Here is a 115,343-nt window from a genome sequence, read left to right as displayed (position 1 = left end):
GCAGGTAACGCCGGTATAATCGCACGGGCAGCGTCATCCGCACGGAAATTACAACCGAGGGCTGACAGATCCTCTACCAGAACCGGCAGCAGGGATCCCGCAATAGCCGCATCAATCAGCATGGTTTCGGTCGCACCGCAGATTCCGGTGCGCCGCATTTTTGCATTCGCCAGAATGGAACGGGCTTTTTCAGGATCGGCTGCTGAATGAATGTAAGTGTGACACAGCCCTTCCGCATGAGCCAGTACGGGAACTCTGGCCTCTTTCTGCACGCGCTCGACCAGCGATTTGCCGCCGCGTGGGATAATGAGATCCAGCACCTGATTGCCCGCCAGCATCGCTGCGACATAGGCCCGGTCAGTATCGGGAGCGATCTGTACGGTCTCTTCCGGTAATCCTGCCTGGCGCAGGCCGGCCTGCATGGCCGCATGAATGGCGTGTGCGCTGTGCTGACTTTCCGATCCGCCGCGCAGTATCACGGCATTGCCGGATTTAATGGCGATGCCTGCCGCGTCCGCCCCGACATTCGGACGACTTTCGTAAATCATACCGATCACGCCGATGGGCGCAGCAATGCGACGGATACGCAGCCCGTTCGGGCGTTCCCACTCCGACAACACGCGGGAGAGCGGGTCAGGAAGATCGGCAATCTGCTCCAGCCCGTCAGCCATCGCGGTGACGCGCGATCTGGTCAGGGTTAAACGGTCACGGAAAGCAGCACTGGCATTCGAGCGCTCAAGGTCGATGGCATTGGCAGCCAGGATGGCGGCTTCATCATCACGCAGAGCGGACGCCGCCTGGCGCAGGGCGTTCTGCCTGACCTCATGTGGTACCCGGGCCAGCACGGAAGAAGCCATGCGCGCAGAGCGGCCTGCCTGCGCGATCCATTTCTGTGCTGTTTCCGATACGCCATCAAGCATTGCTTCAAACCCTGCTGTGCAACGAGCGGTTGTATTCAGCGCATTTTATTGTTCGCTTGCAAAGAATGCACAGCAAAACAATGCGAGGATTTAATTAGCGCTCGGGCCGGAAAGCAACCATGCTGTCTGGTCAAGAGACAAAGGCTGTTGCTTTATCGGTCATGATACTGCGCACAGGCCTGACAAACGGAGGTGCTGATGGCCATGCATGCGAAAGGTCCGGATGAAGAGCATGTTTATGAAACGGCACTCCATACCCTCCTCGATGTCGAGAAACTGCTTGCATTTCTTCCCGTGCCTTTGACACGCGAACTGATACAGGCCGCCTTGATGGCATTGAAGGAGGAATGTGTCGTGGAATCGAAGAAGATTGTCAAATATCACTGACCATTGTTCTGATCATATCAGAACAAGATCGTCCCGATGGACCAGTTCATCCCGGCCGCGCCAGCCGAGGATGGATTCGATATCTTCCGAGCGTCGTCCGGCAATTCGGGCGGCGTCCCTGTTGGCATAGGCGGACAGCCCCCGTGCCAGCACAGTGCCGTCCAGTCCTTGCACCAGCACAGGATCGCCGCGTTCAAATCGGCCATCGACAGAGACGACTCCGGCTGGCAGCAGGGAGCCACCCCGAAGAAGTGCGCGGCGGGCCCCGTCATCGACAGTCAGTGTGCCCATCGGTTGCAGGCTGCCGGCAATCCAGCGTTTGCGGGCTGTGCGCCCCTCCGGCAGTGGCAGGAACCATGTGCAGCGCGCGCCTTCCGCCAGCGCACGGAGCGGGTGCTCGGTATGCCCCAGCGCGATCGCCATGGCGCATCCGGCCCCGGTTGCAATGCGGGCCGCAGTCAGCTTGGTCCTCATCCCGCCGCTGGAATAGCCGGGTGGAGGCTCCCCGCCCATGGCCTCGATCTCCGGCGTGATGGCCCGGACCACCGGCAGATGGCAGGCTTCAGGATCACGCCGTGGATCAGCCGTATAAAGCCCGTCTATGTCCGACAGCAGCACCAGTTGATCGGCCTGCACCATTTCGGCCACCCGGGCGGCCAGACGGTCATTGTCGCCAAAGCGGATTTCCGCCGTGGCCACGCTGTCATTTTCGTTGATGACCGGCACACACCCCATGCCCAGCAGGGCTGACAGCGTGGCGCGGGCATTGAGGTAACGGCGGCGATCCTCGGTATCGCCAAGCGTCAGCAGAAGCTGGGCGGCGGTCATGCCCTCCGCGGAGAGCGCCTCGCTCCATGCCTGTGCCAGACGGATCTGGCCGACCGAGGCTGCTGCCTGTTTTTCTTCCAGACGCAGCCGGGGCTGGGTAAGTTTCAGCGCCTGTCGGGCCAGCGCTATGGCCCCGGATGAGACCACGATCACCTGCACACCCTGACGGCGCAGCATGGCAATATCCGCAGCGACCCCCCGCAGCCACTCGATACGGGGGGTGGCGGCCTTGCTGTCCACCACCAGAGCACTGCCCAGCTTGATGACCAGACGACGTGCAGTGGTCAGCCGGGGCAGGGCTTCATCCTGCTCATGACTGCTCATGCGGAGGTGCCGGACAGGGCTTTCCTGCGCTCTTCCCGCGACTGCGCAACATAGGTCATGACCTGTCGCAGCAGGGGCTGCACGCCCTCTCCCGTCACGCCGGAGATGACGGTCACGGTCTGTCCGCTGGCTTTGGCGAGTGCGGAGCGGCGGGCAGAGGCCTCACGCGGGGTCATGCCGTCGCATTTGTTCAGGACGATGATTTCCGGTTTTTCGGTCAGGCCGCCACCATAGCCTTCCATTTCTTCCCGCACGGTGCGCCATGCCTTGACCACATCCCCCGCAGCACCATCGATCAGATGGATCAGCACGGCGCAGCGTTCCACATGGCCCAGAAAGCGGTCGCCCAGCCCGGCCCCTTCATGGGCGCCCTCAATCAGACCGGGAATGTCGGCCAGTACGAATTCTTCCTGAAGCGACAGCCGCACTACGCCAAGCTGAGGATGCAGGGTGGTGAATGGATAATCGGCGATTTTCGGTCTGGCGGCGGAGACAACCGACAGGAAGGTGGATTTGCCGGCATTGGGCAGCCCGACCAGCCCGGCATCGGCGATCAGTTTCAGCCGCAGCCAGACCCAGCGTTCCTCGCCCGGCCAGCCTTTATCGGCGCGGCGTGGGGCGCGGTTGGTGGAGGATTTGAAATGGGCATTGCCATGCCCTCCATCGCCGCCCCGACACAGGGTGATGCGCTTTCCCGGCACGTCCAGATCGGCGATCAGCGTTTCCCGGTCATCTTCCAGAATCTGGGTTCCGACCGGCACTTTGATCAGCACATCCGGGGCGGCGGCGCCCGTCCGGTCGGAGCCAGCCCCGTTGCCGCCTTTCGGTGCACGGAAATGCTGGGTGTAGCGAAAGTCGATCAGCGTATTCAGATTGGCCACGGCCTCGACGATAATGTCGCCGCCACGGCCGCCATTGCCGCCATCGGGACCGCCGAACTCGATATATTTCTCGCGCCGGAAGGCAATGACGCCGTCACCACCATCGCCTGATTTGACGTAGATTTTGGCCTGATCGAGAAATTTCATCGGTATGCGGCTCGTCTGCCAAAGGGGAAAGTGGAGCTGCCAGGTATGGTGCCGGAAGGGCGGCCATACGAGGCAACGCAAAAAGGGGCCAGCTTGCGCCGGCCCCTTTGATCTGTTTCCCCCTGACCAGATGGCCGTGGAGGGAGGGCGGCGCTTTACTCGGCAGCGATCGCCAGCGGGGTCACCGCAACCTGCACGCGGCCTTCGGCGCGGCGCAGGAATTTCACATGCCCGTCGGTCAGCGCGAACAGGGTGTGGTCACGACCAACGCCGACATTCGGGCCGGCCTGAACCTTCGTGCCGCGCTGGCGGACGATGATGTTGCCGGCAACGACGCTTTCGCCACCGAACTTCTTGACACCCAGGCGACGACCTTCCGTATCGCGCCCGTTGCGGGATGAACCGCCTGCCTTTTTATGTGCCATGGATCAAACCTCCTCAGGCCGCGACGATATCGCCGACGCGCAGCACGGTGACGTGCTGGCGATGGCCATTCTTGCGGCGGCTGTTCTGCCGGCGGCGCTTCTTGAACACCACAATTTTATCAAGGCGATCCTGGGCGATCACTGTCGCCGTGACGCTGGCGCCGGCCACAACGGGCGCACCGATCGTCAGATTGCCTTCCCCGCCCACCGCGAGCACGTCCGTGAAGGTGATGGTGCTGCCCGGCTCAGCCTCAAGCTTTTCCACCTTCAGCACGGCGTTCGGGGTAACACGGTATTGCTTTCCGCCAGTGCGGATAACTGCGAACATCGCTTCTGGTCCCAAATGCTGGCTCCGCGACGACGGAGCCATCCCGTCAACGCCGAGCGGCCTCCGAACGCCCCAACAAGCGGGAGGCACGGCGGCCGAGAGGCGCGGGTTATACCGGTCATACGCCACAAGTCAAACATTCCTTGCGGCATGGCTCCCATTTTCATGGAATATCTGCCGTGCTGGCAGGTGGGGGAGCTGTTTGCTCAGCGGGTGAGGGGCCTCTTGCTTATCGTAGCCTCGATTCGGGACTCCGGCCGGACGGAACTGGTCAGGAACGTAACGGGGGCATCTTTCTGCAACAGCCTCTTGGCGGGGGCTTTCTCCTGCTCTAAGACACCCCGAACGGAGAGGTGACCGAGTGGCCGAAGGTGACGGTCTCGAAAACCGTTGTGCCCCTAAAGGGTACCGTGGGTTCGAATCCCACCCTCTCCGCCATTTTGGCCAAAATGATCAATTTTGCGAACGGCTTACCGCCGAACGCCGACGATTTCCCCATATTCCACTCGCTTGCGCGAAAGGGCTGAGATTCGCGCAGTGAACGAGATCGCGACCGAAGGGAATGTATTTTTATCCGGGCGTAATTGACGGAGGATTTTATCCGGGTAATAAGAGGTTTTCCATTTTGATGAGCGCGACATGTCCGATCCCTCCACCAAGCCCTGCACGGCATTTGCTGGCCGACGATTGCTGATTTCCGGTTCGCTGGCGGATGTCGCCATTGTGGTTGCGCGCTCTGCACAGGCGACAGAGGCGGTTCTGGTGTTCGACGATGCGACAGGTGGTGTCATCGATCTTGATCTGCGCGGCAGTGATGTGGAGATTCTCCAGCGGCTGTCGGAGCCTCCGAGACCTTCTGTGGGTCGCTATCGCCCTGAAGCTGGCGCGACCGCCGAAACAGGAGCGACGGAGGGCGGACAGACCACGCGCGGTCGCCCCAAATTAGGCGTTGTCGCCCGCGAGGTGACCTTGCTGCCAAGGCAGTGGGAATGGCTGGCGACCCAGCCGGGTGGCGCGTCTGCAACGCTGAGGCGCCTTGTCGATGATGCTCGCAAGGCAGTTCATCCGCGCCAGCGAAGACGAGCGGCGCAGGAGGCCGCGTATCGCTTCATGCAGGCGATCGCCGGCGACCTGCCCGGCTACGAGGAGGCGACCCGCGCCCTTTTCGCGGACGACCGGCCCGCGTTCGAAGAGCGGATCGGGTCTTGGCCGGAGGACATCCGGATCTATGCCGTGCGGCTTGCCTTCAGTCCTTTCACTCACCCGATCAAGCCCTGACGACTGAGCGAGAAAGTCAATGAACAGGTCGGAACCCATTTCATATATCGAGCTTACGCAGGACGCCGGCCAGCTGTTCGCTCAGCGCGACTTTTCCGGTGCCGTCGTCATGCTCAATCTGCTGAAGTTCAGGAATGTTGCCGACTATTCGGACCATCCCGAGTTCGCGCCGGCCATGCCGATCAGCGGTGCCGAAGCCTTCGATTGCTACGTCCGGCATACACTACCCATTTTGCGGGAAAGCGGAGGCGATATCCTTTTCCTCGGCGAGGGTGGCCCCTTTCTGATCGGCTCCGCTGACGAACGGTGGGACATGTCGATGCTAATCCGCCAGGCCAGTGCTGCTTCCTTTCTCTCCTTCGCCAGCCACGCGGAGTATCTCGCGGGGCTCGGTCATCGCGTGGCGGCAGTGGTGGACTCCCGCCTGCTGCCTCTTTCGGAAATGCCATATCCCACTGGCACGGAAAGGACGCAGTCATGAATATCGCAAAAGCGAATGGCATCGAACTCGCCTGGGATAGTTTCGGCAATGCCGATGCTGAGCCGATCCTGTTGATTTCCGGGCTCGGTACGCAGATGCTCCGTTGGAGCAGTCCCTTTTGCACGGGGCTCGCCGCCAGGGGGTATCGCGTCATCCGCTTCGACAACCGGGATGCCGGCCGCTCCATGCATTTCCGCCGCACCAGATTTCGGAGAGTTGGCTTCCGCATTGATGGCCGGACGCCAGCCTGAAGTACCCTATACGCTTCACGACATGGCGGCCGATGCAATCGGTTTGCTCGATGCGATCGGCATCGCGCAGGCTCATGTAGTCGGACGGTCGATGGGCGGAATGATCGCGCAGGTTCTGGCGAGCGAACATGCCGACCGGGTCCTTTCGCTCACCTCGATCATGTCGAGCACGGGGAATCCGGCCCTTCCGCAGGCCGCTCCCGATGTCATGGCGATGATGATGCGCCCGACTCCGGATCCGGATGTCGATCCCGATGGCTTTTTGACAGTGCGCCTCGCCTTGGCGCGCAGGATCGCCGGCGTGGCCTATCCGTTTGACGAAGACGCCCATCGCGCCCTTCTACTGGAAGAAGCGGGATATTCCTACGATCCGGCCGGGACCGGGCGGCAGATCGCGGCGATGGCGGTAGCGGGAGACCGACGGACCCGTCTAGCGACGATTGCTGCGCCTGCGCTCGTCATTCATGGAACGGACGACCCGCTGATACCACCGGCCTGCGGCCACGATACGGCCCTTTCAATTGCCGGCGCGATCTACAGGCCAATCGAAGGCATGGGACACGACCTGCCGCCCGAATTCGACCAGGCTGTGATCAACGCAATCTGCGAGGTGGCGCATGCGGGATCGCGCCATCCAGTCGCGTGATATCATCCGCAGCCCGCCGGAACCGCCCATTACTCGCTATGGCCGCCGAAAGCCGCCGGTAGCCGCACGACGGATAGTATCTCCATGCTTGTCAGATACTTATCATCAGTTCATAGCTCTCATCCCCGTCTCGGGCGGCCCGCCATCTTGCAAACATTGTCGAGTGCAGGATGCTGACAATCCCGGTTGGAAGCGGATGACGGTGATGTCAGCGTGGATGGTTATCGTGATTTCATTCCTCCATACAGGGCATGGGGTTCTTCCAGCAGCCCATCTGATGACGTGCACACAGGAAGCAGAAAGGCGTAGTAAACGGGACACGAATGGTCATGTCCCGTCGATTGTTGCCCCAGATCTCTCTGGCGGATTTCAGCCGAGCAGACTGCCGAGTGCACGTGTTATCCGCACATTGATCACGCTGGTACCCTTGAAAGCCAGCGCTTCGGTAAAGGCTTCCTTCAGGGCATCCACCGTTGCCACCTCACGGCTTTGAGCGCCGTATCCTTTGCCGAGTGCTACAATATCCAGCCCTGGCAGATCGAGACCCGGAGCATTCGGAGTGTTTTCGAGTTCTGCAAATTCTTTAAGGATTCCGTATTCTTCGTTCTGCAAGACTACGTAGATGACATGGGCCTTGTGCTGTACACCGGTGTAGATACCCTGCACCGAATACTGGAATGATCCATCACCCATCAGGCAGATGACTGGACGGTTGCGACCGCTCTTTTCTTCACCAAGGGCGAGTCCAACTGTGGCCGCCAAGCCCCAGCCAAAATCACCGGAAGAAAAAGTATAGTAACTGTCTGGCGTATCGATGCGGAAGCGGTCAGCACGAAATCATCGGGGGCCAGCAATGCCAGTGTCTCGAAAACAGCATCCGGCGTCAGCGGCAGTTCATCGATTGGCAGGTTCGGCTGTCGGGCAGATGGGTGTCTTGAAGCGTAAGGTCTATCTCCGCGCACGCGGAGGAACCACACGCTGCCATCCAGCAGCACCGGGTTAACGGGGTCTATCTCCGCGCACGCGGAGGAACCTGATGAGGCGTGCATAGCGAGGATGCGCCCCACGGTCTATCTCCGCGCACGCGGAGGAACCAGCTTCGCCAGTGCGGCCACGCTGGCGAACCTGGGTCTATCTCCGCGCACGCGGAGGAACCCAGCATTAAGCAGACAATTTTTGGTTTATAGCAGGTCTATCTCCGCGCACGCGGAGGAACCTAGTCCCCCCGTCTTCCCGGCTGGGCTCATCACGGTCTATCTCCGCGCACGCGGAGGAACCCTGATCAACGGCGTGACCGTACCGCGCCACTGGGGTCTATCTCCGCGCACGCGGAGGAACCTCGGGACCGGAGCATCAGGGGGCTCCAGTGGCGGGTCTATCTCCGCGCACGCGGAGGAACCGGATCATACAAGCTCTGGCGGTATTACGACTGGGGTCTATCTCCGCGCACGCGGAGGAACCCACAAGCACCGCCTGCTGATGATGCTGGACGAGGGTCTATCTCCGCGCACGCGGAGGAACCGGACGCCCAAAATGGTTGATATTCACGCGCCACGGTCTATCTCCGCGCACGCGGAGGAACCATGCTGAAGGAGCGCCGGAGATGAAGGGGAAAAGGTCTATCTCCGCGCACGCGGAGGAACCTCGTGCCACCGATCACCACCACCAGCTGGCTGGGGTCTATCTCCGCGCACGCGGAGGAACCCCTCTCGTCCATACCCTGAACCTCGCGGACCTGGGTCTATCTCCGCGCACGCGGAGGAACCGCTAGATAGGTGTTGAGCATCGAGGTCAGGTAAGGTCTATCTCCGCGCACGCGGAGGAACCTTTTCCGCCTTCACGGTGTTTGAAATCGACGAGGGTCTATCTCCGCGCACGCGGAGGAACCGGGGAGGCTGATTGTCGTCGTCTCGCCCTTTATGGTCTATCTCCGCGCACGCGGAGGAACCCTGCGCGGCAATGCTGTCTCCCGGCTGAACAGGGGTCTATCTCCGCGCACGCGGAGGAACCATAATCTCGACCGGGCACCGGCTGTTGACACGGGGTCTATCTCCGCGCACGCGGAGGAACCTCTTGCCTACAACACATTGATACTTATTGACAATGTCAAAGAACGGTATGTTTCGAAGGTTAACTTTTCCGCACAAGCAACACCCCATCGGCATCGATAATCTCCTTGGGGGCGTCGCCAAGGGTGCGAATTGCCATGCCTCCGGGGGATTTGGCATCAGGCCACGCCAGCACGATGGCGCCACGGCGCAGTTCGGAATACCATTCTGACAGCACCGCCCAGGTGCGCTCACGCACCGCTGAGGATAGTTGTGGAGAAAGATAAACGCCAGCAGAAAGCTCCAGCATGATCGAGGTAAGATAACCGCGATATCGCGCTTCCACATCCCTTGTAATGACCAGAGTGGCTGGCATCACTCATCATCCTCAAGAAATGGGATGGCCTCTGCCTCTTTTTCGAAAAGCTGTTTCAGTCGCTCGATCATTTTCGGAATGACGGAGCGTTCCGCCAGAGCGCGTCCGGTCTGGCGTCGGGTGAGACGTTCGATATTCTCATGACCACGTTCGGCCAGCTTCGCTGCGGCGAAAGCGGTCGGGATGGTGACAGTGTCCCGAAACAGGTCGGAAATATCCAGCACCAGGGACTGACCCGGGTCTTCATGGATAAAGCCAAGTTGAGGAATGGCTCCGACAGCAGCACAGGCGATGGCCGCAGCGGCCTCCATCGCGGTGGCGGCATGGTTCAGCGCCTGATTGGGCAAATCGGCGGCAGTCGGATTGGCGCGGTCATAGCGTCGACCATGCCACGCAATCCCGGCACGTTGCGCAGCGAGGCGATATATCTCCTTCATCCGCGCGCCCTCGATTCCGCGCAGCACGGTTATATCGCGATGAGGCAGCACTTCGCCGAGGCGCCATGCATACATGCGCCGGGCGACATCCACCCGTTTTTTGGGGTCCGCCCACAGCATCGCCTGTCGCCGCGCCACAGCCGAGCGATCAGGCCCCAGCGGAGGTGCTGTATAAAGCCTCACCCCGTCCTCTCCCACCGCTGCCAGAGCGGTATCGGCACGCGCGAGAAGACGGAGCGCATCATGGCTGACGGTCGAGCCGGGTCCGAGCAGGATCATCGAGATACTCTGCACTGGGATACCGTATTCGCCGCTGGGCAAGGTCTCGTCTTCCTCCGGCCCGCGCAGGAAGGCGAGAGTGCCATCCCGCGCCACCAATTGCCCGCGGGCCAGATACAGCAGGCCGGCACGGTCCGCATGAGGGATACGGGAAGAGTGAAGCCCGAGCCGCCCCTTCAGCATCAATCAACGATCCGGCGCAAGAGCATCCGGCGGACGGAGCATCATCATGCCGTATCCATAAGCGCTATGTCTGCCGATGCCTTTTCGAAGTGCTTCAAAAAACTGTACAGGATCACTAATGACCATCGTGCCATGGATCGTTGCATCCGGTCCTTCGATCCCTTTGCCGTTACGCAACACGCGCCGACGCTGAAAATGCGCCAGTCGTGCTGTTTCCAGCGTGGCCCAGGGCATGCGTTCTTTCAGCCAGTCTACATAGACATTCTCGCGAGAACGGTTGGCTTCTTTCATGCCGCTTTTGTTGTCAGCATGATCATGAAGCGCTTCCGCAAGGAACGCATCACGTTCCCGTAATTTTTCTACGTCTTCGATTTTTTCAATAGATGCACGACGGACCGGCCTTATTCTGACGTCGAAGCCGATCCGCTGCCCCATTTTTGCTTCTGGCATCGCCTTGCTGCGCAGGCGCTCCAGAGAGACAACTTCCATCATGTCCGGCGTGATCGAGAAACGCGCCTGCTCCGCCAGTGTCGCGGCATCCTGATCGGCATAGCCGTAAAGTGACCAGTTTGCCTGTTCCGGCGTAAACACCCGGAATGGTTGAAGGGCCTGTCTGCCAAATATTTGAGTCAGCAGATGATGCAGCACGGCATCGTTATCCTGAGTGCCTTTCGGACCAAAGCCACGATTCCCGGCCCATTGCGCAAAGGAGCGGGCCTCAATCGGCAGATGGATCAGATGGAGCATCAGCGTCGTGTAACGGGGGTAATCCGTTCCTCCTCAACGCGTCGCGTGCCGCCATGCAGCCCGCTGCGCCAGTTACGTCGGTCGGCGAGACTCTTCCCCTCGCCGGGTGCGGCAGGCCATTGCGCACGCAGCAGTCCCTCGCCGGGAACTGCGATCAGAGCCGCTTTGGCATTCTCTGCTTCTACCCATCTGTTCTCCTCCTGGGCAGCGAGCAGATAATCCGCCGGCAGACACGGCTTGCGGCCGAAAAACAGGGGGCGGGCCGGCTTCAGCAGCGCTTTCGCGATGTCATCCAGCGTCGGGGCTTCTTCAGCAGGGGCAAGATGCAGCACAACAGTCATCTGCATATCCGCGTGGTAGTCTCGCTGGCGGATATGGGTGCTGGCTTCTCCTGTGGCTGCACCGTCGCGCCCTTCGACACGTCCGCGTGTGGTCCAGCCGCGATCATTGCTGCCGAGCAGGGCGGTCTGGAAATCCGTCATGCGTCCGAGCAGCGGTTCCTGTTCGCGTCTGGCCCCGAATACGATCCGCTCCTGCAACCGGTCAAGTTGCGGGGTATCGGTACGATCAAAGCCAAGTGCATTGGCCAACAGGCCGGTAACCGCTGACAGAGCCGGAAAGTCGCGCGTGACACCGCGTGAATCGATGATTGTGCCACCGAAGCTTGCAAGCGGTGCGCGCCATTGCAACACCAGCCAGCGCATCATGCGGCTTTCAGGATGGTATCGCGTACCCATTGCATCAGCTCCGGCAGAGAGGTGCGGCTGATCTCTTTAATACCGGGATCATTGCTGAGAGACAGCAGACGCCTGTCTTCTCCGGTTTGATAGGCGGTATCAAAGGCTTCAAGTTTTTTATGAAGTTTCTCTTCCGCATCTTCAACGGTTGGCTTGGCTGGATCACGGAATGCTTCTGCCAGAGAACGCGGCTGACGGTCCCCAGCCTCCACCAGCATGGTAGTGGCATAGCCATAGGGTGCGGTCGAGCCGAGCTTTGCACCGGGTGAGACTGTAGCGATCTGGCCAATCAGACGTGCAGCCACTTCAGCCGCCATGTCGCGATCAGCAGCCAGCCAATTGCTTGCGGCAACGCCGGTCAGGTTGGAGACCAATGCAGGAACATCGATGACGACATAACCGTAAAACAGGCCGGAGGTCAGTTCGGTCTCGCCGATATGGTCAGCCCCGGTATCATCCACGCCTGCGAGGTCATCGACCACGGCGAAATAATCGCTTTCTGCCTGCTCGGCATGGGTAGTGAATGCATGGGCTACGTGCACAGGGGCATCGATATTCGCCTCAGGGTCGGAGGTGACCATGCGCCCGAACAAGGCAGATGTCAGGCCGCCGGGAAGCGACACAGACTCCCGCATGACCTTCATGGTTTCATGAAATGATTTTTCCTTGGTAAAATCTTCTGCGGCTGCCTTGGCGGATTTGGCATCGCCGGCCGAGTTCGCAATCTGTGCAAATTGCTCGGCCAGATAACGCAGTTCAGGTGCGCCAAACAGAAGAGGTTGGCGGTTGCTTTTTCCTTTGGCTGCATCCTTGCCATACACGGCAACCTGAAAAGCAGGTTCAATCGCATCCAGAATATCGGCAGCAACTTTCCCTTCAAGCGGCTCACGCAGCCGCTTCGTGACCAGATCACGTGAGCGAACCGCTTCTTCCGCGCCTTCAATCCGGTGGAGAGAAAAAGTGCCCTCATCTACACGCCAATGCCGTTTCAGGCATTGTGAGGAAATGCGGGTCCGCACAGCGTTGCCATAAGGAAGGCGCTTAGCCAGTCCGCTATCGTCGCGGTTCAGAAGTGAGGCTGTGTAGCTATGCAGGGTATGAATCTGAAGAAAACGTGGCTCAGGCATTGGCCGTCTCTTTCTCTTTTGCAGATTTTTTGTCGCAAGCGTGGTAATAATCTTTGGCCAGCTTGCGCAGCGGATTATCGGCGGCACGTAAATCGTGATGCTCTTGCGCAAGCAATCGTGCGATATCGTACATGTTAAAACGTGCCCGTGCTGCTGACAGCACATGGATCAGCCTCATCATCATCTCCCGCCTTTGTACGAATGGGGCGCTGAGCAGACGGACAACCCGTATTTCAGGAACATTAGCGTCTGAGAGGGCCTGTCCCAGTGATAGTTCGGGATCATGAGCACTGAGCTTGAAGTCTTCCTTTTCTCCAGATCGTATGACTGGTTGTCCGGTCGGTGTCAGGCGAGCAATGGCAATCATCACCCATTCCCAGGCCTGTTCATTATCTTTGGAGTGTGGGATCCGATGCTGATCAAGTTTCTGGCTATAAAACAGTCTCCAGAATTCCGGGCATCCATGGCCTGGAATTGCCCGGCGGAGTGATGCAAGATTGCCAGGGGAAAGTTTTGCCAATTCAAGGGCAAGCTTAGAGATAACCTGGTCGATATCCTGCTTGGTCTGATTTTTACTGTCTGACATCAGCCGCTTCTTTCGGAGGAAAAATCGAGGTGCGGTCGTTTACGAAAGGACTTTTCTGAGACCAAAGCATACCACGAAACACGCGTGGTGCGCGAACCCCGGCCCGCCAGCGGTTTTCGACGGGGCAGGAGATAGAGTCCGATGCCTCAATAAGCAGGTGTTCAGCATAATGGATCAAGTGGCGCAGATAAGGTATTTTACAGTCATCGCCTTTTTCGAAGCGTTGCTGGATCGTCTCGAAAAAGCCGGCATCAGCCTCAGCTTCCAGACGATCCGTATAGGGGCCGGCACAACCATAATCATCTTTTGATGGTTTTTTGTCTGCTCCACCGATAGATACTATGGCGCAGCCCTGACGCAGGGCAGATGTAATATGTGCAATCTCTTTCTGCTGTTTATCCGCGATTTCTGCCAGTTCCAGTCGTCTGGTATCATCATTGATGGCATCAATGATGCGGCGCTGGGTTGGAATGATGCGTTCGTGATAGCCTTCAGTTTTGCCTTGACCCCGCACCATGCCGCGCGCGACCAGAAGCATGTCGCGCTCATCGGGCAAAAGCTGCATTGACTGGGGGAGTCGTGCAACACGTTTCTGCGCTTCTCCAAACAAAAGTCGGCATAACACCCGGTAGGAAAAACCTCGCGCATCCAACGAAAAAGATTTTCCTTCGCTGTCATAAATCGGTGCCCAGAAATCCCCTGTGATTCCATTGCAGGATTTGGCTTCGATCCGTGCAACTGCGGAGCCGACATTGAGAGCAACGATATGCTCATCAGTTCCCTGAAACAGACGAACCCGACGGCAGATTTCGATAAACCATGGATCGAGTTGATCGAGTGACAAACTGGTCTTGCCATCCCAGGGCTCCAGCCAGAGCAGAGCCAGCCCCTCCTCATCATAATCCTGATACATGTCAAGCAGCTTGTCCCGCCCGGCCAGCATGGCACGGATATCGCGACGAAGATGAGCGCCGATCCCTGCTTTTGCAGGCGCCAGCCCCAGAAAGGGCCGAGCGGAAAAGCCGCCGTTCATGCGGGCAATTCCGTATTTTGTGGCCCCGCTATAGCCCTGCATTGTTTGCAGGCTGACCAGAGCAAATACCCATTCGTCAAGCCCGGCTTCAATGGCGACTTCAGCCTTCAGGTCAAAATTTTTCGCGGTGATCAGAATATCCAGCGCATCCGGCGTATAGACCGTATTCTTCAGCACCTCGCGCTTTCCCTCAGGAACCGGTGGCTGAAGAAAGGCAGGCTTTGAGAGATCCTCAACAATCAGCGACCATGGTTCCTCCGCCTGATCGGTGAGGTCAAGGAGCAGATCTTTCCATTCTTCCTCTGTCTCGGGAATGGCGCTTTGATCGGCACGATGCAGCGCAATGGCTCCAAGCGCTGCCAGAAACATATGCCATGCGTGTTGCTGATGCGGGCGCAGGGCAGTAAAACTGTCCACTTTGTCCAGCATCAATGCGGCCAGAGCGCCCGGCAGGGTCAGAACATGATTTTCAGCTCTGATAACAGTGCGAAAAACCGGATGAGACAGCAGACAGTGCATTCATTCAACCTGAATGAGGAGGATATGAGGTTAGCCAAAAACAGTTATGAGACAAACCGATTAACGATGGAAAATCCCATCTTTTAAGATAAAATTCTCCATAGAACTACGAATGAGAATTTAAACTCTGTCAACATGGAACACTGACATTTTGGCTTCTTTTTATGTGTTCACAGATCGTGTCAGGCCAAACCTGGTGTAGCTCAATCCGGCAGGGTCAAACACAAGCTGCTCCGGTGATGGCTGTATCCATTCGGCCCCTGTTGCGGTGGCAATGCTGGTATCCACCCAATGACCGGGCACGAATATCTGCGTCACTTTTTCTCCGAATGGCCCTATTGTCTCTGGTGCAAAAAGGAGTGCCGTACGGTCTGCACCCAGACGGGTGACAATATTCGTATCATCCGGGAAACAGTCACTCATACTGCCGTCAAAGGCTCGTGTGCGGTCGATCAGGTTCATTCGCCCGATTGTGCCCTGTGCGCTGTGCCCTCCCACAACCACGTTACGCTCGTTGGTCCATGCATTCCCGAGTTGTTCTGCCAGTGCGGTAAGAGTTTTTGGATCAGTACCTGCTTCCACAAGACGTCGATTATCTTGAGGAATAGTCCAGATAGCTCCCTCACCGATTATACGCCTTACGGCTTCCAGGCCGGTGAGGTCGGTATAAACGCCGCCTCCATCGCGGCTGATCCCAAGGCCGAAGTGAAGTAAATTGATCTCTGGGGATAATGCTTCCGGTACCAGCACGATGCATCGGGCGTTTCTGAACGCATCGGGCCGATCATGACGACCAGCATGACGATGCAACCGCCCGATCCGTTGCAGTAATACGTCGATCGGGCACAGATCGGTAATCATAAAGTCGGCATCGATATCCAGACTTTGTTCCACTGTCTGGCTGCCGCAGATGATCCGGCCGCCACAAACGGAGTGTTTGCCCATTGCCTGCTCAACCGCATGATCCAGCAGAAGCCGGTCCTCGGCGGCAAAGCGGCTGTGGTGGGGGCAGCGTATACCGTTGACGGATAAAGTCGGGGCATTGGCATCCAGCGCCTCGATCGCTTGCTGTGTCGCAATCACCTGATCGACCGTATTGCGGATCACCAGCACGCGCGCGCCTTGTCGTGCCGCTTCCAGCGCCATGCTGGCAATTGCGTGTGGCTTTGCAATCAGGGGAGCCGTGCTGATGGAAACTGTTTTCTGATATTCTGTGAGTTCAATGCCAAGATGAATTTCCTGTTTCTTTTTCTTTTCTCCTTCTGCCCAGCTCAGGGATGGATAAGGAGCCTGTATTGTATTGGATGAATCGGCTTTGCCCGTTTTTTTGGCCCCCAGCAGGCTGGCGCGTGTCGCTGAGCCAAGTGTCGCGGACATCAGCAAGGCATGGCCGCCATGGGCCACATGATTCTGCACGATCCGGTCCATCACCGCGCTCATGTAACTGTCCGAAGCATGCACTTCGTCGATGACCAGATAGCTGCGGGCAAGGGCTGCACTACGAAAATGCGACCATTTTACCTGTAACCCCGAGAGCATGACCTGATCAACCGTGCCTACCGCAACCGGTGCAGCCAGAAAACGGCGTGAGGCTTCGGCAGCCCATCGTGCCTGCTTCTGTGCTTCGTCCGGATTGTCGGCCCATTCCACGCGATAGCCGGGGAGTGCCCAGCCTTCGGCAGTCCCGGCCTTCATGTATCCGGGCAGCGCCAGAAAGCATTCGCCGCCGAAGGCTGCCTGTACGGCGTGATTGATTCGCCGATGAAGTTGTGCTGCGGCGGCGCGGGTCGGGACGGCAAAATACAGACCATCCACCAACCCGGCCCTGAACAGGCGCAGGAAGCGCAGAAACGCGGCCTCCGTCTTGCCGGAGCCGGTTTCGGATTCGAGCGCGGCGAGGCGTATGTCCAGAGACAGTTCCAGCAAAGCCTGCTGCATCGGGCGCAGTTTCGTCCCTTCCGCCCAGCCGAAAAGTTGCCATGGCTCAACCGGTTTCAGCGCCTGCCGCAGCCGGAACACGTCCATGTTGATATTGCGCAGGACATCCGCCGCCTTTGTGGCGGGGCGTGTCGTGCGATCAAGAGGAAAATCGCACTCACGCGATCCGATCTGATCGGCCAGTGCTACCAGACCGGCAAAAAAATGCTGAAGCTCTGTATGAAGCGGCAGCTCAGGGCCGGGGCCGAAAGCATCAGGGTATCGGGCACGGCAGGCCTGCCCGATGGCTCTTGCGGCTTCGGCTGGATTGTATCCTGTCCGGGCGGCCCAGTCTGATTTCACAGGCTCCTGACCAGAGGCCATGATCGGCTTGCCGTGATGGGCCAGTGCCGCCAGAAACAGGCTGCGCATGGCCTCACCCCATTGGCTGATATCCTCCCCCAAACCGAGCGCATCTTGCAGTCCGGCTTCTTTTCTCCAGAGGGCATGATAACCTTGCAGCAGATGTCCCGTTCTGGCTTTTGTCAGGATTTTTGCCTGAAAACCGCTGCTGAGTTTTCCAATGTCGTGCAAAAAGGCCAGTGCGCATAGACGCTGGATGGTGACATGATCCGGTTCCTTTTCGATGATCGCGGCCAGCCGGGCACGATAAAGCGGCAGATTGAGCAGGGCTTCAAAACAGTCGCCAACATCACCGAGATGCGTGATCAGTGGCAACCAGCAATCCGGTTCCGCAAATTTGGCCCAGGGAAAAGGGGGAAGCACAACAGGCATGAACGTGCCCTTTGATGATGCCAAAGCGATGATTATAAAACGATACGGTATCGGATCATTATTCGGCTGGTTGTGCCAGGTGGCAATGGAGGATTGGAGAAAAAGAGGAATCAAATCCTCGTGATTGATGGTTATGCAAATTATCTTTTGTCAGAAAGATTTCTTCCCGGCTGACCTGCTTTGTTGTGAAGACATGGATGCGCTGAAAGTCTTTCTGATAGGAGAGATGCTTTCGCGGCAACCCGATGGAGCAGACAGGTCATGGATGCATTTTCGGCCATCATGCGCTTTTCTGCTGCGGCCGCTCTGCTGACGGTCACGCCGGGGCTGGATACGGCTCTGGTTTTGCGGACTGGAACTGTCGAGGGGCCACGTCAGGCGGTTCTGGCCGGCGCAGGCGTTTCGGTAGGGGTGTTGAGCTGGGGAGTAATCACGGCGCTGGGGCTTGGTGCGCTGCTGGCGGCGTCTGAATATGCCTATCGTGTGGTGCAGATAGCCGGTGCTCTGTATCTGGCATGGCTTGGCGTAAACATGCTGCGCCGGGTGTTTTTTGGCGGTGGGCTTCCTGTCGTGCTTCCGGTGGAGCAGGAGCGCCAGGTTGCAAATCCCAACTGGTTTCTGCGCGGGATGATGACCAATTTGCTCAATCCCAAGGTTGGCGTTTTCTATGTCAGTTTTCTGCCGCAGTTTCTGCCACCAGAGCTTCCGGCTGTTTCATTCGGAGCGCTGTTATCCGGCCTTCATGCCTGTATGGGGCTGGTATTTTTCTCTGCGGTAGCGGTGGCGACCATTCCGTTGCAGCGTCTGTTGACACATCCTGCGACATCCCGCGTGCTGGACGGCATCACCGGCACGGTGATGATCGGTTTTGCGGCGCGGCTGATAATGGAAAAGCGGTCTTTGTAGAGGCTCTGCGGCTACTCGATATCCTGAAACATCAGCAGACGCACGATCCAGATTGCGGCGGCCAGAGCGGGGCCAAAAGGGATGGCGGTATGTCGGCTGAATCTGCTGCCTCTGAAGGCTCGGATGGCGGCATGGATCAACCCGCCAAGCGCAGCCAGCAACAATATGCCGGGCAGGGCGGTCAGTCCGGTCCATGCTGCTCCGGCGGCAAAAAGTTTGGCATCGCCCGCTCCCAGCCCCTCCCGTCCGCGCAGAAGACGATACAGCAAGCCGAGTAACGCAAGAGCGCCATATGCCACCACGATCCCCGTTACACGCGGCCAGAGCAGGGTGGCGGGGTCAAGCCATATTGCCTCTCCCATCCCAAGAAGGATGAGCGGGAGGGTCAGCATATCAGGAAGCCGCCAGTGACGCAGATCAATGCAGGCCAGCGTCAGCAGCGCCCAGCCGAGCACGCAATCCCCTGCCACAAAGGGATTGTTGATGCCTCTCATGGCACAGGCGCAGACAGCCACTGCAAGGGCGGCGCACTCGATCATCGGGTGAAACGGATCGATGGGACTGCCACACTGCCGACATCGTCCACGTAGCCACAGGAAACTCAGCAGCGGGATTATCTCGGCCGGTGACAGATGTTGGGCGCAGTGTTCACAGCGGGAGCGACCGAAAACAATGCCATGGGCATCCGGCCAGCGCCTGACCAGCACCCCGATGAAACTGCCGATGACGGGCGCGATCAGTAAAAGCAGCCAGCCCATGCGGCTGCCCCCTTGCTGTGTGGTAAGATCAGGATATTCGTTGCCTGAAACAATATATAAACGGGTCGTTCTGGACACTGGTGGTACGGAGGCTCATGACCGCCTTGCATGAAGCGCGGAGCGAGGTTGGCAGCTTTCCTTGACCTGCGCCGATCTGTTCCGTTAGAAGGCGTACCGATTGTCCGAATTGGGCACCGCCGCTCCGCGAGGGTTCGCGCAGCGGCGCGTTTTCGTTTGGATGCAGTTCAGAGCCACGTGGGAGTGACCCGATGGGCCTCAAGATTCGCCTTGCCCGTGCCGGCGCCAAGAAGCGTCCGTACTACCATATTGTCGTTGCCGACAGCCGCGCCCCGCGCGATGGCCGCTTCATCGAGAAGCTGGGCAGCTATAACCCGATGCTCCCCGCCGAGCATGCCGAGCGCGTCCGTCTGTTCGAGGATCGCATCATGCACTGGCTGACCGAGGGCGCCATCGCCACTGACCGCGTTGCCCGTTTCCTGGGTAAGGCCGGTCTGACCAAGATGCCGACCTGGAACGAGCAGCCGAAGCAGTCCGCGCCGAAGAAGAAGGCGCAGGAACGTGCGAAGGCCGCCGCGGCTGCCGCCGCTTCCTGATCCGGTTCGTCCGTCCTTTTAAATCCGGTTTGTCCGAATGTCGCGCGATCTCATCCTGCTGGGCGTGATCGGTCGCCCCCACGGGGTGCGCGGTCTGGTGCATGTTGTCAGCCACACGGCCGATCCTGATGATCTGACCGCGTATGGCTCGCTGCGTGACGAGGCCGGGCGGCATATTATGCTGGACTGGCGCGCGGACGGGCTGGCCAGCATCACCATTGACGGTGTGCCGGTGCAGGATCGTTCCGCGGCGGAGCGTCTGACCAACACGCGTCTTTTCATTACCCGCGACGCCTTGCCGCCGGTGGAGGATGAGGATGATTTTTACCTCGTCGATCTCATCGGTCTGGAGGCCCGTCTGGTGTCGGATGAGACGCTGTTGGGTCAGGTTGCGCAGGTGCATGATTACGGTGCGGGCGCGAGCCTGGAGATCACCCGTTCCGGCGGGGCCTCCATGCTGGTGCCGTTTACGCGGGCAGCCGTGCCGGTGGTGGATCTTGCCGCCGGTCGGGTGCTGATCGACCCGCCGCGGGAAGAAAACGCTCCGGAATTCGGCCAGAATGAGCAGGGGCGGGAGCAGGGTCGCGATGATGGGGGAGAGGCGGCATGAGCGCAGTTTCCTCTCATCATGAAGCTTTGCCTTCCTCTCCCTGGCAGGCCAGCGTGCTGACGCTGTTTCCGGAGATGTTTCCCGGCTCTCTCGGCCTGTCTCTGGCCGGGCGGGCATTGCGGGACGGGGTGTGGGCGCTGCATGCGGAGGATATCCGCGCCCATGCGCCAGACCGGCATCGGACGGTGGACGATACGCCTTTCGGCGGTGGTGCGGGCATGGTCATGCGGCCGGATGTGCTGGATGCCGCGCTCTCGGCGGTCAGGACGGAGGGGGATGAGCGTCCCTTTCTGTGCATGACCCCGCGTGGACGTCCCCTGACGCAGGCGCGGGTGCGTGCTCTGGCCTCCGGGCCGGGCTGCATCCTGCTCTGCGGTCGTTATGAGGGGATCGACCAGCGCGTCCTCGATGCCCATGCGGCAGAGGAGGTCAGTATCGGCGACTATGTGCTGTCGGGCGGTGAGCCTGCGGCGCTGGTGCTGCTCGATGCCTGTATCCGCCTGTTGCCCGGTGTGATGGGGGCCGCCAGCAGTGCGGAGGAGGAAAGCTTCTCCGCCGGATTGCTGGAGTATCCGCATTACACCAGACCCGCCGAATGGCAGGGACGGCGCGTGCCTGATGTCCTGCTCTCCGGTCACCATGCCGAAGTCGCCGCATGGCGGCAACGTCAGGCGGAAACTGTGACCAGGGAACGGCGCCCGGATTTATGGACGGCTTACCGGCTGGGCGATGCCGCATCGCCACATGCCTCTTATCCTGAAGATAATGTTGCGCGCGGTGGCGGCTCGCCCTAATCACCGCATCCAGAGAAGGATCCAAGTCATGAACATCATCCAGACCTTCGAGGCGGAACAGATTGCCCGTCTCGTCAGCGAACGTCCCGTTCCCGAATTCGTGCCCGGCGACACGCTGCGCGTGCTCGTGAAGGTCGTTGAAGGTGAGCGTACCCGCACCCAGGCGTTCGAAGGCGTGTGCATCGCCCGTTCGAACCGCGGTGTGAACAGCAACTTCACCATCCGCAAGATCAGCTATGGCGAGGGTGTGGAACGCGTGTTCCCGCTGTACTCCCCCACCATCGCGGAAATTCAGGTGGTGCGTCGCGGCGATGTGCGCCGTGCGAAGCTGTATTACCTGCGTGGCCGTTCCGGCAAGTCTGCCCGTATCGCCGAAAAGGCGCGCACCACCACGACCGAAACCGCAGCCGCCGAGTAATCGGCTCGCCTGCTTCCATTCCCGGTTTCGCCGGGTGATGGAGACGGGATGCGGAGATTGTCTGGATGGGCGGCCCGGAATGAGGCGGTGCATGACGGATGGCCGGACATGGCAAGGCGGGGGTCTTGCCATGAGACTGTGCCACGTCATGCCGCGTCCTTTCGTGCTGCCATGACGGAAACGCTGAAGAGGGGACACGATCCGGCGGTTGCAGCGCGCGGGCTGTGTCCCCTTTTATTCAGGCGCTGTTGATGAAATGCTCCGTTGGTGGACACTGTCCGCCGGAACGGGGCGATGTGCTTATTCGGGATGTGCCGGATCGTGGTTCGGCCACCCTGACCGGAGGCTCGCATGAAGCGGACGCTGTTCGACAAGATCTGGGATGCCCACGTGGTGGATCGTCTGGAGGATGGCACCTGCATCCTCTATATCGACCGTCACCTTGTGCATGAAGTGACGTCGCCGCAGGCGTTCGAGGGGCTTCGTATGGCTGGCCGTCCGGTGCGCCGTCCGGATGCCACCATTGCCGTGGTCGATCACAACGTTCCCACCAGTGACCGCCGCGCCGGTATTCAGGAGCCGGAAAGCCGTTTGCAGGTCGAGACGCTTCAGAAGAATGTTGCCGAATTTGGCGTGCCCTATTTTGATCTGCTGGATGTGCGGCAGGGTATCGTCCATGTGGTAGGGCCGGAGCAGGGCATTTCTTTGCCGGGCTTTACCATCGTTTGCGGTGACAGCCACACCTCCACTCATGGCGCGCTGGGCGCACTGGCTTTCGGCATCGGCACCAGTGAGGTGGAGCATGTGCTGGCCACCCAGACCCTGTTGCAGAAGCCTGCGAAGAACATGCTGGTCGAGGTGCGGGGCAGGATGCCGCCCGGCACGACCGCGAAGGACATGATTCTGGCGATCATCGGCAAGATCGGCACGGCGGGGGGCAATGGCCACGTGATCGAATATGCCGGGGAGGCGGTGCGGGCGCTGGATATGGCTGGCCGCATGACCATCTGCAACATGTCGATCGAGGCCGGTGCCCGTGCCGGTCTGGTGGCGCCTGATGACGTGACCTTTGAATGGCTGCGTGGCCGTCCCTTTGCGCCGCAGGGCGAGGATTTCGACCGTGCGGTGGAATACTGGCGCTCTCTGGCCAGTGATGAAGGCGCGCATTACGATCGCGTCGTGGTGCTGGAAGCCTCCGAGATCGTGCCGATGGTCACATGGGGCACCAGCCCGGAAGACGTGGTGCGTATTGACGGCATGGTGCCTGACCCTGACCGTGCGACCGATGAAGCGCGCCGCACCCAGATGCGCCGCATGCTCGACTATATGGATCTGAAGCCCGGTGCGCCTATCGCTGATCTGCCGGTCGATGTCGTGTTCATCGGCAGCTGTACTAACAGCCGGATCGAGGATCTGCGTTCCGCCGCCGCTATTGCCCGTGGTCGTCATGTGGCGGACGGTGTGCGGGCGCTGGTTGTCCCTGGCTCCGGCATCGTGCGGCAGCAGGCCGAACAGGAAGGGCTGGACCGGATTTTCCTTGATGCCGGTTTCGAGTGGCGGGAGCCGGGCTGCTCCATGTGTCTGGGCATGAATCCGGACAAGCTGACGCCGGGCCAGCGTTGCGCCAGCACCTCCAACCGTAATTTCGAGGGGCGGCAGGGGCCGGGTGGACGCACCCATCTGTTGTCTCCCGCCATGGCGGCGGCGGCGGCTGTCACCGGTCGGCTGACCGATGTAAGAACCCTGACTGTCGAGGAGACCGTCTGATGGACAAGTTCACCGTCCTGACGGCCATTGCCGCACCGCTGCCGATCGCCAATGTCGATACCGACAAGATCATTCCGGCCCGCTTTCTGAAAACCATCAAGCGCACCGGCCTCGGCGAGCATCTGTTCGATGCGATGCGCTACACCGATGGTCAGGAGAATCCTGATTTCGTACTGAACCGGGAGCCTTACCGTCAGGCGCAGATTCTGGTCACGCATGAGAATTTCGGCTGCGGCTCCTCCCGCGAGCATGCACCGTGGGCGCTGCTCGATTTTGGCATCCGTTGTGTCATTGCGCCTGATTTTGCTGATATTTTCTATAATAACAGCTTCAAGAACGGGATTCTGCCGATCCGTCTGCCACGCGATATCTGTGATCGCCTGATGGATGATGCCGGAAATGGCGCCAATTCCCGCCTGACCATCGATCTGGAGCGTCAGGTGGTGGTGCGTCCGAACGGGGAGGAAATTCCGTTCGAGATTGATCCTTTCCGCCGCCATCTGTTGCTGAATGGTCTGGATGATATCGGCCAGACCCTGCAACGCCGTGAGGCGATCGACCGGTTCGAGGAAAACCGGACCGTGACCCAGCCCTGGTTTCCCCGCATCACGCTGCCTGCCAACTGAGTGCCGGCTGCTTCATACGAGTTTACTGCTGATTGCGCCCCGCTTTTTCGAAAGCGGGCGCTTTTGCGAAGGACGGATCACATGACGACTGCCCGTAAGTTGCTGCTGCTGCCCGGTGACGGTGTCGGCCCGGAAGTGATGCAGCAGGTAAGGCGTATCATCGACTGGCTGGAAGCGAAGCGCGGTATCCGCTTCGATCTGTCTGAAGGTCTGGTCGGTGGCGCTGCGATCGACGCACAGGGCACGCCACTGGCCGATGAAACGCTGGCTGCCGCGAAAGCTGCCGATGCCGTTCTGTTTGGCTCCGTCGGTGGTCCGCAATGGGACAAGCTCGGCTTCGATATGCGCCCGGAGATCGCCATTCTGCGTCTGCGTTCGGAGCTGGGCCTGTTCGCCAATCTTCGCCCGGCCAAGGTGTTCGACGCGCTGGTGGATGCCAGCACGCTGAAGGCCGATGTGGTGCGTGGTCTGGACATCATGATTGTCCGCGAAAGCACGGGCGGTGTTTACTTTGGGGAGCCGCGCGGGATCGAGACCCTGCCGGATGGCACGAAGCGTGGTTTCAACACAGAGACCTATTCGACCACGGAAATCCAGCGTGTGGCCCGTGTGGCGTTCGATCTGGCCCGTGCGCGCGATAATCGTGTTACCAGCGTTGAAAAATGCAACGTGATGGAAAGCGGTCTGCTCTGGCGTCAGGTGGTGACGGAGCTGCATGCAGCCGAATATTCTGACGTTACCCTGTCCCACATGCTGGCCGATAACTGTGCCATGCAGCTGGCGCGCAATCCGCGTCAGTTCGATGTGATCCTGACCGGCAATCTGTTCGGCGATATTCTCTCCGACCTCGCCTCCATGCTGACCGGCAGCCTCGGTATGCTGCCCTCCGCGACGCTTGGTGCGCGGGATGCGGATGGCCGCCGTCCGGCGCTGTATGAGCCGATCCATGGCAGCGCGCCGGATATCGCGGGCAAGGGCATTGCCAATCCGTTGGGGCAGATTCTCAGCTTTTCCATGTTGTTGCGCTATTCGTTCGACATGCATGCCGAGGCCGATCTGATCGAGCAGGCTTGCAGTGCGGTGCTGAACCGCAACGTGCGCACCGCCGATATTGTTGGCCCCGGACTCACACCGGTCAGCACGCAGGTGATGGGTGACAGCATCCTTGCCGCGCTGGATGAGGCAGTCTGAGCCTTTCCTGACTGACCCTGACTACACAAGCCGTCTCTCCTGCGAGGGACGGCTTTTTTGTGGGCGTCGACATGCAATAACTGCCATTTCCGGAGAAATAGAGGCCCATTTTGTCGCACAGACTGATCAGACGGTTTGCGATCTGTTTGAAAAGATTGATAATTCCGAACCTGCAACGCTTCGATAGGCACAGCCGATCCTGACGGTAGCAACAATCTATTATCCCTGAGCCGCCGGGTTCTGCATCTTCCTCGCCAGTCACAGAGCCGCCGTTAAGACGTCTCAGTCATCATCAGGAAGGATCAAGCTGCATGCACCGGACAATCAGAAGCGTTGCCGCCGTTCTGGCAGCCGTTCTCTCTGCGACCATCCCTATGGCGCCCGCCTGGAGTGATGGTGAGCCGCGCTCTATCCAGTTCTGGTGGCCGGATCATCTCGATCTGTCCCCCCTGCGCCAGCATGCGGCGGAGTCTAATCCGCTGGGAGCGAATTTCAATTATATCAAAGCTTTTCAGACACTTGATCTCGATGCGGTCAAAAAGGATATCGCCGTTCTGTTGAAGACGCCGCAGGATTGGTGGCCAGCGGATTATGGTAATTACGGACCTTTCTTCATCCGCATGGCCTGGCACGGCGCGGGCACCTATCGTACCTATGACGGGCGTGGTGGGGCCAGTGGTGCCCAACAGCGTTTCGAGCCGCTGAACAGCTGGCCGGATAATGCCAATCTGGATAAAGCCCGCCGTCTGCTCTGGCCGATCAAGAAGAAATACGGCGAGAAGCTGTCCTGGGGCGATCTGATGGTGCTGACGGGCAATGTCGCGCTGGAAACCATGGGCTTCAAGACCTATGGCTTTGCAGGCGGTCGCACCGATGACTGGGAGCCGGACCTGATCTATTGGGGGGCCGGTGCAAAGTTCATGTCGAATAACCGCGACAAAAACGGCAAGCTGGAGAAGCCGCTGGCTGCGACCCAGATGGGGTTGATCTACGTCAATCCGGAAGGCCCGAATGGTGTTCCTGATCCGCTTGCAGCGGCGCGGGATATCCGCGAAGCATTTGGCGGCATGGCGATGGATGATGAGGAAACTGTCGCCCTGATCGCCGGTGGCCATACATTCGGCAAGGCACATGGTGCGGCCTCCCCCACGAAATGCGTTGGGCCTGCTCCGGCTGCGGCGGGGATCGAGGAACAGGGGCTGGGCTGGAAAAATAAATGTGGCACTGGCAAAGGCCCTGATACAATCACCAGCGGTCTGGAAGGTGCGTGGTCGGCTGATCCGGTGAATTTCACCTCGCAATATCTGGATAATCTGTTCGGTTTTGACTGGGTGCAGACGAAAAGTCCCGGTGGTGCCATCCAGTGGAAGCCGAAAGATGCCTCGGCGGATCAGCTGGTTCCTGACGCCTTTAATGCCTCCAAGCGTCATCCGCCGATGATGTTCACGACCGACATAGCGTTGAAAACCGATCCAGCCTATCGCAAGATCGCGCTCAGCTTTCAGAAAGATCCTGAGAAATTCAAGGCTGCTTTTGCACGGGCCTGGTTCAAGCTGGTGCATCGCGATATGGGACCGCGTTCACGCTATTTTGGTCCTGAAGTGCCGAAGGAAGATCTGCTGTGGCAGGATCCGCTGCCGGCGATCACCTACAAGGCGGTCGATGAGTCCGATATTGCTGATCTGAAGCAGAAAATTCTGGCCTCCGGTCTCGCGGTTCCAGAACTGGTGCGTACGGCGTGGGGATCAGCCGCATCGTTCCGCGGCACAGACAAGCGTGGAGGCGCCAATGGTGCGCGTATCCGTCTGGCCCCGGAAAAAGACTGGCCGGTCAATGATCCGCAGGAACTGAAGAAGGTTCTCGACAAGCTTGAAAGCATCCAGACTGCTTTCAATGACGGCAATCATGATGGCAAGAAAGTATCTCTGGCCGATCTGATCGTGCTGGGCGGTAATGTCGGGATTGAGGAAGCTGCAAAGAAGGCGGGCTATCCGGTCGTGGTGCCGTTCACGCCGGGCCGTGCCGATGCAGTGCAGGCGCAGACCGATGTGAAATCCTTCGCCGTACTGGAGCCGACCGCTGATGGATTCCGCAACTACTATGCGGCGTCCAACCAGCTTTCTCCGGCGGAGATGCTGGTGACGCGGGCCAGCATGCTCGATCTGACCGTGCCGGAAATGACGGTGCTGGTTGGAGGCATGCGGGTGCTGGATGCCAATGAAGGCCACTCACAGCTTGGCGTTTTGACCGATCATCCGGGTGTGCTGAGCAATGATTTCTTCGTCAACCTGCTTGATATGTCCACGAAATGGTCAAAAGCTGCCGATACGGCTGGCGTGTATGAAGGCCATGATCGCAAGACCAATGCCCTGCGTTGGAAAGGCAGCACGGTCGATCTGATTTTCGGTTCCAATTCCGAGCTGCGCGCCGTGGCGGAAGTGTACGCTTCCGACGATGCGAAGGAGAAGTTTGTGCATGATTTCGTTGCTGCCTGGAACAAGGTGATGATGCTCGATCGCTTTGATCTCCAGCGGTAGTAACGCTCCCTCCGTTTCGTCCCGGCAGGAAAAAGGGCGCTGGCAGAGATCCTGCCAGCGCCCTGATTTTGTTTGAGGAGTGACCTTGCGTCTCAGCCAGGCCATTTCCCGCCATGAGCGGCCAGTTTCTGCACCACTGCCTGATGGAGGGCGATGTTCTGCTCTGCACTGCCGGCTTCTCCGGCATGGACGTTGAGTTCGTTGGCCAGCGTCTGGCGGGCTTGCAGACTGGAATCCAGCCCAAGAAGCTTCAGCAGATCGACGATCGAGCTTTGCCAGTTCAGACCCTGACCATGCTGCTCGGCCAATCGGGAGAGTGTAGCCCCGATATCGACCGATTGCAGGGAAGAACCTGTTCCGGAAACGGCGCCGGATGAGGCTGTAGAAGTCTCACCCGGCTCAGGTTTGGCCGATGCGGGGTCGGCTTTGGCTCCTGAGACAAGGTTGCTGGCATAGTGAACAATCTTGTCTACAATCGAGTTAAAAAGGGACATGTTTGTTGCTCCGGTTCATAAAACCCGGACTGACAGCGCCATTAGGGTCTGGCTGGTTGCAGTTCCCCCGCGTGAATATGCCCGTCACACGCAGATGTTATGCGGCCTGAAGGCTGATGGTGGGGCCGAACAGCTCATGATTTATTCTTTCCGCGGGCACACCGGCTGCATCCAGCCCGGTCAGCATGTCATGGAGAAACGAATGGGGGCCACATAAATAGAGATCGGCATCCATCAGAGGTATATGGGCCGCCAGCCATACCGTCAGCCACTGGGCAGTGATTCTGCCCTGCTGGTCATAGGCCACACCTTGCTCATCGGTCGCAAGCGGGCGGGAATAGAAGGTCGTGACTGTCATGCGGTCCTTATGTCTCTCTGCCAGCGCATTCAGCGCGGCCCCCATGGCGTGTGTCTTGCTGTTAGGGGTGCAATGAATGAAATGCACCGGCACCGGGCAGTGACGTGCGGCAAGGCTTTCAGCCATGCTGACCATCGGTGTCAGTCCGACCCCGGCGGAGACCAGAATCACGGGCCGCATCTGGGTTTCAGGCAACACAAAATCACCGGCCGGCGGGGTGGCAAGCAGGGTATCACCGACGCTCATCTGATCGTGCAGGAAAGCCGATGCTCCGCCTCCGGACGCCTCACGCTTGACAGTGAGGCGATAGTATTTGCCATTGGGAGCACAGGAAATGGTGTAGTTGCGCTTCATGGGAGGAATCCCCGCAGGGGACAGCGTGATCGTCAGATACTGGCCCGGCTGATGCCACAGCACCGGGCCGCCATCGGCCGGGCGAAGGATAAAGGAGGTGATGCAGTCGCTCTCTCTGATTTTATCGGCGACGATAAAAGGTCTCCAGCCGGTCCAGCCGCCCTCGGCACGGGCAGCAGCCTCACGCAGGTCTTTTTCCCGCTTGATCAGGACATTGGCGAGAAACCAGTAAGCCTCCCCCCATGCGTCCAGAATTTCCGGCGTTGCTGCATCACCGAGCACATCGCTGATTGCCCCCAGCAGGGCTTCGGCAACAAAATGATAGTGTTCCGGCAGGATATGCGCCCCGACATGTTTTGCGGCAATACGCTCCACAGCTGGGCCAAGCACCGCAAGATTGTCGATATTATGGGCATAGGCAAGGATCGCGCCCGCGAGAGCCTCTGACTGCATACCGTTGGATTGATGGGATTGATTGAACAGGGCGGCAATCTCCCTGTTCTGGAACAGTCGGGCATACATGGTCTGGGTAATAGTGATGCCATGCTCAGCGAGAGCGGGTATGGTCGCTTTGATAAGGGCGATGGAAGCATCCCTAAGAGGTGAAGGCATGTGGCGCGTCCTTTCTAAGCCGAGCCGGTAAAAATGGATCAAAAAGAGGTATATCAAGTACATTTTTTAGTCCATAAAATATATATAATATTTACATCTTTTAACCGGAGCGAATTTGCGGGAAGGCACTCCTATGAGGTTCACCCGCTATACAGATTATGCGATCCGCGTGATGCTTCATCTAAGTGTCAGCCAGGATCGTTTGGTTTCAATTGCAGAGATCGCCAAAGCTTATGACATTTCCCACAACCATTTGATGAAGGTTGTGCAAGATCTGGTATCGGTCGGATTCGTATCTTCGGTAAGGGGGAGAAACGGAGGTTTGCGTATTGGCAGACCGCCCGAGGACATTAATTTCGGTGCGCTGGTACGTCATACCGAGGATGGTTTTGAGATGGTGGATTGCACCGGCTGTGCTGTACGTCCGGCCTGTGCCGCTCCACCAGTGCTGGCCGAGGCTGTCAGCGCCTTTCTGGCTGTGCTGGACCGATATACCATTGCCGATCTGATCAGAGACAGGAGCATGGCCCGGATGGTGCTGGATGAATGGTCTGCACGGCCCGCATGAAAAAAGCCGGAGCACAGGCTCCGGCTTTTGATAGGCCTTGATACATTGGCTGCGCAGTATCAGGCGGCAGCCTTGTGGGGGATGCCCTTTTCGCTCAGCAGGGTCTGCAATTCGCCGCTCTGGAACATTTCCATCACAATGTCGCAGCCACCGATGAACTCGCCCTTGATATAGAGCTGCGGAATGGTCGGCCAGTTGGAGAAGGCCTTGATGCCTTCGCGCAATGCCTGATCTTCCAGCACGTTGGCAGTTTTATAGGGCACTTCAAGATGGTTCAGAATCTGCGCCACCCGGGCGGAGAAGCCGCATTGCGGAAACATCGCCGTGCCCTTCATGTAGAGCATGACCGGGTTCTCATTGATATCTGCCTGAATGCGGCTGGCTGTGTCGCTCATCGGCTCGTCCTTGGCTCGTAAAGAGGAAATAAACAGGGATTTTCAGGTGGGCGCGCTGGTCTGGAGCGCCAGAGCATGCAGCACACCGCCCATCCGGCCTTGCAGGGCCTGATAGACGATCTGATGCTGCTGCACCCGGCTTTTGCCCCGGAAGGCCTCACTGATGACCGTGGCGGCGTAATGATCGCCATCCCCGGCCAGATCCTCGATCGTGACCTGTGCATCCGGCAGCGCCGTCTTGATCAGGGCCTCGATTTCTCCAACCGACATGGCCATAGCGATACTCTCCTTCGCGGGGCTTGAAGACAGGGCGCTCAGCGCTGCGCCATCAGCGCAGGCAGAAACGCCTCATGACGTTCGCGCAGGGCAGAAACGGATATGGGGGCGCAACCCGGCACTTGCAAATCCGCCCCTTCGGCACGTCCGATCAGGCTGGCGGGAACATTGGCCGCTTTCGCCGCATCCAGCACCGCCGCGCTGTCGGTGGTGGCGATGATATAGCGGGCCTGATCCTCACCATACCAGAAGACATGATCGCCTTCCACGCTCAGCACAGCACCGGTATGGCCAGCGATGGCCATTTCGGCGAGGGCCACCAGCAGACCGCCATCGGACAGATCATGACAGGCAGCGACCTTGCCCTGATGGATCAGGCTGCGCACCAGATCGCCATGGCGACGCTCTGCGGCCAGATCGACCGCCGGGGGCGGTCCGTCCTCGCGGCCCGTGATCTCGCGCAGCCACAGGCTTTGACCGAGCGTTGTGCCGCCTGCACCGATCAGCACCAGATCAAGGCCCGAACGCAGGGAGAGGCCGGTGGCGGTTTCAGCCTCATCCAGCACACCAAGGCCACCAATGGCCGGGGTCGGCAGAATACCGGTGCCCTCGGTCTCGTTGTAGAGGCTGACATTGCCGCTGACGACCGGGAAATCCAGCGTCAGACAGGCTTCGCGCATGCCACGGATGGCGGCGGCGAACTGGCCCATGATTTCGGGCTTTTGCGGATTGCCGAAATTCATGTTGTCGGTAATGGCCAGCGGACGCGCACCCACCGCGGTCAGGTTGCGCCATGTTTCCGCCACGGCTTGCGCACCGCCCACTTCAGGATCGGCAAAGCAGTAGCGCGGCGTGCAATCGGTGGTCAGGGCCAGAGCACGCCGGGTGCCATCCAGCCGCACCACGGCGGCATCGGCAGCGCCCGGACGGCGGATGGTCTGACCGCCGACGGTGCTGTCATACTGATCCCAGATCCAGCGGCGGGAGGCGATGTCCGGCGAGCCGATCAACGTCAGCAGGGCCGGTGCGATCCCGACCGGATCAGCGACCTCACCCAGCGGTGCACGCTTCGGCGTTTCCACGGTTGGACGCTGATAGAGGGGGGCCTGTTCAGCCAGAGGATCGAGTGGAATATCGGCTTCCACCACGCCCTGATGCTTCACGACGATATGTCCGGTATCGGTCAGGTGGCCGATGACGGCGAAATCCAGCTCCCATTTCTCAAAAATGGCACGGGCCACATCCTGCCGGTCGGGACGCAGGATCATCAGCATGCGTTCCTGGCTTTCCGAGAGCATCATTTCATAGGCGCTCATGCCTTCCTCGCGCTGCGGCACGGCATCGAGGTCGAGTTCGATGCCAACCCCGCCCTTGCCCGCCATTTCAACGGAGGAGGAGGTCAGGCCGGCCGCGCCCATATCCTGAATGGCTATAATGGCGTCGGTGGCCATCAGCTCCAGACAGGCTTCGATCAGCAGCTTCTCGGTGAACGGATCGCCGACCTGCACGGTGGGGCGTTTTTCCTCGGAATCCGCGCCGAACTCTGTGCTGGCCATGGTCGCGCCATGGATGCCGTCGCGTCCGGTCTTGGAGCCGACATAGATCACCGGATTGCCGACACCCGCCGCGGCGGAGAGGAAAATGCGGTCTTTTGGCGCGATGCCCACAGTCATGGCATTGACCAGCGGATTGCCGTTATAGGACGGGTGGAAATTGACCTCTCCCCCCACGGTCGGCACGCCGACGCAGTTGCCATAGCCGCCAATACCACGCACCACGCCGTCGATGATCCGTTTCGTGGCCGGATGATCTGGGCTGCCGAAGCGCAGCGCGTTCAGATTGGCCACCGGCCGCGCACCCATGGTGAACACATCGCGCAGAATGCCGCCCACACCCGTCGCCGCGCCCTGGTAAGGCTCGATAAAGCTGGGATGGTTGTGGCTTTCCATCTTGAATATGGCGGCCAGCCCGTCGCCAATATCGACCACGCCGGCATTTTCTCCCGGACCGTGAATGACCCAGGGGGCCTTGGTCGGCAATTGCTTCAGCCAGTGGCGGGAGGATTTGTAGGAGCAGTGCTCCGACCACATCACGCTGAAAATGCCCAGCTCGGTAAAGCTTGGGGTGCGGCCCATGATGTCCAGTACGCGCTGGTATTCGGCGGCATCAAGGCCGAATTCCTGGGCCAGGGACAGGGTGACGTCTCGGGTCATGCAGCAGCCTCGGTGCCGGGCGCGCTGGCCTGCGAAAAGCGGCGCGCGCGGATGGTAGGAAAAGATCGGGGCGGACGGCCCACCGGAAGGGAACCGCTCCGCCCGTTCATGCCGCGAGCGATGCGGCGATGCTGTCGAACAGCGGTTTGCCGTCCACGCCTCCCATCAGCGGGTCCACCAGGTTTTCCGGGTGGGGCATCAGGCCGAGCACGCGCAGATTTTCGCTGTAGATACCGGCGATAGAGCGGGCACTGCCATTGAGATTGGCGTCCGGTGTTGCTTCCCCCGCTGCGTTGACATAGCGGAACGCGACACGTCCTTCGCCTTCCAGCCGGTCGAGCGTATCGTCATCGGCGAAGAAATTGCCATCGCCATGCGCCATGGGGGAGCGGAAGATGTCGCCCTTCTGCCAGCGCGAGGTAAAGGGCGTTCCGGCCCGCTCCACCCGCAGATGGCAGTCCATCGACAGGAAGCGCAGGGAAGCGTTGCGCAGCAGCGCACCGGGCAGCATGTGCGCTTCGGTGAGGATCTGAAAACCGTTGCAGACCCCCAGCACATGGCCGCCGCGTTCGGCAAAGGCGCGGATTTCGGCCATGATGGGGGAGAGGGCGGCCATGGCCCCGCTGCGCAGATAGTCGCCATGGCTGAACCCGCCCGGTAATACCACCAGGTCAAGTCCGGCAGGCAGGGAGGTGTCGCGGTGCCACAGCCGCGCCGGCGCATGGCCGGTGACACGTTCCAGCGCGATCGCCATGTCGCGGTCGCGATTCGTGCCGGGGAAAATGACGATGCCGGCTTTCATGCGCATTGGCTCACTTGCAGGGGAAGCTTTCCGTCAGGGCCTGTTTCACCCACGGGGCGGCGGCTTCGGTGGGGTTTTCCTTATGGGCTTTCAGCCAGCCCAGCACGCGGGCCTTGACCTGCGGCAGATGGGCCTCGGCAGGGATGCACACCTGTTTCGCATCGCTGGCGGCGTCGGCGATCCCGGCGATATAGCCGGTGCAGTCACGCTCGTTTTTTGCGCTGAGGCAGGAATCCAGCAGGACCTTCCTCTTCAGAAAATCGGCATGAGCCGGTGCTGAAAAGCCCGACAGCCCGGTCATGAGGGCGGTGCAGGCAAGAACGGCGCTGAACAGGCGGGTCTGAAAACGGCTCATGCCTTGATCTCCACATGGAAGCTTTCGATCACGGTATTGGCCAGCAGCTTGCGGGCCATGTCCTCCGCGGTCTGACGCGCACGTTCGGGATCGGTCTCGGCCAGTTCCAGCTCGATCACGCGCCCGATGCGGACTTCGCCAACGCCGGAGAATCCCAGTGTATGAAGGGCATGGCCGACGGCCTTGCCCTGCGGGTCAAGCACGCCGTTCTTCAGGGTGACGGTGACCACGGCCTTGGTGGGATGGCTCATTGCTGTATCGCTCATTGTTACTGCATGGTCTCCGGGCCCTTCATGTCCCGGCTTCCGGCTTCCGGCAGGATGCCCAGGCGCTTGGCCACTTCCTGATAGGCTTCCTCGACCCCGCCGAGATCGCGGCGGAAACGGTCCTTGTCCATTTTCTCGTTGGTCTTGGCGTCCCACAGACGGCAGTTATCAGGGCTGATCTCATCGGCCAGCACGATACGCATTTCCTCGTTTTCCCACAGGCGGCCGAATTCCAGCTTGAAATCGACAAGCTGGATGCCGACGCCCAGAAACAGGCCGGAGAGGAAATCGTTCACGCGCAGGGTCAGGGAGACGATGTCGTCCATATCAGTGGTGCTGGCCCAGCCGAATGCGGTGATATGTTCCTCTGCGACCATGGGGTCGTTCAGCGCATCGTTCTTGTAATAGTATTCGAGGATGGAGCGCGGCAGGCGGGTGCCTTCCGGGATGCCGAGGCGGCTGGAAATGCTGCCGGCGGCGATGTTGCGCACAACGATTTCCAGAGGGATGATCTCGACCTCGCGGATCAACTGCTCCCGCATGTTGAGGCGGCGTACGAAATGGGTCGGGATGCCGATTTCACCCAGACGCTGCATCAGATATTCGCTGATTCGGTTATTCAGCACGCCTTTTCCGGTGATGATGCCTTTTTTGGCTCCATTCCCGGCGGTGGCATCGTCCTTGAAATATTGTACGAGCGTGCCCGGTTCGGGCCCCTCGAACAGGATTTTGGCCTTGCCCTCATAGAGCTGGCGTCGGCGTGCCATGGCATGACTTTCAGCGACGGTGTGACGAACCACGCCCCCCGAACCGGGCGACGCGGGCCGGGTATAGCAGCATGCAGGCTATCGGGAAACATCTGTAACGGCCTGTTCCCGTGTCACCGTTATGCATGTGGGTTCTGCCCGTAGGGGTATCGAGACCACCCGACAGGTGCCCCGCGCCCGCTGGTTGGAAAGGATTGCAGAATTTCGGGTCTGTTTCCTGTGCAGGAGGTTAGCCTGCGTGGAGTGTACAAATGCAAGTGGTTGTACAAGCACAACCTGTGCGCGATTTTTAATTAAAAAATGAAATTTTTTGTAGTGCCATTCCTGAATCTGATGCTAGGAACAAGCCTATACGAGCCGTGATGTTTTATTTTTTATTCTGACCGGATTTAAGGGTGGTAATGGCTGATATTGTTGTTTCTGCGGGCTTTACGTCCAGTGGCGTGACGTTGAATGGCTCAACTGGCTCTGCCACGATGGATGTGTTCGGCACGACCAGCAATACGCAGCTCACCGGTTCTTCCACTGAGACTGTTTTGTCTGGCGGCTCTGCTGTTTCGACGACAGTTGGCAGTGCTTCACATCAGATTGTTTCCTCTGGCGGCGTAGCGAGCGGCACGCAGATCAGTTCTGGTGGCAGGCAGGATGTTTACTCTAGCGGCGTAGCGAGCGGTGCGCAGATCAGTGCTGGCGTGCAGTATGTTTGGTCTGGCGGTGCAGCGAGTGGCACGCAGATCAGTTCTGGGGGCCAGCAGTATGTTCGGCCTGGCGGCGTAGCGAGTGGCACGCAGATCAGTTCTGGTGGCTATCAGCTTGTTTGGTCTGGCGGTGCAGTGAGCGGCACGGTCATTAGCAATGGTGGCATCGAGTCTGTTCTGTCTGGTGGTTCCGTGACGTCTGCGACGGTGAGCTCTGGTGGCAGTCTGGTTCTGAACGGTGGGGCTGTAGTCAGCGGTATCGTTTACTCTGCAGGTGCGCAGCAGGTTCTGGTGAGTGGTGCGTCTACAAATGGCGTGTCGTTTCTGAGTGCGGTTTCCCAGACCCTGTCTTCCGGCGGCACGGCAACCGGAACGGTTCTCGCCTCTGGTGCGGTGCAGGCTGTATCCTCTGGCGGCGTAGCAAGCGGTACGCAGGTCAGTTCTGGTGGCAGGCAGGATGTTTACTCTAGCGGCGTAGCGAATGGCACGCAGATCAGTGCTGGCGAGCAGTCTGTTCGGTCTGGCGGCGTAGCGAGTGGCACGCAGATCAGTTCTGGTGGCTATCAGCTTGTTTGGTCTGGCGGTGCAGCGAGTGGCACGGTCATCAGCAATGGTGGCATCGAGTCTGTTCAGTCTGGCGGTTCCGCGACGTCTGCGACGGTGAGCTCTGGCGGCAGCCTGGTTCTGAACGGTGGCGCTGTAGTCAGCGGTATCGTTTACTCTGCAGGTGCGCAGCAGGTTTTGGTAAGTGGTGCGTCTACAAGTGGCGTGTCGTTTCTGAGTGCTGTTTTCCAGACTCTGTCTTCCGGAGGCACGGCAACCGGAACGGTTCTCGCTTCTGGTGCGGTACAGGTTGTATCCTCTGGCGGCGTAGCGAATAGCACGCAGATCAGTTCTGGTGGCTTGCAGGATGTTTACTCTGGCGGCGTAGCGAGCGGCGCGCAGATCAGTTCTGGTGGCTGGCAGTATGTTTTCTCTGGCGGGGCAGCGAGTGGCACGCAGATCAGTGCTGGTGGCCTGCAGACTGTTTGGTCTGGCGGCGTAGCGAGCGGTACGCAGATCAGTGGTGGTGGCGCACAGCTTGTTTTGGCTGCCGGCGTAGCGAGTGGCACGCAGATCAGCTCTGGTGGCAGCCAGTCTGTTCAGTCTGGCGGTTCCGCGACGTCTGCGACGGTGAGCTCTGGTGGCAGTCTGGTTCTGAACGGTGGGGCTGTTGTCAGCGGTATCGTTTACTCTGCAGGTGCACAGCAGGTTCTGGTGAGTGGTGCGTCTACAAATGGCGTGTCGTTTCTGAGTGCGGTTTCCCAGACCCTGTCTTCCGGCGGCACGGCAACCGGAACGGTTCTCGCCTCTGGTGCGGTGCAGGCTGTATCCTCTGGCGGCGTAGCAAGCGGTACGCAGGTCAGTTCTGGTGGGGTGCAGTACGTCGTGTCTGGTGGCGTAGTGATCGGCACGCAGCTCAGTTCTGGGGGCCAGCAGTATGTGTGGTCTGGCGGCATAGCAAACGGCGCGCAGCTCAATTCTGCTGGCTATCAGTATGTTCGGCCTGGCGGCGTCGCGAGTGGCACGCAGATCAATGCTGGTGGCGTGCAGTATGTTTCCTCTGGCGCTGTAGCGAATGGCACCCAGCTCAGTTCTAGTGGCTTTCAGATTGTTTCCTCTGGCGGCGTAGCGAGCAGCACGCAGATCAGTTCTGGTGGCAGGCAGGATGTTAACTCTGGCGGCGTAGCGAGCGGTACGCAGATCAGTGGTGGTGGCAATCAGCTTGTTTTCTCTGGCGGCATAGCGAGCGGTACGCAGATCAGTGCCGGTGGCAGCCAGTCTGTTCTGTCTGGCGGTTCTGCTACGTCTGCGACGGTGAGCTCTGGCGGCAGTCTGTTCCTGAACGGTGGGGCTGTTGTCAGCGGTATCGTTTACTCTGCCGGTGCCCAGCAGGTTCTGGTGAATGGTGCATCTATAAGTGGCGTGTCGTTTCTGAGTGCGGTTTCCCAGACCCTGTCTTCCGGAGGCACGGCAACGGCAACGGTTCTCGCTTCTGGCGGTACGCAGAGTGTTTCCTCTGGCGGCGTAGCGAGCAGTACGGTCATCAGCAATGGTGGCATCGAATCTGTTCTGTCTGGTGGTTCCGCGATGTCTGCGACGGTCAGCTCTGGCGGAACGCTGGTTCTGAACGGTGGGGCTGTTGTCAGCGGTATCGTTTACTCTGCAGGTGCACAGCAGGTTCTGGTGAGTGGTGCGTCTACAAATGGCGTGTCGTTTCTGAGTGCGGTTTCCCAGACCCTGTCTTCCGGCGGCACGGCAACCGGAACGGTTCTCTCCTTTGGTGCGTTGCAGACTGTATCCTCTGGCGGTGTGGCGAGTGGTGCGCAGATCAGTGGTGGTGGCAGCCAGTCTGTTCTGTCTGGCGGCATAGCGAGTGGCACGCAGATCATTGCGGGCGTGCAGTATGTTGCGTCTGGCGGCGTAGCGAGCGGCACGCAGATCAGTTCGGGTGGCCAGCAGTATGTTTCTGGCGGTGTAGTGAGTGGCACGCGGATCAGTTCCGGTGGCCAGCAGAATGTTTACTCTGGCGGCATAGCGAGCGGTACGCAGATCAGTTCTGGTGGCAGGCAGGGTGTTTCCTCTGGCGGCGTAGCGAGCGGTGCGCAGGTCAGTTCTGGGGGCTGGCAGGATGTTACTGGCGGTGTAGCGAGTGGCACGCAGCTTAGTTCTGGGGGCTTACAGTATGTTATATCTGGCGGCGTAGCGAGCGGTACGCAGATCAGTGGTGGTGGCGCACAGCTTGTTTTGGCTGCCGGCGTAGCGAGTGGCACGCAGATCAGCTCTGGTGGCAGCCAGTCTGTTCAGTCTGGCGGTTCCGCGACGTCTGCGACGGTGAGCTCTGGTGGCACGCTGGTTCTGAACGGTGGGGCTGTAGTCAGCGGTATCGTTTACTCTGCAGGTGCACAGCAGGTTCTGGTGAGTGGTGCGTCTACAAATGGGGTGTCGTTTCTGAGTGCGGTTTCCCAGACCCTGTCTTCCGGCGGCACGGCAACCGGAACGGTTCTCGCCTTTGGTGCGGTGCAGGTTGTATCCTCTGGCGGTGTGGCGAGTGGCACGCAGATCAGCTCTGGTGGCAGCCAGTCTGTTCTGTCTGGCGGTTCCGCGACGTCTGCGACGGTGAGCTCTGGTGGCAGTCTGGTTCTGAACGGTGGCGCTGTTGTCAGCGGTATCGTTTACTCTGCAGGTGCGCAGCAGGTTCTGGTGAGTGGTGCGTCTACAAATGGCGTGTCGTTTCTGAGTGCGGTTTCCCAGACCCTGTCTTCCGGCGGCACGGCAACCGGAACGGTTCTCGCCTCTGGTGCGGTGCAGGCTGTATCCTCTGGCGGCGTAGCAAGCGGTACGCAGGTCAGTTCTGGTGGGGTGCAGTACGTCGTGTCTGGTGGCGTAGTGATCGGCACGCAGCTCAGTTCTGGGGGCCAGCAGTATGTGTGGTCTGGCGGCATAGCAAACGGCGCGCAGCTCAATTCTGCTGGCTATCAGTATGTTCGGCCTGGCGGCGTCGCGAGTGGCACGCAGATCAATGCTGGTGGCGTGCAGTATGTTTCCTCTGGCGCTGTAGCGAATGGCACCCAGCTCAGTTCTAGTGGCTTTCAGATTGTTTCCTCTGGCGGCGTAGCGAGCAGCACGCAGATCAGTTCTGGTGGCAGGCAGGATGTTAACTCTGGCGGCGTAGCGAGCGGTACGCAGATCAGTGGTGGTGGCAATCAGCTTGTTTTCTCTGGCGGGGCAGCGAGTGGCACGGTCATCAGCAATGGTGGCATCGAGTCTGTTCTGTCTGGTGGTTCCGCTACGTCTGCGACGGTGAGCTCTGGCGGCAGTCTGGTTCTGAATGGTGGGGCTGTTGTCAGCGGTATTGTTTACTCTGCTGGTGCGCAGCAGGTTCTGGTGAATGGTGCGTCTGTAAGTGGCGTGTCGTTTCTGAGTGCGGTTTCCCAGACCCTGTCTTCCGGAGGCACGGCAACGGCCACGGTTCTCGCTTCTGGGGCGTTGCAGCTCGTCTCCTCTGGCGGTGTCGCGAGTGGCACGGTCATCAGCAATGGTGGCTTGCAGGCTGTTTCGTCAGGCGGTTCTGTCCTGTCGGCGAGTGTGAACAGCGGCGGCAGCCAGATTATCAGTGCGGGAGGGAGTGCACTCGGCACAGTCATCCGTCTTGGCGGTAATGTATCCCTTCTCAGTGGCGGCGTGGCGCAGTCTGCTGTTTTGTCAGGTGGGAACTTCACTGTTTCTTCCGGCGCCAGCGTATCAGGTGTTGATATCGAGAATCAGGCCAGCGACCTGATTGTTTCTTCGGGTGGTTCCGCGATTGGCACGCTGCTGAACAATGGCAGGACGGTGGTGCAGTCTGGTGGATCGGTATCAGGCACCCGCATAACCACCAATGGTGATCTGTATCTGAGCGGCGGCACGGCCAGCGACACTGTGCTGATCGGCGGCAATGCATTGATCAGCAGTGGAGGCATTGCATCCGGCACGGTGCTGTCGGGCGGGATGGAAAATATCTATTCGGGCGGTGTCGCGATTGGCACGGTTGTCAGTTCCGGCAGCGAGTTCGTGGATGCGGGCGGTGTGGCGAGTGGTACCCAGTTGCTTGGGACACTTCAGACATTGTCCGGGGTTGCGTATAGTGCGCAGGTAATCGGTAGCGGTGCGTTGCAAAGCATCCAGTCCGGCGGCGTTGCTAGTGGGACTGTTGTGACCTCTGGTGGTGGCCAGCAGATCTTTGCCGGCGGCGTTGCGTTGAATGACGTGATTGCCGGTAGCGGGACGGTCACTGTCAATAGCGGTGGTGTGCTCAGTGGCTCGTTGACTTTCTCGGGTGTTGGCAGTGGGACGCTCGTCATCGGAGACAACAGCGCGGTCGTCTCTGGCGCTGTGATCAGCGGTTTCCAGAGCGACGATGAGATTGATCTGACCGGTCTCGGCTATGACAGCCAGACCTATGTGACACAATCCGGCAGCACTACCAGCGTTGTGACGGGGAATGGCAGCTACAGTCTGAACTTTGCGAGTGACGGGCCTGGCAATCGTGTATTCCTTGCGCGGCAGGGTTCGAATGGTTCCACTGTGCTGTATGCAGCGGGAGGCATTCTGCCAGCACAGAGCATGTCTCTTGGTGGCACGGCCTCCAGTGTGACGGCTAAGTTTGGCTTTGATTCTGCATATGCGGGAAGCTATGCGAATCTTGGTTCTGGTGAAGTCAGCACGGATGGCAAGACCTACAGCGTGACGGGGACGTCCGCCGAGGTTTCCACGGCGTTGCAGAACCTGGTGTTCCAGCCGAGCGGTGGCGGTTCTGCGAGTTCGGTCAGTCTGTCTCTGTCAAACGAGGCAGCTCCGATCGTGCTGCAACTGGACACGACGCTGAACCAGTATCTGGCAGGTGGTGCAGCGGCTGACACGATCATTGGCGGTTCTGGCCATGATACTCTGGCGAGTGGTTCCGGTGGTGGCGTGCTGCAGGCTGTTGGCAGTGGTGACCTGCTGATCGGTGGCAGAGGCTCGACCGTGTTCCATGATGGAGAGGGTTCTGCAACCATCTTCGGCGGTCGTGGTCAGGATACAATCCACGCTACTGCCGGTCATGATCTGATCCTGACAGGGACTGGCGGTTCGACCGTCATGCTGAGTGGCCAGGGGAACTCTCTGTGGAGCTATGGCGCGGATAATGTCGCGGTTGGAGCCGGCGCGAATACCGTGATTGGTGCGGCTGGCTCGAACGCGACGATTTCTGGCGGGTCTTCCGGTGTGATGTTCATTGGGGCAGGCGGCGCGAGCACCATTATGGGTGGGGATGGTGCCTCGACCCTGTTTGGCACGGCGGGTAACCTGACTTACGCGGCGGGCAATGGGGGCGGGTTTATCGTGACGGGCGCCGGCAGCACGTCCAACCTGTTTGGAGGTTCGGCTGGTGGGCTGCTTGCCTTTGGTCAGAGCGGAGCGACGCTGTTCTACACGGGGGGCGGAGGCGCTGACACGATCCAGGGCGGCAATGGCAGCATCATGGTGAATAACGGCGTCAACGGCACGTATTTTGGTGGGAGTGCGGGTTTGAACCAGATCTCTGTTGCCGGGCACAGTCTGGCGTTTGGCGGTGGGAATGGCGATGTTCTGACCGCGACAGGGAGCGGGAATGTGTTGCAGGCCGCCGGTGGCAACACGACGCTGAATGGCGGTGGTGCTGACGGCACTGTGATGTTCGCGGGGACTGGCGATGATCTGATGATCGGGAGCACGAATAGCGCGTCAGTTGATATCTTTGCCTTTGCCAATGGTCAGGCTGGAGGCTCTGACACGATCAGTGGTTTCACGGCTGGTACGGATCATCTGGTCCTGAATGGTTTCTCTGGTGAACAGGTTGATGCGTCCTACGCGACAAAGAGTGTGGACGGGTCCGGCAATATGCACTTCACATTGACGGATAACACGCAGATCACGCTGGTCGGCGTAACCGCACTCAGCCGGAACCAGTTCGGATAAATGGTCTGACTTCACTCTGCTTCTTATTGCAGGGAAAATGTTATTGATACGCGATAGACGCCGTAGCCATTGCTGGCTACGGCGTTTTTTTAAATTCGCTTCGTCACATTAAACATGCGATTCCTATTTTGGTTTTATGTTCAATAGAAGTCAGTGTTTGGTCTGGTGGTACGGCTATTGATGCTCAGCTCTATAAAATAGCCTGCGGGCCCTCGGGCAACATCTGTAACGGCTTGTTCCCGTGTCACCGTTATGCATGCTGGTTCTACCCATAGGGCGTCGAGACCACCCGAAAGGTGCCCTGCACCTGCTGGTTGGGAAAGAGCGCAGGATTTCGGGTCCGCTTCCTGTGCAGGAGGTTAGCTTGTGCGGAGTGTACAAATGCAAGTGGTTGTACAAGCACAACCTATGCGCGATTTTTAATTAAAAAATGAAATTTTTTGTAGTGCCATTCCTGAATCTGATGCTAGGAACAAGCCTATACGAGCCGTGATGTCTTATTTTTTATTCTGACCGGATTTAAGGGTGGTAATGGCTGATATTGTTGTTTCTGCGGGCTTTACGTCCAGTGGCGTGACGTTGAATGGCTCAACTGGCTCTGCCACGATGGATGTGTTCGGCACGACCATCAATACGGAGCTCACTGGCTCTTCCACTGAGACCGTTTTTGCCGGTGGCTCTGCTGTTTCGACGACAGTTGGCAGTGCTTCACTTCAGTATATTTCTTCTGGCGGCGTAGCGAGTGGCACGCAGATCAGTCCTTTTGGCTCGCAGTATGTTTTCTCTGGTGGCGTAGCGAGTGGCGTGCAGATCAGTTCTTGGGGCCGGCAATTTGTTATCTCTGGCGGCGTAGCGAACGGCACGCAGATCAGTTCTGGTGGCTTTCAGTACCTTTCTTCTGGTGGTGTAGCGAATGGGACGCAGATCAGTTCTGGTGGCCAGCAGGACGTTTATGGTGGCGGCGTAGCGAATAGCACGCAGCTTAGTTCTGGTGGCTGGCAACTTACTTACGATGGAGGCGTAACGAACGGCACGCAGATCAATTCTGGTAGCTTGCAGTATGTTTACTCTGGCGGCGTAGCGAATGGCACGCAGATCAGTTCTGGTGGCTTGCAGCGTATTTCCTTGGGTGGTGCAGTGAGCGGTACGGTCATCAGCAATGGTGGCCTCGAGTCTGTTCAGTCTGGCGGTTCCGCGACGTCTGTGATGGTGAGCTCTGGTGGCACGCTGGTTCTGAACGGTGGCGCTGTTGTCAGCGGTATTGTTTACTCTGCTGGTGCGCAGCAGGTTCTGGTGAATGGCGCATCTACAAGTGGCGTGTCGTTTCTGAGTGCGGTTTCCCAGACCCTGTCTTCCGGAGGCACGGCCACCGGAACGGTTCTCGCCTCTGGTGCGTTGCAGACTGTATCCTCTGACGGCGTAGCGATCGGTACGCAGATCAGTTCTGGTGGGTTACAGTACGTTGTTTCTGGTGGTTCCGCGACGTCTGCGACGGTGAGCTCTGGTGGCAGTCTGGTTCTGAACGGTGGCGCTATAGTCAGCGGTATCGTTTACTCTGCTGGTGCACAGCAGGTTCTGGTGAATGGTGCGTCTACAAATGGCATGTCGTTTCTGAGTGCGGTTTCCCAGACCCTGTCTTCCGGAGGCACGGCAACAGGCACAGTTCTGACCTCTGGTGCGGTGCAGATTGTATCTTCTGGCGGCGTAGCGATCGGCACGCAGATCAGTGCCGGTGGCAGCCAGTCTGTTCAGTCTGGCGGTTCTGCTACGTCTGCGACGGTGAGCTCTGGTGGCACCCTGGTTCTGAACGGTGGCGCTGTTGTCAGCGGTATCGTCTACTCTGCTGGTGCGGAGCAGGTTCTGGTGAATGGCGCGTCTACAAGTGGCGTGTCCTTTCTGAGTGCGGTCTCCCAGATTCTGTCTTCCGGCGGGACGGCAACCGGAACGGTTCTCGTCTCTGGTGCGTTGCAGACTGTATCTTCTGGTGGCGTAGCGATTGGCGCGCAGCTCAGTTCTGGTGGCAGGCAGTACGTATCCTCTGGCGGCGTAGCAAGCGGCACCGTCATCAGCAATCGTGGTTTGCAGGCGGTTTCTTCTGGTGGTTCTGTCCTGTCGGTGACCGTGAACAGTGGTGGCGCCCAGCTTATCAGCGCGGGAGGGAGTGCACTCGGCACCGTCGTCAGTTCTGGCGGTTATGTGTTCCTCCTCAGCGGCGGCACCGCAAGCGGGACAGTGCTGATCAGCGGAAATGAATTGATCAGCAGCGGAGGTATTGCATCCGGCACGGTTGTCAGTTCCGGCAGCGAGTTCGTGGATGCGGGCGGTGTGGCGAGTGGTACCCAGTTGCTTGGGACACTTCAGACATTGTCCGGGGTTGCGTATAGTGCGCAGGTAATCGGTAGCGGTGCGTTGCAAAGCATCCAGTCCGGCGGCGTTGCTAGTGGGACTGTTGTGACCTCTGGTGGTGGCCAGCAGATCTTTGCCGGCGGCGTTGCGTTGAATGACGTGATTGCCGGTAGCGGGACGGTCACTGTCAATAGCGGTGGTGTGCTCAGTGGCTCGTTGACTTTCTCGGGTGTTGGCAGTGGGACGCTCGTCATCGGAGACAACAGCGCGGTCGTCTCTGGCGCTGTGATCAGCGGTTTCCAGAGCGACGATGAGATTGATCTGACCGGTCTCGGCTATGACAGCCAGACCTATGTGACACAATCCGGCAGCACTACCAGCGTTGTGACGGGGAATGGCAGCTACAGTCTGAACTTTGCGAGTGACGGGCCTGGCAATCGTGTATTCCTTGCGCGGCAGGGTTCGAATGGTTCCACTGTGCTGTATGCAGCGGGAGGCATTCTGCCAGCACAGAGCATGTCTCTTGGTGGCACGGCCTCCAGTGTGACGGCTAAGTTTGGCTTTGATTCTGCATATGCGGGAAGCTATGCGAATCTTGGTTCTGGTGAAGTCAGCACGGATGGCAAGACCTACAGCGTGACGGGGACGTCCGCCGAGGTTTCCACGGCGTTGCAGAACCTGGTGTTCCAGCCGAGCGGTGGCGGTTCTGCGAGTTCGGTCAGTCTGTCTCTGTCAAACGAGGCAGCTCCGATCGTGCTGCAACTGGACACGACGCTGAACCAGTATCTGGCAGGTGGTGCAGCGGCTGACACGATCATTGGCGGTTCTGGCCATGATACTCTGGCGAGTGGTTCCGGTGGTGGCGTGCTGCAGGCTGTTGGCAGTGGTGACCTGCTGATCGGTGGCAGAGGCTCGACCGTGTTCCATGATGGAGAGGGTTCTGCAACCATCTTCGGCGGTCGTGGTCAGGATACAATCCACGCTACTGCCGGTCATGATCTGATCCTGACAGGGACTGGTGGTTCGACCGTCACGCTGAGTGGCCAGGGCAACTCTCTGTGGAGCTATGGCGCGGATAATGTCGCGGTTGGAGCCGGCGCGAATACCGTGATTGGTGCGGCTGGCTCGAACGCGACGATTTCTGGCGGGTCTTCGGGTGTGATGTTCATTGGGGCTGGCGGCGCGAGCACCATTATGGGTGGCGATGGTGCCTCGACCCTGTTTGGCACGGCGGGTAACCTGACCTACGCGGCGGGCAATGGCGGCGGGTTTATCGTGACGGGCGCCGGCAGCACGTCCAACCTGTTTGGAGGTTCGGCTGGTGGGCTGCTTGCCTTTGGTCAGAGCGGAGCGACGCTGTTCTACACGGGGGGCGGAGGCGCTGACACGATCCAGGGCGGCAATGGCAGCATCATGGTGAATAACGGCGTCAACGGCACGTATTTTGGTGGGACGGCTGGTTTGAACCAGATCTCTGTTGCCGGGCACAGTCTGGCGTTTGGCGGTGGGAATGGCGATGTTCTGACCGCGACAGGGAGCGGGAATGTGTTGCAGGCCGCCGGCGGCAACATGACGCTGAATGGCGGTGGTGCTGACGGCACGGTAATGTTCGCGGGGACTGGCGATGATCTGATGATCGGGAGCACGAATAGCGTGTCAGTTGATATCTTTGCCTTTGCCAATGGTCAGGCTGGAGGCTCGGATACGATCAGTGGTTTCACGGCTGGTACGGATCACCTGGTTCTGAATGGTTTCACCGGTGAACAGGTTGATGCGTCCTATGCGACGAAGAGTGTGGACGGGTCCGGCAACATGCACTTCACATTGACGGATAACACGCAGATCACGCTGGTCGGCGTTTCTGCACTCAGCCGGAACCAGTTCGGATAAATGGTCTGACTTCACTCTGCTTTTTATTGCAGGGAAAATGTTATTGATACGCGATAGACGCCGTAGCCATTGCTGGCTACGGCGTTTTTTTAAATTCGCTTCGTCACATTAAACATGCGATTCCTATTTTGGTTTTATGTTCAATAGAAGTCAGTGTTTGGTCTGGTGGTACGGCTATTGATGCTCAGCTCTATAAAATAGCCTGCGGGCCCTCGGGCAACATCTGTAACGGCCTGCTCCCGTGTCACCGTTATGCATGCCGGTTCTGCCCGTAGGGGTATCGAGACCACTCGACAGGTGCTCTGCACCTGGTGGTTGGGAAAGAGCGCAGGATTTCGGGTCCGCTTCCTGTGCAGGAGGTTAGCTTGCGCGGAGTGTACAAATGCAAGTGGTTGTACAAGCACAACCTGTGCGCGATTTTTAATTAAAAAATGAAATTTTTGGTATTATTCTTTCTGAGTCTGATGCTAGTGATCAAACTCATGTGAGGTGTGATGCCTTGTGGGTTCAATATTTTTTCTGAGAAGGAAACTATGTTGTTTGAAGTTAAATTAATTAACTTAGAAATAAAATATTAGTTCACCTTCGAATCGAATTTACATTTCTGACGCGTAAAAATTTAAGGGATTATAGTCTTGGCACAAATAACAGTTTCATCGGGTGTTACCTCCAGCGGTATTACACTGTCCTCTGCTGTGACTAGTCTCGGCTATGTCTACGGCTCGGCTGTTGATTTTACGATTACAAGCCAGACCTGGCTGTATATCCAGTCCGGAGGCTATGCCACCGGGACGCAGATTCAGCAGACTAATGATGTTTATAGAGGTACATTGGCCGTTTTTAGTGGCGGTTCAGCCTTTGGAACAGTGGCTAGCGGCACAGGTGCCGTTGTCAGCTTGAACGGTGGTTATACAAGCGGAACAATATTGTTCTTTGCTGCCATCGAGGACGTTTATTCAACTGGCCGCACAATTTCGACACAGCTTAATGATAGAAGCAGCCAGACTGTCAGGGAGGGAGGTACTGCCACTTTTACCATTATCGGAAGTGGTAGTGAGCAGACGGTTGTATCGGGCGGTATAGCCAGCGGAACGGTGATTAGCTCCGGTGGTCGCCAGACGGTTAGTTCCGGTAGTATTGATGTAGGTGCTACTGTCTATGAGCGGGCGACGCAAGTTCTACAGAGTGGTGCCGCTGCCAGTAATGTGCGGGTTTCCGGGGGTAACCAGACGCTTCTCTCCGGGTCTGTAGCCACCGGAACAATTGTTTATTCCAGAGGAAGGCAGTATGTTTACGGCAATGCTAGAGCCTCAGCTACACAGGTCAGTGCGGGTGGTGAGCAGATTCTTTATAGTGGTGGCTATGCTGTCAGTGCCCAGATCAGGGCAGGGGGAACCCAGACGCTCCAGAGTGGCGGCTATAACCTTTCATCGGCGGTCGTATATTCTGGCGGCATACAGAGCATAGAGGCAGGTGGGGTAGCCGGTAACACCGTTTTCAATGCCGGTGCGCTGCAAGTGGTGGTTAATGGTGGCGTTGTCAGCAACGTGTCCTTTCAGGTGGCTGCCACCCAGTCGGTTGGTAATTCCGGCACTGCTTCAGGGACGATTCTGGCTTCCGGTGGTTCGCAGGTTGTTGGCAATAGCGGTATCGCTTCCGGCACTGTGCTGAATTCTGGTGGCTCCCAGACTGTTTCGAGTGGCGGTTCTGCCATTTCGGCCTTGGTGTCGTCTGGCGGCTCCCAGATTGTTTTGAGTGCCGGTTCTTCCATTTCGGCCTTTGTGTCTGCTGGCGGTTCCCAATTCGTGATGGGGAGTGGCTCTGCGATTGCGACCAGCGTTGGCTCGGGCGGCACGCAATTTATCGGATCGGGCGGCTATACCAGTGGCACAATTTACAGTTCCGGTGCGCAGCAGGTTCTGCTGAGTGGTGCCATAGATAGCGACCGGACTTTTGTTGGGGCTTCACAAACGATCTCCTCTGGTGGTGTGGGAAGACGGGCAACGCTTTCATCGGGCGCCCAGCAGATTGTCTCCTCTGGAGGTCTGGCAGCGGGCACGACTGCCTACTCAGGGACGACGCAGATTGTTTATGTGGGTGGCGTTGCTGCTGATGGGAATCTTTTTGGCGCGGCAACTGCTTACATTTCAGCAGGGGGCAGCGCTATTGGAGCGCAGGTTTACTCGGGTGCTATGCAGATCATTAGCTCTGGCGGTAGCGCCAGCGCTACGAGCCTTAGTGCTGGCAGCGAGTATGTTCTGTCTGGTGCTGTCGCGAACAGCACGCGGGTCCTCTCGGGCGGACTGCAGGCTGTTAACGCGGGCGGCGTTGCCAGCAACACGCGGCTCAGCAGTGGAGGTTCGCAGACTGTTGATTCTGGTGGTTCTGTTTCCGCAACGAATATTGCGTCCTCTGGTGTAATGTACCTGAGGGGGGCCGCCAGTGCGACGGTTATCAGCGCGGGCGGGTCACAGGGTGTTTCAGCGGGTGGCGTTGATACCAGTGCGCTCGTCTCCGGTGTGCAGATAATTTCCTCGGGGGGTATTGCCTCGGGCGCTGTGCTCATCTCCGGTGGTTCCCAGACTGTTTCCTCTGGCGGCGTAGCGAGTGGGACGCAGATCAGTTCCGGTGGCTTGCAGGATGTTCTGTCTGGCGGCGTAGCGAGTGGGACGCAGCTCAGTTCTGGTGGCGTGCAGAATGTATCTGGCGGCGTAGCGAGTGGCACACAGATCAGTTCTGGTGGCTTGCAGTATGTTGTATATGGTGGTGTAGCAAGCGGCACGCAGCTTAGTTCCGGTGGCACGCAGAATGTTTGGTCTGGCGGCGTAGAGAGCGGCACGCAGATCAGTTTCGGTGCCCAGCAGAATGTGTGGTATGGCGGCATAGCGAATGGCACGAAGGTCAGTTCTGGTGGCCAGCAGAGTGTTTGGACTACTGGTGCAACGAGTGGCACGCAGATCAGTTCTGGTGGCTTGCAGAATGTTTGGTCTGCCGGCGTAGCAAATAGCACGCAGATCAGTTCTGGTGGCTTGCAGAATGTTTACTCTGGTGGCGTAGCGAGCGGTACGCAGATCAGTGCCGGTGGCAGCCAGTCTGTTATGTCTGGCGGTTCTGCGACGTCTGCGACGGTGAGCTCTGGCGGCAGTCTGTTCCTGAACGGTGGGGCTGTTATCAGCGGTATCGTTTACTCTGCCGGTGCCCAGCAGGTTCTGGTGAATGGCGCGTCTACAAGTGGCGTGTCGTTTCTGAGTGCGGTTTCCCAGACCCTGTCTTCCGGAGGCACGGCAACCGCAACGGTTCTCGCCTCTGGCGGCAGCCAACAAATATCGAGCGGTGGCGTCGCAATCGCTACGGTGCTCAACACCAGTGGTCAGCAATGGATCTATTCTGGCGGTGTTGCCAGCGGCACTCGGCTTACCTCGGCAGCCCAGCAAAATGTTTACAGCAGCGGTGTCGCGATCAGTGCGCAGCTTGCTTCAGGGGCCGATCAGACTCTTTTTGGCGGTATTGCCAGTGCGACACAACTGAGCAGTGCCAACCAGAGTATTTACAATGGTGGCGTCGCAAGTGGTACGCAGATCAGCGCTGGCGCCATACAGTGGGTTAACTCCGGTTCTGCTGTTGATACACAGATCAGCAGCGGTGGCCAGCAATATGTTTACTCGGGGAGCCTGGCCAGCGCGACACAGGTCTTTCAGGGGGGTGATCAGCGTATTTTCAGCGGTGCTGTCGGCAGCGATACGGTCATCAGTTCCGGTGGTATACAAAGGATTGCTTCTGGCGGTGTGGACATCGCGGCCCAGGTCAGTGCCGGTGGTTCACAGTATATCGGCGGTGGTGGTTCGGCTGTTTCTGCTGTCATCAGCTCTGGCGGTGCACAGATTCTGGCTTCCGGGGCCGTGTTCAGCAACACGGTGTTCAATGCCGGTGCCCAGCAGATTCTGCTAAATGGCGCTTCCATAAGCGGCTTCTCTCTTCAGGTTGCCGCATCCCAGACGCTGTCTGGCGCAACAGCCACAGCCACGACTCTGGCATCAGGCGGCACGCAGATCGTCTCGTCTGGCGGTATTGCTGTTGCCACCGTATTGAGTTCCGGTGGCTTGCAGACTGTTTTGAATGGAGGTGTTGAAAGCGGTGCGCAGATCAGCGCAGGTGCATCGCAGGCAATTTTCTCCGGTGGTGTCGCCAGCGGTACACAGATCAGCTCTGGCGGTCAGCAAACGATTTCTGCGGGGGGTGTTGCTAACACTGCGCAACTGAGCTCTGGTGGACAGCAATTCATCTCCTCCGGCGGTGTTGCCAGTGGCACGCAGTTCATCTCTGGTGGTAATCAGTATATTTCTGCTGGCGGCGTCGCCAGTGGCGGACTGCTTGGTTCCCGTGGCCACCAGTATGTGTATGGTAATGCTGTCAGTGCACAGCTTCAGCTTGGTGCATTCCAGTATGTTTCCTCTGGAGGTGTGGCCAGTGTCACACAGGTTAGCTCAGGCGGCGAGCAGGATATTTTTTCCGGTGGTGTTGCCAGTAATGCCCAGATCGGTTCAGGCGGTTTTCAGGTTGTTTCCTCTGGCGGTGTCGCCAATGATACCATCCTTGTGGGCGCTACTCAGCAGATTCACTCTACCGGTGTTGCCAGCGGTACGCAGATCAGTGCAGGTGGTACACAGAATATCTGGGGTGGAGGCGTTGCCAGTGGTACGAAGCTCCTCAGTGGCAGCCAGCAGGTCAATTCCAGAGGTGTCGCAGTTGCTGCACAAATCAGCGCAGGTGGCATACAGACTGTACTGTCGACTGGTGTCGACAGCGGTGCACAGATCAGCTCCGGCGGGTTGCAGACTATCAGCTCCGGTGGTCTGACCAGCGCTGCACAGGTCAGCGCCGGCGGCTCCCAGGTGGTTATGATGGGCGGTTCTGCGGTCTCCGCCACTTTGCTTTCCGGTGGCACGCAGTTCCTGTCATCAGGCGCCATCATCAGCAACACCATCTTCAGCGCCGGTGGTCAGCAGGTTTTGCTGAGCGGCGTCTCAATCAGTGGTTTGTCTCTACTGGTCGGGGCATCCCAGACGCTGTCTTCCGGCGCGACAGCGACCGGGACAGTTCTGGCCAATGGTGGTACGCAGATTATCTCTGCCAGTGCTTCGGCGGATGGCACTGCCATTGGTCAGAATGGCGCACAGAATGTTCTGAGTGGTGGCTCGGCTACCAGCGCTGTTGTTGCGACGTCGGGAACGCAGTTTGTCTTGGGTGGTGGCACGGCCATCGGCACGACCATTTCGAATGGTGGTCGACAGACCGTGTATTCCGGCGGCATCGTCAGTGGAACCGTGTTTGGTAGCAATGGCCAGCAGGATGTCATGTCCGGCGCGGTGATCAGCGGTGCCATCCTGACTGCTGGTCTGGCAACACAGCATGTCAGCTCCGGTGGCTCGGCCATTGCAACCACTCTGGGCAATATGACACTGCAAAATGTAAATTTTGGTGGTGTTGCGATCAGCTCCCTTCTGTCTGCGGGGGCTTTACAATATGTGTCGGGTGGTGGTGCGGCCAGCAGCACAACCATTGTTGGTAATGGTGCTGTACAGAAAATTTTTGCCACCGGTATCGCCAGCAATACGGTGATCAGCGCTGGTCAGCAACAGGTTGTGGGCAGTGCGGTCAGTGCCGTGCTGACGGGCGCCGGTAGTCAGATCGTATCCTCTGGTGGCGTCGTAATCGGAACAGTCTTCAGCTCCGGTGGTAAACAGACCCTGCTGAACGGTGCTTCTGTCAGTGGCGCTTCCATTCTGACAGCAGCCTCACAGACTGTATCAAATGGCGGTGTTGCAGCGGCAACGACATTGGCTTCGGGTGGCATCCAGATCATATCGTCCGGTGGTGTTGCCTCGGGCACAGTAATGAGCTCTGGTGGCACGCAGCGCGTGGTGGCGGGTGGGCTTGCCAGTGGTGCGGTGTTGAGCTCGGGCGGTCAGCAGACCTTGCTGAGCGGTGGCTCTGCCAGTGCTACATCCATTCTGACCTCTGCCATCCAGACTGTCAGTAATGGCGGTTCGGCGATTGCAACGATCCTGGCTTCCGGCGGCACACAGCTTGTGTCTGCGGGTGGTGTTGCCAGTGGAACGGTGTTCAGCGCTGGTGGTCAGCAGATTGTACTGAGCGGTGCCTCCGTCAGTGGTACATCGGTTCAGACTGCTGCCTCGCAGACATTGTCTGCCGGCGCTGTCGCTGTTGGAACGATCCTGGCATCAAGCGGTATGCAGATCGTTTCCTCAGGTGGTGTTGCATCTGCTACGATATTGAATTCTGCTGGTTCCCAGACGATCAGTGCTGGCGGCTCTGCTGTCGGCGCAATACTGGCGGGTGGCACACAATCTGTGTTGTCTGGTGGTAAGGATGTCTCGGCAACAATCAGTTCCGGCAGTTTGCAGGCTGTTTACGGTACGGCCAGCGGCGCACTGATCAGTTCCGGCGGCAAGCAGGACGTTATGAGTGGGGCTGCGGTTGCGAGCGCAACTGTCATCAGCGTCGGTGGTTCGCAGACCGTTAGTGCCAGCGGTTCTGCCGTGGGTACACTGCTTACGGGTGGCAGACAATCTGTGTTGTCTGGCGGTACGGATGTCTCGGCAACGATCAAGGCCGGCGGTCAGCAGAGCCTGTATGGAGCAGCGAGCAGAACATTTATCAGTTCCGGTGGTATCCAGAATGTGATGAGCGGTGGATCTGCTCTTTCTGCAACGCTAAATTCCGGTGGTGCGCAATTCGTGTCTTCAGGTGGGGTGGCGTCCAGTACGGTTCTGCTATCCAGTGGTCAGCAGATCATCCTGAGTGGTGGTTCTGCAAGTGGCACGCAAGTCAGTTCCGGGGGCGTCCAGTCTGTCGGGTCCGGTGGTACAGTGGTCAGCACGGTCATCAGTTCCGGTGGGTCGCAGACAATTAATTCCGGTGGGATTGTGATCAGTGCGGTGATTAGCTCTGGGGGGGTGCAGACATTTGCCTCCGGCGCTATTACGAGCAATACCCAGATCGGTGCTGGTGGCATTCAGAATGTCGGCGTGCAGGCCATAGCCATCTCAACGACAATCAGCGCGAATGGTGTGCAGAGTGTCGGCTTTACAGGTCAGACAACTGGGACCGTCATCAGCTCTGGTGGTGTGCAGTCTGTTCTTTTGTCGGGTACAGCCACCAGAACCGTGATCAGCACAGGAGGGGTTCAAACTGTTGCTTTAAACGGATCTGCTGTCTCTGCGATAATCAGCTCTGGTGGCTCTCAGACTGTTCTGGGTGATGATGCCTCTGCAACGATCAGTTCAGGCGGTTTGCAAGCTGTTTCAGATGGTGGCAATGTCACATCCGCACTGATCCTGTCTGGTGGTTCCCAGACGGTTAATAGCGGTGGTCATTCCTATGATGCCGTGATTGCTTCTGGTGGCGTCCAGACCCTTTCCTGGGGTATGGCCAGCGGGACGACAATTTCCGGTGGTTTGCAGACCATTTTGTCTGGCGGTATTGCATCTGGAACGACGATACAGACAGGTGGATCGCAGACTGTGTCTGCGGCCGGAACGGACATAGGTGCAAGCGTCTACGGTAGCCAGGATATTCTTTCAAATGGCATCGCAAGCTCTACGCTTGTTATAAGTGGAAGACAGTTTGTTTCTGGTATTGCTGTTTCCGCGACATTGGTTGGGGACGGTGCATCCCAGTTGATTTATGCTGGTGGTATCGGAAGTCAGACAAATGTCAGTTCGGGCGGATCACAGCTTGTGCTTTCAGGTGGCTTGACGACCGGGACGCAGATCAGTTCTGGTGGTTCGCAAACTGTCTCCTCTGGTGGTACAGCCAGCAGCACACTGATTAATGCGTCTGGTAGTCAATCTGTTTCAGGGATCACTGTTGATGCACAGATTCTTTCCGGTGGTGTGCAGAATATCATGTCTGGTGGTGTTGCCAGTCATACGGTGATCAGTTCTGGTGGTGCTCAAACTGTCTCGTCAGGCGGTTATGACAGCGGTGCAGAGATCAGTCTGGGTGCAAATCAGGATATTGTCTCCGGCGGTATCGGTGTTGGTGCACTGATTGGCTCGGGCGGTTGGCAGAATATCTATATTGGTGGTGTTGCCAGCAGTGCTGCGATTGCTTCAGGTGGTCTCCAGCAGGTCATATCGGGTGGTATCGCCAGCAGCACGCAGATCAGCGTGGGTGGTTCCCAGGTTATTTCTTCCGGCGGGACGGAATGGGGGGCAAACATTTCTGGTGGCGCCCAGACCATCCTGGGAAGTGGAATTTCTATCTCCGCCAGTGTTTCTGGCGGGATACAGACCATCTCCTCTGGTGGTGTTGCCAGCAATGCCACGATTGCCTCAAGTGGTCTCCAGCAGGTTATATCGGGTGGTGTCGCCAGCGGCACGCAGATCAGCGTGGGTGGTTCCCAGGTTATTTCTTCCGGCGGGTCGGAATCGGGGGCCAGCATTTCTGGTGGCGCCCAGACCATCCTGGAAAGTGGGATTTCTATCTCCGCCAGTGTTTCGAGCGGGATACAGACGATATCCTCCGGTGGTATTGCCTCTGCTACGACACTCCTGACAGCAGGCATACAGATTGTTGATGTCGGAGGCTCTTCTCTTTCGGCGACCCTGGGTTTTGACGCCTCACAAATCGTGTCTTCTGGCGCGGTTGTGAGTGACACAGTATTCACGTCCGGCAGCCAGCAAACTCTGATGAGCGGTGCCGCTGTCATGAGTGCTTCTATTTTTGCTTCTGCCACACAGTTTATTGAGGATGGTGGCTCTGCCACAGCGACGAGCCTTGCCTCTGGTGGTGCGCAGTCTGTGCGGTCCGGTGGTGTTGCCTCCGGGACGGTGTTGAGCGCAGGCGGTACACAGTTTGTGCAGTCCGGAGCAATTGTCAGCGGCACAGTCTTCAGCTCTGGCGGTCAGCAGGTTTTGTCGAGCGGTGCTTCAGTGACCGGTGCTGCTATCCTGACTTCTGCCTTGCAGAATGTCATGGACGGTGGTTCTGCCACTACGACGGTCCTGGCCTCCGGTGGTGTGCAGTCTGTGCAGTCTGGTGGTGTTGCGTCCGGAGCGGTGCTGAGCGCAGGCGGCATACAGTCCGTGCAGTCCGGAGCGATTATCAGCAGCACAGTCTTCAGTTCTGGCGGCCAGCAGGTTCTCTTGAGCGGCGCTTCTGTCAGTGGCATGTCCATTCTGGCATCTGCATTGCAGATTGTTTCCGCAGGCGGTTCTGCCATAGCGACGAGCCTTGCTTCTGGTGGTACGCAGGCGTTGCTAGCCGGTGGTCTTGCCTCCGGGACAACTCTGGCTGCGGGCGGTACTCAGCTCGTGTCGTCAGGCGCCATTGCCAGCAGAACGACAGTGACCTCCGGCGGTGGTCAGATTATATCGTCTGGTGGTGTTGCGATTGATGATGTAATTGCCGGCCATGGTACAGTAACAGTGGAGGCTGGTGCTGCTCTAAGTGGCTCCCTGACTTTCGGGGGTGTTGGCAGCGGGACCCTGGCAATTCAGAACGGTGCAGTGACATCCGGTCTGACCATCAGCGGATTCCAGAGCGACGATACAGTTGATCTGAGAGATCTTGGCTACAGCAATGAAACCTATGTTGAACAGACTGGTCAGCCTGGTGTTGTCAAGGTCATTACGGGCAGCGGCAGCAGCTATACACTGAATTTTGCAAATGATGGTGTTGCCGGTCGTATCTTCCTTGCGAAGAAGGATGCGGGTGCCGGGACACAGATCTATGCGACAGGTGGCATCCTGCCCGCGCAAAGCGTCAATTTTGGCAGCTCTGCATCGAGCATGAAAGTGAACTTCAGTTTTGATGCTGCATATGCCGGGACCTATGCGAATCTTGGTTCTGGTGAAGTCAGCACGGATGGCAAGACCTACAGCGTGACGGGGACGTCCGCCGAGGTTTCCACGGCGTTGCAGAACCTTGTGTTCCAGCCGACCGGTGGCGGTTCTGCGAGTTCGGTCAGTCTGTCTCTGTCAAACGAAGCAGCTCCGATCGTGCTGCAACTGGACACGACGCTGAACCAGTATCTGGCAGGTGGTGCAGCGGCTGACACGATCATTGGCGGTTCCGGCCATGATACTCTGGCGAGTGGTTCCGGTGGTGGCGTGCTGCAGGCTGTTGGCAGTGGTGACCTGCTGATCGGTGGCAGAGGCTCGACTGTGTTCCATGATGGAGAGGGTTCTGCAACCATCTTCGGCGGTCGCGGTCAGGATACAATCCACGCTACTGCCGGTCATGACCTGATCCTGACAGGGACTGGTGGTTCGACCGTCATGCTGAGTGGCCAGGGGAACTCTCTGTGGAGCTATGGCGCGGATAATGTCGCGGTTGGAGCCGGCGCGAATACCGTGATTGGTGCGGCTGGCTCGAACGCGACGATTTCTGGCGGGTCTTCGGGTGTGATGTTCATTGGGGCTGGCGGCGCGAGCACCATTATGGGTGGCGATGGTGCCTCGACCCTGTTTGGCACGGCGGGTAACCTGACTTACGCGGCGGGCAATGGCGGCGGGTTTATCGTGACGGGCGCCGGCAGCACGTCCAACCTGTTTGGAGGTTCGGCTGGTGGGCTGCTTGCCTTTGGTCAGAGCGGAGCGACGCTGTTCTACACGGGGGGCGGAGGCGCTGACACGATCCAGGGCGGCAATGGCAGCATCATGGTGAATAACGGCGTCAACGGCACGTATTTTGGTGGGAGTGCGGGTTCGAACCAGATCTCTGTTGCCGGGCACAGTCTGGCGTTTGGCGGTGGGAATGGCGATGTTCTGACCGCGACAGGGAGCGGGAATGTGTTGCAGGCCGCCGGCGGCAACATGACGCTGAATGGCGGTGGTGCTGACGGCACGGTAATGTTTGCCGGCACTGGCAATTATCTGATGATCGGGAGCACGAATAGCGTGTCAGTTGATATCTTTGCCTTTGCCAATGGTCAGGCTGGAGGCTCTGACACGATCAGTGGTTTCACGGCTGGTACGGATCATCTGGTCCTGAATGGTTTCACCGGTGAACAGGTTGATGCGTCCTACGCGACAAAGAGTGTGGACGGGTCCGGCAATATGCACTTCACATTGACGGATAACACACAGATCACGCTGGTCGGCGTTTCCGCACTCAGCCGGAGCCAGTTCGGATGAGCGTCTGATTTCACTCTGCTTTTTCGCGATCTATCAGACGCCGTAGCCGTTGCTGGCTACGGCGTTTTTTTTAATTCGCTTCGTCACATTAAACATGCGATTCCTATTTTTAATATTAACAATAAATATTGATTTTGGACACGATCAGTAATGGGGACACCAATATTTTCTCTCAATTAGTGTGGCAGTAGAGCGCGGATAAATTCTGGTGGTAATCAAACTGTGTCTTCTGATGGCGCGAATATTTATGCTCAGCTCTATAAAATAGCCTGCAGTTCATCGAAAAACATCAGTGATGCTTTCTTCCTGTGCCGTCGCTTAGGCATTCCGTTTAATAATATTTAATTAAATTTAATTTTAATTTTACTCGCCACATTAATTTAAATGATATAAATATATTAATTATTCTAAAAATCAAAGGTTAGTTTTATGGCTAATGGAACTATTGTTATTTCTTCTGGTGTTACTTCAAGTGGATATGTAATTGTTTCTGGTGGTACCTATATCAGGGCAGATGTTTATGGTATTGCTGTTTCAGCGCAGATATTGAGTGGCGGTTCCCAGACTGTTTCTTCTGGTGGTATAGCCATTGGGACTATGGTTTCTGGCGGTCAGCAGACTATTGTTATGGGTGCTGTAGCGAATGGCGCCAATCTTGTCAGTGCAGGCCCCGGGTATTTCGGACAGCAGTTTGTCATATACGGTGGTGTAGCGAACGGCACCCGGATCGGTGCGGGAGGACTGGAGTATATTCTTGATAGTAGTGTAGTAAATGGCGCGACAGTCAGTTCTGGCGGCTGGCAGTTTGTTTCCGCTGGCGGTTTAGCGACTGACACGATGGTCAGTTCTGGTGGGTTACAGACTGTATCCACTGGTGGTATAGCGAGTCGCACGCTGCTCACTTCTAGTGGCTATCAGAATGTATCCTCTGGCGGCGTAGCGATAGGCACGCAGATCAGTTCTGGTGGCTTGCAGACTGTATCCTCTGGCGGCGTAGCGAGTGGTACGCAGATCAGTGCTGGTGGCCAACAGTATGTTCGGCCTGGCGGCGTAGCGAGTGGCACGCAGATCAGTTCTGGGGGCCAGCAGTATGTATTCTCTGGCGTAGCGAGTGGCACGCAGATCAGTTCTGGGGGGCAGCAGCTTGTATCCTCTGGCGGCGTAGCGAGCGGCACACAGATCAGTTCTGGTGGCAGGCAAGATGTATCCTCTGGCGGTGCAGCGAGTGGTACGCAGATCAGTTTTGGTGGTAATCAGTATGTTGACACTGGCGGCGTAGCGAGTGACACGCAGATCAGTTCTGGTGGTAACCAGTATGTTGACATTGGCGGCGTAGCGATCGGCACGCAGATCAGTTCTGGTGGCAAACAGGTTGTTTGGTCTGGCGGTTTAGCGAGCGGTACGCACATCAGTGCTGGTGGCACCGAGTCTGTTTCTTCTGGTGGTTCTGCAACGTCTGCGACGGTGAGCTCTGGCGGCAGCCTGGTTCTGAACGGTGGTTCTGTAGTCAGCGGTATTGTTTACTCTGCTGGTGCGCAGCAGGTTCTGGTGAGTGGCGCGTCTACAAATGCCGTGTCGTTTCTCAGTGCGGTTTCCCAGACCCTGTCTTCCGGAGGCACGGCCATCGGAACGGTTCTCGCCTCTGGTGCGGTGCAGGGTGTATCCTCTGGCGGCGTAGCGAGCGGTACAGTCGTCAGTTTGGGTGGCCAGCAGGATGTTGTGTTTGGCGGCGTAGCGAGCAGCACGCAGATCAGTTCTGGTGGCATCGAGTCTGTTCTGTCTGGTGGTTCTGCGACGTCTGCGACGGTGAGCTCTGGCGGCAGTCTGGTTCTGAATGGTGGGGCTGTTGTCAGCGGTATTGTTTACTCTGCCGGTGCCCAGCAGGTTCTGGTGAATGGTGCGTCTGTAAGTGGCGTGTCGTTTCTGAGTGCGGTTTCCCAGACCCTGTCTTCCGGAGGCACGGCAACGGCCACGGTTCTCGCTTCTGGGGCGTTGCAGCTCGTCTCCTCTGGCGGTGTCGCGAGTGGCACGGTCATCAGCAATGGTGGCTTGCAGGCTGTTTCGTCAGGCGGTTCTGTCCTGTCGGCGAGTGTGAACAGCGGCGGCAGCCAGATTATCAGTGCGGGAGGGAGTGCACTCGGCACAGTCATCCGTCTTGGCGGTAATGTATCCCTTCTCAGTGGCGGCGTGGCGCAGTCTGCTGTTTTGTCAGGTGGGAACTTCACTGTTTCTTCCGGCGCCAGCGTATCAGGTGTTGATATCGAGAATCAGGCCAGCGACCTGATTGTTTCTTCGGGTGGTTCCGCGATTGGCACGCTGCTGAACAATGGCAGGACGGTGGTGCAGTCTGGTGGATCGGTATCAGGCACCCGCATAACCACCAATGGTGATCTGTATCTGAGCGGCGGCACGGCCAGCGACACTGTGCTGATCGGCGGCAATGCATTGATCAGCAGTGGAGGCATTGCATCCGGCACGGTGCTGTCGGGCGGGATGGAAAATATCTATTCGGGCGGTGTCGCGATTGGCACGGTTGTCAGTTCCGGCAGCGAGTTCGTGGATGCGGGCGGTGTGGCGAGTGGTACCCAGTTGCTTGGGACACTTCAGACATTGTCCGGGGTTGCGTATAGTGCGCAGGTAATCGGTAGCGGTGCGTTGCAAAGCATCCAGTCCGGCGGCGTTGCTAGTGGGACTGTTGTGACCTCTGGTGGTGGCCAGCAGATCTTTGCCGGCGGCGTTGCGTTGAATGACGTGATTGCCGGTAGCGGGACGGTCACTGTCAATAGCGGTGGTGTGCTCAGTGGCTCGTTGACTTTCTCGGGTGTTGGCAGTGGGACGCTCGTCATCGGAGACAACAGCGCGGTCGTCTCTGGCGCTGTGATCAGCGGTTTCCAGAGCGACGATGAGATTGATCTGACCGGTCTCGGCTATGACAGCCAGACCTATGTGACACAATCCGGCAGCACTACCAGCGTTGTGACGGGGAATGGCAGCTACAGTCTGAACTTTGCGAGTGACGGGCCTGGCAATCGTGTATTCCTTGCGCGGCAGGGTTCGAATGGTTCCACTGTGCTGTATGCAGCGGGAGGCATTCTGCCAGCACAGAGCATGTCTCTTGGTGGCACGGCCTCCAGTGTGACGGCTAAGTTTGGCTTTGATTCTGCATATGCGGGAAGCTATGCGAATCTTGGTTCTGGTGAAGTCAGCACGGATGGCAAGACCTACAGCGTGACGGGGACGTCCGCCGAGGTTTCCACGGCGTTGCAGAACCTGGTGTTCCAGCCGAGCGGTGGCGGTTCTGCGAGTTCGGTCAGTCTGTCTCTGTCAAACGAGGCAGCTCCGATCGTGCTGCAACTGGACACGACGCTGAACCAGTATCTGGCAGGTGGTGCAGCGGCTGACACGATCATTGGCGGTTCTGGCCATGATACTCTGGCGAGTGGTTCCGGTGGTGGCGTGCTGCAGGCTGTTGGCAGTGGTGACCTGCTGATCGGTGGCAGAGGCTCGACCGTGTTCCATGATGGAGAGGGTTCTGCAACCATCTTCGGCGGTCGTGGTCAGGATACAATCCACGCTACTGCCGGTCATGATCTGATCCTGACAGGGACTGGCGGTTCGACCGTCATGCTGAGTGGCCAGGGGAACTCTCTGTGGAGCTATGGCGCGGATAATGTCGCGGTTGGAGCCGGCGCGAATACCGTGATTGGTGCGGCTGGCTCGAACGCGACGATTTCTGGCGGGTCTTCCGGTGTGATGTTCATTGGGGCAGGCGGCGCGAGCACCATTATGGGTGGGGATGGTGCCTCGACCCTGTTTGGCACGGCGGGTAACCTGACTTACGCGGCGGGCAATGGGGGCGGGTTTATCGTGACGGGCGCCGGCAGCACGTCCAACCTGTTTGGAGGTTCGGCTGGTGGGCTGCTTGCCTTTGGTCAGAGCGGAGCGACGCTGTTCTACACGGGGGGCGGAGGCGCTGACACGATCCAGGGCGGCAATGGCAGCATCATGGTGAATAACGGCGTCAACGGCACGTATTTTGGTGGGACGGCTGGTTTGAACCAGATCTCTGTTGCCGGGCACAGTCTGGCGTTTGGTGGTGGGAATGGCGATGTTCTGACCGCGACAGGGAGTGGGAATGTGTTGCAGGCCGCCGGCGGCAACACGACGCTGAATGGCGGTGGTGCTGACGGCACTGTGATGTTCGCGGGGACTGGCGATGATCTGATGATCGGGAGCACGAATAGCGCGTCAGTTGATATCTTTGCCTTTGCCAATGGTCAGGCCGGAGGCTCTGACACGATCAGTGGTTTCACGGCTGGTACGGATCACCTGGTCCTGAATGGTTTCTCTGGTGAACAGGTTGATGCGTCCTACGCGACGAAGAGTGTGGACGGGTCCGGCAACATGCACTTCACATTGACGGATAACACGCAGATCACGCTGGTCGGCGTTTCCGCACTCAGCCGGAACCAGTTCGGATAAGAATAGCCTAAAACGATTTATTGGTAGAAAAGGGGAAACGGGAGAAGTCCGTTTCCCCTTTTTTATCTGAGAGGTGCCAGACCATGCCCTGAACTGGCAGGAAGAAAGTGTTGAAATTTGTTATTTATTAAAAATATACATTTGTATATTTTCTTTCTAAATATATAAATCTTGTGATAAAATAAAAAAGTTTAAATTTTAATATAAAAGTAAGAATTTCTATTAATTTCAATATTAATATATTTAGAAGGATAAATAAATGTCCGTTATTGATATTGCTTCTGGCATGACATCGACAGGTCTCATTCTGGGTGTCCCTGGTGGGCAATATGATTCTGCTACGGTGGAGGGCACCGTTATCAGCAGCATCGTTAGGAGTGCTGGTCTAATCGTTGTTTCAGAGGGGGGGAGTGCGAGCAGCACCGTGATCAGCACGGGCGGTGCCTTGACAATCAGCAATGGCGGCACGGCCACTGACACAGTCATCAGGACCGGTGGGACCCAGACTGTTTATGCCGGTGGAACGGATAGTGGGGCGACAGTCAGCAATGGCGGTACCCAGATTATTTCATCTGGTGGCACAGTCAGTGACACGGCGCTGAAATCCGGCGGTATTCAGATTGTATATGCAGCCGGCAGCGCCATGAACGTAACGGTCAGCCGGGGGGCAACGCAGTTCGTGTCGTCTGGTGGAGAAACCATCAGCACGGATATCGAAAACGGTGGAATCCAGACGATTTATGATGGCGGCCTTGATGATGGCGTTATGGTCAGCAGTGGTGCCATCCAGAATGTTTCGTCCGGCGGGATGGCGGTCAGCGGAATTATTACTGGTATCCAGAATATTTTTTATGGTGGTAATACCAGCAGCATGGGACTGACCACCGGCAGTATCCAGAATATTTCTTCCGGTGGCAGGGCTTCCAACATTCTGGTGGCAGGTACGCAGAATGTTTATGCGGGCGGCAGTTCCATCAATGCTTCCGTCAATGGTATTCAGAATGTTTATTCCGGTAGTATTGTCAGCAATGTGCTGATTACGTATGGCGGCAGCCAGAACATCTATGACGGTGCCGTGCTTGTAGGGGCTGCAGTCAATTATAATGCAAACCAGAATGTCCTGTCTGGAGGAAACGCTGTAAGCGCAATCATCAGCGGAGGCACCCAGACCATCCTGTCTGCAGGTTCTGTGACCAGCGCGACAGTTTTCAGCGGTGGAACACAGTTCGTTTCCTCTGGTGGAAATGCCAGTCTCACACAAATCAGTGCAAACGGGCTACAGGCAGTTTTGTCAGGCGGTTCTGTTATCAGCACGACGGTTGCGGGCGGTGGAACGCAGTCTGTGTCAGGTGGGGGCATTGCAAGTTTGACGGTGATCAGTTCCGGCGGTTTACAGGCTGTTGTGTCGGGTGGATCAGTCATCAGCACGATGCTTGCTGCTTCCGGAATCCAGACCATATCTTCAGGTGGCACCGCAACAGGCACAATAGTGAGTGCCGATGCTACCCAGATCATCAGCGTAGGTGGTGTTGTCAGCGGCACAATCATCAGTACCGGTGGTATTCAGACTGTGGCTGGCGTTGCGGTGGATGATGTGATTACTGGAAATGGCTCGGCGGTTATCCTGAGGGGAGGAAGCTTGAGTGGCTCATTGACCTTCAGCAGTGCTGGTAGTGGAACATTGCTGATTACCGATTTCCGTTCAGTTGTTTCCGGGGCGGTGATCAGTGGTTTTCAGAGTGGGGATCAGATTGATCTGGACTGGCTTCAGTACAGCAGCAATACCACGGTTACGCAGTCCGGTAATACGGTGACTGTGGCTAACAGCTATGGCCATTATGTGCTCACCTTTGCCAATGCACCGGCACTTCTGACCCAAGCAGATGCGGATGACAGTACTCTTCTATATGTGGCTGATTATAGCCAACTGCCGAAGCAGGTGAGCGTGAGCGGCGCCTCTTCCAGTGGAACCATGACAGCTTCATTTAGATTTAATGAAGCTTATAGAGGGATTTTTTCAAATCTTGGCAGTGGTACGGTCAGTCCTGATGGCAGCACATACACTATTGCTGGTACAACTGCAGAAGTGTTGAGCTCCTTTCAGAATCTTGTGTTCGAGCCTTCATCCAGCAGTTCTGCACCGTCTTTTGTTCAGGTGATGCTGAAAAACGAAATAGCGCCGGTTGTATTGCAGGTGAACACGACGCTGAACCAGTATCTGGCAGGTGGCTCGAAGGCTGACACGATCATTGGCGGTTCCGGCCATGATACTCTGGCGAGTGGTTCCGGTGGTGGTGTGCTGCAGGCTGTTGGCAGTGGTGACCTGCTGATCGGTGGCAGAGGCTCGACCGTGTTCCATGATGGAGAGGGTTCTGCAACCATCTTCGGCGGTCGTGGTCAGGATACAATCCACGCTACTGCCGGTCATGATCTGATCCTGACAGGGACTGGCGGTTCGACCGTCATGCTGAGTGGCCAGGGGAACTCTCTGTGGAGCTATGGCGCGGATAATGTCGCGGTTGGAGCCGGCGCGAATACCGTGATTGGTGCGGCTGGGTCGAACGCGACGATTTCTGGTGGGTCTTCCGGTGTGATGTTCATTGGGGCTGGCGGCGCGAGCACCATTATGGGTGGGGATGGTGCCTCGACCCTGTTTGGCACGGCGGGTAACCTGACTTACGCGGCGGGCAATGGCGGCGGGTTTATCGTGACGGGCGCCGGCAGCACGTCGAACCTGTTTGGAGGTTCGGCTGGTGGGCTGCTTGCCTTTGGTCAGAGCGGAGCGACGCTGTTCTACACGGGGGGCGGAGGCGCTGACACGATCCAGGGCGGCAATGGCAGCATCATGGTGAATAACGGCGTCAACGGCACGTATTTTGGTGGGACGGCTGGTTTGAACCAGATCTCTGTTGCCGGGCACAGTCTGGCGTTTGGTGGTGGGAATGGCGATGTTCTGACCGCGACAGGGAGTGGGAATGTGTTGCAGGCCGCCGGCGGCAACACGACGCTGAATGGCGGTGGTGCTGACGGCACTGTGATGTTCGCGGGGACTGGCGATGATCTGATGATCGGGAGCACGAATAGCGCGTCAGTTGATATCTTTGCCTTTGCCAATGGTCAGGCCGGAGGCTCTGACACGATCACCGGTTTCACGGCGGGTGTTGATCGTCTGATCCTGAACGGGTTCTCTGGTGCACAGGCGGATGCGTCCTATGCGACGAAGAGCGTGGACGGGTCCGGCAACATGCACTTCACATTGACCGATAACACGCAGATCACGCTGGTCGGCGTTTCCGCACTCAGTCGCAGCCAGTTCGGATGAGCGTCTGACTGACGATGCTGTCGAGGCAAAAAGAAGAGGGGAGCCGGAGATAATCTGGCTCCCCCCTTTTTTTATTTTTGTATCTCGATAGCCTTGTATTTCGTTGCATGGGGTGTCGCCGGAGCAAACTGCCATACCGGATCGCCACTGGCTGAAATACCCAGCAGGGAACTGCACACCGTGCCATATCCGTTTTGGGGTGGCAGATAGATGCAACTGTCCCGAGGCTCTTTCTGATCTGTCATGATCGCGGGCCATCTGCCCCAGTCAGGAGGGGAGGGAGGAGCTGTATGCTCGAAAACCGGCAGGAAGCGGGCTGCGCGAGGACTGGGAATGGGAGCAGGATCATGGGCCGTGATCATGCTGACCCCTGCCTTGAGAGGGAGGATGTCCGGTGCGCCGGGCTGGCCGGTGCCGATCAGGCAGAAAGCATGGTGTCGGTCGGCAATCACCAGATGAAAGCCACGCCATGCGCCTGCATCCAGCTCTTCGAGTGCCTGAACGGCTGCTTTTGCGCTGCCATGGTGCAGGGCGAGGAGTGGGAGCTCTCCCCGGCTTCGTCTGCCCGCAAGAGGGCCAAGCGTGCCGGTGCGGTTGAGCACGGCGGCAACCACGCCCTGATCGCTGAGCGCCATCCATGTACCGCCCGCCAAAATATCCAGCCCGCCCGTGATCGCCATATCAGGCCAGTGTCGGGAAGGAGGTAACCAGGGACGGGCCAGCCGCTCATCCCGGTTGGCGGCGATCAGCAGGGGCCAGTTTGTGCCGGGACGGCGAAGAAGGACCAGCGTACACATGCTCGGCCTCCTTCAGCCGTCCCTTGATGCAGCCGGTTCAGCCGAACAGGCGCTCGAACACGGTATCAACATGCTTCAGATGCATGGACGGGTCCATGGCCGCGTCGATCTGCTCGGCGGTGATACGGCCTGCCACTTCAGGATCGGCCAGCAGATTGTCGCGGAAGCTGCGCGCATCAGGCAGGCCGAGCTTGGTCCATGTTGCCATCGCGTTGCGTTGGACAATGCGATACGCATCCTCGCGCAGAATGCCGGCACGGGTGAGGGCCAGCAGAACCTCGCCGCTATGCACCACACCGCCGAGGCTCTCCAGATTGCTGCTCATCTGGTCAGGGTAGACGGTCAGCTTCGCCATCATGCCGGCAAGACGTGCCAGCGCGAAATCCAGAGTGACCGTCGCATCAGGGCCGATCGCGCGCTCCACCGAGGAGTGGCTGATATCCCGCTCATGCCACAGCGCCACGTTTTCCAGCGCCGGAACCGCCGCGGCCCGCACCACACGGGCGAGGCCGGTCAGGTTCTCGCTCAGCACCGGATTCCGCTTGTGCGGCATGGCCGAGGAGCCTTTCTGTCCGGCATGGAAGAATTCCTCTGCCTCCCGCACTTCGCTGCGCTGGAGGTGGCGGACCTCGATCGCCAGCCGCTCGATCCCGCTGGCGATGACCGCCAGCGTGCAGAAGAACGCGGCATGGCGGTCACGGGGGATCACCTGGGTGGAGACCGGCTCCACGCTCAGCCCCAGTTTCTCCGCCACATAGGCTTCGATACGCGGGTCCAGATGGGCGTAGGTGCCGACTGCGCCGCTGATCGCGCAGGTGGCGATTTCCGCGCGGGCCTGCTCCAGCCGCTTCCGGTTGCGGGCGAATTCGGCATAATGTCCGGCGAGCTTCAGGCCAAAGCTGGTTGGCTCCGCATGGATGCCATGGCTGCGGCCGATGGTGGGGGTGTATTTGAACTCGATCGCCCGCGCTTTCAGGGCCGCCAGAACCTCGTCCAGATCAGCCAGCAGGATGTCGGCCGCCTGAGTCATCTGCACAGACAGGCAGGTGTCCAGAACGTCGCTGGAGGTCATGCCCTGATGCACAAAGCGGCTGTCAGGGCCGATCCCTTCGGCCAGCCAGGTGAGGAAGGCGATCACGTCATGGCGTGTTTCGGCCTCGATCGCATCGATCCGGTCCAGATCAGCCTGGGTGATGGTGGCGACCTTGGCATTGCCGCGCTCACGAATGGTGCGGGCGGCTTCTTCCGGGATCATGCCGGTCTGTGCCATGGCCTCGGCGGCCAGTGCCTCGATCTCGAACCAGATACGGTAACGGTTTTCCGGCGCCCAGATGGCGGCCATGATAGGGCGGGTATAGCGGGGAACCATGATCGGGATCTCATCTTCCAAAGCGGGCGGAGAGGAAGGTAGAAACCCGCCTGCACCGTTTTGGCAACCCCCTGTCGCGTTGGTGGGGGAACAGGCCGGGCCTTCAACCCGGTAGAGGATGGAAAAGATGATGGACTCCCTCTTCCCGGACGGGCTGGTTTTCAGTCCTGCGGTGATCAAGTTTTTTCAGGTCGTGTTCATTGATGTGGCTCTGGCGGGTGATAATGCACTGCTGGTGGGGCTGGCTGTGGCCGGGCTGCCGGCGGGGCAGCGGCGCAAAGCGGTGTTCTGGGGTATTGCCATTGCAACCGGTATCCGCGTTGCGGCTGGTTTGCTGGCGCTGCAACTTCTGGAAATTATCGGCCTGACGCTTGCTGGTGGCTTGCTGCTGCTATGGGTCTGCTGGCGCATGTATAGGGAATTGCGCCGTCAGGAACCGCATCTTGAGGCCTCTCCTCCGACCAAAACCATGCGACAGGCGATGACGCAGATTGTGCTGGCCGATCTGTCCATGAGCCTCGACAATGTTCTGGCCGTGGCCGGTGCGGCCGAGGGGCACCCTTATATTCTGATGGCGGGGCTGGTACTGTCGGTGCTGCTGATGGGGGTGGTGGCCAATGCGCTGGCGAATCTGCTGTCCCGTTATCGCTGGATTGCGTGGGTCGGATTGGCGGTGGTGCTGTATGTCGCGCTGAAAATGATCTGGGATGGTGTGCAGGAATTCAGCGATACCAAGCCGGACGTGCCACTCTGGGTACCGATGTGGCTGCGTCACGGGATCGGTCAGTTGCACCAGCTGGTGGCGGGATAAGACGGAACTCTGGTCATATGCCGGCTTACTGTGGCGCGAGCGGGGGCTGTGTCGGGTTTTTATCATGAGAGCGGGGAAAGGCTGATGAGCTTCCGCGCGGTTCTTCCTCACGGTTGGAGGCGCCATTGTAAAGCACGGATTCCCGCGGGCAGCGTAGCGTGGCGATGCAGCCGGTCGGCATGTCATGGGTGCGCCTGTGGTGGCTTGTGTCGTTACGATCCGCCAGTGTGAAGCTGAAGCCGTGCAGGGAGGCTACGGCTGCGACCAGGCTGAGTCCAAGCCCGGTGCCCTCTACATGGCGGCTGCGATCGGATCGATAGAAGCGCTGGGTGACCAGCTTGCGCTCGAAAGGTGAGATGCCGGGGCCGGTATCGCTGACACTGATCAGCATGGCGCCATCATGCGCCAGATACACTTCCACCATGATATCGCCCGGTGCCGGCGTAAACTTGATGGCATTACCGACCAGATTGGCGAGCGCCTCCATCAACAGATCGGCATCGGCATAGATGGCCGGAACAGGGGGCGGCGGGGTAGTAATGCCCAGTGTCAGTCCGGCATCTTCTGCGATGCTGCCATAAAGTGCTTCAAGGTCGGACAGCAGGTCAGGCAGATTGACGGCACTGAAATGGGAGCGCCGCTGGCCCGTCTCTATTTCCGCGATGCGCAACAGGGCCGTAATGATACTCAGCGTGCGATCCGCTCCGTTCAGGGCAAGATCGATGGCGGCATGAGCCGAATCCAGATCCTGTGCTGCGCGGGCCTGTTCCAGCCGCATCCGCACCCGTGTCAGGGGGGTGCGCAAGTCATGAGCGATATTATCGCCCGCACTTTTCAGATCGCGGATCAGATCCTCGATACGGTCCAGCATACCGTTGATGCTGGTAGAGAGCCGGTCGAAATCTCCGTCGCCACCCCGCAGGGACAATCGTTCGCTGAGGTCGCCATTCATGATACGGGCGATGGAGGTATGGAAGTCGCGCACACGATCCAGCGTCTTGGCGCTGATCCATACCGCCACGATCAGCGCCAGTATAACAGCAGGCACCACACCCATCAGCAGGGCGCGCAGCACCACATGCCGCAATTCATCCAACTGTTCGATATTGCGGGCCAGAATCAGAATCCGCCCGTCATGAATACGCAGGGCGACGGCGCGCATTTTTTCGCGCACGCTGTATTCCCCATCCAGACGTAGCAGTTTGATACCATGCGCAACCCCATCTATCGGCAGATGCTTGGGCAGATGCAGCAGATTACCGACAATGCGAGTGCCATCGGCCTCGAAAACACCAACCAGTGTCACCCGGTGCAGGTCGTTGACGACATTGAGATCAACGGCGCGGAGCGTATCCTCCATACGATCCGCGACCAGTTGTCTGGCATCATGCGCCAGCGTCCTGTCTACACGTTCGGTTTCCAGAATGGATGTCTGTACATAAACGAATGAAAACAGGCACAGAATGGCCAGCAGGAATGATCCTCCCAATGCCATGGCCAGCCGGAAGGTGGTGGTGTGGAAGATCTCCCTGATCATTGCGAGGGGGGAGGTGGGGCTGGATGTGCCTGGAGTCCCATGACTGGATGACAAAAGGGCGTGTCCTGCCGGGCGGGTCAGGCGGAGGCTGCGTTGTTGGTCTCGGCAGGGATGCGCAGCATGAAACCGGCACCACGCACGGTATGGATCAGCCCGTCACCGCCAGCTTCGGCCAGCTTGCGACGCAGTTTGCCCATATGCACATCGACCAGATTGGTCTCCGGCAGGAAGCGATAACGCCAGATGTCTTCCAGCAGCATCGCCCGTGTTACCACCTGTTCAGGACGCCGCATCATGTATTCCAGCAGCTTCAGTTCCATGGCCAGCAGATCGACGGTTTTGTCCGCGCAGGAAAGCGTGCGGTTCAGCAGATCCAGCCGCAGCGGACCAGCACGCAGTTGCAGGCTGGCCTGACTGACCGGACGTCGGACCAGCGCCTCGATTCGGGCTATGAGTTCTTCAAGCGAAAAAGGCTTGACGAGATAATCATCGCCGCCGGCACGCAGTCCTTCGATACGATCATCCACCGCGCCAAGCGCGCTCAGGACCAGGGCTGGCGTCTGAATATTCTGTTCCCGCAACCGCCCGATCAGGCTTAATCCGTCCAGTTCAGGCAGCATTCGATCAACAATCATGGCATCGAAGCCGGATTTGGTCGCTGCCTCCAGACCTTGCATGCCTGTGACCGCCAGTTGGGCATCATAATTGCGGGCGAGCAGATTTGATTGAAGGGACGGCCCGACTTCTTCATCATCTTCTATGACCAGTACACGTGTCATGTTGTTTCCCAATGGCTACCGTCTTTCGTCATTAAGAATAGTCTTACTGGATCGGCAATTAAAAGGCGCATTATATTTGAAGACAATAAGCGTGGATATGGTCACAGTAGGCCCTGTTTACGAAAACTGCTCCAGCCATGCCGTCCGATGATGACATGATCATGCAGATCCAGCGACAGAAGACGTCCGGCTTCCCGTAATTCTCTGGTCATACGGATATCCTCGGCGGACGGGGTTGGGTCTCCGCTGGGATGGTTGTGCACCACGATCAGGGCGGTCGCATGCAGTTCCAGTGCACGTTTCACGACTTCCCGTGGATAGACAGGTGCGTGATTGACTGTGCCATGCGCGAGAATTTCATCCGCGATCAACTGGTTGCGATTGTCGAGAAACAGCACGCGGAACTGCTCGTTCTTTTCCCTTGCCAGAGAAGCATTGAGATAGGCGATCAGCCTTTCCCAGTTGTTCAGCACCGGCTGTTCCATGGCATCGGCGCGTAGCAGACGCAGGGATGCGGCCCGCACCAGGGCCAGCGCCGCAGCACCTGCTTCTCCCACGCCCTTGATGGTGGTCAATTCCCTGGGGGATGCACTGATGACGGCTGCAAAACTGCCGAAATGGTTCAGCAGGTCTTTTGCCAGCGGTTTGGTATCGCGGCGGGGAAGCGCCAGAAACAGCAGCATTTCCAGCATTTCGTAATCCGCCAGCGCCTCCGGCCCATGCGTCAGCAGCCGCTGGCGCATTCTGGCACGATGCCCCTCGGTTCCTTTGCCGGGAGGAACGGATGTCACCAGCGCAGAATTGGCCGCAACATCCTCGACAGAGCGCGCGGGGGAGAGAGTTTCGGAAACCGAGGTTTCCTGGCGCAGGATATGTCTGCCCAGCGGGCCAGAAACGTCTCCGACGCCTTTAGCCATTCCGTCGGTTTCCTATTTTCTTATGCGTATCATCAGACCGGATAGGGCCATGCATTGTATCCGGCAGGGGAGAGGGTGAAAATTTCAGCGCCTGTCTCTGTGATGCCGATCATGTGTTCATATTGTGCGGACAGGCTGCGATCCCGTGTGACCGCGGTCCATTCATCGTCCAGAACCTTTACGTCCGGGCGCCCCGCATTCACCATCGGCTCTATGGTGAAAAACATACCGGGTTTCAGCACGGTACCGCTGCCGGGGCGACCGTAATGCAGCACGTTGGGGGCGGCATGAAAGGTACGGCCAATTCCATGACCGCAGAAATCCCGTACGACCGACATGCGCTTGCTTTCCACAAAGCTCTGGATCGCATGACCAATATCGCCCAGTGTTGCTCCGGGTTTTGCTGCTTCGATGCCACGCATCAGGCTTTGATAGGTCACATCCATCAGCACGCGCGCTTTGGTTGCCGGGGTGCCCGCCGCATACATGCGGCTGCTGTCGCCGTGCCAGCCATCCAGAATGACGGTGACATCGATATTGAGGATATCGCCATCGTCCAGTTTTCTCTCTCCGGGAATGCCGTGACAGACGACATGGTTGATGGAGACGCAGATCGATTTCGGGAAACCGCGATAGTTCAACGGTGCCGGAATGGCGCCATGATCGACAATGAAATCATGACACAACTGGTTCAATTTTTCGGTCGTGACGCCGGGGCGGACATGGGGGGTGATGAAATCCAGCGTCTCCGCCGCCAGCCGTCCGGCTGCGCGCATGCCGACAAAATCCTCCGGCCGATGCAGGATGATACGCTTTGAGTCGGACTCACCGTCCATTCAATCCACTCCCCGGCCTCAATGCGGATATTCCGCCAATCTGACCCACTATACCAGCGCGCGGCAATCCCATTGTGACCATGCCGTGTACCGCCTGAACCCGGGGCAATAGAAACACCCTGTCCTGACGTCAATGCAGTTTCACGGTTGGTTCCACGCGGGAGGACAGGCTGCGTGCCAGTGTATCCACGATGGTACGCCACCAGCCTGACACGGCCACCTCATGCATCTTGTAGAGCGAACGATACATCAATCGGGCAAAATAGCCCTCGATAAACATGTTCTTGCCGACCAGAGAGCCCATCAGATTACCAACCGTGCTGTAGCGTCCCAGCGAGACCAGAGAGCCGAAATCCCGGTAATGATAGGGTTTGAGCGCCTCTCCGGCCATGCGGCGTTTGATCTGCCCGACCATGTGACTGGCCTGCTGATGGGCTGCCTGAGCACGCGGTGGCACCAGACGCCCGGTTTCATCCAGCGGGCAGGCGGCACAGTCGCCGAAGGAGAAGATGTTCGGATCACGGGTGGTCTGGAGCGTCTGTTCGACCACCAACTGGTTGGCGCGATTGGTTTCCAGCCCGTCAATGTCGCGCAGGAAATCCGGGGCCTTGACTCCGGCTGACCACACGACCAGCTCAGCCGGCAGGAATGTGCCGGACGAAAGCTGCACCCCGTCTTCCCGTACTTCAGCCACGCGGCAGTTGGTCATGACCTCAACCCCCAGCCCTTTCAGCAGCTCTTCGGTCGCGGCCGACATACGCTCCGGCAGGGCAGGCAGGATGCGTGACGCTGCTTCTATCAGCATGATGCGCATGTCACGCTGCGGATCGATCCGGTCGAGACCATATGCCACCATCTGGCGGGCGGTACTATGCAGCTCGGCGGCCAGTTCGCTGCCGGTTGCGCCCGCGCCGATAATGGCGACATGAAGCTGACCGGGGCGCAGCGGTCCATCCTGAGACTGCGCACGGATACATGCATTCAACAAACGACGATTGAAACGGACGGCCTCGGTCGGGGTATCCAGCGGGACAGCATACTGAGCCGCCCCCGGCGTGCCAAAATCATTGGTCACGCTGCCAAGGCAGATGACCAGCGTGTCATAGGGGATGGAGCGCGGGGCCGTGATCTGCCGCCCTTCCTCATCCCGCATTTCACCCAGATGAACCAGTTGCGCCTGCCGGTCCAGCCCGATCATTTCCCCAAGCCGGAAGTCGAAATGGTTCCATTTTGCCTGCGCCAGATAGTTCACCTGATGCTCGCCCGGGTCCATGCTGCCGGCGGCAATGATGTGCAGCAGGGGCTTCCAGACATGCGCCCGTGCGCGGTCGATCAGCGTCACATGGGCCTTGCCGTGTTTCCCCAGCGTGTTGCCCAGAGCGGTGACGAGTTCAAGTCCACCGGCTCCACCGCCCACCACCACGATCCGATGCGCCTGATTCATGAAATTTTGTATCCTCACGACTTTCGATCGACAGAAATTGACAGGGGACAGGCTGTGCAGACCCTGTCCCGGCAAATGTGCATAAGCAATGGGGCGAAATGGAAAAACATTTCGCCCCTTCCGGGAAGCCGTCCAGGTGGACGGCTGGAACAGATATAGGCCGTCAGCCGGAAAAGTCAGGAGGGCTTAACGGGCTGCCACCTGTGTGTGGCGTGCCTTGGATGATTTGACGGTAGAGGAGACTTTTTGGACCTGCGCCCGCCACAGCTTCTGCCCCTTCACCACCACGGGTGTCACCCGCACCTTGCCGCCATCCTGATGGGCGGCCCCTACCGCGGCACGCTGGGCGGCGGCACGGGTGCTGAAAGCGCCAACCTGCACTACGGAGACGGAGCGGTGCAGTCTGCTGCGTGGCATGGCGGGGGCTTCGGCCACCTCGACCTCCCGCGCGGCCGGAACACGGGTCTGATGACGAGCAACCCGCATCCGTGCGGAAACAGGCATTGCTGAAGCGTGAGCGGAGGAAATGAAGGACGGCGCCCGTGCCTGTGCCACAGCCATACCGTCAGACTGCACGCCTTCCTGTCTGAATCCGGCATTGAGCAGGGCCGTCATATGGCTGTCGCGCTCATATTTGTTGGAGGCGCCGAACACCACGCCGATCAGTCTGACGTCATTACGCAGCGCGGATGTGACCAGATTCAGCCCGGATGCATTGGTATAACCTGTCTTCAGTCCATCCGCACCCGGATAGATGGAGAGCATGCGATCATGGTTCGGGATCACATGGCGGTGAAATACGAAGCTGGGGGTGCTGAAGTAACGATATTCAGACGGGAAATCGAGAATCAGATGACGGGCCAGCACAGCCATATCATGGGCGGTGCTGATCTGTTCCGGATCCGGCAGGCCGGATGCGTTGCGGAATACGGTGCGGGTCATGCCGAGCGCGCGGGCGCGGACGGTCATCATCTGCGCGAACTGCTCTTCGCTACCACCCAGCATTTCACCAACAGCGGCGGCGGCATCATTGGCGGATTTTGTCACCAGCCCGAGAATGGCTTCCTCGACCGTCAGCCTCGTGCCGGGGACCAGCCCAAGCTTGGAGGGTGACATGGAGGCCGCATGATCTGAGACCGGGACCAGATCATCAAGGGAGACCCGGCGATCCCGCAATGCTTCGAACAGCATATACAGCGTCATCATCTTGGTCAGGCTGGCGGGGTGACGCAGTTCATCGGGGCTGGAGGCGGAGAGGACGGCGCCGGTATTGGCGTCGACGACGATGGAGCTGTATCGCTCGGAACCAATCTGGGCGCAGGCCGTGGTGGAGAAGCCGGCCCCTGCGGTGGTGAGGAACGCGGCGCCTGCAGACACATGCAGCCCGCCGATAATGGTGCTGCGCAGGACGATCTTGCCGAACAGGGCGGGAGTGAGGCGGGAGCGCCAGTTTCGGCGGAGAGGAGACACCATCATGACAGGTGTCTCGTCCGCCGCAATGGCCTGGCTTGCCTGTGCTCTGTCAGCTTTTATACGCCCCACGGTCCATCCCCCCCCATGCATTGTTAAACCTAGTCGGCGAGCAAGGCTGCTGTCCAGCGTCGTTTGCCGGGAAAAGCAATATTTCCGGTATGTTAACAGATGATTTGCAGAGCGGTTCTCGGCGTTGCCGGATAACCTCCCGCTGTTGCTGAACTGTCATCATTGAGTCGTCCGGCAGGCTGGCGGAGATGAGGAAGCCTTGTCGTTATTGACTTTTATGGGAGGCAGGACTACCTGACGTTTCGTGTTGCAATGCAACATGACGGCGCATGTCTTATGGCGGTCCGGGAGTGGCGTTTCATGACGCCTGCCGATGCCGGATAGACCAGGCCGTATAGTCTGAACGTCTCCTCCGCTCCCTCCCGGCGCGGGATGAACGGGAATGATACAGCATGATTCCAGGCCCTGACGATCTGATGGCCTTCCATCGCGACAATCTTGATGCTTTGCTTCAGTGCAGTCAGGTCTGGGCCAGCGGGTTCCAGGAACTGTCCCGTCAGTGGCTGGCCAGTGCTCAGGATGGTCTGGAAACGGCCACCAATGCCATGCGCCGTATGGCGGAAACCCGCTCCGTGCAGGATATGATCGAGGTCCAGAACAGCTTCGCCCGCGACGTGATGGAAAAAGCCGTGGTTGATACCAGCCGGTTGGCTGATGCTTCCATGCGGGTGGCGGAGCAGGCTCTGGCCCCTCTGACCGAGCGTGTCTCTGCTGCCGTTGATCGGATGGGGTGAGCGATCCCGCGTCCGGTTGTGCCTGTGTCTGCAGAATGTATCAGGTGATTTTCCCTGCCAGCTCCCTCTTTCCCCTGCCAGCCCTGATCCGATATGGTAGGGCAGCGCGAGCCGCGCGCCCCAGCGATGCGTGGTGCGGCTTCATGACGGGACAGAATACCATGATCGATATCCATGGCAGCGATGAGCACGGGCAGGGCAATGCCGGGGATGGCACCAGCACGGGGTTGATTGCGAAAACGCGCCCGGCAACACGCAAGCCGTCCTTATATAAGGTATTGATGCTGAACGACGACTACACGCCGATGGAATTCGTCGTGCATGTGCTGGAGCGATTTTTTCAGAAAACCCGCGAAGAAGCGACCCAGATCATGCTGCATGTACATCGGCGTGGGGTCGGGGTCTGCGGCGTCTTCACCTATGAGGTCGCCGAGACCAAGGTAACGCAGGTGATGGATCTGGCCCGCCATAACCAGCACCCTCTGCAATGCACCATCGAGAAAGAATAAGCGCGAAAAAGAGAAAAGGGCATTCCTTCTGACGGCCTCTCCGCACTGACTTGAAACGGTCTTATATTGCAGAACATCTGCCGGATTGTGACATAGTATTGTGCAGGTGCGAAGATGGATGCATCCGCCGTTCGACATGTCTAAATGAGACATATCCGGCGTTACCGCCGGGTCTGTCGAACCGACGTGCCGGAGATCGCCCATCATGCACCTTTCCAGGAAGATGCTTCATCCGTTTGCCCGGCTTGCCGCTGTGGCTGTTGCAATCAGTGGTTTTCTGCCCGTCAAACAGGCTCAGGCCGCCACGGACAACTATCGCCCGCGTTGTGCCGATTACAGTGCCGCGGTTGGAGAGGTGGTCAACAGCCGCCGGATCGAAGCGATGGTGGCGCGCAACCATATTTCCTCCCGCAAGATAGGCTGGTTCGAGACAATCGATGATGCTTTCCGCACGCTGGAAAGCAATGCCGCTGCGAAGGGCCTGCCGACGGCAGAACTGCCGGACAGCACCCCGCACAAGATCGAACGCGCCCGCACCGTCTATCGCGTCTGTCAGAAGGCACCGGGGATGATGTTCTCCGACGCTGTGACGAAAGCGTGGATGGCGGTGCGTGAAGCCCAGAACCTGCCAGTGCGGCCGGAGCTTCACGCCGCCCGCTGATATTGTCCTATCGAGGCAACAGAAGGCAGCAGGGGGGCGGGCATGCGGCGAAGGCTCTTGTCGTCGCGCGCGGCTTGGGAGACACGCTAGCAGTCTTCCAGCCGGAGTTCGCACCCATCATGACCGCTACCGCCCCTATTCGTCGCGCCCTGATTTCCGTCTCTGACAAGACCGGGTTGATTCCCTTTGCCAAGGCTCTGGCGGCTGGCGGGGTGGAGATTCTCTCCACCGGCGGTTCCGCCGCGGCGCTGCGGGAGGCCGGAGTGGCGGTAAAGGATGTCTCTGCGCATACCGGCTTCCCCGAGATCCTTGATGGGCGGGTGAAAACGCTGGTGCCGGAGATCCATGGCGGCATTCTCGGTCGCCGTGATCTGCCGGAGCATGTCGCGCAGATGAATGAGCACGGCATTGCCCCGATTGATCTGGTCTGCGTCAATCTTTACCCGTTCGAGGCCACGGTTGCCTCCGGCGCAGATTTCGAAACCTGTGTCGAGAATATTGATATTGGGGGCCCCGCCCTGACCCGTGCGGCGGCGAAAAACCACGATCACGTCACCATCGTCACCGACCCCGCGCAGTATGAGGCAGTGCTGGATCAGTTCACCGCGCATGGCGGCACGGATGCCACGCTGCGCCGTCGGCTGGCGGCGGCGGCTTTTGCCCGCACGGCGGCCTATGACAGTGCCATTGCGGGCTGGTTTGCGACCTGGCTTTCCCCCCAGGGCGCGGTTCAGGAGGAATTTCCGCGTCATTTCTCCATCGGGGGCAGCCTGCGTCAGGGGCTGCGCTATGGTGAGAATCCGCATCAGAGCGCCGCATTCTATGCGCTGGGCGCACGTCCGGGTGTTGCGACCGCACGCCAGCTTCAGGGCAAGGAACTGAGCTACAATAACATCAACGACACCGATGCCGCTTTTGAATGCGTGGCGGAGTTCGAACAGCCGAGCGTTGTCATCGTCAAGCACGCCAATCCCTGTGGCGTCGCCTCGGCGGCCAGTCTGGCGGAGGCGTGGGATCTGGCACTGCGCTGCGATCCGGTTTCGGCCTTTGGCGGCATTGTCGCCCTCAACCGCAGGCTGGATGCGGAAGCGGCCGAGCGCATCACCAGCATTTTCAGCGAGGTCATCGTCGCCCCCGATGCGGATGAGGCCGCGCTGGAGATCGTGGCGCGCAAAAAGGCGCTGCGTCTGCTGCTGACCGGTGGCATGCCGGACCCGGCTGAGCAGGGCATGGCGGTGCGGAGCGTGGCGGGCGGGCTGCTGGTGCAGACGCGCGATAATGGCTGCATCCGGCGCGAGGATCTGCGCGTGGTGACGAAGCGGGCGCCGACGGATGCGGAATGGCGTGATCTTCTGTTCGCCTTCCGCGTCTGCAAGCATGTGAAGTCCAATGCCATTATCTATGCGAAGGATCTGGCCACCACCGGAATTGGCGCCGGGCAGATGAGCCGCGTCGACAGCGCCCGCATTGCCGCCCAGAAAGGCGGCGCGCTGATCGCGGGCAGCGTGGTGGCCTCTGATGCGTTCTTCCCCTTCGCTGATGGTCTGGAGGCAGCCTCTGCCGCTGGTGCCACGGCCGTGATCCAGCCCGGTGGCTCGGTACGGGATGATGAGGTGATTGCTGCTGCCGATGCGGCCGGCCTGGCCATGGTGTTCACCGGTATGCGCCATTTCCGGCACTAAATCCTGATCAGGGGGATGGACCTTCGCGCCGGTTCCGCTTATCAAGCGCCGGTGCGCAGGAACATGCCTGGATTGTCCCTGCATACAAAACAGTGCCTTGGGGCGTAGCCAAGCGGTAAGGCAGCGGATTTTGATTCCGCCATGCGGAGGTTCGAATCCTCCCGCCCCAGCCAGCTCTTCCAGCTCAATAAAATCAATTGATTGCAGGTGTCAGTCGTAAGAGACTCACCTCCGGTCCAAGCCACCGCACAAAGCAGGATGAGCGGTGTGCTCTCGCATATCCCTCCATAACTGCTGATGCTGATCAGGGCTGCGTATCGTTGTGTAGAGAACGATACCATGTCCTGTGTCAGATGCCATGACGCGCATTGCATCAGGTCACGCGATGCCGGACATTATCCATCACTGTTGACCATTCCAATATATAATTGGTCGTAAATAAACAAAACACAATCAATAGTAGAAAATAGATAATCAAATAATAAATTTAAAATTTATATTGCTTAAATTGTAAACAAAATTTGAACACAATTCTGTTTACATGTTTATAGTCTTGTATTTTTATTGAATAGATGTTTAATTATATATGTTAGATATAAGGATATTTATCCTATATTCTTGATATCCAAAACGGCAACTGCACGGGGGTGTTTCTGGTCTTGGTTGCAGAATCTGTTTGTCTTCATGGCGGCGCGTATATCCCGGCCCCCTCTGTCCTGACGCAGGAAGGGGTTGAGGGTATTCGTTTTGATTTTAATGACGGTGCCAGAGTTCATTTTCCGGAGCGGGAGGATGGGGTCTGGAGAGTGACGCTCCGTGATAAGGCATCTGGTGTCATTCTGTATCATGGTGATCTGAAAAGCGGTCATCTGCAATCGGCGAAACGATATTTTCTCCGCTACGAGATCAAGGTCGTTTTTGTATCGGATGATGGCAGTATCAGGGACGTTTTTCGCCACCAGTTCGATCCGGCTGACAAGATCATCCTGATCCAGATCCCGGTCGGCACGCTGGGGGATGCAATTGCATGGTTTTCCTACATTCCCCGCTTTCAGGAGAAAACGGGGGCCAGAACGGTTTGCATTGTCGCGGATAAATTCATTTCCCTGTTCAAGGATCAGTATCCGCAGATCGAGTTTCTTACGAAGGAAGCTCTGGCTGATTCCGATCTTCAGGAAAAAGCCTATGCAACTTACCGGATTGGCCTGTTCTTTACGGATGAGGACAAGAACTGGCAGCCCAGCGACTTCCGGCATGTCGGTCTGCATAAGACGGCAGCCTATATTCTGGGTGTCGATCCAAGTGAGGTCAGGCCCGAAATTGCCATCCGTGATAATTCCCGACCGATTGCTGACCGCTATGTCTGTATTGCCGCGCAAGCATCATCACAATGCAAATACTGGAACAATCCGGATGGGTGGAGAGAAGTTATCAAATTCCTGAAGGATCAGGGATTGCGCGTCATCTGCATTGATCAGAAACCTGTGCATGGAAAAAATTGGGTTTGGAACCATATTCCACATGGTTGCGAGGATCAGACCGGCGATCGTCCCCTTGAAGAGCGTGTGCGCTGGCTGACCCATGCCGAGTTTTTTATTGGTACCAGCTCAGGCCTTGCCTGGCTGGCTTGGGCTGTCGGAGTCAATGTTGTGTTGATTTCAGGTTTTACGCACCCGACCAACGAATTTTATACACCATATCGGGTCATTAACTGGAATTCCTGTAATTCCTGCTGGAATGATCCAAGAATCACATTTGATCACAATAATATTTTCTGGTGTCCGCGCCATGAAAACACGGACAGGCAGTTTGAATGTTCACGTTTGATTACGCCTGAAGCGGTTATTTCGACCATCAAGACGATTCCTTCAATGACAGCACTTAACAGCGATGGAGCCAGACCTCAATGACATCTCCTACGATTCTGACTGGTGGCAACTGGTCTGCAGTCAACATCAGTGGTACAACTTATTACCAGAGCGGCACGACCTCAGTAACCGGGCCGGTGGTTCTGTCCAGTATCGGAACGCTGACCGTTTCAAGCGGAGCCGTGGTCTCCGGAGCGGTTTTGTCCGGCGGCGTTCCCACCGTCTCTGTTCTCAGCGGTGGCACGATGACGGACTCCACCGAGGTTAACGGTTATCTGATTGTTGCCAATGGCGGCGTTGTGTCCGGTAATACGTATAATTCGAATGAGGTGACGATTTCCTCTGGCGGCAGTTCCATCAACGATACTTATATCAACAGCGGATCTGCTGCGGATGGAGCGGCAACGGTTTCGGTTGCAGCCGGTGCGACATTGAATGGGGCGACCTTTACCAGTGGAACAGTGGGTGGTCTGAGCGCGGTCGTTGCGTCCGGTGCGAATGTCTCGGATCTGACGGTAGGGGCGGGGGCAACGGCCGTTGTGTCTTCCGGTGCTACGGTCAGCAATACTGTCGTGACGGGTAGCGGTCTGCTGATGGCCTCTGCAGGCGCCAACCTTGACACCACAACGGTTTCTTCCGGCGCGGTCGTCAGCGGGGCTGGAGCCAATATTACCAGTATGACGCTTGAATCCGGTGGTCGCGCCGCGGTGACAGATAGCACAGGTGTGATCCATGCAGGTGGTTATATCATCCTGAATGGCGGCAACTGGTCGGCCGTCGATGTGGGTGGCACAACTTATTACCAGAGCGGCACGACCTCGGTGACCGGCCCGGTGGTTCTGTCCAGTATCGGAACGCTGACCGTTTCAAGCGGAGCGGTTGTCTCCGGAGCGGTTTTGTCCGGCGGCGTTCCCACCGTTTCTGTTCTCAGTGGTGGCTCGATGACGGACTCCACTGAGATCAACGGTTATCTGGTGGTTGCCAATGGCGGCATTGTGTCCGGCAATACGTATAATTCGAATGCGGTGACGATTTCCTCTGGCGGCAGTTCCATCAACGATACTTATATCAACAGCGGGTCTGTTGCGGATGGAACGGCAACGGTCTCTGTTGCAGCCGGTGCGACATTGAATGGGGCGACCTTTACCAGTGGAGCAGTGGGTGGTCTGAGCGCGGTCGTTGCGTCCGGTGCAAATGTCTCGGGCCTGACGGTGGGGTCGGGCGTGACAGCCGTCGTTTCTTCCGGTGCGAACATATCCGCCGTGACGGCTACGTCCGGCTCTGTCGTTTCCATGGCGGCAACCTATGGAGATGGAACCCCTAATTCTGAGCCATCTGTTTCCGGAGCGACCGTCCTGAACGGTGGCAACTGGTCCGCAGTCAATGTCAGTGGCACGACCTATTACCAGAGCGGCACGACTTCAGTGACCGGGCCGGTAGTTCTGTCCAATATCGGAACACTGACCGTTTCAAGCGGAGCCGTGGTCTCCGGTGCGACGATTTCCGGCGGTGTTCCGACCGTCTCCGTGCTCAACGGCGGGACGATGGTCAATTCTTCCGAGGTGAACGGATACCTGGTCGTTGCCAATGGCGCCACGGTGTCGGGAAACGTCTATAATTCGAATGTGGTGACGATTTCTTCCGGTGGCAGCTCCATCAACGATACCTACGTCAATAGTGGCCCTGGTGCAGATGGTGCCGCCAATGTGACGGTGATGTCCGGTGCAACAGTCACATCCCCTTATCTGGGAACTGCGACGGCCGGTGCTTTCACCATGACAGTGTCTTCCGGTGCCATCATTACAGACCCGACCACCGTGGCGGGTGGGGGTAGTCTGGTGACCTCTGCCGGTATAGATGGATCTGCTCCCTGCTTCCTGGCTGACAGCATGGTGACGCTGGCTCAGGGAGAGGTTCCTGTGCAGGACATCGATGTCGGGGATGAGATCGTCACCTATCATGGTGGAACAGTCTCTATCCGCAAGGTGACATGGGTTGGCAAATCACAGATACGGGTCCAGTCTGCTGTTCCTGATGATCAGGCAGGTTATCCGGTGCGTGTGCTCAAGGATGCCATTGCTCCAGATGTGCCGTACAAGGATATGCTGATCACGGCTGAACATTGCCTGTTTCTCGACGGAGCCTTCGTTCCGGTGAGAATGCTCGTGAATGGTCGTTCGATCTTCTATGATAAAACCAGCATGGTCTATGACTGCTATCATATCGAGACGGAAACCCATTCCGTGATCAGGGCGGATGGTGTTCTGACAGAAAGCTATCTCGATACCGGTAACCGCTATGCGTTCCAGAGCAAGGGCAGCGTTGTGGCGATGGTTGGTCGGCCCAATCTGGACTGGAACGATGCCGCGGCACCTCTCCGCATATCGCGGGATTTCGTCGAGCCGCTGTTCCGCCAGATCGAAGCCCGTGCGGAACAGGCCGGTCTTGCCAGCCGCACGGTCCCGGTCCGTTTCACGGACGATGCGGCGCTGCATCTGGTGACGGGCAGTGGGCATATCCTCCATCCTGTCCGCAGGACCGATGATCGTGTCATGTTCATGGTGTCGGGAGATGTCAGAGATGTCCGCATCGTCTCTCGTACCAGCCGTCCCTATGATATGATCGGCCCATTCGTCGATGATCGTCGGCAGCTCGGTGTGCTGGTTGGTGAGGTCCTTCTGTTCGAGGCCGCGGTTACGCGTCCTATCGAGACTCATCTGGGACAGAGCGACTTGCCGGGATGGGACAGGCTGGAGACCGTGCATTGCCGCTGGACCAACGGCAATGCTGTGCTGCCGCTTGGGCAGCGTGCCCCTGACAGTATCGGATTGCTGGCTATTCAGATCATAGCGGGAGGTCCTTATCCTGCTGATGAGCTGGTCAGCATGGATATGGCTGTCACAGCCTGATCTGACGTCTTCTACCCCCGTATCGTGTCAGTATAACTGCGCGATACGGGGGCATCGCGTTGCTTGAGGACTGGGTGGGAAGGGAACAGGATCTCGGATTTGCAGATGCTGATCAGCCCTTCCCGCTGAAACGCCGTCAGGGTGCGGCAGATGGTTTCAGTCGTCAGGCCCAGATAATCGGCGATATCGCTACGGCTCATGGGCAGGGTGATTGCATTGCCTGACCCCTCTTCCAGCCGGTCGCGCATTTCATCCAGAAAACCAAACAGTCTTTCACTGGCGGTCTGGCGCCCCAGTGCAATCTGCCGTTTCCAGCTCATCTGCAATTTCAGAGCGATGAACTGACGCAGGACATAAGAGAAAGTCTTGTCCTGATCAGCCTGTTTCTCGATATCCTCAATTGTTCGGCGCTGTGCGGTCACTGGTGTCACCGCCTCGATCGTGTAGATCTGTTCCGAGACCGCCTCTAACCCGACCATATCGCCCGGCAGCAGGAATTCGCCAATCTGCCGTCTGCCATCCTCCATCAGCCGCACGGCACGGGCGCAGCCGCTGATGATCTGGAAGCAGAAACGGCTGGGGTGGCCTTCCTCGATCAGCACGTCGCCACGGGCGTAATGCTGTATCTGTTGCTGCGCAGTGTGAATAAAAAGCGACATCGTGTGTCTGACGCTCTTGAGGGAGGGGGGCAGCCGAACAGTGGAAGGCAAAGGAGAGGTGGGGGTGGTGGTGGTCATCTGGTGACTCCCGATGGTATTATTCGTCCTTTCCCCACTAGGCATGTGATGAGCCGCAGCCTATTCGTTCCATTGCGTACGTAAGATCACGTATCCTGCAATGAGATCAGGGTAATGGCGGCATGGTGCTCTCTCGACCTGTCATCCATGTGGTAGATGACGATCCTGCGATCCGGGATTCCCTCGCTTTTCTGCTGGAGCAGGAGGGCATGAGGGTGATCCTGTATCAGGATGGCCAGGATTTTCTCGCACGTCTGATCAACTCTGGCTCTGATCCAGCTCAGCCAGCCTGTATTCTGACGGATCTGCTGATGCCGGAGATTGATGGATTGCAGTTTCAGGCGCATCTGGAAAGCCGGGGGATTGATCTTCCTCTCATTATGATGACAGCGCATGGACAGGTGCCCTCTGCCGTGCGGGCGATGAAAGCGGGGGCGATTGATTTTCTGGAAAAGCCTTTTCAGGATACGCAGTTGCTGGAAGCTATCTCCCGCGCATTGATCACCTGTATGCAGCGTCGCAGGCAGGAGGAAATCGCTTCTGCCGCTGCCAGCCGCCTCTCTATCCTGACGCAGCGGGAGCAGGAAGTGTTCGATCTGCTGGTGGCCGGGCATTCCAACAAGGAAATCGGCAGGGTTCTGGGGATCAGCCCCCGCACGGTGGATGTGCACCGCGCGCACGTGTTCCACAAGCTGGAAGTTGATACCTTGCCCGATCTGGTGCGCCTGTCCATGGACAGTGGACGCTCCGGCGTGCAGTGATGGACTCGCAGCCCGATAATACTGCATTGGCCTATCTGGCGGCGCTCAGCGCGTGTTCCGACGATGCCATGATCGGCTTCGATCAGGACGATGTGATCGCGCACTGGAATGAAGCCGCGACCCGTCTGCTGGGCCTGACCGCAGAGCAGGCGATCGGTCTTTCCATCTGGCATCTGGTGCCGGATGCGGCGCGGGATCAGCATCTTCTCTGGCTGGATCAACTGCACCGGGGACAGCGTCTGCTGCATGTCGAAACCACGCTGGCGCATCAGGATGGCGGTATCCTCCCGGCGGTTGTGACGATGACGCCGGTTCGCAATGAGGCTGGGAAGATCATCGGCACGGTCTGGATCGCCCGCTCCTCTCTGAAAACGGAGGGAGGAACGCTGCATGGGCATCTGCTGCAATCAGTGCTGGAGACGGTGCCGCATGGTCTGATCGTGATCGATGATCATGGGTTGGTGCAGTTCTTCAGCCCGGCAGCGGAACGTATGTTCGGATTTGCGGCGGAGGAGGTGGTCGGGCAGAACGTCCGCATGCTGATGCCGGAACCCTATGCGCAGGCACATGATGCCCATCTGGCCCGTTATAAGGAGACGGGGGAGAAGCGGATCATCGGCATCGGCCGCGTTCTGGTCGGCCAAAGGAGGGATGGCGCCCCGTTTCCCATCGAGTTGCAGGTGGGAGAAGTCGCAGTGGCCGGGCTACGCATGTTCACAGGCTTTACCCGTGACCTGACGGAGCCGCACCGGCGCGATCGCAGAATGGCGGAGCTTCAATCCGAATTGCTGCATGTCGCGCGGCTGAATGAGCTTGGCCAGATGGTCTCCGTGCTGGCGCATGAGGTGAATCAGCCATTGACGGCGATCAGTAATTACATTGCCGGCCTGAAACGGATGGTGTCTGCCCCCGGACAGGAACGGTTGCAGCAGGCCGTGTCCGGTATGGACGAACAGGCCGAGCGTGCGCGTATGATCGTGCGTAATCTGCGTGATTTCCTGCGCAAGGATATCCGTACATGGAGCATGGTGAATATCGGCACTCTGGTACAGGAAACCAGTGCGCTGGCTCTGACGGGGACTGGCCGGCTGGTGCAACTGGCGCTCACTCTGCCACCGGAGGCCGATCAGGTCTTCGGTGACAGGGTGCAGCTTCAGCAGCTTTTGCTCAACCTGATGCGCAACGCGGTGGAGGCCATGGAAACGCAATCGCCTCCGCATCGCCTGATGGTGGAGACGATGCGGCAGGAAGACAGGGTTTTCGTCACGGTCACGGATAACGGCCCGGGCCTGCCTGATAGTGTGCGGCAGAAACTGTTCCAGCCTTTCGTGACCACAAAGGAAGACGGGCTTGGCATCGGCCTGTCCATCTGCCGCACCATCGCCGAGACGCATGGCGGCGATCTGGTGTTGCTTGAACCGCCGGGTGGAGGGGTGGCCTTCCGCTTTTCAGTGCCGGCGGGTGGGTGAGTGGGGGGAGGAATGGTTAAGGTTTCACCGAACGGTTCCTAATGCGGATATGCCTATTTTCTGTCCGTTATAGTGGTTTGTCCAATTGCTCGATGGTGTGGACTATTTATGGATATTGGCATGTATGACCGAAAAATGACCGTTTGATGAATAGCGGCAGGGCTGCACTGTCGGGTCGTTTGGTCTGTATTCACGTGCTGACTAATGACCGGGTTAGGGGGTGGCGGTCGTTAGGCATAAGTCAAGCAAATGTCTGCTTAGCGTCCGAGTTCGGCATATGTGATGTGTGGATCGCCCAAAACTGACTATTGGTGAGTTCCAGCTGAAAGTATGTTCGCGAGCTATGGCTTAGCAATACGAATGCTAGGCTGCGCCATGAGGCGAGGAGGGGTTTAGGTGAAGTGGCAGAATCGTACGGTCAAATAGATCGCCGAGATGATTTGCGTACCACAAGGGAGGGAGCAGACTTCATTCTTTCCCTATCGCACCAGCAGAAAAATCACACGTTTCTTCCAAGATGCAGACACGGACTACGCCCACGATGGCTCAACCCGAGCAGTATGGGTGGTCGAGACCCTCAAGAAAATTTTGGAAGAGCCGCATCCAGATAACCACACACCGCCCGAAACATTATGTCGAATCATCCGCGTCCTCATGGATCCTGGGGATGCGACGAACGAAGAGCATGACCGACCAGGTGCGCTACAAGCCCTCAATAAGGCGCTCGTGCGGGAAGGATTCGAGGCATTCTACGCTGAAGACAACCAGTGCTATGTCAGGCACATTGGAACCAAGAAGGTCGCAGGAATCTCGATGAGTCCGCACCGTCCCCTCTCGGCCGTCGAAGTCAGGCGACGCGCAGCTTGCCGCTTATCTGGACAAGTGCTCTGAGGACGAGCTGATCGAGAAAGTGCTTCTTCCGATGCTACGCCAAGCTGGCTTCCATCGCATCACAGCGGTGGGTCATAAGGACAAGTCAAATGAATTCGGCAAAGACATTTGGATGCGCTATCAACTGCCCACGCAGCATTACCTATACTTCGGCATTCAAGCCAAAAAGGGAAAGCTCGATTCCTCCAGCGTATCAAGGGGAACCAACGCTAACATCGCCGAAATCTACAACCAAGCATTAATGATGTTAGCACACGAAATTTTTGATCCCGAGACGAATCGAAAAGTGTTGGTAGATCACGCATTCATTGTGGCCGGGGGGGAGATCACAAAAGCGGCGGAACAACTGCTTGGTGGTATGCTGGATGCGCAGAAGCGCAGCCAGATCATGTTCATGGGCAGGAACGACATACTCAACCTGTTGATTGTCCATAATGTGCAGTTGCCAGAGGATGCTTTGCCGCTTTCCTGCCTTGGCTCCGACGACGATATTCCCTTTTAAAAGGGGACAGTTCTCGTCTATTGCGGTTAGATAATATCTACTTATTCGCGAGACGGTTTCAAACCAGACATTCTGTTTTCCGCCCCCAACCGTATGCTGGAGTGGTCCTCTTCAATGTCTTGGCTGGGCCGCTCCCATGGAGTATCTTCGGTGTCGGCACAAAAGGCACACCCCGGTAGTTCAACTACCAGACTCTCAATCAAATTTCCCGAAAAACCCAACCACACTCAACCGCCTGAACTGGTGCCGGGTGAGGGATTTGAACCCCCGACCTTCGGTTTACAAAACCGCTGCACTACCACTGTGCTAACCCGGCCCATTGGTGGGTGGCAGGCGTTTTAGACATAACTGGCGGTGTTCTGCAATCCGCTTTCCGCACAGTCTTTCCCGGCCGGGTTGTTTCAGGGCCGACCGGGAGCCTTCGCACTAGCGATTAAAGCCCAGAAAGCCTGTTTCATTGGCGCTGGCCTCTTTTGGCTGTGTGGTGGAGATGGCGGCGCTGTCCTCATGATGGGATTTGCTGCCCTTGATTTTCGTCGTCTTGCTGGCCGTCGTAACGGGTTTGGGGGCCGGCCCGCTGATGACGGCGGAGCTGTCCGGCGGCGGGCGCATGGAGAGCAGCAGGAAGGAAATCTCGTTCCGCCCCAGATCCACCGACAGTTCCAGAGGCGTCATCCCCAGCACATTACGCGCCTCCAACTGCGCGCCGCGTGACAGGGCATCGCGGGCGGCAGGGACATCGCCCCGGTTGATCGCATCGAACAGGGCATCATTCGGCTGCATATCGGCCAGCGATTTGTCCGGCGGCGGCACCGGCGTATGGCTGGCAGGCTTGGAGCCGGGGAGAGAGGGGGGCGGAGCCTGCTGCCCTTTGGGTTCTGTGGCGTGCGGATTATTATGCATGCCCATCATCTGTGCCTGCGCAGCATGCTCCGGCACGGCGCCAAGGCTGGTCATCAGAAGAGCCGCGCCCAGAGCCCCCGGAATACCGCCACACCGGGCGCGAAGCGACAGAGAAGAAATCAGGCGATACGCCATCAGAATGAATACTCCTTCCCGCGCGGTGCCTGGTGGCAGACGCGGATGCATACGGTTCAGTTCAGACGCCAGAAGCCGGCATTCAGATAGGTGGCATAGCAGACCCATACGGCATATGGCACAAACATCCAGGCCGCCAGAGCATCAATCGCTTTGAAGCGCTGGATGCAACGAAAAATCAGGGCCAGCAGCGCAATAATCACAATCAGCGCAAGCCCGATCTGGTGAAGGCCGAAAAAAACCGGGTTCCACAGCGCGTTGACCAGAATCTGCCAGCCCCACAGGCGCAGCGTGCTCCATGCCTTGCGGCGCCATAGCAGCCAGCCTGCAACACCGATCATGATATACAATGTGGTCCAGACGACCGGAAACACCCAGTTCGGCGGTGTGCCGGACGGTTTGGTCAGGGATGGATACCAGTCGCGCACGCCGCCCTGTGTAAAGACGCCATCAACCGCTGCAACCAGCAGGCAGAAAGCAATAAATCCCGCCAGTGCCACTGCCGGAGACCAGCGTGCCGAGGCTGCCTCCGGATGATTGTCATGAAAATCGGGCTGTCTGGCCATCCTGTTTCCCTGTCATGTTTCCTGGCTCACCCTGCCTGTGATTGTGACGCATCGGAGAAAGCGCGGATGCATCGGGCAAATATTCTTTTGTGATAGGCTCCATTATTGTCCCTCCCGCCTCCACGCGGCCAGGATCAGCAACAGGATCAGGGGCAGGGCAGCCCAGCCGGGTAAAAGCGGCAGCGCATCAATCCCGGTCACCAGATGTGCATCATTGCGGCGCAGTCCAATCCAGCCATTTCCAGAAGCGCGCGTACCCATGGAGACGCGACGGATAGCGGGTACCCCTGCGGGGGATAGCCATTGCATACTACCACCGCTGAGCCGGGCCGCGCCATTCAGAACTGTGGCCGTTGCGCGGAGATCGGCGACCTCCACCGGATCAGGCGGGGATGCCGCCACAAAAGCAGTCAGTTCGGAGGATGCAGCCTGCTCCCCCTCCTGAGAAGCGGGTTTAGCAGACACCGGCGGACGATAACGCACGCGCCACACACCTGGTGCGGCGGCGGGCAGGCTTGCCTCCGCCCGGCCTGGGCCGGTGATATGCAGTGGAACGCTGGTGTCCTTGCCATCAGGATCGGTCACGGTCACCATGCCGGGAGGAATATCCTCCGGGCTGCGCAACAGGGCTGTCAGACGCCCCTGTGCGATCTGTGCCGTGAGCGCGCGTTCCTCAAGCTCCGGCTGCTTCATGGCCCAGTGCGCGACGCGACGCAGCAGTTCCGCCTGAGGACCGCCTCCCTGATGTCCACGTGACCACAGCCAGATCTGGTCGGACAGCAGCAGCGCCACGCGGCCTTTACCCACATGGTCCAGAATCAGCAGTGGTGCGCCATCCGGGGTGGCGAGCACAGTCTGGCCATGCACCGGATTATCCGGGCCGTCCGTGGCGATATAGCGGTACCACGACCCCCATTCCGATGCGGCATTCCTGGCAGATGCACCCTCGGTGGAAGACGGTGCGCCGGGCAGTTTCTCCGTCACCGGATGGTGGGCGCCGAGTGGCGTCACCTGCGGGCGGAACCCGCCTTCGATCACGGCGGAAAGCGGATCGTCGGACTCCTGCCCACGCGGCATGGCGGGCAGCACCTCCCCCAGCGGAGAATTGGCGAGGCTCACCGGGCTGGCATATTCCGGTCCGGCGGTCATCAGCAGGGCGCCGCCCTGCCGCACATAATCAGCGATGTTGCGCAGGTAGATTTGCGGCAGAATCCCCCGGTTCTGGAACCGGTCGAGAATGATCAGATCGAAATCACGGATTTTCTGCTGGAACAACTCCCGCACCGGAAAGGCGATCAGCGCGAGTTCGTTGAGGGGCGTATTATCGTCCTTTTCCGGTGGCCGCAGAATGGTGAAATGCACCAGATCAACCGAGGGATCGGCTTTCAGCAGCCGCCGCCATGCCCGTTCGCCCTGATGCGGCTCGCCGGAGACCAGCAGCACGCGGAGCCGGTCCCGTACCCCGTTGATGGTGATGACGGCGTGGTTGTTGATGGTCGAGACTTCTCCGGGCAGCGTTGCTGCCGTCATGTCGATGACGCTCGGCCCTTCATGGGTGACGGGCAGGGTGATGGGGTATTCCTGCCCGACCGGCACGGTGTACTTTACCGGAGCCTCTCCGTCACGGCGGAGGGTCAACTCCGCCACCGGGGTGGCCACCGGGGTGGCCACCGGGGAGGCCACCGGGGAGGAGTGGGCGACGCCCAGATCCTCCACCGCCACGCGCAGGGAGATGGTCTTGCCGACAATGCCGTAGGTCGGGGCCTCGATCATGCGCAGGCGGCGATCGGTTTCCTCACCCCGCCCGGTCAGCAGCACATGCAGCGGCGCGTTGAAGGCCGGAGGAGTGCCCTTGGCGATGGAGGGTGGCACGTCATGCACCTGGCCGTCGGTCACAGCGACGATTCCAGCCAGCCGGTCCCGTGGAATATCGGCCAGCCCCTGTGCGATGGCGGCAAAAAGTTTTGTGCCGTCACGGCCATGTTCCGGCACGGTGACGGTGCGCAGTTCCAGCGGCGGCTCCCCCACGCGACCGGGCTGGGGAATAGTCCGCGTCAGGATGCTGCGGGCCTGTTCAGCCAGCTTGGTGCGGTCCTTCAGCGCCATGGAGCCGCTCTGGTCGATCACCAGCAAGGCGATATCGGCCAGTCCCTGCCGCGTTTCCCGCACCAGCTTTGGGCCGCCAAGCCAGATCAGCAGCGCGGTGAAGGCGGCTAGCCGCCATGGCCAGCCCCGCGCCCGGCGCAGCAGCGCGGGCAGCAGCGCCAGCAGGCACAGAACCCCCAGCATCCCCAGCAGCCAGAGCGGCAGAAGCGGCTGAAATCCCAGAGAAGCGGAGACCAGAGAGGCGGAGATATGATCGGTCTGCATCAAATCCCTTCCTACTGCCCGAGCCGGTCGAGAATGGAGGGGACATGCACCTGATCGCCCTTATAGTTTCCGGTCAGCGCATACATCACCAGATTGGTGCCGAAGCGATAGGCCAGCAGCCTCTGCCGTGCGCCGCCGGGAATGGTGGCGTAGGGATGGCCCCCCTGATCATCCACCGCCCAGGCGGAGGCCCAGTCATTGCCGCCAATGATCACCGGGCTGACGCTGTCATTGGCACGGTCCTCATCGCGCTGGACCCAGACCTCGCCCCCGGCGTAACGGCCGGGGAAATCGTGCAGCAGATAGAAACTGCGGGCCAGCACATGCTCCGGCGTCAGCGGGGTCAGCGGTGGTACGTTCAGGGAGCGTCCGATAGCCTGCAACAGGCGTTCATGTCCGCCATTCATACCGGCTCCGGCACCGGCATCGCGCGTGTCGATCAGGATGATGCCGCCATGCGCCATATAGTCGTTCAGCGCCGCGAGCATGGTTTCCGGCAGGGTATCCGGGTTCTGGTCGCTGGTCAGCGGCCAGTAGAGCAGGGGATAGAAGCTGAGATCATCCCGCCCAGGCACCACGCCGATGGGCGGCGCGATCGTGGCGGCGGTCCGGCCGGAGACGAAATCGGCCAGCCCGGTCAGCCCCATGCGGGAGATGGCATCCTGCTCCGCATTGCCGGTCACGACATAAGCGAGATGGATGGCGAGCGAGGGATAATGGCTGTCGGGATTCCCGGCGATCCCGCCTGGCGCAGCCGGCGCGGAGCGCGGGCGCAGCGCGGCCATGGTGATGGCGCCGCCGATCAGCAGGCTCAGCATTCTGCGCCGCCGGGCGAAAAAGGCGGGTTTCGATGCGGGCGTTGCGACGGCAGCGCTGCCATCTCCTCCGCCCCGTTTCAGCATGCCGCGCAGCCAGAGTGACAGCAGCATATCCAGCGCCAGCAGAGCCAGCGCGGTGGCGATCAGTCCTGGTCCGAACGCATGCTGCCGTCCCAGCAGGGCGGCGGTGACGTTGCGGGCTCCCGGAATGGGGGTTGCGGGGAGAAGGGCCGGGGCGGCAGTGCCGATATTCAGCGCCTGCCGTCCCTGTTCCGGTCCGTACAGCCCTGGAGGATGACGGGGAGAGGTCGGGGTGGAAGCGAAATCTCCCGCGCGCAACGGCGTTGCGGCCTGCGGCGGGCTGCCGGGCTGACCGAACCCGTCCAGCGTCTCAGTGGGGGAAAGCATGGTGTCGGGCGGAATGGAGGCCACGCCGGCCGCCAGCCCGACCAGCCGCTTCAGCATTTCCACGAACAGCCCGGAGAGCGGCAGGGTGGACCAGTCTGTATTGGCGGTGACATGAAACAGAACGATGCGTCCGGCCCCCTGGCTGCGTTCGGTGACCAGGGGCGTTCCGTCCTCCAGCACCGCCCAGCTATGCGTGGCGAGATCCGTCGAGGGTTCCGCCATCACCTGCCGTGAGACCCGTATATCGGCTCCGGTTTTATCCTCTGTCTTCTGATCGCCCTTCTGATCGCCCTTCTGATCACTGGGTCTTATGTCAGAGGACGCCATACCGAGCGGAGGCAGTCCGGCGAAGGGGCCGGGAGGGAAAGGGGCCAGATGCGCCGGATGCCCCCATGACATCGCCCCGCCAAGCTGGCGGTCGCCATCCAGCAGCCGAACCGGCAGCAGATCATCCGGATGCGCAGCCAGATGCGGCCCGGCGAAGCGGATCAACTCTCCACCCTTGTTCACGAAACGGAGGATGGCGGCGCGCTCCTCCTCATTTTCCACCGGCCGGTCGGCGAGGATCAGCACCGACAGATCGCGGGAGAGCAGGGTTTTCAGATCGCCCTCCCGCACCTCCGCATAAGGTTCCAGAGCGCGACGCAGATAATAGAGTTGGCCGAGCAGCGGCGTGTCAGCGGCGGAGCGATCCGCCGCCACCAGCCCGACCGGACGCCGGCGCGACTGTTCATCCAGCAGCACGATGCTGCCTGCACCTTGTGGTCCGTCCAGCACCAGCCTGGCAAGCTGGTTGCGAATCTCCGGTGGCAGGATCAGCGGGGCTTCGGCGGTACCCGGTGTGGCGGGCAGGGCAATGCGGGTGCGGGACAGGCTGCGCCCATCGGCGGTCTGGGCCAGCACATCGACATGATCGGTTCCTGCGCTGCGTCCGGTATGGGATACGCGCAGGATCAGCCGGTCAGGCTGGATCACGGGTGGACGCAGCAGCAAGGGCGCGCCGCCTTCGGTCTCGACCTTCATTACCGGGCCGAGGCGACTGAGTGCCGGGGCGAACACATCGTCCCCCGGTTGGGCGAGACCATCCGGAATCGCCACCACACCCCATCCATTGGCCGGCAGCCGGTTCAGCATGGCGGCTGCGGCGCGGTGATCAGTGGTCCATGGCTGGGGCCGCAGCGCACCGATGCGGGCGCGCAGCAGAGCGGGATCCATGACCGGGCTGGGGAAGGGTTGGCTGCCGTCTCCGCCGGGGGCAGTGGTCAGAAATGCGGCCTGCCGCCCATCCATGGCGGCGTGATGCAGGCTCTGCTCTGCCGCGCGCAGGATGCCTGACCAGCGTGGGGCAGAGGCCCAGCCATCATCCAGCACCAAAAGCAGAGGAGAATGGGTGGAGCCAGCCGGGCCGGGCAGCCCCTCCAGCGGGGTGGAGACCGGTCCGGCCAGCCCGATAATCACCAGCGCGGCGGCGGCGATCCGCAGGGCCAGCAGCCACCATGGCGTGCGGGCTGGCGTTTCCTCCCGCATGGCCAGATCACGCAGCAGACGGAGGCTGGGAAACCTCTCCTGCCGTGGGGCGGGAGGCGTGGCCCGCAGCAGCCACCACAGGATCGGCAGCAGGCCGAGTGCCAGCAACAGCCATGGAGACAGAAACATCATGGGTTGCCTCCCATCAGGTGCTGACCCGACTGTTGCCGGCCCGACTGTCGGCCAGCGCCTGATGCAGCGCCAGCAGGGGCAGCTCCGGCCCCCGATCGGTACGATGGACGGAGAAGGTGAAGCCCATCCCGGCACAGAGGGCAGCCAGCCCTTCCTGCTGGGCGGCCAGCCGTCTGGCATATTCCTCCCGCACTGCGTTGACGCGGGGGAGCAGGACTTCCCCGTCCGCTTCCATTCCGGTGAAGCGCACGCGGCCTTCATAGGGCAGCAGCACTTCGGCCGGATCGAGAATCTGAAGCACGCATCCCCTTACCGGCAGTGCCGCCAGCCGGGCCAGTGAGGCGCGGATATCCTCCAGCGGCGCGAGGAAATCGCCGATCAGCACCGCATGGGAAAAAGGCGGTACCGGCGCGGAGAGGGGCGGCACCTCCCCCGGCGGCAGTGTGTCCAGCGCCATGGCCAGCGCCTCCAGAGCGGCCTGTCCGCCGCTGAAGCGCGTCTGCGCCCCCAGCAGCCGCACACGTTCCCCGCCGCGCAGCAGCAGGGAGGCCAGCGCCAGCAACAGCAGATCAGCCCGTTCCAGCTTGGAGACCGTGGCTCCGGTCGAGCGGAACTGCATGGAGGCAGAGCGGTCGGTCCACAGAAAAACCGTCTGGGCGGCTTCCCACTCTGTCTCCCGGATGAACCAGCCGCGCGGGGCATCCAGCCCGGAGCGTGCGGATTGCCGCCAGTCGATGCGGCGAGGCGTATCGCCGGGGGAGAAAGGGCGGAACTGCCAGAAACTCTCGCCGCTGCCGGTGCGACGGCGGCCATGCACGCCCTGCGCGACCGAGGACGCCACCCGCTCCGCCGCCGCCAGCAAAGGCGGCAACCGCCCGGCCTCCACCTGTGCCCGCAGCAGGGTCTGCTGATGAGAAGAAGCCGCCATGCGGGCTGGACTCACCCGATCCGCTCGATCAGGCGCTCGATCAACTGATCGAGCTGAACACCCTCGGCGCGGGCGGCGAAACCCAGCGCCATGCGATGCCGCAGCACCGGCGGAGCCAGCGCCGCCACGTCATCGAGGCTTGGGGCCAGCCGTCCGTCCAGCAGGGCCCGGGCGCGGGTCGCCAGCATCAGGGCCTGCGCCGCGCGAGGCCCCGGCCCCCAGGCCAGATGACGACGCAATTCGGTATCTTCCGTCGTTTCCGGGCGAGCCCCGCGCACCAGCGCCAGAATCGCATCCACCACGCTGTCACCAACCGGCATCTGCCGCACCAGACGCTGCGCCTGAAGCAGATCCTCGGCGGTCAGGGCCTGTTGCGGACGGGCTTCCTCCGCGCCGGTGGTGGCCAGCAGCATGGCGCGCTCATCTGCCGCTTCCGGGTAGGTCAGGGTGACCTGAAGCAGAAACCGGTCCAGCTGCGCTTCCGGCAACGGATAGGTGCCTTCCTGCTCCACCGGGTTCTGTGTCGCCAGCACATGGAACGGGCGCGGCAGGGCGTGTTCCGCGCCGCCTACCGCCACCTTGCCTTCCTGCATTGCCTGAAGCAGCGCGGATTGTGTGCGCGGGCTGGCACGGTTGATCTCGTCGGCCATCAGAAGCTGGCAGAAAATCGGGCCGGGGATAAAGCGGAAGGCCCGGCGGCCATGCTCCGCTTCCTCCAGCACTTCGCTGCCCAGAATATCGGCCGGCATCAGATCGGGCGTGAACTGCACCCGCCCGGCATGCAGGCCCAGCACCGTCCCGAGCGTTTCCACCAGACGGCTTTTGCCCAGCCCCGGCACCCCGACCAGCAGCAGATGGCCGCCGCTGAGCAATGTCACCAGAGTCTGTTCGATCACCGCGCGCTGTCCGAAAATCGCCTTGCCGATTTCGGTGCGCACCGCTGCCATTTTCGCGCCGGTGGCTTCCAGCGCGGCGAGGCTGGTTTCAAGTGAGTGTGTGTCGGCGTTCTGAAGCATGCTGACCGGCATAATGATGCGCGTATCCTCTGGCGATGGTGGAAATTGGCCGGGTATCACAGGATCAACGCAAATGGTGGCACGTTGTCGCACGATCGCAAAGCGGGAGATCAAACCGAGAGATCAAACCGGGAGATCAATGCCCGTAGCGCGCATGCAGACTGCGGGCGAGCTGATCGGCGAATTTGGCCGCTGCGACAGACAGCACCCGGCCCCGCAGATGGCCCAGCACACAGGAAACCGGCCCTGCGTCACGCGGGTCGAGCGGGCGGAGGCACAGATCACCGGCTTCCTCCTCCTGCACCGGGCTGGCGGCCTGAAAGGTCACGGCTCCGGCACGGCGCACATATTCGGTCAGCAGCTCCATCGAATCAGAGTCCACGGCGATATCCTCCGGGTTTGTCTGCCCCAGCCGTAACAGCGCCTCATCCAGAGCCTGACGGGTGGCCATGCCACGCTCCGGCAGCGCCAGACGATGCGCCAGACATGCCCGCAACCGCACCGGCGCGCCATCCCGTCTGGCCAGCGGATGATCCCATGCCATCACGGCGCAGAGCGGCAGGGTATAGTGCAGCAGGGGTTGAATTTCGCTGTCCGGCAGGCGTTGCAGAACCAGAGCCAGATCGGCCTCATAACGGCGCAGCGCTTCCAGCGCGCGGCTGTGATCCAGCACCCTTATGCTGAAGGAAACCAGCGGATACAGCCTGCGACAGGCCTCGATTTCACGCGGGAGGTCGAGCCGGGCAAAAGCCTGACTGCACACCACCGTCACGTGGCCACGTCGCACCCCCTGAAGATCGGCGATGCGGGAGCGTATCTGATCCAGATCGGCTGCCCGTGTCAGCGCATGCTGTACGATCAGTTCCCCGGCGGCATTCAGACGCATGCCCTGTGCGGTGCGCTCGAAAACCGGTGTGCCCAGCTCCTCCTCGAAATCCTGAATCTGGCGGGTGAGGGCGGAGGCGGTGATGTTCAGCCGCTCGGCCGAGCGACGGATGGAGCCGCTGCGGGCCACATCGACAATATGGGTCAGAATCCGCAGATGTCGCATAGGCTGCCGATCCTTATCTGTTGTCACCCTGGTATGAGAAGCAGGTGTTCAGGTTTTCGCAACACCTTGTCAAGAAAACGGCACTGGCAGGCAACGGTTATGATTCGTAGCCTTCTGCAGCATGGCTTGCGGGCCTGTGCTTGTTCGGGCGGAGAAGGAATGGATGATGACGGGTTCCGTGTCCGGGGTTGCTGAAAAGACACTGCATCCGGTCGATCAGATGCTGCCATGGCCCAGATTGCTGACCCTCGGGGTGCAGCATGTGCTGGTGATGTATGCCAATGCGGTGGCGGCACCACTGATTCTCGGCGCGGCGATGCATCTGGATCAGGCCCATATCGCCATGCTGATCAATGCCGATCTGTTCGCCTGCGGCATTGCCACGCTGATCCAGACCATCGGCTTCGGTCCGTTTGGCATTCGCCTGCCCGTCATCATGGGGGTAACGGGGTTATGCATCCCGCCCATGCTGGCCATGGCCGCAACGCCGGGAGTGGGCTTGCAGGGTATTTATGGGGCCGCTCTGGTCGGGGGGCTGTTCGGGCTGGCCATCGTGCCGCTGATCGGGCGGATGCTGCGTTTCTTCCCCGCTCTGGTGACCGGCTCCATCATCATGATGATCGGTATTTCGTTGATGCGGATTGGCATCAACTGGGCTGCCGGCGGGGTGGGGGCGGCTGATTACGGGTCCTTCCACCATATCTCGGCGGCCATCGTGGTTCTGCTGACGATCCTGCTGCTGGTGCGTTTCGCGCGCGGGTTCCTGTCCCATGTCGCCGTTATGGCCGGGCTGTTGACAGGATATATGCTGACCATCCTGCGGGGGGATGTCGATTTCTCCGGCCTCGCCGCGCAGCCCTGGGTGAGGGTGGTCGCGCCCCTGCAATTCGGCATGCCGAGTTTTCATCTGATCCCCTGCCTGACCATGTGCCTGTTGGTCACCATCACGTTTATCGAGGCGACGGGCATGTTTCTGGCCCTGGGCAACGTGGTGGGGAAGCCGGTCTCGGATGAGGATATCAGGCGCGGGCTGCGGGCCGATGGTCTGGGGACCGTGATCGGGGCGGTGTTCAATACCTTTCCCTATGTTTCTTACTCACAGAATGTTGGCATGGTCGGGATTACGGGCGTGTTCAGCCGGTATGTCTGCGTGACCAGCGGAGTCATCATGCTGGCGCTGGGGCTGGTGCCGAAACTGGCCTTTATTGTCGCCACCATTCCCTACAGCGTGCTGGGTGGGGCGGCCTTCATCATGTTCGGCATGGTGGCCGCCACCGGTATCAAGATCCTTGCCACCGTCGATTACAAAACCGAGCATAATGCCGTGCTGGTGGTGGCGCTCTCTGCCGGGCTTGGCGTCATTCCGCTGGTGGCCCCGGATTTTTTCCGGATGCTTCCTGCCGAATGGAGGCCGATTGTGGCTGATCCGATCGTACTGACGGCCGTCTCCGCCGTGCTGCTGAACGCATTTTTCAGCAGTGCGACAAGGCTGCGGCAGAAAAAGGCGGAGCAGCGCCTGATGGCGGCCCCCTTCGCCGCGTCAGAGCATCCCTGAGAGCGTGTCAGGCTCTCAGGCAGAGCCACGATCAATCTGTGATTGCCCTGTTTGATCAGCAAAGAGAGACTTCCTATATCGCTCTCAAGGCGATATTGCTGCGGGGGGCTAACTTCCGCGCGATGCCTTTCAGGCGGTCTTTCCGGCGTCATCGGATCAACCCTGGGATGGAACGTGGTCGATAACAGCATACTGAACAGCCTTTCCTGCCATGAGAAGCAGGGTTTTTCCCCTGATGCCGTCATGGGCAATCCGACGCAGGCTGGCAGCACATGTTGCGGTGTACTGCCGTTTCTGATCCGGCGGGATGGCACATGGCTGTATCGCGGCAGCCCGATCGCCCGGAAGGAACTGGTCTGCCTGTTTTCCTCCGTGCTGCGACGGGATCAGGACGGCTACAAGCTGCGCACCCCGGTCGAGGAAGGCCGGATCGAAGTCGAGGATGCGCCCTTTGTCGCGGTGGAGCTGGACTGGGCCGGCTGTGGCCGCCATCAGAAGCTGACTTTCCGCACCAATGTCGATCAGCTCATCACGGCGGGGAAGGACCACCCGATCCGCGTGGCGCATGACATCCTGACCTGCGAGCCCACCCCCTATCTGCATGTCAGGGACGGAGAAGAGGGTGCTCCGCCTATCGAGGCACGGATCAGCAGGGCTGTGTATTATGAGCTGGTCGCGCTGGCGGAACCGCATGATGTCTGCTGCCGCCGCATGCTGGGTGTCTGGAGCTGCGGCACGTTTTTCGCGCTCGGCGAAATGCCGTCCAATGCGGAAAAGGGGTGAGGCATGGAGGTGGTGGAGACTGTTCCGCCCTGCGGTATAGCCTCTGTCGGCAGATATCTGCGCACGGCTCTGTCCCTGCCGGTGCCTCAGCCCGACCTGCTGCGCCGTCCGGAGATGCTGGCGGACACCGTCTCCATGATGCGGGCTGCCGCGGTGCTGGTGGGAATCACGGAGGCCGAGGAGCCGGGCATCATCCTGACGCTGCGTGCGGCGGGCTTAAGCCATCATGCCGGTCAGGTTTCCTTTCCGGGCGGGCGGATTGATCCCGGTGATGCTTCCCCGGAGCATGCCGCCTTGCGGGAAGCGCGGGAGGAGATTGGTCTGCAGGCAGAGAATGTGCATCTTCTCGGACGGCTTGATCCGGTCCTGACCGGAACCGGCTTTGTGGTGACGCCGGTGGTGGGGCTGGTGTCCCCGGACTGGGTGGTGACCGTTGCGCCCGCGGAAGTGGCGGCGGTGTTCGAACTGAAATTGCGTGTGCTGCTGGATCCTGATGCGCCTCGGCAGGACTGGCTGGAGGTAAGAGGCATGCGTCACCAAAGCTGGGTCTGGCCGCATGAGCAGCATGTGATCTGGGGCGCGACTGCCGCAATCCTGATGGAGTTATCCTTGCGGTTGCGGCAGGCGGAGGCTCATTTGGCGGCGGAGCCCGGCTTTTGACGGAAGAAAAACCGGTTCTGCATCCGTCATGGCTGGACGATCCGGGCCTGCATGATGTGCTGGCGGTTTTGCCGCAGGCGCGTCCGGTGGGGGGCTGTGTGCGGGATGCTCTGGCAGGGCGGCCGGTGGCGGACATCGACCTTGCCGTGCCGATGCCTCCGGAGCAGACGTTGTATCGTCTGGAACAGGCTGGCCTGCACAGTATTCCCACCGGGCTTTCCCACGGTACGGTCACGGCGGTAAGCAGGGGCCAGCGTTTCGAGATCACCAGCCTGCGCCGTGATCTGGCGACGGATGGCCGCCATGCCGAGGTGTCCTTCACCGATGACTGGCAGGAGGATGCGGCGCGGCGGGATTTTACCATCAACGCCATGTCCCTGTCGCCGGATGGCACGCTGCATGATTATTTCGGCGGTCTGGATGATCTGCGTGCTGGCCGGGTCCGCTTCGTAGGACAAGCAGCCCGGCGGGTGGCAGAGGACCGGCTGCGAGCGCTGCGTTTTTTCCGCTTTCAGGCCCGCTATGGCCGTTGGGAACAGGGGGCGGAGCCGGATGTGGCGGCGATGCAGGCCATTGCCGCCATCGCCGGAGAGCTGACACAGCTCTCGGCGGAGCGTGTGTGGAGCGAGTTGCGGCGTATCCTCACAGGCCCGCATCTGGCGGCAACACTGGGGGCGATGGAGCGGACCGGTGTGCTGCCGGTACTGTTCCCCGCCGGATACGATCCCGCGCCATTGATCGAGGCGGTTGCAAATGGCATGCCCGGCGAAGGTCTGGCGGAGGAAGCGATCCCGCGCCTCGCTTTGCTGGTGGGGGAGAAGGAACCTCCCCGCGCATTGGCCGAGCGCCTGCGCCTGTCCGGTCAGGAGGCAGGCCGGTTGGCCGCTTGTCTCGACGGTTCTGTGCCGGTGTGGGATGGCGCTGCGGATACGGTAGGCCTCCGCCGGCTGCTGGCTGATGACCCGGCGCAGGCTCTGATCGATCGTGCCTGGGTCACGTTGCGCGATGAGCGCGCGGCGCATCTGACGCGCCTGTTGACTCCGTTGAGCCGCCCGCATTTCCCGTTGGCAGGCCGCGATCTGTTGGCGGCCGGTCTCGCCACCCCTGGCCCGGCGCTCGGCCATCTGCTCGACACCGTTCGCACGGAATGGCTCCATCGCGGCTGCCGGGAGGGGGAGGAGGAAAAAGCGGCATTGCTGGCTTGGGTGGAGGATGGCCTGAAGGCGGGAGAGATTTAAAGTTTTACTCTCCGCCTGGTACAGACATGGCAGTTGCCGCGTCTGGATTGATATTTGAAGAGGAATCCTTTTTCGGCAAGATTTTCAAAGATATCCGGGAGATAAAAGGTCTTTCTGCACAAAATCGATTTTTGTATCAGGATGATGAAACAGATTATTCAGCATCTCCTTGTGCAGCCTGCTCTTCATGGAATCTATCGGGATTTTGATTCCATAATGATCGCCAGCATGGCGCTGGATGTTTCGTCAACGCCGCGTAACATATAGAGGGCTCAGTCTTCTCATGCCCCTTCTCATCCTGCACCAGTTGCAGAAGACGATCATATGCGTTTTTAATTCTGCATGGAGAAGCGGGACAGAGACAGGATCGGTCTATCGACCATCCCTGTTCTTGTTCCGATTATGATGCTCCGAAGGAAAGTATCAAGGCCGACGGAGTGCTGCTGGTTCAGATAAAGTTAATCTCTGAAACATGACGTTCTTTGATATTGTCAATAAGTATCAATGTGTTGTAGGCAAGAGGTTCCTCCGCGTGCGCGGAGATAGACCGTTGCTATAGAGTCAGATTGTAATAGCTTTGCAGGTTCCTCCGCGTGCGCGGAGATAGACCTGACGTATTCACATCTTTTCCGGGCTTCTCATGGGTTCCTCCGCGTGCGCGGAGATAGGCCCCAGGCACATCAGGAGGCAGCGCGCTTCCCGTGGGTTCCTCCGCGTGCGCGGAGATAGACCCTTGGCGCTGGGGTATCTTAGGCTGGCTAAACGGGTTCCTCCGCGTGCGCGGAGATAGACCCCTCTCGTCGCTATCGCCGTTCGAGCGGCACGTGGTTCCTCCGCGTGCGCGGAGATAGACCCTCGCGGCCGTGCAAAAAAAACATCTGACGGGCGGTTCCTCCGCGTGCGCGGAGATAGACCTTGGCTCGGCTCCAGCATGTTTTCCACAACGCGGGTTCCTCCGCGTGCGCGGAGATAGACCCGCCAGGCGAGCCATCTGGCTGAATGTGAGGCAGGTTCCTCCGCGTGCGCGGAGATAGACCTGTTTTTGGACCTGAGCGGCATGCGTGATCTGGGGTTCCTCCGCGTGCGCGGAGATAGACCCAGCGCCCGGAGCAGGAAGAGCCTGCGCGAACTGGTTCCTCCGCGTGCGCGGAGATAGACCATAAAGGGGGAGACGACCACTATCAGCCTCCCCGGTTCCTCCGCGTGCGCGGAGATAGACCTCGCCGCAGACTCACTAGAGGAGGCGAACGCGGGGTTCCTCCGCGTGCGCGGAGATAGACCTGCTGTGCCGGTGGTGCGCTGGGCCTGCGCTGCGGTTCCTCCGCGTGCGCGGAGATAGACCCTGCAAAAAAGCCTCGTTCGCTTCCTCTAGTGAGGTTCCTCCGCGTGCGCGGAGATAGACCGGGAGACGCGGGTACGATGCAAGCAATTGTTCTGGTTCCTCCGCGTGCGCGGAGATAGACCCCCCGCCGAGGATCGGCGAGATGCGATAAACAGGGTTCCTCCGCGTGCGCGGAGATAGACCCGACACGTACGTGTCGGCCGGGGCCAGCCGGGAGGTTCCTCCGCGTGCGCGGAGATAGTCTGATACATTATATAGAAGCCCTACTCTCCCGCCGGGGCTGTGCAAACCGCCCCCCGGCCTGATACACCCCGGTGCATGGATGCACGCCCGCTCAATCAGGTAACGGATCAGTCGCCACCCTCACCCTCTCCTTCAAAGCGGCGGGGTAAGGTAGGGCGCAAGATCAACGTGGAGTTGGAGCCAACCGCGCTCGCCATGATGAGGCGGTTGTGGCGGGAACATATCGCGCATCATCGTGTTCGCATGCTGGTGGTGATTCTGCTGACGGCGCTGATGGCGGGCAGCACGGCGCTGTACCCGGTGGTGATCCAGCATGCGATCGATCTGTTCAATGCCCGTGACCGGCGCATTCTGTATCAGATTCCGGTGCTGGTGCTGATCGTCACCGCCATCAAGGGTGCTGCGATGTATGGGCAGACCGTCTCCATGCAGCAACTGGTGCTGATCGTGATCAGGGAGTTGCAGGAGCGCATGTTCAGTCACCTCGCCCATGCCGATCTGGATCGGGTGGAGCGGGAGGCTCCGGCACAGCTCGCCGCGCGTTTTACGACCGATGCCGCCACCATAAGGGAGGCGCTGGTTCGTGCCGTCAACGGGGTGGGCGATGTGGTGACGGTGGTGGGGCTGGTCTCCTCCATGGTGTATCTGGACTGGGTGCTGAGCCTGATCGCGGCGGCGATGTATCCGCTGGCGGCGCTGCCGATTCAGAAAATCGGCAAGCGCATCCGCCGGGCCTCGGGCGGTATGCAGGAGCGGATGGGAGAAACCGCCGCCCTGCTGAACGAGAGTTTCACGCAGGCCCGCACTATCCGCGCCTACCGGCTGGAGGGTTTCGAGATCAGGCGCGCCGGAGAGGCCTTTCAGCATCTCTACAGTGCGTTGTTGCGTATGACGCGGTCGCGCGCGCGGGTTGATCCGGTGCTGGAGGTACTGGGCGGCAGTGCGGTGGCGGTGGTGATCGGCTTTACCGGTTGGCGCGCCGCGAACGGACAGAGCAGTCTCGGCGATTTCGCCGGTTTTATTGCCGCGTTGCTGATTGCCTCCCGCCCGCTGCGTGCGCTCGGTTCGCTGAACGCGGCGGTGCAGGAGGGGGTGGCCGGGCTGGTCCGGGTGTTTGCCGTCATCGACGAGCCTGCCGCCATCAGGGACGCACCCGATGCGGTTCCTCTGCCGCAGGGACATGGGCATGTGGCGTTCGAGAATGTGGGCTTTGTCTATGCCGATGGTCGCACCGGGCTGGACGGGCTGAGCTTTGTTGCCCAGCCGGGCATGACGGTGGCGCTGGTCGGCCCCTCAGGAGCCGGAAAATCCACGGCGCTGGCCCTGCTGCCGCGGTTGCGGGATGCGACGTCTGGCCGGGTGCTGGTTGATGGCGCGGATGTCAGGGAAGTCACGCTTGCCTCCCTGCGGGATGCCATTGCCTATGTGGGGCAGGATGCACTGCTGTTCGACGACACCATCGCCGCCAATATCGGCATTGGGCGTGAGGGCGCGGAACGGGCGGAGATCGAGCAGGCCGCCGAAGCTGCTGCCGGAGGCTTCATCCGCGATCTGCCGGAGGGGTTCGAGACAATGGTCGGTCCCGGTGGCCAGCGCCTGTCCGGTGGGCAGAGACAGCGCGTTGTGCTGGCACGGGCGCTGCTGCGCAATCCGCGCATTCTGCTGCTGGATGAAGCAACCAGCGCGCTGGATGCGGAAAGCGAGGCCGCGGTGCAGCAGGCTCTGACCAGATTGCGTCAGGGGCGTACCACGCTGGTGATCGCGCACCGCCTGTCCACCGTGCGCGATGCTGATCTGGTGGTGGCCATGGCCGATGGCCGGGTGGCGGAGCAGGGCACCCATACGGCCCTGATGGAGCAGGACGGGCTGTACGCCCGGCTGGTGCGCAGCCAGACGCTGGCGCTTTAACCCACCACACCCCCGAACAGATGGCCGGTGATCGCGGTGGCGGCCATGGCGAGCACGCCCCACAGCAATACCCGCATCGCCGCCCGCAGCTTCGGCGCATTTCCCGCCCATGCTCCCGCCAGACCCAGCAGCAGCAGTGCCAGCAGGGACACAGCCGAGACGGTCCAGATTACGCTTGTCTGTCCTGTGCTCTCCCCTGTCGCATCGTATGGATCAGGGGCCAGTGCCGCTGCCAGCCATGGCAGGGCCGCACCACAGGCGAAGGATGCTGCCGAGGCCAAAGCTGCCTGCACCGGACGCGCCGCGCCATCCTCGGTCATGCCCAGCTCGTCCCTTGCATGGGCTGAGAGAGGATCGCGGCGCATCAATTGCTCTGCAACCTGTCGTGCGAGGGGAGCATCCAGACCGCGGCTGCGATAGATCTCGGTCAATTCATCCAGCTCTCCGTGCCAGTCGGCATCCAGTTCCTTTTTCTCCCGCGCCAGATCGGCGCGTTCTGAATCGGACTGGGAGCTGACGGAAACGTATTCGCCCGCCGCCATAGACATGGCCCCCGCGATCAGAGCCGACAGCCCGGCCAGCAGAATGGCGCCACGCCCGCTGCCGGGGCTGGTTGCGCTGGCCACGCCGACCATCAGGCTGGCGGTGGACAGAATGCCATCATTCGCCCCCAGCACGGCGGCACGAAGCCATCCGAGCCGTTCCGTGGCATGGGTCTCGCGATGTCTGATGCGGCTGCGCATGGGGATTTCCATCATTCGGGAGGAGGCAAACGGCAGAAAACTGCCAGACCGTAGCCGTGCGACAGGGGGCTGCCCATCCGGAAGAACTGTCGGATAGATGATAGTTTGATGATCAGTAACGGGTTCAGCTGGCCTCGAAGCCTTGCGGATGTGCGCGCCGCCATGCAAGGGCGGTGGCGACAATGTCATCCAAGTGCGGAAAACGGGGCGTCCAGCCGGTTTCGCGGCGGATTTTGTCTGCACTGGCTACCAGAACGGCGGGGTCGCCCGGACGTCTTGCCTCGATCCGCATCGGTACGGTCAGGCTGCTCACCCGTTCGACACTGCGGATCACCTCCATGACGGAAGAACCTGCGCCATTCCCGAGATTATACACCGTGCTGCCCTGATCGATCCGTGTCAGAGCCGCCAGATGCGCCTGCGCCAGATCGCTGACATGGATGTAGTCGCGGATGCAGGTACCGTCCCGTGTCGGGTAATCATTGCCGAATACCCGTATCTCCGGCCGCAACCCCAGGGCTGCGTCGATCACCAGCGGGATCAGATGGGTCTCCGGATCATGATCTTCGCCGCTGCGTCCCTCCGGATCGGCTCCTGCGGCGTTGAAATAGCGCAGGCAGGCATAGCGCAGCCCGTGAATCCGGTCCGCCCAGGACAAAGCGCGCTCGATCATCAGCTTGCTCTCGCCATAGGGGGAGCCGGGTTGAATGGCGGCGTTCTCGTCGATCAGCGTTTCGTCGTGATGGCCGAATAATGCGGCGGTGGAGGACAGAATGAAGCGTGGCACTTTATGCTGCACGCAGGCCTCGATCAGTTTGAAGCCCAGTGCCGCATTCTGGTTCATGTAGAGCATCGGATTGACCATGCTCTCCCCCACCAGAGAACGTGCGGCGAAATGCAGCACGCCATCCCATTGTCCGTCCGCAAGGGTGGTGTGAAGTGTGGTCTCATCAGCCAGATCGGCCACCACCAGTCGCACACCCGGTGGCAGGGCCTGACGGTGTCCCTGAATCAGGGAATCATAAACGGTGACTTCATCGCCCCGGTCATGCAGCGCCCAGACCGTATGGCTGCCAACATAGCCTGCCCCGCCTGTAACCAGCAGACGCAGGGGACGATGAGGCGAGACACCGGAAACTGTCTCATTCATCACAGCAACAGGGTCCGTTCATGCGGGTAAAGAAATAAGTCATACACTCCGTTTCTCATGCGATGCCTGTGAGAGGGATGCAACCCCTCTGACGCATGGATCGGTGGCATCAGTTAAATAATGGCGATGCAGCATTTCGATTCAGGTGGTTTCCTAGGCAGCGCGATCTTGCAACATTACCGAAGGAAAGCGCTCGCAAAAAGCGGTTGATATGGAAAAAGGATAAGATGTGATGCGGATGATTGGAATCTGGAAATCAGGTGTCATGGGCATTGCCTGTATGAGGGGAGCCTTCCTGACGGGGGCGTTGCTGGCGGGTGTCGCTACGCTGAGTTTTGACGGTGGCGCGGCTCATGCTGAAACAGGGTCGCAGAAGATTGCATCCACTGATCCGGCATCAGTCAAGGCGGGTACATATGTAGCTGATCCGGCGCATTCCCAGGTAGCATTCTCTGTCTCGCATTTCGGATTCACAAATTACAATGGGCTGTTTTCCGATGCTCAGGGGGAGCTGACCATCGATCCCGCCGTTCCGGAAAAGACGACGCTTCGTATCAGTATTCCGATCGCGTCGGTGGTGACAACGAGTCAGAAACTGACTGAAGAATTGAAATCTGCCGACTGGCTGGATGCCGCAAAGTTTCCGGAAGCAACGTTCGTCGCCACCACGGCTACGTTTGCTGGCAAGGATCATGCGATAGTGCCTGGTAATCTGACGCTGCACGGGGTTACAAAACATGTTGTGCTGCGGGTGCGTCTGGTGGGTACGGGCGTCAATCCAATGGATAAAAAGCAGACGGTCGGGTTTGAGGCTTATACGGAAATTCACCGTGGTGAATTTGGCATCACCAAGTATCTTCCGGTCGTAGGTGATGAGGTGAAGCTGCGGATCGAGGGTGCTTTCGAATTGAAGGAATAATAACCTTCTTTGAAAATCCTTTGAAATACACTTGTTAAGAAGTGTATTTTTGAACAGGCCGTGCAGTTCCATCACTGCACGGCTTTTTTGTGCTCCATCACATGGTTGTGAACATCCCTGTACAGGTTGGCATCGCAACTTTCTCGCCCTGGTAACGTCTTGAGTGAAGGATTGCCGTCCTGAGGCGCGATGCGGGAGCGCCATCGCCCGGCCTGAACGGCGGATTATCGAATAAGACAACAAAATCGAGGAATACGCATGTCACATACAACACATCCGGTGCCGCCCGGTCCTTATCGTGACACGGGATGGAGCAGCCAAGATGAGTATCTGGCGCTGGGTGAGCGTCGCATTCGGCTGTCCAACCGGATTTCCTGGGGAGCTGTGCTGGCAGGCGTTGTTCTGGCCCTGGTGGTACAGGCCCTGTTAAATTTGCTGGGGATTGGTATCGGGCTGAGTTCTGTTGATGCTTCCAACAGCTCGGGAAATCCGGATGCAGATACACTGTCCGTGGCGGCGGCGGGCTGGTGGACTCTGTCAGGCATTATCGCGGCCTTTTTGGGTGGCCATGTGGCCGGTCGCTTATCCGGGACCGCAAAGCTGAATACGGCGCGGTGGCATGGTCTTGTCTCGTGGGCTGCAACAACTTTTGTTCTGTTCTACATTCTGACAACCGCGGTTGGCGGCATGGTTGGTGGTGCGATCAGCACAGTGGGCAGTGGTGTTGGTCATGCGCTCGGTGGCACAGCCAGCGGGATCGGTTCGGCCGTCGGTGGAATAGGCAATGCGGCTGGAACAGCGGCAGCGCGTAACCCTGACGATGCGAAGCAGGCCTATAACAGTCTGGAAGCACAGGTGCGCAGCCTTGTGAATCCCTCTGACGCGCAGACAGTGCAGAATGCGGCAGTGGCTTATGTCAAGGCAAAGCTGAACGGTCATCAGCAGGAAGCTGATCGCGCCCGTGAACAGGCCGTCAATGGTCTGGCCAAGGCGGCCAATATCAGCCCGGATGAGGCCAAGACCCGTCTGGACGCGTTGGAGCAGCAGTATCAGAAAACCGTGGAAGAGGCGAAGCAACAAGCCATTGCCGCCGCCGAAGCCACCCGTAAGGCCGCATCCCGGGGCGCTATCTTCGGTGTGATTGCTCTCCTGCTGGGTGCGGTTGCAGCCTGGTTCGGTGGTGGTGCGGGTGCACCGGAGGCTGAAGCCGTGATCCGTCATGACCACGTGGTGCGTCGCGACTGATCACCGTCTCTGATATATCCGGGATCATGGAAGGCGGCGTGGGGGTAAACCCCGCGCCGTTTTTTATTTCACCAAATGCAAGGTGTGAATCGCTTATAAAAAATATTGTCTGACTGGGCAGGATAGCGGCAGATAAAGTCCGTTCTATGATCCTGTTGTATTGAAAGCATATAAAAATAAAATGCACCTTCCTTGGGCGCTGGATGTGTTTCTGTTTGCGACGGCTTTTTGCGCCGGTGTGGTTGATACGGTCGCGGGTGGCGGAGGACTGATCTGCGTTCCGGCGCTGGGCCTGACAGGCATGGGGACGGTGGCTGTATTCGGCACTAACAAGCTGCAATCTGTGGTGGGTCAGCTTTCTGCCACGCTGAAATTCTGGCGTCAGGGAGGAATGGATTTTTCCCCTCTCCGGCGTGGTCTGCTCTGCACGGTGCTAGGATCGGTGGCCGGAGCTATTTTCTTGCAGAGTGTTACAGAGGTTTTTCTGAAGCGTCTGGTACCGTGGATGTTGCTTGGTGTATTTCTGTATTACGTGTTGTCATCCGATCGCAAGGATGTGACGGGAGAGGCCCGATTGCCGCCTCATCCACGCAAATTGCAGCCTTTGGGCGTTCTGATCGGGTTCTATAACGGTTTTTTCGGTCCCGGTACCGGATCGATCTGGACCGTGGCCCTCAGCCGGACCTATCAACTGCGCATCAATGCAGCCACGATGTATGCGAACCCCCTGAACATGGCAGGTAACATTGCGGCACTCTCAATTTTGATCAGCAGCAGTGTAGTCGATTACCGGCACGCCCTGATCATGGGGGCCGGTTCTTTTCTGGGAGCACAGATCGGCGGCAGTCTGGTGATCTACAAAAGCGCTCGTTTGTTGCGGACCGTTTTCATGACACTGATGCTCGCCTCGATCATCGGCAGCTTTGTCAGAGTCTATGGATAAAAAAGGGTCTCCCCGGCCATCAGGCCGGGGAGAATGCATCCTCTGATCAGTAGTTTTCCGGCACATAGAGTTCTGTCGGCAGTGTGCGGCGTTCATAATTTGGGTCGAATACCCGATCCGGCAATGTCACTGGCTCATGCGGCACATCGCCATAGGGGATCAGGGACAAAAGATGGGAAATGCAGTTCAGCCGCGCCCGCTTTTTGTCGTTGCCCTCGACGATATACCAGGGGGCTTCGGGGATGTTGGTCCGCTCGAACATCTCTTCCTTGGCCTTGGTATATTGTTCCCAGCGCACGCGGGATTGCAGGTCCATCGGTGATAGTTTCCATTGCTTCAGCGGATCGTGAATACGCATCATGAAGCGCAGTTGCTGTTCCTGATCGGTGATCGAGAACCAGTATTTCACCACGATGATGCCGGAGCGCACCAGCATACGCTCGAATTCCGGTACGTCGCGGAAGAAATCCTCCACCTGTGATTCGCTGGCGAAGCCCATCACGCGTTCCACACCGGCACGGTTGTACCAGCTGCGGTCGAACAGCACGATTTCACCGGCGGCTGGCAGATGCGTGATGTAGCGTTGGAAATACCATTGCGTGCGTTCGCGGTCAGAGGGGGCGGGCAGCGCTACGACACGCGCCACGCGCGGATTGATGCGCTGGGTGATCCGTTTGATCACACCACCCTTGCCGGCGCTGTCGCGCCCCTCGAACAGCACCACGACCTTCAGCCCGTTATGGACCACCCAGTCCTGAAGCTTCACCAGTTCCGATTGCAGGTGCAGAAGCGTGCGGAAATACTGACCACGATCAATGGTGTTCCTGTGGTGATGGCTTTGCAATGCGCGCAGAGCGGCAGGAAGGCGGCTATCGTCGATTTCCTGTTCCAGTTCCTCATCGAAATCATCTTCAAGCTCAAGCGCCAGCCAGGATTTTTCGACAGGGCTGGAAAGATCGGTCATAGCGGTATCCTCACGGGCTTAAGGCAGCAATTCAGCCATGATGTAGAAAAATCTGCCCGCTTCGTCCCGTGAAGCATTTGCGACGGTTTTGCCCACCCCCGTATTGAAGCCGGATCAGCGTCGCTTTTTTTCTGATCTGAGCCGTAGCAGCCCCAGCCTGTTGAGCAGCAGGCACGCTCCGGCGATGGAGCCGAGGATTGCCATGAACGCGATATAGGTGCCACCCGGGCCGGAGGTTCCCGGCAATCCAGTGGTGTTCATGCCGAAAATACCCGTCACCAGCGTGGGCGGCAGCAGGATGGCGGTCAGCACGGACAGGATCATCAGGCTGTGATTGGTTTCCTCGGCATTGCGGGCAGCAAGCTGGTCCTGCGCGATGCGCCCCCGTTCCTGCAATGACATGACGTTGCGCTTCAGGCTTTCAAGGCGGGAGGTGACGCGGCTCATATCGTGTCCGGCTTCCCCGATCCATTCCGGGGCGATCTCGGCGATTTCACCATACAGTTCCACGGTCGGCTCCACCCGGCGATACAGCAGCAGCACGGAGCGGCGCAGCCCGGCCAGCTCGTCGCGTGTGACTTCGTATCCCTGAAGCAGCCTGTCCTCCATGTTGTCCAGCTTGGCGGCCAGCACCTTGGCGGCACGGCTGATGCCTTCCATGATGGCCCGCATCAGATGATCCCATTGCGCGGCGGTGGTCTCCTGCGATGCCTGACCATAGCCAATCACCGAAGGCGCTCGCAGCGGATGCCGGCGCGCTGTGATCAGCATGGTCGGCGTCATCACCAGATGCAGGACACCCATATAGGCGGGGTCCGGTTCCTCACTGACTTCATGGGCGAAATCGGGGATGGTGCCCCAGATGGCATCATCCTCCGTATCGAGGTGGGAGGATTCATTGCGATCACACAGCAGTGCGCTGGCCTGTTCCGGCAGGCCCGGCAAGGCGCGGATGAATTCGGTGACGCGGGTATCCAGCAGATCCAGATGCAGCCAGATCGGCTTTTCCGGCACCCCGACAGAGAAAATGGCCTCGATCTCGGGCGCGTCGAGCGGCTTGCGTGCCGTCAGATCCCTCGCTGCGAGCAGGCCATAACAGGGCGGCATTCTGACTGGTTTATCCATGGCGGCGTCCTGAACCGGCGGTTTGTCCTGGCATCCCGAGCATGCCTCCTGTGCGAGGGCAGTGCGCACTGTGCTTTTGAGATGGAATACCGGCATAAGACAAGGCACGGATTTTTGACCATGCCGGGCCAGCAGACACTCTGGGGCCGCGGCTCCTTCCTTTGCCTGACGGCCGTTTTTTACAACGCTTTATCCAAACAGGCAGGCTTCTGCCTTTGCATCCTTAATGACAGCCGCCCTTGCTTCCACCGCAGTTGTCGCATCCCTTGCAGCCGGCAGAGGAGGGGGAGGTGGCGGGAGAAAGACGCTCGGCCAGTGCAGGCATCACCTGCATCCGCCGCAGCAGAGCTGACACGGCTGACCAGAGCGGCGCCATGACACGGGGGGCAAGCTTCTGCATCCAGAACAAGGCACAAATCAGGACGGCGATCGCGGCGATGATGGACTGGAGCATGGTGGCCTCCTGGCTGGCTTCAACCGGTGAACAGGCGCGTAACACGATATGTCACGAAGGACAGAAGATAAGCCAGTCCGAACAGATACCCGGCGCTTATCCAGACCATCTTCCAGCCCCCGGTTTCCCGTCGGATGATGGCCAGCGTCGAAAAGCACTGCGGCGCATAGACATACCATGCCATCAGAGAGAACGCTGTCGCCATGCTCCATTGCGAGGACAGCAGCGGCATCAGCTTTTCGGCGGCATGATCCTTGTCGGCGGTGATCGAATAGACGGTGGCGAGCGCACTGACCGCCACTTCCCGCGCGGCGAGGCCGGGAATCAGGGCGATGCAGATCTGCCAGGTGAAGCCGATCGGCTCGAACACCAGCAGCATGGCCTGACCGATCCGTCCGGCAAGGCTGTAGTCGATTGCCGGACCGGTGGCGCCGGGCGGCGGAGACGGGAAGCTCGACAAGGCCCATAGCAGCACGCTGACGGAGACGATGATGGTGCCCACGCGGCGCAGGAAAATATAGGCGCGCTGCCATAATTCGATGGCCAGACTACGAAGGTTGGGCAGACGATAGGGGGGCAGTTCCAACAGCAGGGGCTGTTCCTCCGCCGTGCCGCGTTTAAGCACGCGTGCAACCAGCAGGGCGCTCAGAATCCCTGCCAGATACAGTACGAACAGCACCAGCCCTTGCAGATTGAACAGACCCAGAATCGTATGGGCGGGGATGAAGGCTCCGATCAGCAAGGCGTAGACTGGCAGTCTTGCGGAGCAGGTCATCAGCGGTGCGATCAGGATAGTCAGCATCCTGTCCCGCGGGTTCTGGATAGTGCGGGCAGCCATGATCCCCGGCACTGCGCAGGCGAAACTGGACAGCAGCGGAATGAAGGAACGCCCGCTCAGCCCGGCCGCCGCCATGAACCGGTCCAGCAGGAAAGCGGCGCGGGGCAGATAGCCGGATGCCTCCAGCGTCAGGATCCACAGGAACAGCACCAGAATCTGTGGCAGGAACACGATCACGGTGCCCGCCCCGGCGATCACTCCATCAGAAATCAGGCCGCGCAACGGGCCTTCCGGCAGGGCTGTCCCCACCACGTCGCCAAGATGGTCCATGGTATCCTGCAGGAAATCCATGATCGGCTTGGCCCAGGAAAACACGGCCTGAAACATCGCGAACATCAGCAGGGTCAGCAGCAGCATGCCCCAGACCGGATGCAGTACCCAGCGATCCAGCCTCTCCTCCAGCGTCGGGCGTTCCGGCGCGATGCGGGTGATACAACGATCCAGCATGGCGCGGACGTCAGCATGCAGATCAGCATTGGCGTTGGTCAACGGTGGCGGCGGCAGATCCGGTGGCAGCGTATCCAGCAGGCGCAGCAGGTTTTCTGCTCCATTGCGCTGTGTGCCGATGGCGGTGACGACCGGGATTCCCAATGCCTCGGACAGATGCGGCACATCAATATGCAGGCCCTGTTTCTCGACCGCATCCATCATATTGATGACGGCCACCATCGGACGGCCCAATTGCCGCACTTCCAGCAGGAAGCGCAGATGCAGGCGCAGATTGGTGGCGGCAATGACACAGAGCAGCAGATCGGGCGGATCTTCCCCACGATACCGGCCGAGGCACACATCGCGTGTTACGGCCTCGTCGGGGCTGGCCGCATGCAGGCTGTAGGTGCCGGGC

Annotated in this window: 85 protein-coding genes, 3 tRNA genes and 2 CRISPR repeat arrays (2 of these 90 running past the window's edge); of the genes, 41 read left to right on the top strand and 47 right to left on the bottom strand. The window is 59.2% G+C overall.

What is annotated here, in order from left to right:
- A protein-coding gene (locus GbCGDNIH8_RS08890) for a glutamate-5-semialdehyde dehydrogenase (RefSeq protein WP_072572900.1) crosses the window boundary here: on the bottom strand, nucleotides 1-920 show its 5' portion. The gene continues 346 nt to the left of window position 1, outside the view; 920 of the gene's 1,266 nt are visible here — the first part of the coding sequence; its start codon is at nucleotides 918-920; the stop codon falls past the left edge of the window.
- A gap of 198 nt (nucleotides 921-1,118) precedes the next feature.
- On the opposite strand from GbCGDNIH8_RS08890, the gene GbCGDNIH8_RS08885 reads away from it, so the two are divergent.
- Complete coding sequence (locus tag GbCGDNIH8_RS08885) at nucleotides 1,119-1,307, top strand: hypothetical protein (RefSeq protein WP_072572899.1); 189 nt, start codon at nucleotides 1,119-1,121, stop codon at nucleotides 1,305-1,307.
- A 12-nt stretch (nucleotides 1,308-1,319) separates the two neighbouring features.
- Here GbCGDNIH8_RS08885 and proB read toward each other — a convergent pair whose 3' ends face one another.
- The 4 genes from proB to rplU form a co-directional block, all read right to left on the bottom strand.
- Nucleotides 1,320-2,459, bottom strand: a complete 1,140-nt coding sequence (gene proB, locus GbCGDNIH8_RS08880) for a glutamate 5-kinase (protein ID WP_072572898.1) — start codon at nucleotides 2,457-2,459, stop codon at nucleotides 1,320-1,322.
- Nucleotides 2,456-3,487: a GTPase ObgE gene (gene obgE / locus GbCGDNIH8_RS08875; RefSeq protein ID WP_072564477.1), complete on the bottom strand. Its 1,032-nt coding sequence runs from the start codon at nucleotides 3,485-3,487 to the stop codon at nucleotides 2,456-2,458. The genes proB and obgE overlap by 4 nt, the downstream gene beginning before the upstream one ends.
- A gap of 155 nt (nucleotides 3,488-3,642) precedes the next feature.
- Nucleotides 3,643-3,912 (bottom strand): 50S ribosomal protein L27, encoded by a 270-nt coding sequence (gene rpmA, locus GbCGDNIH8_RS08870; protein ID WP_011632406.1) that lies wholly within the window; start codon nucleotides 3,910-3,912, stop codon nucleotides 3,643-3,645.
- Between the two features lie 13 nt (nucleotides 3,913-3,925).
- A complete protein-coding gene (rplU, locus tag GbCGDNIH8_RS08865) occupies nucleotides 3,926-4,240 on the bottom strand; it encodes a 50S ribosomal protein L21 (protein ID WP_025287092.1) in 315 nt (104 codons plus the stop codon).
- Between the two features lie 347 nt (nucleotides 4,241-4,587).
- On the opposite strand from rplU, the gene GbCGDNIH8_RS08860 reads away from it, so the two are divergent.
- The 5 genes from GbCGDNIH8_RS08860 (at nucleotide 4,588) to GbCGDNIH8_RS08845 (ending at nucleotide 6,896) form a co-directional block, all read left to right on the top strand.
- Nucleotides 4,588-4,678 (top strand) — tRNA-Ser (locus GbCGDNIH8_RS08860).
- 201 nt (nucleotides 4,679-4,879) lie between these two features.
- Nucleotides 4,880-5,518: a DUF2239 family protein gene (locus tag GbCGDNIH8_RS08855; RefSeq protein WP_072572896.1), complete on the top strand. Its 639-nt coding sequence runs from the start codon at nucleotides 4,880-4,882 to the stop codon at nucleotides 5,516-5,518.
- Between the two features lie 19 nt (nucleotides 5,519-5,537).
- Nucleotides 5,538-5,999 carry a DUF1330 domain-containing protein gene (locus GbCGDNIH8_RS08850; RefSeq protein WP_072572895.1) on the top strand — a complete coding sequence of 154 codons (462 nt, stop codon included), beginning with the start codon at nucleotides 5,538-5,540 and terminating at the stop codon, nucleotides 5,997-5,999.
- Entirely contained in the window at nucleotides 5,996-6,250 is a 255-nt protein-coding gene (locus GbCGDNIH8_RS13195; RefSeq protein ID WP_253735998.1) for an alpha/beta fold hydrolase, read from the top strand. The genes GbCGDNIH8_RS08850 and GbCGDNIH8_RS13195 overlap by 4 nt, the downstream gene beginning before the upstream one ends.
- Nucleotides 6,216-6,896, top strand: coding sequence for an alpha/beta fold hydrolase (locus GbCGDNIH8_RS08845; protein WP_253735997.1), 681 nt, complete (start codon nucleotides 6,216-6,218; stop codon nucleotides 6,894-6,896). Before GbCGDNIH8_RS13195 ends, GbCGDNIH8_RS08845 begins: the two co-directional genes overlap by 35 nt.
- 369 nt (nucleotides 6,897-7,265) lie before the next feature.
- Here GbCGDNIH8_RS08845 and GbCGDNIH8_RS08840 read toward each other — a convergent pair whose 3' ends face one another.
- The 9 genes from GbCGDNIH8_RS08840 to cas3 all read right to left on the bottom strand — a co-directional run bounded on the left by GbCGDNIH8_RS08840 (nucleotide 7,266) and on the right by cas3 (nucleotide 17,680).
- Nucleotides 7,266-7,712 carry a thiamine pyrophosphate-dependent enzyme gene (locus tag GbCGDNIH8_RS08840; protein WP_081368928.1) on the bottom strand — a complete coding sequence of 149 codons (447 nt, stop codon included), beginning with the start codon at nucleotides 7,710-7,712 and terminating at the stop codon, nucleotides 7,266-7,268.
- Between the two features lie 129 nt (nucleotides 7,713-7,841).
- A CRISPR array of direct repeats spans nucleotides 7,842-8,967; the repeat unit is 28 nt; unit sequence GGTCTATCTCCGCGCACGCGGAGGAACC.
- Nucleotides 8,968-9,026: 59 nt separating this feature from the next.
- Nucleotides 9,027-9,320: a type I-E CRISPR-associated endoribonuclease Cas2e gene (cas2e, locus tag GbCGDNIH8_RS08835; RefSeq protein WP_072572893.1), complete on the bottom strand. Its 294-nt coding sequence runs from the start codon at nucleotides 9,318-9,320 to the stop codon at nucleotides 9,027-9,029.
- Nucleotides 9,320-10,219, bottom strand: a complete 900-nt coding sequence (gene cas1e, locus GbCGDNIH8_RS08830; RefSeq protein WP_072572892.1) for a type I-E CRISPR-associated endonuclease Cas1e — start codon at nucleotides 10,217-10,219, stop codon at nucleotides 9,320-9,322. The genes cas2e and cas1e overlap by 1 nt, the downstream gene beginning before the upstream one ends.
- Before the next feature lie 3 nt (nucleotides 10,220-10,222).
- On the bottom strand, nucleotides 10,223-10,966 hold the full coding sequence (locus tag GbCGDNIH8_RS08825; RefSeq protein ID WP_072572891.1) for a type I-E CRISPR-associated protein Cas6/Cse3/CasE: 744 nt from the start codon (nucleotides 10,964-10,966) through the stop codon (nucleotides 10,223-10,225).
- Nucleotides 10,966-11,703 (bottom strand): type I-E CRISPR-associated protein Cas5/CasD, encoded by a 738-nt coding sequence (gene cas5e, locus GbCGDNIH8_RS08820; RefSeq protein ID WP_253735996.1) that lies wholly within the window; start codon nucleotides 11,701-11,703, stop codon nucleotides 10,966-10,968. The genes GbCGDNIH8_RS08825 and cas5e overlap by 1 nt, the downstream gene beginning before the upstream one ends.
- Nucleotides 11,670-12,830, bottom strand: coding sequence for a type I-E CRISPR-associated protein Cas7/Cse4/CasC (gene cas7e / locus GbCGDNIH8_RS08815; RefSeq protein ID WP_072572889.1), 1,161 nt, complete (start codon nucleotides 12,828-12,830; stop codon nucleotides 11,670-11,672). The genes cas5e and cas7e overlap by 34 nt, the downstream gene beginning before the upstream one ends.
- Nucleotides 12,823-13,416, bottom strand: a complete 594-nt coding sequence (gene casB, locus GbCGDNIH8_RS08810) for a type I-E CRISPR-associated protein Cse2/CasB (RefSeq protein WP_072572888.1) — start codon at nucleotides 13,414-13,416, stop codon at nucleotides 12,823-12,825. Before casB ends, cas7e begins: the two co-directional genes overlap by 8 nt.
- Nucleotides 13,403-14,968 (bottom strand): type I-E CRISPR-associated protein Cse1/CasA, encoded by a 1,566-nt coding sequence (casA, locus tag GbCGDNIH8_RS08805; RefSeq protein WP_072572887.1) that lies wholly within the window; start codon nucleotides 14,966-14,968, stop codon nucleotides 13,403-13,405. Before casA ends, casB begins: the two co-directional genes overlap by 14 nt.
- Before the next feature lie 162 nt (nucleotides 14,969-15,130).
- On the bottom strand, nucleotides 15,131-17,680 hold the full coding sequence (gene cas3, locus GbCGDNIH8_RS08800) for a CRISPR-associated helicase Cas3' (protein WP_157692606.1): 2,550 nt from the start codon (nucleotides 17,678-17,680) through the stop codon (nucleotides 15,131-15,133).
- 261 nt (nucleotides 17,681-17,941) lie between these two features.
- On the opposite strand from cas3, the gene GbCGDNIH8_RS08795 reads away from it, so the two are divergent.
- Nucleotides 17,942-18,586 (top strand): LysE family translocator, encoded by a 645-nt coding sequence (locus GbCGDNIH8_RS08795; RefSeq protein ID WP_072572885.1) that lies wholly within the window; start codon nucleotides 17,942-17,944, stop codon nucleotides 18,584-18,586.
- A gap of 11 nt (nucleotides 18,587-18,597) precedes the next feature.
- Here the strand turns inward: GbCGDNIH8_RS08795 and GbCGDNIH8_RS08790 are convergent, their stop codons facing one another.
- The gene (locus tag GbCGDNIH8_RS08790) at nucleotides 18,598-19,344 is read right to left on the bottom strand and encodes a prepilin peptidase (RefSeq protein WP_072573762.1); all 747 of its coding nucleotides are present in this window, start codon (nucleotides 19,342-19,344) and stop codon (nucleotides 18,598-18,600) included.
- Between the two features lie 269 nt (nucleotides 19,345-19,613).
- Between GbCGDNIH8_RS08790 and rpsP the strand changes: the two genes are divergently transcribed.
- The 8 genes from rpsP (at nucleotide 19,614) to katG (ending at nucleotide 27,901) form a co-directional block, all read left to right on the top strand.
- A complete protein-coding gene (gene rpsP / locus GbCGDNIH8_RS08785) occupies nucleotides 19,614-19,958 on the top strand; it encodes a 30S ribosomal protein S16 (RefSeq protein WP_072563579.1) in 345 nt (114 codons plus the stop codon).
- Nucleotides 19,959-19,995: 37 nt separating this feature from the next.
- Nucleotides 19,996-20,568, top strand: a complete 573-nt coding sequence (gene rimM / locus GbCGDNIH8_RS08780) for a ribosome maturation factor RimM (protein ID WP_072572884.1) — start codon at nucleotides 19,996-19,998, stop codon at nucleotides 20,566-20,568.
- Nucleotides 20,565-21,362, top strand: coding sequence for a tRNA (guanosine(37)-N1)-methyltransferase TrmD (gene trmD / locus GbCGDNIH8_RS08775; protein WP_072572883.1), 798 nt, complete (start codon nucleotides 20,565-20,567; stop codon nucleotides 21,360-21,362). Before rimM ends, trmD begins: the two co-directional genes overlap by 4 nt.
- A 28-nt stretch (nucleotides 21,363-21,390) precedes the next feature.
- A complete protein-coding gene (rplS, locus tag GbCGDNIH8_RS08770; RefSeq protein ID WP_025320274.1) occupies nucleotides 21,391-21,780 on the top strand; it encodes a 50S ribosomal protein L19 in 390 nt (129 codons plus the stop codon).
- Nucleotides 21,781-22,131: 351 nt separating this feature from the next.
- Nucleotides 22,132-23,547 carry a 3-isopropylmalate dehydratase large subunit gene (gene leuC / locus GbCGDNIH8_RS08765; RefSeq protein ID WP_072572882.1) on the top strand — a complete coding sequence of 472 codons (1,416 nt, stop codon included), beginning with the start codon at nucleotides 22,132-22,134 and terminating at the stop codon, nucleotides 23,545-23,547.
- Nucleotides 23,547-24,173, top strand: a complete 627-nt coding sequence (leuD, locus tag GbCGDNIH8_RS08760) for a 3-isopropylmalate dehydratase small subunit (protein ID WP_072572881.1) — start codon at nucleotides 23,547-23,549, stop codon at nucleotides 24,171-24,173. Before leuC ends, leuD begins: the two co-directional genes overlap by 1 nt.
- 81 nt (nucleotides 24,174-24,254) lie before the next feature.
- Complete coding sequence (gene leuB / locus GbCGDNIH8_RS08755; RefSeq protein WP_072572880.1) at nucleotides 24,255-25,364, top strand: 3-isopropylmalate dehydrogenase; 1,110 nt, start codon at nucleotides 24,255-24,257, stop codon at nucleotides 25,362-25,364.
- Between the two features lie 374 nt (nucleotides 25,365-25,738).
- The gene (gene katG / locus GbCGDNIH8_RS08750) at nucleotides 25,739-27,901 is read left to right on the top strand and encodes a catalase/peroxidase HPI (protein ID WP_172822981.1); all 2,163 of its coding nucleotides are present in this window, start codon (nucleotides 25,739-25,741) and stop codon (nucleotides 27,899-27,901) included.
- Nucleotides 27,902-27,993: 92 nt separating this feature from the next.
- Here katG and GbCGDNIH8_RS08745 read toward each other — a convergent pair whose 3' ends face one another.
- Together GbCGDNIH8_RS08745 and hmpA are read right to left on the bottom strand one after the other, a co-directional pair.
- Entirely contained in the window at nucleotides 27,994-28,395 is a 402-nt protein-coding gene (locus GbCGDNIH8_RS08745; RefSeq protein ID WP_072572878.1) for a DUF3597 domain-containing protein, read from the bottom strand.
- 97 nt (nucleotides 28,396-28,492) lie between these two features.
- Nucleotides 28,493-29,719, bottom strand: coding sequence for an NO-inducible flavohemoprotein (gene hmpA / locus GbCGDNIH8_RS08740; protein WP_072572877.1), 1,227 nt, complete (start codon nucleotides 29,717-29,719; stop codon nucleotides 28,493-28,495).
- A 133-nt stretch (nucleotides 29,720-29,852) separates the two neighbouring features.
- On the opposite strand from hmpA, the gene GbCGDNIH8_RS08735 reads away from it, so the two are divergent.
- A complete protein-coding gene (locus GbCGDNIH8_RS08735; RefSeq protein WP_072572876.1) occupies nucleotides 29,853-30,287 on the top strand; it encodes an RrF2 family transcriptional regulator in 435 nt (144 codons plus the stop codon).
- A gap of 59 nt (nucleotides 30,288-30,346) precedes the next feature.
- Here GbCGDNIH8_RS08735 and grxD read toward each other — a convergent pair whose 3' ends face one another.
- The 7 genes from grxD to purC form a co-directional block, all read right to left on the bottom strand.
- The gene (gene grxD / locus GbCGDNIH8_RS08730) at nucleotides 30,347-30,682 is read right to left on the bottom strand and encodes a Grx4 family monothiol glutaredoxin (RefSeq protein WP_025287073.1); all 336 of its coding nucleotides are present in this window, start codon (nucleotides 30,680-30,682) and stop codon (nucleotides 30,347-30,349) included.
- A 42-nt stretch (nucleotides 30,683-30,724) separates the two neighbouring features.
- Nucleotides 30,725-30,958 (bottom strand): BolA family protein, encoded by a 234-nt coding sequence (locus GbCGDNIH8_RS08725; RefSeq protein ID WP_072572875.1) that lies wholly within the window; start codon nucleotides 30,956-30,958, stop codon nucleotides 30,725-30,727.
- A gap of 38 nt (nucleotides 30,959-30,996) precedes the next feature.
- The gene (gene purL / locus GbCGDNIH8_RS08720; protein ID WP_072572874.1) at nucleotides 30,997-33,171 is read right to left on the bottom strand and encodes a phosphoribosylformylglycinamidine synthase subunit PurL; all 2,175 of its coding nucleotides are present in this window, start codon (nucleotides 33,169-33,171) and stop codon (nucleotides 30,997-30,999) included.
- A gap of 106 nt (nucleotides 33,172-33,277) precedes the next feature.
- Entirely contained in the window at nucleotides 33,278-33,973 is a 696-nt protein-coding gene (gene purQ / locus GbCGDNIH8_RS08715; RefSeq protein WP_072573761.1) for a phosphoribosylformylglycinamidine synthase subunit PurQ, read from the bottom strand.
- A gap of 10 nt (nucleotides 33,974-33,983) precedes the next feature.
- Complete coding sequence (locus tag GbCGDNIH8_RS08710; RefSeq protein WP_072572873.1) at nucleotides 33,984-34,328, bottom strand: Rap1a/Tai family immunity protein; 345 nt, start codon at nucleotides 34,326-34,328, stop codon at nucleotides 33,984-33,986.
- Entirely contained in the window at nucleotides 34,325-34,594 is a 270-nt protein-coding gene (gene purS / locus GbCGDNIH8_RS08705; protein ID WP_172822935.1) for a phosphoribosylformylglycinamidine synthase subunit PurS, read from the bottom strand. Before purS ends, GbCGDNIH8_RS08710 begins: the two co-directional genes overlap by 4 nt.
- A gap of 2 nt (nucleotides 34,595-34,596) precedes the next feature.
- The gene (gene purC / locus GbCGDNIH8_RS08700; protein WP_072572872.1) at nucleotides 34,597-35,361 is read right to left on the bottom strand and encodes a phosphoribosylaminoimidazolesuccinocarboxamide synthase; all 765 of its coding nucleotides are present in this window, start codon (nucleotides 35,359-35,361) and stop codon (nucleotides 34,597-34,599) included.
- A gap of 401 nt (nucleotides 35,362-35,762) precedes the next feature.
- Here purC and GbCGDNIH8_RS12675 point away from each other — a divergent pair, with 401 nt between their 5' ends.
- The 5 genes from GbCGDNIH8_RS12675 (at nucleotide 35,763) to GbCGDNIH8_RS08495 (ending at nucleotide 65,780) form a co-directional block, all read left to right on the top strand.
- The gene (locus GbCGDNIH8_RS12675; RefSeq protein WP_081368927.1) at nucleotides 35,763-42,578 is read left to right on the top strand and encodes an AIDA repeat-containing protein; all 6,816 of its coding nucleotides are present in this window, start codon (nucleotides 35,763-35,765) and stop codon (nucleotides 42,576-42,578) included.
- A 531-nt stretch (nucleotides 42,579-43,109) separates the two neighbouring features.
- A complete protein-coding gene (locus tag GbCGDNIH8_RS08655) occupies nucleotides 43,110-46,814 on the top strand; it encodes an AIDA repeat-containing protein (RefSeq protein WP_072572871.1) in 3,705 nt (1,234 codons plus the stop codon).
- Between the two features lie 635 nt (nucleotides 46,815-47,449).
- Nucleotides 47,450-57,976 (top strand): AIDA repeat-containing protein, encoded by a 10,527-nt coding sequence (locus tag GbCGDNIH8_RS12735; protein WP_095206445.1) that lies wholly within the window; start codon nucleotides 47,450-47,452, stop codon nucleotides 57,974-57,976.
- Nucleotides 57,977-58,405: 429 nt separating this feature from the next.
- Nucleotides 58,406-62,458 (top strand): AIDA repeat-containing protein, encoded by a 4,053-nt coding sequence (locus tag GbCGDNIH8_RS08500; RefSeq protein WP_081368926.1) that lies wholly within the window; start codon nucleotides 58,406-58,408, stop codon nucleotides 62,456-62,458.
- A 259-nt stretch (nucleotides 62,459-62,717) separates the two neighbouring features.
- Nucleotides 62,718-65,780: an AIDA repeat-containing protein gene (locus GbCGDNIH8_RS08495; RefSeq protein ID WP_072572870.1), complete on the top strand. Its 3,063-nt coding sequence runs from the start codon at nucleotides 62,718-62,720 to the stop codon at nucleotides 65,778-65,780.
- A gap of 71 nt (nucleotides 65,781-65,851) precedes the next feature.
- Here the strand turns inward: GbCGDNIH8_RS08495 and GbCGDNIH8_RS08490 are convergent, their stop codons facing one another.
- Nucleotides 65,852-66,577: an NRDE family protein gene (locus GbCGDNIH8_RS08490; protein ID WP_072572869.1), complete on the bottom strand. Its 726-nt coding sequence runs from the start codon at nucleotides 66,575-66,577 to the stop codon at nucleotides 65,852-65,854.
- Nucleotides 66,578-66,614: 37 nt separating this feature from the next.
- The gene (gene purB, locus GbCGDNIH8_RS08485) at nucleotides 66,615-67,946 is read right to left on the bottom strand and encodes an adenylosuccinate lyase (RefSeq protein WP_072573756.1); all 1,332 of its coding nucleotides are present in this window, start codon (nucleotides 67,944-67,946) and stop codon (nucleotides 66,615-66,617) included.
- Between the two features lie 118 nt (nucleotides 67,947-68,064).
- Here purB and GbCGDNIH8_RS08480 point away from each other — a divergent pair, with 118 nt between their 5' ends.
- A complete protein-coding gene (locus tag GbCGDNIH8_RS08480; RefSeq protein WP_072572868.1) occupies nucleotides 68,065-68,757 on the top strand; it encodes a YjbE family putative metal transport protein in 693 nt (230 codons plus the stop codon).
- 25 nt (nucleotides 68,758-68,782) lie between these two features.
- Here the strand turns inward: GbCGDNIH8_RS08480 and GbCGDNIH8_RS08475 are convergent, their stop codons facing one another.
- The 6 genes from GbCGDNIH8_RS08475 to GbCGDNIH8_RS08450 all read right to left on the bottom strand — a co-directional run bounded on the left by GbCGDNIH8_RS08475 (nucleotide 68,783) and on the right by GbCGDNIH8_RS08450 (nucleotide 75,746).
- Nucleotides 68,783-70,348 carry a sensor histidine kinase gene (locus GbCGDNIH8_RS08475; protein ID WP_157692605.1) on the bottom strand — a complete coding sequence of 522 codons (1,566 nt, stop codon included), beginning with the start codon at nucleotides 70,346-70,348 and terminating at the stop codon, nucleotides 68,783-68,785.
- A 23-nt stretch (nucleotides 70,349-70,371) separates the two neighbouring features.
- On the bottom strand, nucleotides 70,372-71,073 hold the full coding sequence (locus GbCGDNIH8_RS08470; protein WP_253735995.1) for a response regulator transcription factor: 702 nt from the start codon (nucleotides 71,071-71,073) through the stop codon (nucleotides 70,372-70,374).
- Nucleotides 71,074-71,174: 101 nt separating this feature from the next.
- Entirely contained in the window at nucleotides 71,175-71,990 is an 816-nt protein-coding gene (gene radC, locus GbCGDNIH8_RS08465; RefSeq protein ID WP_072572865.1) for a RadC family protein, read from the bottom strand.
- Between the two features lie 32 nt (nucleotides 71,991-72,022).
- Nucleotides 72,023-72,826, bottom strand: a complete 804-nt coding sequence (map, locus tag GbCGDNIH8_RS08460; protein WP_072572864.1) for a type I methionyl aminopeptidase — start codon at nucleotides 72,824-72,826, stop codon at nucleotides 72,023-72,025.
- Nucleotides 72,827-72,956: 130 nt separating this feature from the next.
- Nucleotides 72,957-74,270 (bottom strand): NAD(P)/FAD-dependent oxidoreductase, encoded by a 1,314-nt coding sequence (locus GbCGDNIH8_RS08455; protein ID WP_072572863.1) that lies wholly within the window; start codon nucleotides 74,268-74,270, stop codon nucleotides 72,957-72,959.
- Between the two features lie 186 nt (nucleotides 74,271-74,456).
- Nucleotides 74,457-75,746, bottom strand: coding sequence for a D-alanyl-D-alanine carboxypeptidase family protein (locus tag GbCGDNIH8_RS08450; protein WP_172822934.1), 1,290 nt, complete (start codon nucleotides 75,744-75,746; stop codon nucleotides 74,457-74,459).
- 458 nt (nucleotides 75,747-76,204) lie between these two features.
- On the opposite strand from GbCGDNIH8_RS08450, the gene GbCGDNIH8_RS08445 reads away from it, so the two are divergent.
- The 7 genes from GbCGDNIH8_RS08445 (at nucleotide 76,205) to GbCGDNIH8_RS08410 (ending at nucleotide 84,175) form a co-directional block, all read left to right on the top strand.
- Entirely contained in the window at nucleotides 76,205-76,546 is a 342-nt protein-coding gene (locus GbCGDNIH8_RS08445) for a phasin family protein (RefSeq protein ID WP_072572862.1), read from the top strand.
- Nucleotides 76,547-76,689: 143 nt separating this feature from the next.
- Nucleotides 76,690-77,055, top strand: coding sequence for an ATP-dependent Clp protease adapter ClpS (gene clpS / locus GbCGDNIH8_RS08440; protein WP_072573754.1), 366 nt, complete (start codon nucleotides 76,690-76,692; stop codon nucleotides 77,053-77,055).
- Between the two features lie 205 nt (nucleotides 77,056-77,260).
- Complete coding sequence (locus GbCGDNIH8_RS08435; protein WP_157692603.1) at nucleotides 77,261-77,716, top strand: hypothetical protein; 456 nt, start codon at nucleotides 77,261-77,263, stop codon at nucleotides 77,714-77,716.
- 119 nt (nucleotides 77,717-77,835) lie between these two features.
- Nucleotides 77,836-79,398, top strand: coding sequence for a bifunctional phosphoribosylaminoimidazolecarboxamide formyltransferase/IMP cyclohydrolase (gene purH / locus GbCGDNIH8_RS08430; protein ID WP_072572860.1), 1,563 nt, complete (start codon nucleotides 77,836-77,838; stop codon nucleotides 79,396-79,398).
- A 98-nt stretch (nucleotides 79,399-79,496) separates the two neighbouring features.
- A tRNA-Gln gene (locus GbCGDNIH8_RS08425) sits at nucleotides 79,497-79,571 on the top strand.
- Nucleotides 79,572-80,045: 474 nt separating this feature from the next.
- Nucleotides 80,046-81,308 (top strand): autotransporter strand-loop-strand O-heptosyltransferase, encoded by a 1,263-nt coding sequence (locus GbCGDNIH8_RS08420; protein WP_072572859.1) that lies wholly within the window; start codon nucleotides 80,046-80,048, stop codon nucleotides 81,306-81,308.
- Nucleotides 81,305-84,175, top strand: coding sequence for a Hint domain-containing protein (locus GbCGDNIH8_RS08410; protein WP_081368925.1), 2,871 nt, complete (start codon nucleotides 81,305-81,307; stop codon nucleotides 84,173-84,175). The genes GbCGDNIH8_RS08420 and GbCGDNIH8_RS08410 overlap by 4 nt, the downstream gene beginning before the upstream one ends.
- 11 nt (nucleotides 84,176-84,186) lie before the next feature.
- Here GbCGDNIH8_RS08410 and GbCGDNIH8_RS08405 read toward each other — a convergent pair whose 3' ends face one another.
- A complete protein-coding gene (locus GbCGDNIH8_RS08405) occupies nucleotides 84,187-84,912 on the bottom strand; it encodes a helix-turn-helix domain-containing protein (protein ID WP_172822933.1) in 726 nt (241 codons plus the stop codon).
- Nucleotides 84,913-85,034: 122 nt separating this feature from the next.
- On the opposite strand from GbCGDNIH8_RS08405, the gene GbCGDNIH8_RS08400 reads away from it, so the two are divergent.
- The 3 genes from GbCGDNIH8_RS08400 (at nucleotide 85,035) to GbCGDNIH8_RS13125 (ending at nucleotide 88,535) form a co-directional block, all read left to right on the top strand.
- Nucleotides 85,035-85,673 (top strand): response regulator transcription factor, encoded by a 639-nt coding sequence (locus GbCGDNIH8_RS08400; RefSeq protein WP_072572857.1) that lies wholly within the window; start codon nucleotides 85,035-85,037, stop codon nucleotides 85,671-85,673.
- Complete coding sequence (locus GbCGDNIH8_RS08395) at nucleotides 85,673-87,142, top strand: PAS domain-containing sensor histidine kinase (protein WP_072572856.1); 1,470 nt, start codon at nucleotides 85,673-85,675, stop codon at nucleotides 87,140-87,142. Before GbCGDNIH8_RS08400 ends, GbCGDNIH8_RS08395 begins: the two co-directional genes overlap by 1 nt.
- Before the next feature lie 922 nt (nucleotides 87,143-88,064).
- Nucleotides 88,065-88,535, top strand: a complete 471-nt coding sequence (locus GbCGDNIH8_RS13125; RefSeq protein WP_216634440.1) for a hypothetical protein — start codon at nucleotides 88,065-88,067, stop codon at nucleotides 88,533-88,535.
- A gap of 241 nt (nucleotides 88,536-88,776) precedes the next feature.
- Here GbCGDNIH8_RS13125 and GbCGDNIH8_RS08385 read toward each other — a convergent pair.
- The 8 genes from GbCGDNIH8_RS08385 to GbCGDNIH8_RS08350 form a co-directional block, all read right to left on the bottom strand.
- Nucleotides 88,777-88,851: transfer RNA gene (locus tag GbCGDNIH8_RS08385), tRNA-Thr, on the bottom strand.
- A 110-nt stretch (nucleotides 88,852-88,961) separates the two neighbouring features.
- Complete coding sequence (locus GbCGDNIH8_RS08380; protein WP_072572855.1) at nucleotides 88,962-89,624, bottom strand: ankyrin repeat domain-containing protein; 663 nt, start codon at nucleotides 89,622-89,624, stop codon at nucleotides 88,962-88,964.
- Between the two features lie 5 nt (nucleotides 89,625-89,629).
- The gene (locus tag GbCGDNIH8_RS08375) at nucleotides 89,630-90,139 is read right to left on the bottom strand and encodes a TspO/MBR family protein (protein WP_172822932.1); all 510 of its coding nucleotides are present in this window, start codon (nucleotides 90,137-90,139) and stop codon (nucleotides 89,630-89,632) included.
- Between the two features lie 102 nt (nucleotides 90,140-90,241).
- Nucleotides 90,242-92,509 carry a hypothetical protein gene (locus GbCGDNIH8_RS08370; RefSeq protein WP_072572854.1) on the bottom strand — a complete coding sequence of 756 codons (2,268 nt, stop codon included), beginning with the start codon at nucleotides 92,507-92,509 and terminating at the stop codon, nucleotides 90,242-90,244.
- Between the two features lie 11 nt (nucleotides 92,510-92,520).
- Nucleotides 92,521-95,394, bottom strand: coding sequence for a DUF4159 domain-containing protein (locus tag GbCGDNIH8_RS08365; protein ID WP_072572853.1), 2,874 nt, complete (start codon nucleotides 95,392-95,394; stop codon nucleotides 92,521-92,523).
- Nucleotides 95,395-95,407: 13 nt separating this feature from the next.
- Nucleotides 95,408-96,322, bottom strand: a complete 915-nt coding sequence (locus GbCGDNIH8_RS08360; protein ID WP_072572852.1) for a DUF58 domain-containing protein — start codon at nucleotides 96,320-96,322, stop codon at nucleotides 95,408-95,410.
- Between the two features lie 11 nt (nucleotides 96,323-96,333).
- Nucleotides 96,334-97,269, bottom strand: a complete 936-nt coding sequence (locus tag GbCGDNIH8_RS08355; RefSeq protein ID WP_095206487.1) for an AAA family ATPase — start codon at nucleotides 97,267-97,269, stop codon at nucleotides 96,334-96,336.
- A gap of 205 nt (nucleotides 97,270-97,474) precedes the next feature.
- Complete coding sequence (locus GbCGDNIH8_RS08350; protein ID WP_072572850.1) at nucleotides 97,475-98,389, bottom strand: LysR family transcriptional regulator; 915 nt, start codon at nucleotides 98,387-98,389, stop codon at nucleotides 97,475-97,477.
- A 163-nt stretch (nucleotides 98,390-98,552) separates the two neighbouring features.
- Between GbCGDNIH8_RS08350 and GbCGDNIH8_RS08345 the strand changes: the two genes are divergently transcribed.
- The 6 genes from GbCGDNIH8_RS08345 to GbCGDNIH8_RS08325 all read left to right on the top strand — a co-directional run bounded on the left by GbCGDNIH8_RS08345 (nucleotide 98,553) and on the right by GbCGDNIH8_RS08325 (nucleotide 106,118).
- Complete coding sequence (locus tag GbCGDNIH8_RS08345) at nucleotides 98,553-99,944, top strand: nucleobase:cation symporter-2 family protein (RefSeq protein ID WP_072573751.1); 1,392 nt, start codon at nucleotides 98,553-98,555, stop codon at nucleotides 99,942-99,944.
- A 243-nt stretch (nucleotides 99,945-100,187) separates the two neighbouring features.
- Nucleotides 100,188-100,727, top strand: a complete 540-nt coding sequence (locus GbCGDNIH8_RS08340; protein ID WP_072573750.1) for a DUF1285 domain-containing protein — start codon at nucleotides 100,188-100,190, stop codon at nucleotides 100,725-100,727.
- A gap of 3 nt (nucleotides 100,728-100,730) precedes the next feature.
- Nucleotides 100,731-101,387 (top strand): CoA pyrophosphatase, encoded by a 657-nt coding sequence (locus GbCGDNIH8_RS08335; protein ID WP_072572849.1) that lies wholly within the window; start codon nucleotides 100,731-100,733, stop codon nucleotides 101,385-101,387.
- Entirely contained in the window at nucleotides 101,384-102,625 is a 1,242-nt protein-coding gene (locus GbCGDNIH8_RS08330; RefSeq protein ID WP_081368923.1) for a CCA tRNA nucleotidyltransferase, read from the top strand. Before GbCGDNIH8_RS08335 ends, GbCGDNIH8_RS08330 begins: the two co-directional genes overlap by 4 nt.
- A gap of 26 nt (nucleotides 102,626-102,651) precedes the next feature.
- A complete protein-coding gene (locus GbCGDNIH8_RS12925; protein ID WP_157692601.1) occupies nucleotides 102,652-102,834 on the top strand; it encodes a hypothetical protein in 183 nt (60 codons plus the stop codon).
- Nucleotides 102,835-103,146: 312 nt separating this feature from the next.
- Nucleotides 103,147-104,211: direct repeats of the CRISPR family, unit length 28 nt; unit sequence GGTTCCTCCGCGTGCGCGGAGATAGACC.
- 194 nt (nucleotides 104,212-104,405) lie between these two features.
- Complete coding sequence (locus GbCGDNIH8_RS08325; RefSeq protein ID WP_072572848.1) at nucleotides 104,406-106,118, top strand: ABC transporter ATP-binding protein; 1,713 nt, start codon at nucleotides 104,406-104,408, stop codon at nucleotides 106,116-106,118.
- Here the strand turns inward: GbCGDNIH8_RS08325 and GbCGDNIH8_RS08320 are convergent.
- Nucleotides 106,115-106,861: a VIT1/CCC1 transporter family protein gene (locus tag GbCGDNIH8_RS08320; protein ID WP_072572847.1), complete on the bottom strand. Its 747-nt coding sequence runs from the start codon at nucleotides 106,859-106,861 to the stop codon at nucleotides 106,115-106,117. The genes GbCGDNIH8_RS08325 and GbCGDNIH8_RS08320 overlap by 4 nt on opposite strands.
- A 124-nt stretch (nucleotides 106,862-106,985) precedes the next feature.
- On the bottom strand, nucleotides 106,986-108,011 hold the full coding sequence (gene galE, locus GbCGDNIH8_RS08315; RefSeq protein ID WP_072572846.1) for a UDP-glucose 4-epimerase GalE: 1,026 nt from the start codon (nucleotides 108,009-108,011) through the stop codon (nucleotides 106,986-106,988).
- A gap of 232 nt (nucleotides 108,012-108,243) precedes the next feature.
- On the opposite strand from galE, the gene GbCGDNIH8_RS08310 reads away from it, so the two are divergent.
- From GbCGDNIH8_RS08310 to GbCGDNIH8_RS08300, 3 genes are all read left to right on the top strand, one after another.
- Entirely contained in the window at nucleotides 108,244-108,930 is a 687-nt protein-coding gene (locus GbCGDNIH8_RS08310) for a YceI family protein (protein ID WP_253735993.1), read from the top strand.
- 258 nt (nucleotides 108,931-109,188) lie between these two features.
- A complete protein-coding gene (locus GbCGDNIH8_RS08305; protein WP_081368922.1) occupies nucleotides 109,189-110,175 on the top strand; it encodes a hypothetical protein in 987 nt (328 codons plus the stop codon).
- A 181-nt stretch (nucleotides 110,176-110,356) separates the two neighbouring features.
- On the top strand, nucleotides 110,357-111,118 hold the full coding sequence (locus GbCGDNIH8_RS08300) for a sulfite exporter TauE/SafE family protein (RefSeq protein ID WP_072572845.1): 762 nt from the start codon (nucleotides 110,357-110,359) through the stop codon (nucleotides 111,116-111,118).
- Nucleotides 111,119-111,164: 46 nt separating this feature from the next.
- Here GbCGDNIH8_RS08300 and ppk2 read toward each other — a convergent pair whose 3' ends face one another.
- From ppk2 to feoB, 4 genes are all read right to left on the bottom strand, one after another.
- The gene (gene ppk2, locus GbCGDNIH8_RS08295; RefSeq protein WP_072572844.1) at nucleotides 111,165-112,082 is read right to left on the bottom strand and encodes a polyphosphate kinase 2; all 918 of its coding nucleotides are present in this window, start codon (nucleotides 112,080-112,082) and stop codon (nucleotides 111,165-111,167) included.
- Nucleotides 112,083-112,196: 114 nt separating this feature from the next.
- The gene (locus GbCGDNIH8_RS08290) at nucleotides 112,197-113,207 is read right to left on the bottom strand and encodes a transporter (protein WP_157692600.1); all 1,011 of its coding nucleotides are present in this window, start codon (nucleotides 113,205-113,207) and stop codon (nucleotides 112,197-112,199) included.
- A gap of 223 nt (nucleotides 113,208-113,430) precedes the next feature.
- A complete protein-coding gene (locus tag GbCGDNIH8_RS08285) occupies nucleotides 113,431-113,661 on the bottom strand; it encodes a DUF6587 family protein (RefSeq protein ID WP_072572842.1) in 231 nt (76 codons plus the stop codon).
- 19 nt (nucleotides 113,662-113,680) lie between these two features.
- On the bottom strand, nucleotides 113,681-115,343 hold the 3' portion of the coding sequence (feoB, locus tag GbCGDNIH8_RS08280; protein WP_072572841.1) for a ferrous iron transport protein B. It continues 185 nt past the right edge of the window; 1,663 of the gene's 1,848 nt are visible here — the last part of the coding sequence; its start codon lies off the right edge, out of view — the gene reads right to left on this strand; its stop codon occupies nucleotides 113,681-113,683.

Source organism: Granulibacter bethesdensis, assembly GCF_001889545.1.
In the GTDB taxonomy this organism is placed as follows: domain Bacteria; phylum Pseudomonadota; class Alphaproteobacteria; order Acetobacterales; family Acetobacteraceae; genus Granulibacter; species Granulibacter bethesdensis_B.
Note: the sequence above shows the minus strand (reverse complement) of the source record. Positions and strands in the feature narration are given on the sequence as shown.

Bases quoted from the DNA above. Each gene is read 5' to 3' on its own strand.
- GbCGDNIH8_RS08355 (WP_095206487.1), bottom strand. From the start codon at position 97,269: ATGGCAGCGGTGCGCACCGAAATCGGCAAGGCGATTTTCGGACAGCGC.
- GbCGDNIH8_RS08400 (WP_072572857.1), top strand. From the start codon at position 85,035: ATGGTGCTCTCTCGACCTGTCATCCATGTGGTAGATGACGATCCTGCG.
- GbCGDNIH8_RS08350 (WP_072572850.1), bottom strand. From the start codon at position 98,389: ATGCGACATCTGCGGATTCTGACCCATATTGTCGATGTGGCCCGCAGC.
- GbCGDNIH8_RS08395 (WP_072572856.1), top strand. From the start codon at position 85,673: ATGGACTCGCAGCCCGATAATACTGCATTGGCCTATCTGGCGGCGCTC.
- cas2e (WP_072572893.1), bottom strand. From the start codon at position 9,320: ATGCCAGCCACTCTGGTCATTACAAGGGATGTGGAAGCGCGATATCGC.
- GbCGDNIH8_RS08345 (WP_072573751.1), top strand. From the start codon at position 98,553: ATGATGACGGGTTCCGTGTCCGGGGTTGCTGAAAAGACACTGCATCCG.
- grxD (WP_025287073.1), bottom strand. From the start codon at position 30,682: ATGAGCGACACAGCCAGCCGCATTCAGGCAGATATCAATGAGAACCCG.
- GbCGDNIH8_RS08710 (WP_072572873.1), bottom strand. From the start codon at position 34,328: ATGAGCCGTTTTCAGACCCGCCTGTTCAGCGCCGTTCTTGCCTGCACC.
- rpmA (WP_011632406.1), bottom strand. From the start codon at position 3,912: ATGGCACATAAAAAGGCAGGCGGTTCATCCCGCAACGGGCGCGATACG.
- katG (WP_172822981.1), top strand. From the start codon at position 25,739: ATGGCGCCCGCCTGGAGTGATGGTGAGCCGCGCTCTATCCAGTTCTGG.
- GbCGDNIH8_RS08745 (WP_072572878.1), bottom strand. From the start codon at position 28,395: ATGTCCCTTTTTAACTCGATTGTAGACAAGATTGTTCACTATGCCAGC.
- GbCGDNIH8_RS08790 (WP_072573762.1), bottom strand. From the start codon at position 19,344: ATGGGCTGGCTGCTTTTACTGATCGCGCCCGTCATCGGCAGTTTCATC.
- casB (WP_072572888.1), bottom strand. From the start codon at position 13,416: ATGTCAGACAGTAAAAATCAGACCAAGCAGGATATCGACCAGGTTATC.
- GbCGDNIH8_RS08340 (WP_072573750.1), top strand. From the start codon at position 100,188: ATGGGCAATCCGACGCAGGCTGGCAGCACATGTTGCGGTGTACTGCCG.
- GbCGDNIH8_RS08305 (WP_081368922.1), top strand. From the start codon at position 109,189: ATGTCACATACAACACATCCGGTGCCGCCCGGTCCTTATCGTGACACG.
- proB (WP_072572898.1), bottom strand. From the start codon at position 2,459: ATGAGCAGTCATGAGCAGGATGAAGCCCTGCCCCGGCTGACCACTGCA.
- GbCGDNIH8_RS08450 (WP_172822934.1), bottom strand. From the start codon at position 75,746: ATGATGGTGTCTCCTCTCCGCCGAAACTGGCGCTCCCGCCTCACTCCC.
- GbCGDNIH8_RS08725 (WP_072572875.1), bottom strand. From the start codon at position 30,958: ATGGCCATGTCGGTTGGAGAAATCGAGGCCCTGATCAAGACGGCGCTG.
- purS (WP_172822935.1), bottom strand. From the start codon at position 34,594: ATGAGCGATACAGCAATGAGCCATCCCACCAAGGCCGTGGTCACCGTC.
- purQ (WP_072573761.1), bottom strand. From the start codon at position 33,973: ATGAAAGCCGGCATCGTCATTTTCCCCGGCACGAATCGCGACCGCGAC.
- GbCGDNIH8_RS08370 (WP_072572854.1), bottom strand. From the start codon at position 92,509: ATGCAGACCGATCATATCTCCGCCTCTCTGGTCTCCGCTTCTCTGGGA.
- leuB (WP_072572880.1), top strand. From the start codon at position 24,255: ATGACGACTGCCCGTAAGTTGCTGCTGCTGCCCGGTGACGGTGTCGGC.
- GbCGDNIH8_RS08850 (WP_072572895.1), top strand. From the start codon at position 5,538: ATGAACAGGTCGGAACCCATTTCATATATCGAGCTTACGCAGGACGCC.
- GbCGDNIH8_RS08285 (WP_072572842.1), bottom strand. From the start codon at position 113,661: ATGCTCCAGTCCATCATCGCCGCGATCGCCGTCCTGATTTGTGCCTTG.
- galE (WP_072572846.1), bottom strand. From the start codon at position 108,011: ATGAATGAGACAGTTTCCGGTGTCTCGCCTCATCGTCCCCTGCGTCTG.
- radC (WP_072572865.1), bottom strand. From the start codon at position 71,990: ATGGCTAAAGGCGTCGGAGACGTTTCTGGCCCGCTGGGCAGACATATC.
- GbCGDNIH8_RS08365 (WP_072572853.1), bottom strand. From the start codon at position 95,394: ATGATGTTTCTGTCTCCATGGCTGTTGCTGGCACTCGGCCTGCTGCCG.
- GbCGDNIH8_RS08655 (WP_072572871.1), top strand. From the start codon at position 43,110: ATGGCTGATATTGTTGTTTCTGCGGGCTTTACGTCCAGTGGCGTGACG.
- cas1e (WP_072572892.1), bottom strand. From the start codon at position 10,219: ATGCTGAAGGGGCGGCTCGGGCTTCACTCTTCCCGTATCCCTCATGCG.
- cas5e (WP_253735996.1), bottom strand. From the start codon at position 11,703: ATGGGTACGCGATACCATCCTGAAAGCCGCATGATGCGCTGGCTGGTG.
- rimM (WP_072572884.1), top strand. From the start codon at position 19,996: ATGTCGCGCGATCTCATCCTGCTGGGCGTGATCGGTCGCCCCCACGGG.
- ppk2 (WP_072572844.1), bottom strand. From the start codon at position 112,082: ATGACCGATCTTTCCAGCCCTGTCGAAAAATCCTGGCTGGCGCTTGAG.
- GbCGDNIH8_RS08360 (WP_072572852.1), bottom strand. From the start codon at position 96,322: ATGGCGGCTTCTTCTCATCAGCAGACCCTGCTGCGGGCACAGGTGGAG.
- leuD (WP_072572881.1), top strand. From the start codon at position 23,547: ATGGACAAGTTCACCGTCCTGACGGCCATTGCCGCACCGCTGCCGATC.
- GbCGDNIH8_RS08500 (WP_081368926.1), top strand. From the start codon at position 58,406: ATGGCTAATGGAACTATTGTTATTTCTTCTGGTGTTACTTCAAGTGGA.
- GbCGDNIH8_RS08320 (WP_072572847.1), bottom strand. From the start codon at position 106,861: ATGCGCAGCCGCATCAGACATCGCGAGACCCATGCCACGGAACGGCTC.
- GbCGDNIH8_RS08495 (WP_072572870.1), top strand. From the start codon at position 62,718: ATGTCCGTTATTGATATTGCTTCTGGCATGACATCGACAGGTCTCATT.
- GbCGDNIH8_RS08335 (WP_072572849.1), top strand. From the start codon at position 100,731: ATGGAGGTGGTGGAGACTGTTCCGCCCTGCGGTATAGCCTCTGTCGGC.
- GbCGDNIH8_RS08325 (WP_072572848.1), top strand. From the start codon at position 104,406: ATGATGAGGCGGTTGTGGCGGGAACATATCGCGCATCATCGTGTTCGC.
- GbCGDNIH8_RS08435 (WP_157692603.1), top strand. From the start codon at position 77,261: ATGCACCTTTCCAGGAAGATGCTTCATCCGTTTGCCCGGCTTGCCGCT.
- purH (WP_072572860.1), top strand. From the start codon at position 77,836: ATGACCGCTACCGCCCCTATTCGTCGCGCCCTGATTTCCGTCTCTGAC.
- GbCGDNIH8_RS08405 (WP_172822933.1), bottom strand. From the start codon at position 84,912: ATGACCACCACCACCCCCACCTCTCCTTTGCCTTCCACTGTTCGGCTG.
- GbCGDNIH8_RS08375 (WP_172822932.1), bottom strand. From the start codon at position 90,139: ATGGCCAGACAGCCCGATTTTCATGACAATCATCCGGAGGCAGCCTCG.
- hmpA (WP_072572877.1), bottom strand. From the start codon at position 29,719: ATGCCTTCACCTCTTAGGGATGCTTCCATCGCCCTTATCAAAGCGACC.
- GbCGDNIH8_RS08795 (WP_072572885.1), top strand. From the start codon at position 17,942: ATGGATGCATTTTCGGCCATCATGCGCTTTTCTGCTGCGGCCGCTCTG.
- GbCGDNIH8_RS08310 (WP_253735993.1), top strand. From the start codon at position 108,244: ATGCGGATGATTGGAATCTGGAAATCAGGTGTCATGGGCATTGCCTGT.
- GbCGDNIH8_RS08410 (WP_081368925.1), top strand. From the start codon at position 81,305: ATGACATCTCCTACGATTCTGACTGGTGGCAACTGGTCTGCAGTCAAC.
- GbCGDNIH8_RS08855 (WP_072572896.1), top strand. From the start codon at position 4,880: ATGTCCGATCCCTCCACCAAGCCCTGCACGGCATTTGCTGGCCGACGA.
- purL (WP_072572874.1), bottom strand. From the start codon at position 33,171: ATGACCCGAGACGTCACCCTGTCCCTGGCCCAGGAATTCGGCCTTGAT.
- leuC (WP_072572882.1), top strand. From the start codon at position 22,132: ATGAAGCGGACGCTGTTCGACAAGATCTGGGATGCCCACGTGGTGGAT.
- GbCGDNIH8_RS08445 (WP_072572862.1), top strand. From the start codon at position 76,205: ATGATTCCAGGCCCTGACGATCTGATGGCCTTCCATCGCGACAATCTT.
- GbCGDNIH8_RS08490 (WP_072572869.1), bottom strand. From the start codon at position 66,577: ATGTGTACGCTGGTCCTTCTTCGCCGTCCCGGCACAAACTGGCCCCTG.
- GbCGDNIH8_RS08470 (WP_253735995.1), bottom strand. From the start codon at position 71,073: ATGACACGTGTACTGGTCATAGAAGATGATGAAGAAGTCGGGCCGTCC.
- cas3 (WP_157692606.1), bottom strand. From the start codon at position 17,680: ATGCCTGTTGTGCTTCCCCCTTTTCCCTGGGCCAAATTTGCGGAACCG.
- GbCGDNIH8_RS08380 (WP_072572855.1), bottom strand. From the start codon at position 89,624: ATGCATCCGCGTCTGCCACCAGGCACCGCGCGGGAAGGAGTATTCATT.
- GbCGDNIH8_RS13195 (WP_253735998.1), top strand. From the start codon at position 5,996: ATGAATATCGCAAAAGCGAATGGCATCGAACTCGCCTGGGATAGTTTC.
- GbCGDNIH8_RS08885 (WP_072572899.1), top strand. From the start codon at position 1,119: ATGGCCATGCATGCGAAAGGTCCGGATGAAGAGCATGTTTATGAAACG.
- rplS (WP_025320274.1), top strand. From the start codon at position 21,391: ATGAACATCATCCAGACCTTCGAGGCGGAACAGATTGCCCGTCTCGTC.
- map (WP_072572864.1), bottom strand. From the start codon at position 72,826: ATGGACGGTGAGTCCGACTCAAAGCGTATCATCCTGCATCGGCCGGAG.
- GbCGDNIH8_RS12675 (WP_081368927.1), top strand. From the start codon at position 35,763: ATGGCTGATATTGTTGTTTCTGCGGGCTTTACGTCCAGTGGCGTGACG.
- purC (WP_072572872.1), bottom strand. From the start codon at position 35,361: ATGGCACGCCGACGCCAGCTCTATGAGGGCAAGGCCAAAATCCTGTTC.
- purB (WP_072573756.1), bottom strand. From the start codon at position 67,946: ATGGTTCCCCGCTATACCCGCCCTATCATGGCCGCCATCTGGGCGCCG.
- GbCGDNIH8_RS12925 (WP_157692601.1), top strand. From the start codon at position 102,652: ATGGCAGTTGCCGCGTCTGGATTGATATTTGAAGAGGAATCCTTTTTC.
- GbCGDNIH8_RS08825 (WP_072572891.1), bottom strand. From the start codon at position 10,966: ATGCTCCATCTGATCCATCTGCCGATTGAGGCCCGCTCCTTTGCGCAA.
- cas7e (WP_072572889.1), bottom strand. From the start codon at position 12,830: ATGCCTGAGCCACGTTTTCTTCAGATTCATACCCTGCATAGCTACACA.
- casA (WP_072572887.1), bottom strand. From the start codon at position 14,968: ATGCACTGTCTGCTGTCTCATCCGGTTTTTCGCACTGTTATCAGAGCT.
- GbCGDNIH8_RS13125 (WP_216634440.1), top strand. From the start codon at position 88,065: ATGCTACGCCAAGCTGGCTTCCATCGCATCACAGCGGTGGGTCATAAG.
- rplU (WP_025287092.1), bottom strand. From the start codon at position 4,240: ATGTTCGCAGTTATCCGCACTGGCGGAAAGCAATACCGTGTTACCCCG.
- GbCGDNIH8_RS08480 (WP_072572868.1), top strand. From the start codon at position 68,065: ATGGAAAAGATGATGGACTCCCTCTTCCCGGACGGGCTGGTTTTCAGT.
- obgE (WP_072564477.1), bottom strand. From the start codon at position 3,487: ATGAAATTTCTCGATCAGGCCAAAATCTACGTCAAATCAGGCGATGGT.
- GbCGDNIH8_RS08455 (WP_072572863.1), bottom strand. From the start codon at position 74,270: ATGAATCAGGCGCATCGGATCGTGGTGGTGGGCGGTGGAGCCGGTGGA.
- clpS (WP_072573754.1), top strand. From the start codon at position 76,690: ATGACGGGACAGAATACCATGATCGATATCCATGGCAGCGATGAGCAC.
- GbCGDNIH8_RS08735 (WP_072572876.1), top strand. From the start codon at position 29,853: ATGAGGTTCACCCGCTATACAGATTATGCGATCCGCGTGATGCTTCAT.
- GbCGDNIH8_RS08300 (WP_072572845.1), top strand. From the start codon at position 110,357: ATGCACCTTCCTTGGGCGCTGGATGTGTTTCTGTTTGCGACGGCTTTT.
- rpsP (WP_072563579.1), top strand. From the start codon at position 19,614: ATGGGCCTCAAGATTCGCCTTGCCCGTGCCGGCGCCAAGAAGCGTCCG.
- GbCGDNIH8_RS08290 (WP_157692600.1), bottom strand. From the start codon at position 113,207: ATGGATAAACCAGTCAGAATGCCGCCCTGTTATGGCCTGCTCGCAGCG.
- trmD (WP_072572883.1), top strand. From the start codon at position 20,565: ATGAGCGCAGTTTCCTCTCATCATGAAGCTTTGCCTTCCTCTCCCTGG.